This window comes from Methylomicrobium album BG8 (assembly GCF_000214275.2).
Lineage (GTDB): Bacteria > Pseudomonadota > Gammaproteobacteria > Methylococcales > Methylomonadaceae > Methylomicrobium > Methylomicrobium agile.
In genome coordinates this window covers 972501-1087843 of the sequence record NZ_CM001475.1, presented here as the reverse complement: position 1 = coordinate 1087843, position 115343 = coordinate 972501, and the positions used below count along the sequence as shown (strand labels likewise).

Genomic DNA, 115343 nt, shown 5'->3' with positions numbered 1-115343 from the left:
CAGGCGCTGACCGAAGGCCGGGTACGAGGCTTTGTGGTGGTACCGGCGGATTTTGCCGAAAAACTCGAACGGCCGACCGGCACTGCGCCGCTGCTGGTGGTTACCGACGGCTCGGAACCCAACACGGCCAACTTCGTGCAAAATTATGTGACCGGCGCCTGGAACGGCTGGATACAGCAGCGTGCTGGCGAACGCGGCGAAGCGCCGCCGCCCGGCATTACCATCGAACCGCGCTTTTGGTTCAATCCCGCCGCCGAAAGCCGGAATTTTCTGATTCCGGGATCGATTACCATCATCATGACCGTCATCGGCGCGCTGCTGACCTCGCTCGTGGTGGCCCGCGAATGGGAACGCGGCACGATGGAAGCGCTGCTGGCCTCGCCGGTGACCCGGACCGAACTGCTGTTGAGCAAACTGCTGCCTTATTACGTACTCGGAATCGTTTCGCTGTTTCTGTGCGTCGGGGTGGCAGCCTTGATGATGCAGGTGCCGTTTCGCGGTTCGCTGCTGATTTTGTGGGGAATCGGTTCGCTCTTTCTGGCGAGCAGTCTCGGTTTGGGCTTACTGCTCTCCACCGTGCTGCGCAACCAGTTCGTCGCCGCCCAAGCGGCCCTCAACGCGGCATTTCTGCCCGCCCTGATGCTTTCGGGCTTTCTGTTCGAAATCCGCAGCATGCCCGCCGTCATTCAAGCCGCCACCTATCTGATACCGGCCCGCTATTTTGTGACCGCCATCCAGACGCTTTTCCAGGCCGGCAATGTCCCGCCCATTTTGTTGCACAGCGGCCTATTTCTGGTGGCTGCGGGCAGCTTCTTCATCGGGTTGACCGCGCTGAAAACCCGCCGCCGTTTGGAGTAATGATGTTTTCACGCATCCTGACGCTCATCATCAAGGAACTCGAAATGCTGCTGCAAGACCGGCAAAGCCGCATGGTTCTGATCGTGCCCGTCTTCCTGCAACTGGCTCTATTCCCCTTTGCGGCTACGCTGGAAGTCAGGAACAACACGCTGGCGATCTACAACGAAGATTCCGGCCGCGAATCCACGGAATTGATGCAGCGTTTCTCGCAGGCCCAGGCCTTTACCCAACTGCTTACGCTCTACGGCGAAGCCGAGGTGCGAGATACCCTCGACAACCAGGAGGCGCTGCTCGTCATTCGTTTTCCGCCGGATTTTTCGCGCGATATCGCGGCGGGCCGTCCTGCGAAGATTCAAGCCATTCTCGATGGCCGACGCTCCAACAGCGGCCAGATCGCTCTCGGCTACGTGCAACAAATCGTCAATGACTACAGTAACGAACGCTTCGAGTCGAAGCAAAAGAACGCTCGCTCATCGTTGGTTGTCCGCCACTGGTTCAATCCCAATCTGGATTATGCCTGGCATATATTGCCCAGCCTGATCGCCATTATCACGTCGATCAACGCGCTCATCGTAACGGCGCTCTCGGTAGCACGCGAGCGCGAACAAGGCACGCTCGATCAACTTTTAATCTCACCGCTCACGCCCGGAATGATCATGATCGGGAAAATCGTTCCGGCAATTCTGGTGGCCATCATGCAGGGAACGATCATTTTGCTGGGTGCCGTTTTCGCCTATCGCGTGCCGTTCGAGGGATCGCTGTCGCTCCTTTACGGCAGCATGATTTTTTACTGCCTGGCCCTGGCCGGATTCGGCCTGTTGATTTCATCAGTCTGCGCCACGCAGCAACAAGCGTTTCTCGGGGTTTTCAGCTTTTTGATGCCGGCCATCCTGCTGTCCGGCTATGCTTCGCCAATCGACAATATGCCGAGCTGGCTGCAATATCTGGACTGGATCAATCCGATACGCCATTTCATCGTCATCGTAAAGGGGCTTTTCCTCAAGGACATCGGCCTTGTCGCGCTGCTGCACAGCTTGTATCCGCTCCTGATCATCGCCATCGTGACACTGAGTGCGGCAAATTGGTTATTTCGCCATCGCTTAGCCTGAATACGGCGGCATTCAACCCATGCCCCATGCCAACTCGTCGACGGAAATGCCTATGAAAACAACAGCCTTGATCTCCGCATTGTTGGTGCTCCCGGCAGCCGGATGTACCGTTGGCCCGGACTATCGGCCCCCCATTACCCATGCGCCTGCGCAATGGAGCGACCACCATGCCGGCAGCATTACCCGTCGAAATGATCGGCTCGGCGAATGGTGGAAACTCTTTCACGATGCCGAACTGGATTCCCTGATCCAACGGGCGCTCGTAGCCAATCTCGACCTGCGCATGGCCGAATCCCGCGTGCGTCAGGCCCGATCCCAACAGGGCTTCGCCGAAGCGGATTTCTGGCCGACGGTGAATGCTTCCGGCGCTTATACCCGGCAAAAACAAAGCCAAAACCAGCCTATCCTCGGATCGCTGCCCAATTCTTCCAACATCCCGTTTGAGAACGATGTTTACAAAGCCGGATTCGATGCGTCGTGGGAAATCGATCTCTTTGGCGGCAAGCGCCGGGCGCTCGAAGCCGCGACGGCCGAATTGGCCGCGATGGAATATGGCCGGCGCGGCGTGCTGGTGACGTTGCTATCCGAGGTGGCAAGGTATTACGCGCTAACCCGAGGCGCCCAGCGGCAGTGGGCCATTCTTCAAGACCAGATTGAAGCTCAGGAAGAAACGGTCAAAATCACCCGCAGCCGCGTGGATCACGGATCAGCGGCGGAGCTGGAACTGCAGCGCGCGCTTGCGCTGCTGGCGAGTGTACAATCGCAAGCGCCGATCATCGAAACCTCGATTCAGTCGTCGATTCATCGACTGGGCGTGTTACTTGCGCAAAGTCCCGATGCCTTGAATACGGAATTGTCCGCAACGGCGGCTATTCCGGCACCCCCACCACAAGTCCCGGTCGGCTTGCCGTCGGACCTCCTGCTTCGCCGCCCCGACGTGTTGCGGGCCGAGCGTTTACTTGCCGCGGAAACGGCTCGTATCGGACAGGTGAAAGCCGAGCTATTCCCCAAGTTTTCACTCACCGGATCGGCAGGACTCATTAGCATCAGCGCGAGCGACTTCTTTCTCCCCAGTAGTCGCACCTGGTCTATCGGTCCGACCGTGCAATGGCGGATTTTTGATGCCGGTCGAGTGCTGGCGAGCATCAACGCTCAGACAGAAGCTCAAGATCAGGCTTTGCTGAATTATCAAAAGATCATTCTCACTTCATTTGAAGAAGTTGAGACCGCATTGATAACTTATGCAAAAGAGCAAGAACATTACCAACGGCTGGAACAAGAAGTCAATGCAAACCAAAGGGCTGTCGAACTCGCCAGTCAACGCTACGCCAAGGGTTGGACGGGTTACCTCGATCTGCTGGATGCGCAACGCACGCTGTATATCTCCCAAGACGAATGGGTACGCAGCAAACGTGCCGTTACCTTGAATCTGGTTGCGCTCTACAAAGCCCTCGGGGGCGGATGGGAAACAAAGAAACCTTGAAGCTTATGAGAAAAGTGCGCTGGAAGGGTGGTCTACGCCACCATGGGGCAAAGGGACTTTTTCAGCCACCGCCTCCGTCCGAAATATCGGCCTGTCCATATTCATCGAGCAAACAACGCAACGCCGTCCGCACTGTCTGTAAGCGCACGGCATGCCGGTCGCCGGCGAAATGCCGCTCGATGCAACGGCCGGGCCGGCCGCGCCGCTGCCAGGCGATGAATACCAGGCCGACCGGTTTCTCGGCGGTGCCTCCGCCGGGGCCGGCGATGCCGGTCACGGCCAGGGCGATGTCCGCCTCGCTATGCGCCAAGGCGCCGGCGGCCATTTCGGCGGCAATCTGCAGACTGACCGCACCATACTGCCGCAAGGTGCTTTCGCGGACCCCGAGCATCGCAATTTTCGCCGCATTGCTGTAGGTCACGAAGCCCCGGTCGAACCAGGCCGAACTGCCGGCGATTTCGGTCACGCTCTGCGCGATCCAACCGCCGGTGCAGGACTCGGCCAGGGCCAGGCTGTGCCCCGATCCGAGCAGGTGCTGGCCGAGCCGTTCGGCCAGAGACAATAAATCGTTTGGCATCGTCCAATCCATTCTTTAGTCGGCGTGGGGTACGCACCTCGTTTGACGCCTCAACCGGAAAACACCTCAATATTGCGGCAAAACCATGAACACGGCGCGCGATGCGCACCTTCCCTTAATCTGCCGAAATATCGACGAACCCGTGCAGGCCTCGCTTCGATTTGACCGCCAGCCAGTTTTTCAGAAACTGTAATTCCTCGGTTTCTTCCAGACCCTCCAAAGTCTTCTTGTTCCTGAGCAGGCGGAAAGCCTGGGACAAGACATTGTAACGTTCGCCGGTAATACCGGCCCTTCTCAGGCCGACCGTGTTCAGCCGGTAATGGCGCGCCGGCCGGCCGCCGACCAGCGTGAACGGAATCACGTCCATGTTCAGGCCGGTGGTGCCCTGCACGATCGCGAACGCGCCGATCCGGCAGAACTGGTGCGCGACGACCGCGCCGCCCAAGAACACGTTGTTGCCGACTTCGACATGGCCGCCGATCGCGACATTGTTCGCGAAAATGGTCTTGTCGCCGATCGCGCAGTCGTGCGCGACGTGGCTGTTGTTCATGAAATAGCAGCCCGAACCGATCCGCGTTTCGCCGTTTTCCTTGGTCGCCCGGTGCGCGGTAAAGCCTTCACGGAATACGTTGTCGTCCCCGACGGTCAGCCAGGTTGCGGTTTCCGGTTTGAAACCGAGATCCTGAGGCAGACCGCCCAATACCGCATGCGGGTGCAGGATATTGCCCGCTCCCATTCTGACGCGCCCGTGCACGACCGCATGCGCGCCGACCTGGCAGCCGCCGCCAAGCACCGCGCCGCTTTCGATCACCGCGAACGGGCCGACGAAGGTTCCTTCCCCAAGCGTGACATCGGAGCCGATATAAGCGGTCGGGTGAATCTGTTGTGTCATGTTGTATTTAGCCTCTCGGGTGGTATTTGGAATGTAAATCTTTCAGCCGTTCGCGGGCGATATGCGTATAAATCTGCGTCGTCGACAGGTCGGAATGGCCGAGCAGCAGTTGCACCACGCGCAAATCCGCCCCGTGGTTCAACAAGTGCGTCGCGAAAGCGTGGCGCAGGGTATGAGGGGACAGTTCCGCGGCGATGCCTGCTTTTTTTGCGTGCCGCTTGATGATATGCCAAAAGGCCTGCCGGGTCATCCCTTCCGCCCGGTTCGTCACGAACAGGCAGTCGCATTGCCGGGCGCCGAGAATATCCGGCCTTGCCTGATTCATATAGGTTTCGAGCCAGCTCATCGCGATTTCGCCGACCGGAACCAGCCGCTCCTTGCTGCCTTTGCCGGTAACCCGAACCACGCCCTGGCGGAAACTGATCTGCTCGAACTTGAGTCCGACCAGCTCGGACACCCGCAGCCCCGTCGCATAGAGCATTTCGAGCATCGTCCTGTCGCGCAGGCCGAGCGCATTGGATACCTCGGGCGCTTCGAGCAAGCGTTCGACGTCCTTTTCGGACAGCGGCTTCGGCAAGGGGCGGCCGATATAAGGCGACTCGATCAGCGCGGTCGGATCGGCGCTAATCCGGTTTTCGCGCAAATAATAACCGTAGAAGCCGCGCAGGGTCGAAAGAATGCGCGCGGTAGAACGGCTGCCGATGCCCTGCCGATAACGGAAGGCAAGGAAGCGCGACAACTGCTCGCCGTCGGCTTCCAGCATCGGCCTGCCCTTCAGCCAGTCGGCAAATATCCTTAAATCGCTCCCGTAGGCGACCAGCGTATTCTCGCTGAGCCCCTGCTCGGCCCAGGCCGCATCCAGATACTGATCGATTACGTCCGCAGCCTTCATCGGCGATGCTCCGCCTCGAATCGCAACAGTTTGATTTTGACATCCATCAAGGCGCCCTCGGTCACGCCGCAATATCCCCCAAGCCCCGCAGACGAAACGACCCGATGGCAGGGGATGAGCGGCGCATAAGGATTGTCGCGGCAGGCATTGCCGACCGCTCGCGGGGAGGAAGCCAGCACATGGGCCAAAGCGGCGTAAGTCCGCGTTTCGCCGAACGGAATCCGGCACAATTCAGCCCACACACGGCGCCGGAAAGGCGTGCCCTGCGCCAACACCTTCACGGCGAGATCAACCTTACCGTCATGCCAGTAAGCGTCGAACCGATTTTGCCACTCGCGGTCGCGAGAGATTCGGCTATCCGTTTCAATAATCCAATCGCCGCCAACCATCACATCGCCGCTTACGCTTACGCGCAACCACCCTGCGGGTGTTTCCACGCGGATATCTTTCACCGGCTTCCGGCACTGCTCGACCCATTCGACTACGAACGCCATCCGTCTATCTACCTCGCTGGGGCATCGTTCGGGACCCCGCCGCCAGCAACTCAAAACCATGTAAGCATTTACTTACAAACCTATGATATATCAAGATAATTTTTACCCGCATCGCCATCACTCTTTAGTTGACAAAAATTCGCCGTTAGGTACACAATTGAGCAGATCAGCTTGGCCGAACATAGACAACTCAATCCGAAAGCAAGAATAACTTAAGAAAAATACGCCCTAACTTAAACGTATTGGATTAACAACTTAAGAAATATTCTAACTGAGTTTTGCCTAAAATCGCCGAAAAACGATCAAGTTCCGTTTTCAGCCGGGATATCCCGGCGCTTTTGCGTTGAAAGTCCGGAATTGCAGGAGCTATTACTGAAAAATCAGCGCGACTCCGTCCGGCGTGCCATTCATGCTAAAGACCTGGCAGGGTCATAATTAAGAACAATAATCAAAATAAAATCACTTCTTCAACGGAGGCCAACCAAAAACACCGCATTTCAGGGATGTCAATCATCTGCAGGATTTTCAATTTAACCGGGGAGATAAATATGAAACTCAAAAAATCAGCACTTGCGCTGATGCTGACCGGCACTGGCTTTCTAGGCCTGGCCGGCTACAGCAGCGCGGGATCGGCAGCACTTTTCAGCAGCAACGTCTGCAAGAATCAACAAGGCGAGATCATCGACGAAGCGATGTGCGCCGGCCGCGACGCCGCCAGCCTGAAAGGCGCGGACGAAGATTACTTCAAAGACATGGACTACGGCATCACCAAAGACCCGGCCACCTTGGCCAAAACGCTGGCCCCGTTCGTACCCGGCATCACGCCGGAACAGGCGGTCAAGAGCGTCGCGACCGGGCGCAACAACTGGATCGTTTGGACCGCGGGCAACGACCGCCTCTGGGACACCATCAGCTATCGCAGCGTCGGCAACCTCGATTTTCTGAAAACTCTGTCCAATCACCCCGGCCTTAAATTCAGCCGCAGCAACCGCTGGAACTATCTGGGCCTGGTCAACGAACCCTGCTTTGAAAAAGGCACCGGTCCACGCAAGGACCGCTACGGGCTCTGGCTCGACGTGCGCTCGACAGACTGCCCGGCCGATCCGTTCGAAAATGAAGAAAAATATCCCGGCGTAAAATACGGCGCCCGCGGCAAGAACATTCCGGCCGGCTCCTACTACGGCTATGCGACCGGCATCGTCGGCCTGCGCCTGTTCCCGAACCCGGACTTCGACGAAAAAGCCGAAAAAGCCTGGGATCCCGAACGCTACTATACCGATCCCAGCTATTACAACAACAAGAATCTGGTCCGCCCTTACCGCGTCGGCATGTCCTGCGGTTTCTGCCACGTCGGGCCGAATCCGACCAATCCACCTGCCGACCCCGAACATCCGAAATGGGAAAACCTGAACTCGAATCCGGGCGCGCAATATTTCTGGATCGACCGCATTTTCTCGTGGGAAGCCGATCCGAGCGCATTCCCGTTCCAATTGTTCGCGACCTCGCGTCCCGGCGCCCTGGATACCTCGCTGATTTCGAGCGATTACATCAATAACCCGCGCACGATGAACGCGGTCTATAACCTGGTACCGCGCCTCCTGAACGCGAAAAATTTCGGCGAGGAAAAGCTCGGCGGCGGCAGCTTGAACAACAGGCAATTCAACGACTATGTCAAAAGCGGCCCGTTGACCGAGTTTTACAAAGCACCGGATACCGTGTTTACCCCGCGCGTGTTGAAAGACGGTGCCGATTCGGTCGGTGCGCTCGGCGCGTTGAACCGCGTCTTCATCAACATCGGCCTGTTCAGCGAAGACTGGTTGACGCACTTCAATCCGTTGGTCGGCGGCAAACCGATTACCCCGATCCCGATCATCAAATCGCGCAAAAACTCGGTCTACTGGCAAGCCAACGAAGCGCAAACGCCGGATCTGGCGCTGTTCTTCGTCGCCGGCACCCGTCCGGATCTGCTGAAGAATGCGCCCGGCGGCGATCAAAAAATCACCCAAGACGCGGCGGTGCTGACCCGCGGCAAGGAAGTATTCGGCGAACGCTGCGCCCGTTGCCATTCGAGCAAACTGCCGGACAAAGCTTACGAATTCTTCAAAGGCGGAGCCGTCGGCAAGGACTATCTGAAACACTGGGGTAATTACTGGCGCTGGACGCAAACGGACGAATTCAAGAAAGCGATCGACGTAATCGTTAAAAAAGACGACTTCCTGCAGGACAACTTCCTGTCCACCGACCTGCGCGTTCCGGTCACGCTGCTCGAAACGAATGCGTGCAGCCCGCTGGCGACCAATGCGATCGAAGGCAACATCTGGAACGATTTCTCGTCGCAGTCGTACAAGAATCTGCCGTCTGTCGGCAAAATCACCGTACACCATCCAATGACCGGAAAGCCTTGGGAATTCACCGCGCCGGGCGGCGGCGTCGGCTTTACCCGTCCGGCTTCGTTGGTCAGCGTCTGGTCGACCGCGCCGTTCTTCGTAAACAACTCGCTCGGTAAATTCGACCCAAGCCCGTCGGTCGAAGCCAGAATGGGTTCGTTTGAAAACTCGATCACGCAATTGCTGTGGCCGGAAAAACGAGAGGGCAACATCCAGTATCAAACCGCGAACGGCAAAATGCTGCCGGGCTGGATCGACCGCACTTTCGCAACCAGCTATCTCAGGGTGCCTGCCGGATTCTTGCCGGATTGGCTGAACAAGCTGGCAGGCAAGATCGACGGCGGCAAATTCGCCGGCGAACAGGGGCTGGAACTCGGTCCGATTCCGAAAGGCACGCCGGTCAACCTGTTGACCAACATCGACCTGGACCGCCGCGAAGGCTTCATCGACCGAGTCAAGCACAAAGCCGAACTGCTCGGATTGCTGCTCAAGATCAAGCATGATCTGAAAGAAATTCCGAAAGACGCAACCGACGAGCAAGCCGCAGCGCAATTTAAAAATCTCGTGGATCCTTTGGTCAAGGCCAGCAAATGTCCCGACTACATCGTCAACCGCGGCCATTATTTCGGCACCGACTATTTCAAGGAAGCCAACCTTGAACCGGGCCTGAGCGATGCCGACAAGAAAGCGCTAATCGAATTCCTGAAGACTTTTTAACCCTTCATTTTCGATCGGGAGCGGCATGACGCCGCTCCCTCTCAACAACATCATCATGGATAAAACCTATGAAGCCGCCTCGATCCCGGATCGAGGCGGCTTCCACTTATTTGATCAGGAGAAACGACAATGACAGTATCGAATGCAACTTACGATTATATCGTCGTCGGCTCGGGCGCGGGCGGCGGCACCGTCGCGGCGCGCCTCGCCGAAAAAGGCAAGAAAGTGTTGGTATTGGAAGCCGGCGGCGATCCGAAACAGCTCCAGGGCGACGACCTGGCCTTCCCCGGCGAAGACCGCCTGCCCGAGGATTACGATGTACCGGTCTTCCATCCGTTTTCGACCGAAAACGCAGCGATGCGCTGGGATTTTTTCGTCCGCCATTACGAAACCGAAGCGCTTCAGGCCCAGGACCCCAAATATACGCCGGCCGAGAAAGGCGTGCTGTACCCGCGCGCCGGCTGCCTCGGCGGCTGCACCGCGCATAATGCGATGATCACGGTCTATCCGCACAACGCCGACTGGGACGAGGTCGCCGAACTGACCGGAGACGACTCCTGGAAAGCCGACAACATGCGCAAATATTTCGAAGGGATGGAAAACTGCGAGCACCGGCCGAAGCTGCGTAAACTCGCCACCTGGCTCGGCATCAATCCGTCCCGCCACGGGTTCAAGGGCTGGTTCCAGACCGAAGCCGCGCTGCCGCTGCAAGCCTTGGCTAAAGACAAGAAACTGATCCTGACGATACTGGAGTCCGCCGCCAAAGCCGCCGGCGCCCTGCCGAACTTTTTCGAGCGTCTGAAATGGCAGATCGAAGGACTGGCCGATCCGAACGACTGGCGGCTGGTCAAGGAAAATGCCACCGGACTGCGCTATCCGCCGCTCGCGACCACGAACGGCCGCCGCCACAGCACCCGCGAACGCCTGCTCGTGGCGCAGCAGAAATATCCGAACAATCTGACCATCGAACTGGACGCCCTGGTCACCAAGGTCATTCTCGACGAAAACAACCGCGCCGTCGGCGTCGAATACCTGAAAGGCGCCAAACTCTACAAGGCACATGCCAATCCGAGCAACCAGCCCGGCGAGCGCCGCACCGTCCACGCATCGAAAGAAGTGATTCTGGCCGGCGGCGCCTACAATACGCCGCAACTCCTGATGCTGTCCGGCATCGGTCCGCAGGAAGAACTGCAAAAGCACGGCATTCCGGTCAGGCAGCATTTGCCCGGCGTCGGCACCAACTTGCAGGACCGCTACGAAGTCGGCGTCGTGAACCGAATGAATCAGGACTGGGAAGTGCTGAAAGGCGCCAAATATTCGGCTGGCGATCCGCAATACAACGATTGGAAAAACGAAAACAAGGGCGTCTACACGACCAATGGCGCCGTGCTGGCGGTCATCAAGCGTTCTTTCGAAGAGCGGCCGCTGCCCGATTTGTTCTGCTTCGCGGTGCTGGGATACTTTAAAGGCTACTTCCCCGGCTATTCGAAGCTGATCAAGGACAATCTGAACTACCTGACCTGGGCCGTGCTGAAAGCGCACACGGTCAACCGGGCCGGCCAGGTCCGCCTGGCCTCCAGCGATCCGCGCGACCGGCCCTATATCAACTTCCGCTACTTCGAGGAAGGCAACGATACGCTCGGCGAAGATCTCGACTCGGTCGTCGAAGGCGTCAAATTCGTGCGCAGCATTGCCAAGCCGCTGTTCGAACAAGGCATTCTGGCCGAGGAAGTCGCACCCGGCAAAGACGTGCAAACCGACGACCAACTGCGCGATTTCGTTCGTTTCAATGCCTGGGGCCACCACGCCTCCTGCACCTGTCCGATCGGCGCCGACAACGATCCGATGGCGGTGCTGGACAGCCAGTTCCGCGTCCGCGGGATCCAGGGCCTGCGCGTCGTCGACGCCTCGGTATTCCCGAAGATTCCGGGCTTCTTCATCGTGTCCTCGATTTACATGATCGGCGAAAAGGCCGCGGACGTGATACTGAACGCCCCGCAGGACGCTCGCACGGCCAAGCCGTACGAAGCGGTGGCCGAAGCGGCTTCGTAATATTGAACGGTTGATAAAAAAACTCGGGTGGGCGGTTTTTTCCGCCCACTTTTTTTCGCGGCCCTGCGCCTCTCGCCGTCTAGCGCCTTACCCACCCAACCGTCCTCCGACCCTCCCTTCCGGTGCCGACACGACCTCGTCGTTGCCACTGCTCAGCCGGCCTACCCTCCTTTCACTGCCTGCGGGCGGAGCGAAACAGAGTCAAAATGAATCCAACAGGTTAGAATGAGCCGCAACGGCTGTAACCCGTAACCCGTAACCCGTAAGGCGGAACCGGCTCTGCCGGGTTCCGCCGAAGGAGAGTGGATTGCCTGGCATGGCGGCGGATCGCCTGACGGCATCCGCCCTTGTATATTAAAGCCCTCTACAAATACAGGATTAATTAAACCGAAGAGTTTATAGTGATTGCCGATTTCTGGGGAAGCCGGTCCGCCCTGAAGCCTTGAGCTTGTGCGTAGAATGGCTCCCCACCCTCGTCATCCATGCCGTGGAGTATCTGAGACCTGTAAGCTAAGCTTCTGAGTCTGCATTCACAACCCGTAAGGCGGAACCGGCTCTGCCGGGTTCCGCCGAAGGAGAGTGGATTGCCTGGCATGGCTTTGAAGCATGTTGTGGCGTTTTGCTATCGCGAAAACGCTCTACAAGCTCCGCAAATCCATAGAGGCAGCCCGGTCAATCTCCATCATGTGCAGGGATTGAAACCCAGACTTGGCGAGGAGCATGCCTATAAGGTCTATTTCAAGACCAACCCGGACGAATTACAGGTCGGCCCGAATTATCTGCACTTAGTTGCGGACGGCGCTGCTGGGTGATATTTCAGGGCCATTATCGATGGCATTGGTCTTGCTTTACACAATACGTTATCCTACCTAAGACCAAACCACCCAGGAGTTCGGTGACTCATGAAAATTGCGATCATCGGCACCGGCCATGTCGGATCGACCATCGCTTATGCATTGGTGCTGAAAGGCCTCTGCGACCATTTGGTGCTGGCCGGCAGGAATCTGGCCAAAGCGCATGGCGACGAACTGGATTTACAGCATACCCTCGCTTTTTGCGAACGTACGATGCAGATCGAAAGCGCTCCGATCGAAGCCGTCGCAGCGAGCGACATTCTGATCGTCACCACCTCGGTGCCGTTATCCGACCACATGACTTCGCGCATGGAGCTCGGCCCGGCCAATGCAGCCTTGTTCCGGCAGCTGATTCCGCGCTTGGCGCGCAACAATCCGGACGCGATTTTGATCATCATCACCAATCCGGTCGATGTCCTGACTTATCTGGCGACGCAGATTTCGGGTTTTCCGGCTTCAAGCATCATCGGTATCGGCACCCTGGTGGATTCGGCGCGCTTCAGGTCGCTGCTGTCGATAGAGCGGCAGATTCATCCGGACGATCTGCGCGCCTATATTCTCGGCGAACACGGTCCGAACCAGTTTCCGCTGTTCAGCACCGCCTCGATGGGCAGCGAGCATATCGACGACAACCCTTTGCACCGCGAGATTTTCAACGCCGTGTACAATGCCGGTTTCGACGTCTACAACGCCAAAGGCTACACCAATTTCGCGATCGCCGCCGCGGCCTGCGAAGTGGTCCGCGCGATTGTCTACGATTCGCATAGGACTCTGCCTCTCAGCACCTATCTTGAAGACTGGCTCGGAATCCGGGACAATTGCTTCAGTATTCCGGTCGTGGTCGGGCGGCGCGGCGTCATTCGCCATCTCCACCCTTACCTGAACCGAACGGAAAGAAAAGCATTGGAAAAAGCGGCCAAGGAGATCAAAGCCCGGATCAACCGCCTGCTTTCTTCCGAATCCGGCTTGCGCTAACCAGGAAATCGGCGTGCAATTTCACCATCCGGAATCTCACCGCACCCACCGGCCCGGCTGGCTCCGCGCCGCGGTATTGGGAGCCGACGACGGCATCGTCTCGACGGCCAGCCTGATCGTAGGCATCGCGGCTTCGCGCGCGGCGCAACAAGATATTTTGCTGGCCGCCTGCGCAATGTCGATGGCGGCCGGCGTCGGCAAGCTGTTCGGGACCGCGGCGTAGGCTGCCGATGACCTGGTTCGTCTACATCATCCTCTGCAGCGACGACTCGCTTTATACCGGCATCACCAATGACGTGCAGCGGCGCTTCGAGCAACATGCCGGCGGACGCGGCGCCAAATATTTCAACGGCCGGCGGCCCGAGCGGTTCGTGTATCTGGAAACCGGGCATGACCGCAGTTCCGCGACCCGGCGCGAGCTGCGGCTTAAAAAATTGAGCCGCCCGCAAAAAACGCGGCTGATCGCGTCGGAAGCCAACCGGATCGACGATTTCCTGCATCTGTTGCCCGGCACACCGACTTGAAGCCGCGCTTGGCCCACGCTGAGCGGATAACTCGATCCGGGAGAGGAAATGGATGGCCCGATACGCCAATATTTATGACATCTGCGACACGCCTATTTTAAAAGAACAGCCCTACGCAGAACCGGGCCGTAATCTGAAGCGGCTTTATCGAAAAGTCGCGGGTAACGGGTTATTGAAATACCTGATCCTTAAAGGCTGCCGCCATCCGGAAATTCCGATGCAGGCGGTTCCCGCCTATCAGGCAGTCATCCGCGCCGCAATGCGCGCCGGTTACGACGAGTGGCGGGATGCCGGCTGGATCGACCGCACATTCAAGCCGATTGCCGAACTGCTCGACCGGATCGATCCGCCGCATTTTCGCCGGCGGGAAAAAACACCCTTGATCCAGACCAATCCCAAGCCGGAAGCGTTGGATACCGTCATCGAACGCTGCCTGCAGGATATCCTGCAAACGTGGAACTCGCATCACGAAAATCCCTATTTCCCGGTTGCGGCGCAGGTCGTTTTGTCCGGCGACGATCAAATGAACGGCGAAAACTTCCTGAATATTCTCCGCGGCGTCGGCGCTTTCGAATACCGGAATGCCGTTTTGTTGTTCGCCTTGATCCGCTGCTTCATTCATTGCAACCCCGTAAAATTGAAGGTCGTCCGCAAACCTTATCGAGGCATTGCGGAAAAGCTGTTTCAGCGTTCGCACTGGTTTATCCATCGTACCGCCTTCTACGATGTCAATTTTTTCGAACTACTGCTGACGCGGGTCGCAAAAAACCGGCTAACGCCCGATGAGTTGCAGCCAATCGTGCAAATCCTGGAAAACCTGCTCCACTTTTGCGTCGTCACCAGCCAGGAATGGCTGGTAACCCCCAATAACGGCATCCGGCATCCCGCGACAACCTGCTTTCCTGAGGACGAAAGGGCGGAATGCCTATTCAAGCTGAACCAAAAGAATCGAGCAATCAAAAAGGATCTGGGCTTCGGCAATTATGCCCCCGATACCGATACGACCTTTTTCACGCTCTCCATCGCGAAAAAGTGGCTGGATCTTGTGGAGGAAAAACACCTTGCCGCCGACGTGAAACTGCTCAGGGAATGCCGGAATTTTTTGGCGCATCCCTGGGTGGAGATCATCACCGAATACCAGATCGGCAGCGGTTACACTTCGAATCCGCCGACGATCCGCATGACCCGTCCGCTGGACTATCAGGGCGCGATTCCGATCTGGTTCGACAAACGGTTCCGGAAATCCGACGGCCGTATCGTTCGGGAACCGGCAGGGAACGAAATCTGCCCCGGCCATAACATGGATATTCTGGAGGCCATGCTGGTCAACCGGAAGCAGTGGCGGTCCCTCGAAGGGGACAATCTGAAGACCGTGCGGCGCTTGCTCGATTTTCATTACCGAACGGTTGCGAGCGGCAACTTCAGGCATGAATCCGTTTTTCAGTATTATCTGCCGGAGATCTACGTTTATTACATCGGCCGCTTCTACGAAGCCTACTTGACGCTCGGCGATGCCGAAAAAAATAGCCTGAATCCCGAAGGACAAGTCGAAAAAATTCGCCGGATCGCGCTCGATTACTGCAAATCCGAGCTGATCGGCTATACCCTGAATGCGTTCGACGCCGCCATCGCGGTGGCTGCATTGGCGCTGCTGCGTCATGAACCGCGGGATGACGGCCTGATCGCCACGGGTTTGAAGACGATGTCGGATGCGCTGGGAGAAGGCGCAAAAGGCCACCTTTTCCAACCTTACGAATGGACGCGCTTGCGGCACCCTTGCCGAATCATCGTCGGCAGCGAAGTGGCGACTTCCCTGTTCGTCATGAGCGCCTTCGCCAGCGCGAAACAGTATTTATACGGAAACGGATAGCCCGCCGGCAGGCCGCGCTCAATAGGCCAGGGAAATCATCCGATTCCCGCGCGGCACGACGGTGATCCCCGACGCATCCACGAAATACTGCCGGGCGTCTTTTTCGCGATCGAATCCGAGTACGGTGCCCGCTTCGATGATATTCTGCTTGTCGACGATGACCCGGCGCAGCCGGCTGCCTTTGCCGATCTTCACGTAATCCAGGATGATGCACTCGTCCAGTTGCGCGCCTTCCTCCAGCACCACTTCCCGTCCCACAATGCTGCGGCAAATCAATGCCTTGTTTAGCCAGCCGGCGGAACAGACCAAACTGTCTTCAACATATCGGCTGGTGATTTTTACGCCGGGTCCGTCATAACGGGACGAGCGGATAGGCCATTGAGGATTGAACAGATCGAAACAAGGCCGTTCCCCGAGAAGATCCTGATGGGCCTGCCAGTAGGATTGGAGCGTACCTACGTCGCGCCAATAGGCGGTTTCTTCGTAAGGTTTGATGCCCGGCACCTGATTGGCGGCGAAATCGTAGGCAAACAGACGATGCGTCCTCATCAGACGGGGCAGGATTTCGCTGCCGAAATCGGTTTCGCCGCGTTGATGAGCCGCTTCGACGATGCCGCGCAGCTTTTCCACATCGAAAAGGTAATTGCCCATCGACACGTAAGCCCTTTCGGAATCGCCGGGCATGGGCTTTGGCTTCGCGGGCTTTTCGCGGAAAGCGCTGATTCGCCCCGCGTCATCCGTTTCCAGTACGCCGAAAGAGACGGCTTCGGCCAAGGGCACCGATCGCGCCGCCACCGTGACATCCGCCTTGTTGGCGCAGTGGAACTCCATCATCTGGCGCACATCCATCCGATACACATGGTCGGCGCCGAAGACGGCCACCAACTTGGGTTGATGCCGGTCGATAAGGGACAGATTTTGATAAACCGCATTGGCGGTTCCCTGAAACCAGTCGTCGCCGAGCTGTCTTTGCGGCGGCACTTCCATCACGAATTCGCCGGTCGCTACCCGGGAAGGTTCCCAGGTCTTGTGCAAATGCTCGATCAGGGATTGGGACTTGTACTGCACCACCACATAAATCGTAAGCGTCCATCCGAGCCACCTATAAAATAGTTTTCGTCTGCGGCATCCTGTGATTTTTTTGATCAGGAGTTTTAGCATGGCCATCACAGCGAAATGGCGTCAGCATATCGAAGCGTGGCAACGCAGTGGTTTGTCGCAAGCCGCGTATTGCGCAGCACAGCAACTCAATGTCCGTACGTTCACAGCACGGCTGAGCGATTATCGCAAATTACCCAAGCAGGATTCGACGGCCTTGATACCGGTGCAGATTCAACCGGCTGTCACTGAGGTCATTGTCTTTACCCATGCTCAGGGCCATCGCCTGGAACTGCCGGCTTCGATGCCGGCGAGTTGGCTCGCGGAGCTGTTGCGATGCCTGGCCTGATCGCGAGCCCGGCACAGATTTGGCTGGCGGTGGCGCCGGTCGACATGCGGCGCGGCCTGGATGGCTTAACCACGATCGTGCAGCAGAGCCTGGGTCATTCGCCGTGTGCTGGGTCGGCCTTCATCTTCCGCAACCGTGCCGGCAACCGCTTGCGCCTGTTGCTGTGGGACGGCAATGGCGTGTGGCTCTGTCAGCGGCGCTTGCATCGAGGCAGTTTTGTCTGGCCCCAGGCCTCTGATCCGGTGTTTGCGATCAGTCCGGCCCAGTGGCAGTGGTTGGCCGCCGGTGTCGATTGGCAACGGTTATCGGCTCAACCCTCGGCGGAATGGCGAGTCTGATGTTAACGATAAAATCCTCTTGAACATCAGTCATATCAAGGCTTTCAGGGGATGAGTGCGGTATAATATCCCCCATGAATTTGCTCGCTGAACTCGATCAACTCAACCTGGAACCGGCCGCTAAAGCCCAAGTCGCGGCAATGCTTCAGACGCTTGTCGAGCAAGCGGCGCAGGATGCTCAAACCATTGCGAATCAGCAGCAACTCCTGCAAACGAAGGACGCCAGCCTGCAAGCCAAAGAGGTCAAAATCGCCGCGCTGACGCACGAGTTGGCCTATTACAAGCGCATCCGTTTCAGTACCAAGAGCGAAGCCTTGGCTCCGCTGCAGCGGGATGTCTTCGAGGAAACCTGGAACACGGATATTTCGGCGATTGAAGCCGAAGTCGAGCAACTGCAGGATGACAGCCCTTGTGCAACGGTGGCTCGTCCGAAACGCCTGCGTGCCGGTCGTCAGCTGTTGCCCGCTCACTTGCCCCGCGTCGAGCACCGGCATGAACCCGAGTCCTGCACCTGCGGGCACTGCGGCCGGGACTTGGTCAAGATCGGCGAGGATGTGACCGAGCAACTGGACGTCGAGCCGGCCAAGTTCTTCGTGCATCGGCACATCCGCCCGCAATATGCCTGCCGGCGCTGTGAAACCGTGACCGCGGCGCCGATTCCGCCGGCGGTGATCGATGGCGGCATGGCGGCGGTCGGTTTGTTGAGTTGGGTGATGATCAGTAAATTTCTGGATCACCTGCCGCTGTACCGGTTGGAACAGATCGCTGCCCGCGACGGCGTAACCTTGTCCCGCTCCACCCTGGCCGACTGGGTCGGACGCCTCGGCGTCGCCTTAGAGCCTTTGGCAGACCGTCTGGCCTGGCACCTCTTGCAACGCGATTGCCTGCATGCGGATGAGACGCCGGTGCCGCAATTGGATCCCGGCAACGGCAAAACGAAAAAGGCCTATTTGTGGGCGTATCGCAGCAACGACTTGCAGCCGGGACCGAAGATCCTCGTCTTCGACTATCAAGCCGGCCGCAGCGGCCGGCATGCGCAGCAGTTTCTGCAAGACTGGCAAGGCCACCTCGTCGTCGACGACTATGCCGGCTACAAAGCCCTGTTTGCGGCCGCCCGCGCGCATCCCGAGGATCAACGCCTGCTTGAACCGTGCATCGAGCTCGCCTGTTGGGCGCATGCACGGCGGAAATTCTTCGACTTGTTCCAGGCCAGCCAGAGCCCGATCGCGCACGAAGCCTTGAACCGCATCGCGGTGCTGTATGCGATTGAAGCCGAAGGGAGTGACCTAACGCCCGATGGGCGCCAAGCCCTGCGTGTCGAAAAAACGCTGCCGACCTTGGCAGCCTTCCACGACTGGCTTCAGCAAACCCGTTTGCGCACCGCGCCCGGCAGTGCCACCGCCAAAGCGATCGACTACAGTTTGAAGCGATGGGCTGCGCTCACGCGCTACGCCGAGACTGGTGATCTGCCGATCGACAATAACCCGATCGAAAACAGCATTCGTCCGATTGCATTGGGCAAAAAAAACTGGTTGTTCGTAGGCTCCGAACGCGCCGGCCAGCGTGCCGCCATCATTCAAACCTTGCTCGGCACCGCCAAGCTCAACGGGTTCGATCCAGCGGTATGGCTAAAAGAAACCCTGGAAAAGCTCCCAACTTGGCCCAACAGTCGCATCGACGAGCTTCTGCCTCTTCGCTTCGCGGATTAAATCATAACGTTTTAGTCCTGGCTATGTGGTTCCGCTGGCCGCTTACCATAAATCGATCCCACCCCCGAATTGATCAAATTGCTGATCACGAAATCCACCAGCCGATATTTCCCTCCAAACGGAACCGCCGGCTTCGAGCGATGCGCAGTGAGAGGATAGAGCCTTGAGCCTTCGCCGCCCGCAAGCACGATGGCGAGTATTTTATCGGGATATTCCATGCAAATCTCTCCTGCGCCTGTAACGAACAGAACGCTTCATTTTCCGTTTATGACTCTTCCCCCATTGGATGCCTTGCCGTTTTTCGAGTTCACCCCGGAAATACGCTGTCAGCGGACAAAAAGTTCTTGAACGTCGCAGTCTCGATAACCGAGCTCGTCGCGCGCCGTGTCGAAGAACTGCTCTGGAAACTGTTTTACGGTATCGCGGCCTGATGCGGATTTTCCGAATAGCCGACAGCGGGCATCCGGTGTTGGACAGCACCGAGCTCACCCGACGCGAACCACTCAGCGGTGAGCGGTCGAGTGGAGCGCCGTGTTAGAATCGTCACCCCCCAACCTTGTTGTACGCTGATTCAATAAACGGCTTAACTAATTCAAAGTCTCGCTCCGATGAAATAGTGAACTCAGTATCGCCTGTACCGTAATGCCCGATTTCTGTCACGTCACGATAGAATTTAGGCGGTGCCTCAACGTCATTCGCGCTTAGTTTTACAAATAACTTTATATTTCTGCTTTGCGGCTCCATGCACACAATATTCTGAGAAATCTTGTATGCGACATAGAACTTTTTCGGCACTTCCTCAATAGCAGGATCGAGTCCAACGATATACTCACGAATGCCGTGCATGAGAGACTGTATGTGCGCGGGCTTTCCCTCAAGATGTTCTTCAAATTCATAAGTAGCGGTAGCACGCACTTGCGCAGCCTTTTTCCCAGCCTCCACCATAACCGGATTCTTTCCTCCATCAACAGAAGATGGCGAGAGGGTCACCTTAGTTGCTTGGAACACCTCCTCAAGGTAGATCGAACCATTCTTGAAAAGACGGTACTTCCATAACTCGATATTCGCTCCCATTACTTGAACCGCATGCAGATCGTACTTTTTATAATTTGGGGCGATACAAATAACTCGGACATCTGACCAGTCTACTTCAACGCCATTTCCGAGCGCCCGCTGAACGGCTATTTCGAAATCGCCCTTGTGGTCCTGAATCCAGTGCAGGTAGAAAAGACTCTGGTTTATAAGCTCGGAAGATTCAACTTTCTTGTATTCAATGATTACGGGATTGTTGTCCTCGGACAACGCCAGGCTGTCTATTCGCCCGGCATGTAATGCACCCGTCGAAAACTCTGAGGCGACAAAACGGCAGTTAAACACCGTCGCAAGATTTCGCTCAATAAGGGTCTGTAATTCCTTCTCCAGAGCAAAATTCGTTTGCTCCACAGGAACAAGATTTTCCCCAGATATCTCAAATAGTGGCATTATGAAATGTGCTCCTGCTCTTTCTCAAAATTCTAACAACAAAAATAGCCTGCTAAACAAAGCGAAGTCCGGGGCAGCGATCTGTTAGGCATTTTCCTCACCCCATTCATCAACCCTAAATACTTTCTTGAAGTCTGCATATTCGCGATCCAGGTCATCAGCAAAAGAGCTGTAGGACGTTTTCGCGATAGCAAAACGCCAACAGGCTTCAAAGCGACGGCGGATTGCCTGGCGGCGAATCCGCCCTACAAGAGCTTTCTGCTGTGTACCAGTCTAACGTCGGGCAACGATGAAGCTGTTGCCCGACCTACCAGACTACATTTGCTCATGGCGTACCCCTTTCGTGTTGGCTAACGTGAAACTAAGGGGCGCGCAGCGTAGCGGAGCGTCCCTTTAAGTACCATGTTAGAACTATTCTCACATGCTACCCCGGATAAACGTCTCACACTTAGCACAATAATAGCCTTCGGTGACTTCACAAAGGCCATCTAAATTCATGCCTCCAAATGACACGAATGACTCATCTTTAATTAAGGGTGCATAGTGCCCTCTCCGGCACTTAGTGAATTTGTCTTTTTTCTGAGCACCTATTTCGGTAAGGAATTCAGAACACGCATTTGCGCCTATCGAGAGCGCGTAATCGAGTGCGGTGAAGTGAAGCAGCCAACGGTTCAAACGTGGATTTTGGGAGAATTCTTTGTCACGGTAAAAATTCCGAAAAAACACTGCATCGTGTTTGTGGAACACCTCAAGAATAGGCCGCGAATCGACTTGAATTGCCTCAAAGATAGACGAACCCCACAACGGCGCGCCGACACTAAGCAAAAACTCGGTACACACGGTATTTCCAGCAGCGGCTGATGCATCCAATGGAGTCATCCAAGGATCATAAGTTGTTCTTCGGTCGATTCGGCACCCACCACGAATGAGCTTCTGAAGCTTCTCGATGTTTCCTTGTTGAGCAAGACTCACTACAGTAATGGGGTCGGTGAAGCGTTCAAACAAATCACTACTCCAAATTCTTACGAGATCAGACGCAAAGCTCAGCCGAACTGAACAAATCCGATTTGTGACCTTTCATTAGCAGAGATATACATCTTTACGTGATGGTGATGAATACCAATTTCGGCTTTGAACGAAGAGCCATCTGAATTAGTGCAAGAAGCGACCATTACGAAGTATTGGCCACCGAGCTGCACTTCTTCGCAATAGATATAACGGCCGATGCTGCCCTCGCTCGAATAAGGCTTTAAAGCCGCACCTAACTCTGCCCATGCCTCGTCGGTGAGAAGTACTCCGAATACTTTCTTCTGATTCATTATAATGTTCCTTCTTTATGCTTCTAACATTAATTACACATCCTAAATGACGCAATATTTTATGTCATTTAGGAGGCCTAAACTTTTGTAAAAATTTAAAACTACTCCAGATTCATGCAGGTGCCGAAAATTATCATATCCTCAATAAAACACAATACTCTTCATAACAATTTTCCGAACATCTTCCCTAAGCCGACGAATCGCCAAAACTAAAATCCGCCTGCATTGCCGCGCATAAAAAAGGCGACTCGAAGTCGCCTTTTTTATTTTCCGAGAAAATCTTAGGAGAGTTTTTCCTTGATTCTCGCCGCCTTACCGGTCAGATCACGCAGGTAGTACAGCTTCGCCCTGCGCACGTCGCCGCGGCGCTTGACCTGGATTTCGCTGATCAGCGGGCTGTGCGTCTGGAAAACGCGCTCGACGCCGGTGCCGTGCGAGATTTTTCTGACGGTGAAAGCAGAGTTCAGGCCGCGGTTGCGCTTTGCGATCACGACGCCTTCGAACGCCTGGATTCTTTCACGCTCGCCTTCTTTCACGCGGACTTGCACGACCACGGTATCGCCGGTCGAGAATTCCGGGATCTGCTTCAATTGTTCTTTTTCCAATGCTTCAATAATATTGCTCATTACCACACCTAATAAACATCAAGTTCAATTTTAAATTCATTCAGCAGGGCTTGCTGATCCGGGCTCAGATGCATTTTTTCCAGTAAGTCCGGGCGTCTTAGCCATGTTCTGCCGAGCGCCTGTTTCATTCGCCAGCGCTCGATTTCGGCATGATTGCCGCCCAGCAACACCTTCGGCACCGGATGGCCGTCCAGATGCTCGGGCCGGGTATAGTGCGGGCAATCCAACAAGCCGTTCCGGTGCGAATCCTGCTCCGCGGAGGCTTCGTCGCCGAGCACGCCGGGCAACAGCCGCGTTACCCCGTCGATCACGATCAAGGCAGCCAGTTCGCCGCCGCTGATTACGTAGTCGCCCAGCGACCATTCCTCGTCGCAATCGAGTTCGACGAAGCGCTCGTCGACGCCTTCATAACGCCCTGCGACAAGAATCAATTGACTGAGTCGGCTGGCCTCGGCCAACATTTCCTGGGTCAATAACCTGCCTTGAGGACTTAAGTAGACCACTTTGGCGGGGCCTGAGCCCGCCGCTTTCGCCGCCGCCACCGCATCGTGCAGGGGCGGATATTTCATCACCATGCCCGGTCCGCCGCCGTAGGGCCGGTCGTCGACGGTCCGGTGGCGGTCTTCGGTATAATCCCTGGGATTCCACAGGTTCAGGCTGACGAGCCGCCGCTCGATCGCCCTGCCGGTAACCCCGTAGTGTGCGGCGCCGGCCACCATTTCCGGGAAAATCGAGACGACATCGAAACGCATGCCGCCGATTTAAAACTCGGGATCCCAATCGGCCACGATCCGACCGGCATCGGTGTCGACCTTCACGATTGTCCGTCCCTGAATGAACGGCACCGCACGCTCGCGCTCGCCTTTCACGATTAGTACGTCGTTCGCGCCGGTTTCGAGCAGGCTGTCGACGATGCCCAATACCACGCCTTCGGTCGTCACCACTTCCAGCCCGATCAAATCGGACCAGTAATACTCGCCTTCGGACGTCTTGGGCAGTTGCTCTCGGCGGATAAAAATCTCGTAGCCGAGCAGGGTTTCCGCCTGACTGCGATCGCTCACGCCCTTGATATGGGCAATCACGCCGCTACCCTGCAGATGGCCGTCAGTGATCTCGACCGTCTTCATCTCGCCCTTTTTTACCAATAACCAAGGCGAGTAACTCAGGATGTTTTCCTTCGGGCTGGTATAGGAAAAAATCTTCAGCCAGCCTTTGACACCGAAAACGCCGGAGATTTTGCCGACACAGACGGTGTTATCGCGTTCCTTGATCAACCCGGATTAGGCCGACGCTTTCGCAGCGTCTTTAATCAGTCTTGCAACGCGATCGGAAGGTTGCGCGCCGTGCGATTTCCAGTATTCGACACGCTCGCTGTCCAGGCGCAATCTGACTTCGTTGCCGCGCGCCAGAGGATTGAAGAAGCCGACGCGCTCGATGTAGCGACCGTCGCGGCCGCTTCTGCTGTCGGCGACGATGACATGATAAAAAGGACGATTTTTCGCGCCGGTTCTGGTAAGGCGAATGGTAACCATTAAAGTTTTCCTCGAAACATTTAATTCAAAAAAATTAATCCGCCTATTCTACGCGATTTTAGCGATATGTAAAGTGCGGAATAGGCTCAAAATTCGGTTTGTGGATCTTGGGTGAAATGTCGAATAGGGATCGACGGCGCCGGTTATAGGCAGATCATCCAGTACGCTCTTTATGCCCTTCAGAGTAGCCGACATGCCTTCTAACCTGACTATTTATCCTGCGAGAGGGCTTGAGGGAAGGGATTTAAGAAAACTCTGAAAGTCCGGGAAACGCTCTCATCCAAGGGCAATGCCGTTAAGTCAAGAAAACCGCAGGCCGGATAAGCGTAGCTCACGCATCCGGCATTAGCGTGGTGGATACGCTACGCTTATCCACCCTACAGTATCTTTATTTCTTAAATTAACGGCATTATCCGGAAGGAGAGGAATTATTCGGAAATTTCTTAAAATCAATACTGCCGCCGTCAGCGGCTTTTGATCGTCCTCACCCTGCCCTTTCCCGCAAAGGGAAAGGGCTTTCAAGCACAAAGCTCAGCGCCGCAGTCCGCGTACGTTGCTCTTGATGCCGCGGATCATGTTCGCCATGTTGCCGCCGGCTTTCAGTTTCTTCATCATCTTTTCCATCATCATGAACTGCTTCAGCATCCGGTTCACCGCGTTCAGATCCTGGCCGCAGCCGTCCGCGATCCGTTTTTTGCGGTTGCCTTTGATCAGGTCGGGGAAGCGGCGCTCCTGCGGGGTCATCGAATTGATCACCGCGATCTGGCGAGCCAGTTCCTTGTCGTTGACCTTCTCCCGGACTTCCCGCGGTACGCTGCTCATGCCCGGCAGTTTGTCCAGCATCGTGCCGACGCCGCCCATGTTCTGCATTTCGATCAGTTGCTGGCGGAAGTCTTCCAGGTCGAAACTCTTGCCCTTTTGAATCTTGCGGACCAGCTTCTGCGCTTTTTCCTTGTCGACTTTCTGTTCGATCTCCTCGATCAGACTGAGCATGTCGCCCATGCCGAGAATCCGCGAAGCGACCCGGTCGGGATGGAAAGGTTCGAGCGCCTCTGCCTTTTCGCCGACACCGATGAATTTGATCGGCTTGCCGGTAATATGTCGGATCGACAATGCCGCACCGCCGCGCGCGTCGCCGTCGGCTTTGGTTAAAATCACGCCGGTCAATGGCAGCGCCTCGTTGAACGCCTTGGCGGTATTGGCTGCGTCCTGACCGGTCATGCTGTCGACCACGAACAAGGTTTCGATCGGCTTGGCCGCCGCATGCAGTTCCTTGATTTCGGCCATCATCTCGTCATCGATGTGCAGGCGGCCCGCGGTATCGATAATCAGCACATCCAGAAACTTGCGCTTCGCGGCGTCGATCGCGGCGTTGGCGATATCGACCGGTTTTTGGCTCGGATCGCTCGGGAAAAACATGAGTTCCAAATCCTGCGCCAGCGTTTCCAACTGCTTGATTGCGGCCGGACGATAAACGTCGGCACTCACCACGCCGACCTTTTTCTTCTGGTTCGTTTTCAGCCAGCGGCCCAGTTTGGCGACGGTGGTGGTCTTACCGGCACCCTGCAAGCCCGCCATCAGCACGATCGCGGGCGGGTTGGTGCGCAGGTTCAGCGCCTCGTTGCGCTCGCCCATCACCTTGACCAGTTCGGACTGCACCAGTTTGATCATCGACTGGCCCGGCGTCAGGCTGCTTTGCACGGTCTGGCCCAGGGCGCCGGTTTTGACGCGTTCGATAAAATCGGTCACCACAGGCAAGGCGACATCGGCTTCCAGCAAGGCCATACGTACTTCGCGCAGGGTATCCTTGATGTTGTCCTCGGTCAGGCGGCCCTGGCCTTTCAGTTTTTTGAGAGTATCGCTTAATCGGTCGGTTAAATTATCAAACATGGCGTAAACTTACTGGTAACTGGGAAAACTGGCCCCCGCACATAATGGGCTAGGATCAGGACACATTAACAGGCTATACTACCATACCTTGAGCAGTCCTGTAATCTTCACCGATTTTCCAGAAGCCGAGGCGGACGCCAACGCTTTCAAAACCGCCTAATCGATTCGAATCGGACCCATTTTCAGCCGCGAAACCGTTGAATGACCACACTTCAGCTTGCTCTTCTATCCATCGGCGCATATGTCTGCAATGCGCTGTTGATCGCCCGCCATTTCCATAAGCACAGAAGCGAAAAAGCGCCGCTGTCGCCCGGCTGGATCGGCGCCGCCGCGCACTTTGCGTATATCGGGGCCAATTTCCAGCAATACCAGGGATTTAATTTCAGTTTTTTCAGCACCGCCTCGCTGGTTTCGATGATCGTATCCCTGCTGCTGTTGACTGCGGCATTGAACAAACCGGTCGAAAAACTCGGCGTGATCCTGTTCCCTATCGCCGCCCTGATGCTCGGGCTGGATTTGGTTTCGACCGAAAAGCCCCATCCGCTGCACATCCATAACTGGCAAATGAGCACGCACGTCCTGACTTCGATCGTCGCGTACAGCCTGCTGAACATCGCCGCGCTGCAGGCAATATTGCTGGCGATTCAGGATCGGCAATTGCATAGCCATCCGCCGAAACGTTTCATTCAATCCCTGCCCCCGCTGCAGACGATGGAAGCGCTGCTGTTCCAGATGCTCAGCGTTGGCCTGTTCTTTTTGACGATCTCGCTGATCAGCGGTTTTATCTTTATAAAAGATCTGTTCGCGCAGCATCTCGCACACAAGACGGTGCTGTCGATTCTGGCCTGGATCATCTTTTCCGGACTGATCCTCGGACGCATCCGCTACGGCTGGCGCGGACGGACCGCGATCAAGTTGACCCTGTGCGGTTTTCTATCGCTGCTGCTCGCCTATTTCGGCAGCAAGCTGGTTTTGGAATTGATTCTGCACCGCTGATGCCGCACCCTTTCTTACAGCGAAACCCGATGAATTTTTCCCAGGAACCGCCGGCTTCCCCCTGTGTCAGATGCTGTTGTCTCGACCGGAACAACCTCTGCCTGGGCTGCTTTCGCACCCTCGACGAAATCACCGGCTGGACGCAAATGACCGAGGCCGCGCGCCTGGCCGTTCTGGCTCAAACCGAAAAGCGGCGCCTGCAGCACGACAGAAGCGAACAATGATTTTTTACCCTCCCACCTTCCGGAAGCGCAACCATGAAACAATTACATCGTAAAGATTTATTCGGCTGGTCGGTTTTCAATGAAGAACGCAACCTGGACTTCCACAGTGTGCTGTGGGTTCACCCCCAAGGCAATGTTGCGATCGACCCGCTGCCGTTGTCCGCGCACGACCGCAAACACTTGCAGGCCCTGGGCGGTGCCAAGTTTGTGGTGATCACTAATTTCGATCACGTCCGCGCCGGCTGGCTGATGGCCCAGGAATACGGCGCCAAGCTCTACGGACCGGCCGGGGACAAGGATCTGATTCCGTTTTCCTGCGACGTCTGGCTCGACGGAAATGAAGAAATCGTGCCCGGGTTGACCGTGTACGGCCTGGCCGGTTCGAAAACGCCCGGCGAATTGGCGCTGCTGCTCGAAGACGAGACCCTAATCACCGGCGACCTGATCCGCTGCCATGTCGGCGGAGAATTGTGCCTGCTGCCGGACGACAAACTGCAGGATAAAAGCCAGGCGGTCGCCTCGGTCAAACGCCTGGCCGCCCTGCCCGACATCAAAACCGTTTTACCCGGGGACGGCTGGCCGCTGTTCAACAACGGCGGCGACGCGCTGCGGCGACTGGCCGCTTCGCTCTGAAATCAAGAAATATTAGAATACAAAAACTTACAGACTATAAGGTAGAGGAAAGGCGGATCTTGTTATATATTTTGATGGTATGGAGAAACGGGAATCGTAGCATTTTGGATCTCCATTCCGCCGTCAACGATAGAGGTTACTATTACAATGAATATCATTAACTTACGAAAACATGTCCGGCGCGCGACCGATACGCGTCCGAACAGTGACCGCCGCAGCTCGCCCAGTCGATTCACCGCCGCCGAAAGACAGGAAAGCGAATCGGCATTCGCCAAACTCAACCGGCGCAAAGCGGAAAGGCGCCTGAAGGACCGCAGAAAACCGCTGCCCAACACGAAGCAAGAGCATGAAACTTTGCCGCCGGGCACCCAATATGCGCGTTTCAAACTGACCCGCGGCGAGAGGAATCTGATTCAGGATATGTTCCTGAGCGATCTCGATACGGAATAATCGAAAAATTTTACCGGCAAGGGAAATTCGACGCGCTTCGGGAAGCTTTGGACGGGGCGGGCACAACTAAAGCTTCTCCCCTCCCGCCTATTATCGTGCTACTCCGGCTCCCGGCACTCGGGATTCCCGGCCTTTTGGCAAAGCTGGTAGCTCAACTGTTGAGCCCAATACACATAAGCCTGTTCGACATCATCCCAATCGTTGAACGAACCAACCAGCGTTTTTCCTCCAGCCCGGCAATCGGCCGAGGCCATCAACAACTCCCCGGTCGTCGAATCGGTCACTTTTCTCTCGATGCTGGCCTGGCCAACGAACGATTCGGTGCCGAACGCCAGCCGCTTCAGCAGCGACGACACGCGCGCCGAAGGATACAAGGTCGTGAGCTGGTCCAAGAACAAGGTCGAAGTCTCGGCATCGGTAATCGCCAACTGGACCCGGATCGTATCCGGCCCCGGACGGGTAACCAATTTAAAATCCTTCTTCAAGGCTTCACGCACCCGGTATTCCAGCAATTCTTTCAGGCGGCTGCTTTCGATCTGGGGGCGGTCGTTCAATCCGGAATCCAGGGTCTTCCGAATCAGGACCGGATCGACGATGATTTTTTTGTAATGCGACCAGTCGGCGCCTTCCTTCCAATAGCTCAGCAACGCATCGTCGTCCCGATCCTCCTCCAAAATCGAATAATCGTTCAGAAAGTTGCTGGTCTCGACGTAACGGGCCTGATACGTCCTGGCGCAGCCCACGGCCGAGAAAACAGAGAGAAAAATTGCAATACGGAGAAAAAGGACCATGGCACCACTTTAAACCGGTTAAAAAATAAACGACACGGTTTAAGTGTAATGCAATTCACCCGTTTGACTATGCGGCCCGCGGACCGGAATGCGGAAGGAAAAACTCAAGACCTGCCGGCCGGGCCGGCAAAAGGTCTTGATGACTGCTTGAGAAACTTGAAAAAAGGACCCGTTGTAGACGAGTCAAGCGTAAGTGAGTTAGTAGCCGCCGATTCCGTTACCCAAAAATGAACCGGCCGCGGCACCGATACCGGCCGCCAGCGGGTCGCCCCTACCCAACTGGTAACCCATCACGCCGCCGATCACACCGCCCGCCAAGCCGTTTGTGGAAGGACGGCCGCCGCCGGAATAGTAAGGCACCGGAGCAGGGACAGGAACAGGGACAGCTGCCGGCACAGGATAAACCACGGCCGGCGGAGGGGCCATGTAGCTTACCACCGGCTGCGGATAATAATGATTCACGACCGGGGCAGGATAGTAATGGCCATGATAATGGGGGCGATGTCCCCAGCCGTAACCATGTCCGTGATGATGGCCCCACCGATCCGCGAATGCTGCACCCGGCAACATCATGGCCGACACAGCCAGGGAAATGAATAACAATGACTTTTTCATAAAATCGTTCTCCATGATGTATCAACTATTTAAAAAATAACGGTTAAAATTTTCGTTGGTTGCATTATCCATGATTTAACTGAATGCTTCCTTAACGAAAAAAATAATTTGACAAGGTCAAGGAACAAGACGAAAAAGCGGAGCGATTCAATGAATCCGCTTCGTCCACCGGCTTATCTGCCGATTTCGTTACCGATCAGGGAACCGGCCGCCGCGCCGACGCCGGCCGCCAGCGGATGGCCGTTGCCGACCTGATAGCCCAGCGCGCTGCCGACCACACTGCCCGCCAATCCAGCCGTGGAGCGGAGGTCCGGCTCGGGCTGCCGATAAGACTGCGGCGCCGGAACGGGTGCCGGATAGTAATGTGCAGGCGCGGGCGGCGCTACCGGCACATAATAATGCACCACCTCGTCCCGGTGCCCATGCCTATGCTTGTAATGCCCTTTGGCCTTGCCGTGATGGCCGCCGGAAGCTTCGGCAGCGCCTGCAAAGCTCAGGGCCACCGCAAAGGTCGGGATTAAGGTCAGTATTTTTTTCATAGCCGTTTCGGAATGTCAGTTAAAAGATCAGTCGTTATCAAAGTTTAAAATGATGATGTTATCCATTATAAGCCGCATGATCTGAACGGAGGCTTAACATGCGGATATTGGCGGCCCGATTGCGCAGCGGAATATCTCCGGCTACTTGATCCGCCTTCCAGGATGATTTCCCCCCTATATTTTTCCCGACAGCGCTTATAATAGCTGCCTTTCTTCACATCTTAAGACGAGCGAATCGATCAATGGAAAACTTCATTCCGGGACAACGTTGGATCAGCAATACCGAATCGGAATTGGGACTCGGGCTGATTCTCGAAGCGGCCTACAACCGGGTCACGGTGTTGTTCCTGGCAACCGGCGAGAAAAGAATCTATGCGCGCGATAACGCCCCGCTGACCCGCGTCAAATTTTCACCCGGAGAGACGATCGAAGCCATCGACGGCTCCAAAATCACCGTGCAGTCCGTATCCGAAAATAACGGCGTCATTACCTATATCGGCAGAAACAAGGCAGGCAAGGAAGTCCGCATGGAAGAAATGGAACTGAACCACCACATTCAATTCAACAACCCCCAGGACCGCCTGTTCACCGGCCAGTTCGATCCGCCGTCCTGGTTTTCGCTGCGCTACGATACCTGGCGGCGGCTGCGCGAACACCATCAGTCGCCGGTCAAGGGCCTGATGGGCGGACGCACCAGCCTGATCGCACACCAAATCTATATCGCCCACGAATGCGCGAACCGGCTCGCGCCGCGGATCATGCTCGCGGACGAAGTCGGCCTCGGCAAGACGATCGAAGCCGGGATGATCCTGCACCATAGGCTGATCAACGGGCTCTCCGTCCGTATTTTGATCATCGTACCCGAGACGCTGCTGCACCAATGGCTGGTCGAAATGCTGCGCCGCTTCAATCTGCGCTTCAGCATCGTCGACGAGGAGCGCTGCCGCAACGTCAACCTGGAAAACGAGCTCGCCGACGAAGAGTTCGACGAGGAACCTCTTGAAGACGAAAACGTGTTCGTGAACGAACAACTGGTGCTGTGCAGCCAGTCGTTTTTCAGCCGCTATCCGAACCGGCGGAAGCAGGCGCTGGAAGCGGGCTGGGACATGGCGATCGTCGACGAGGCGCACCATCTGGAATGGAGCGAAGCCAATCCGAGCCCCGAATACCTGTTCGTCGAACAGCTCGGCCTACACACGCCGAGCCTGATTCTGCTGACCGCAACGCCCGAGCAACTGGGCAAGGAGAGCCACTTCGCCCGCCTGCGGCTGCTCGATCCGGACCGCTTCTACAGCTACAGCCGTTACCTGGAAGACGAGAAGCACTTCGAGCCGGTCGCCAATGCGGCGCGCGCGCTGCTGGCCGAAGAGACATTGACCGATGAAGCCGCCGCGGCCCTGCGGGCGCTGGTCAAGGACGACAATGTCGAAGGCCTGTTGAAAAACCTGAACAATCCGGAAAAATCCGCGCATGCGCGCGCGCAATTGATCAACGTACTGCTCGACCACCACGGCACCGGCCGCATCCTGTTCCGCAACTCCCGGCATACGGTGCAGGGTTTCCCCGACCGCGAACGCTACGGCTACGTGCTGGAAGGCCGGGAAAACCGGGACGATCCCGAACAGGACCCGCGCTTTGGCTGGCTGGTCGATACCATCAAACGCTTCGGCGGCGACAAGGCGCTGTTGATCTGCAAAAAAGCGCAAACCGCGATCGACCTGGAACAAACGCTGAGGAACCGGACCGGCATCGCCGCCGCGGTCTTTCACGAAGGGATGACGATCATCGAACGCGACCGTGCAGCCGCCTATTTCGCCGACCAGGAAAGCTCGGCCCGCCTGTTGATCTGCTCCGAAATCGGCAGCGAAGGCCGCAATTTCCAGTTCGTGCACCAATTGATCCTGTGGGACCTGCCCGTCAACCCCGATTTGCTGCAGCAACGGATCGGCCGCCTCGACCGGATCGGCCAGAAACACATCATCGGCATCCATGTGCCGTACCTGCGCGGCAGCGAACAGGAACTGCTGTTCCGCTGGTACGACGAAGGCTTGAACGCGTTCCGCCATAACAACTCGGCCGCCCAGCACGTCGCGGACGAACTCGCGGCAGAGCTGGATGCCCTGCTGGCCGCGCGCGACTTCGATTTACTCGACGGCTTCATCGCCAAAACCCGCGAGCGCAGCGCCGCGATCGAGGCCGAACTGCATCAGGGCCGCGATCAATTACTCGAACTGAACTCCTGCCGCAAAGACATCGCCGACAAATACATCGACGCGCTGCAGCGCTACGAACGGGAAAGCCATCTCTGGCAATACATGGAAGACGTGTTCGACAGCTACGGCGTGGATACCGAATTCCATTCGCCCGATTGCTTCATCGTCAAACCGGGCGACCATCTGCGCATCTCGCACTTTCCGAGCCTGTCGGAAGACGGCATGACGGCCACGATCAACCGGTCGATTGCGCTGGCCCGCGAAGATTTCCAGTTTTTGACGATGGAGCACCCGATGGTGCTGGGTGCAATGGACCTGGTCATTTCCAGCGAAACCGGCAATGCCTCGATCAACGTGGTCAGGCATCCGGACCTGAAGGCAGGGCAATTCCTGCTCGAATGCCTGTTCGTGGCCGAATGCAGCGCGCCGCCCGAACTGCAGATCGGCCGCTTCCTGCCGCCCACGCCGATCCGCGTGCTGATCGGCCAGAACAAGCAGGACCTGACCGATACCGTCGATTATGACGACCTGATCGATGCCGGCATCACCTTCGACAAGGGTAAAATCGTCGCGTTCATCAACAACCAGCGCCATCATCTGACGCAAATGCTCGGCGTTGCCGAACAACGCGCCCAAAGCGACAAACACGCGCTCGTTCAGCATGCGGCCCAAGAAATGCTCGGCTCGCTGGCCGAAGAGATCAAACGGATGATGCGTCTGCAAAAAGTCAATCCGTCGATCAAGCCCGAGGAGATCGAACACCTGAAGGAAATGACCCTGCTCGCGCACGACAATATCGAATCGGCCGAGCTGAAACTGGACGCAGTAAGGTTTCTGATCACTCATTAGGCGAAACAATGAAATTGCCGATACGGATTTCCCGATTGACGCTTTACGGCCTGACCGTATCGGGAAGTCTGTATCTTTACTCTTTAAACGGATATTTGAATACTCTCCATTCCGAACTCCCCGTGCTCGCGGAATGGGAAATGACTCTTCCCTGGAGTATTCGGGTAATGACCTCGCAAGCCTTCATATGGGTCGCCCCGGCAATCCCGCTGCTTGGCGCCATCGCGGCATGGAAGCTCACAAATAATGCAAAATTATATTTTTCGGTCTTGCTGGGATCACTGCTGGCAATGATTATTTTAGTGTTTTTTATTTTTCTTAATGAGCCATTGGAAGGCCATCTGGTATGCTGCTGAATTGCAATTTACTCCTGCGCGCATCAAACACTTGATCCTGCCAATTCAAGCCAAAAGAAGCTGCGGATTCGATCGAACGCTCCATTCAACTATCTCCCATTCCATGATCAACATCGGCAAAACCAACTCACTCAAGGTCGTCAAAATTCAAGGCCCGAACATTTACCTCGGCCTGCCCGGCTCGCCGATGGTGCTGCTGGCGGACAAAAAGCCGTCCAAGGCCTGTCAGGTCGGCGACAGCGTTCCCGCTTTCGTGTATATCGACGGCGAAGGCCATCTGGCGGCGACCCTGCAAAAACCTTTGGCCGAAGTCGGCGACATCGCCTGGCTGAAAGTCGCCGCGGTCAATTATTACGGCGCGTTTCTGGACTGGGGCATCCCGAAGGACCTCCTGGTGCCGTTCAGCGAACAGATCGCCGAAATGAAGCCCGGCCGGTCTTATCTGGTCAAACTGTACGAAGACGTCAAAGGGCGGATTGCCGCAACGACCAAACTCGACCGTTTTCTATCGGATGAAGGACCGGAGTTCAAAGCCGGCCAGCAAGTCGCCCTGCTGATCGCGGACCCTACCGAACTGGGCGTCAAAGCGATCGTGGACAACACCCACTGGGGCATGCTGTATCAAAACGAGCTCTTCCGCCCGCTCCGCAAGGGCCAGAAGCTGACCGGCTACATCAAAAAAGTCCGCGACGACCACAAGCTCGACCTGACTCTGAACGAACCCGGCTACGGCAAGATCGATCCCTTGGCCGACCGGATCCTGGCAGAACTGGACAAACACGGCGGCGTCCTGGAACTTGGCGACAAAAGCCCGCCGGAAGCGATTTACGCGGCCTTCGGCACCAGCAAAAAAGCCTTCAAACAGGCGATCGGCGCGCTTTATAAACAGCAGCTGATCGTGATCGAAGACCATACGGTCCGGCGAACCGGACAACCGGCGGGCAGGGATTCAGTTTGAAATTGGACAATTATTAAGGGAAAAACGTCCGGCAAGGATAAAGACCGGCCCGAACGGGAAACCTGCTTCAAAGTAGTCCGGCAAGGCGATGCATGGGGCGTTTGGCGACTGGAGTGCTTGTAGGGCGTTTGTTCAAATACGGATTAAGAGCCAGCCTATATAAAATCCCCCCGGCCCCCTTTTTTTCAAAAAGGGAAAGCGGCATTCCTTTTTCAAAGGCGGGAATCGGCATTGTCGAAGGGGCGAGGGCAGGAGTCGCTTCAACAATAGCCCAAACGACGTCCCTTTTTGAAAAGAGAGCGATATGCTAGCGACATCCCCCCTTTGGAAAAAAGGGGGGATTTGCTCTGTAAGCCCCGCGGTACCGTGTGCAGCGATTTCAGATTGCCGCAATAACGGAGCGTGATCACCACCTAAACGTCGGGTAACGATAAAGCGGGCCCGACTACCAGGCTAGGGACAGGTTCTAAAACCCGCAGCGCTTTGAATCCGGTTATCTAATCGGGACGCGCAAGTCCGTGATAATCTCACCGCCCAACAACCCTTTGCCAAGCTTGCGGCCGCATCCTTTCTCTTTAATCGAATCGTTGGGAAAATTGTCGAAGTAAGGCGCGGCCACGCTGCGCGGACAGACATCGTCGTCGGGGTGCGCATCCGGGTTACCGTCGATCGCGTGGTGATCGACCCGCGCCGAATAGCGGTAATCGTCATGGCCCGGATTCTTTTTCGTGGTAGCGATGGGATCGTTCGTACAATCGAAGGTAACTTTATACCCGACCGTCAATTTCTGTTTCGGCCGCAAGCGTATCGGCAGGCGCTTCAGCAGCGGGGCCGTGATCAATTCGACCTGAGGAGATAGACACTCGCCCAGCGAATCCACGTGCAGATCGACCAATTCCGCTAGCATTGCCGCACCGGTGATTGTTTCGATGTGGCGACTGCGGTTTTGCAACGTCACCTTGACCGTCTTCGCGACGGCTGCGAACGGTTTCAGTTTGATTTTTGCCGGCGCCTTGATTTCGGTCACGGCAAAGTCATGATCCACGCTGCCGGGCACACGCTTTGGATTGACCGTAGTCATTTCGCTCGCCGCGTTGTTCGCCATGTTCGGGTCCGGCGTCGCGCTGGCGATGTTGACTTGGTTGGTCAGCGAACCCGCCGACTTTGGCGTCACGGTCAAGCGCCAGGTATGGCTTGCGCCGGCGGCCAAATCTTGCAGCGGGCAGTTCAACACCGAATTGCTGAATGTACAGGTGCCGCAATTCGTGCAGCGCACGCCCGCCACGCCGGTTGGCACGGTATCGGTCAGCACCAAACCGGTCGCGATCGAGGTGCCGAGATTATTTATGGTCACCGTGTAGACCAGGTCGCTGTCGACCGTCGCCGGGTCGGGGTTGTCGCTTTGGCTGACTACCAAGTCTGCCTGCGTGGCCGGCGCCAGATTGAAGGTGGCAACCACAGCCTTGGCAGCGGTCATCGTCAAGCTGCAGGTAGAGGTCCCCGAACAGGCGCCACCCCAGCCGGCGAAGGTGCTACCGGCGGCCGGATCGGCCATCAGGATCACGGTGGAACCGGCGCTATAATTTTCCTCGCAGTCGGTCCCGCAGGCGATCCCTGCCGGGGTACTGGTCACCGTGCCGATGCCGTTGCCGGTCTTTCCGACAGTGAGGGGATAGGTTGTGACTGGCGGAGTGCTCGTGTGCTCGGCCCACAGTGCGAGTCCGGAATAGCTCTCGTAACCGTGCACCAGGATGTAGTAGCGGCCCGCCGCAGGATTAGTCCCCTCGCACTCTTCGTCGTTGCCGAGCACGTATGGACGGCAATCGAACTCGGTCAGGGTGGGCGCGGAGCCGAAGCGAACGTACAAATCCGCGTCGCCCGTGCCGTCCGCCATCTCAATCTTCAAACCGGTCGCCCCGGCCGGCACATCGATATAGAAATGCCGTTCGGAACCCGCCGCTCCGTCGAGATTACCCCGCAGCTCGCCGTTGTTCAAGGGCTCGGAACCCGGCGGTGGTGCGACGCCCCGGTATTCGGCCTTGAGAGAGACGCCGGCGTAGGCACTGTCGCCGCGCACCATGATATAGTAGCGGCCCGCCGCAGGATTGGTCCCCTCGCACACCTCGTTGTTGCCGAATTTGAATGGACGGCAGTCGAACTCGGTCAAGGTGGGAGCGGAGCCGAGGCGAAAGTACAAGTCCGCGTCGCCCGTGCCGCCCGCCATCTCAATCTTCAAACCGGTCGCCCCGGCCGGCACATCGATATAGAAATGCCGTTCGGAACCCGCCGTTCCGTCGAGATTGCTCCGCAGCTCGCCGTTGCTCAAGGGCTCGGGACCCGGCGGTAGTACGACGCCCCGGTATTCGGCCTTGAGAGAGACGCCGGCGTAGGCACTGTCGCCGCGCACCATGATGTAATAGCGGCCCGTCGGAGGATTAGTCCCCTCGCACTCCTCATCGTTGCCGAGCACGTATGGACGGCAATCGAACTCGGCCAGGGTGGGCGCGGAGCTAAAGCGAACGTACAGGTCCGCGTCGCCCGTGCCGCCCGCCATCTCAATCTTCAAACCGGTCGCCCCGGCTGGCACATCAATATAGAAATGCCGTTCGGAACCCGCCGTTCCATTGAGATTGCTCCGCAACTCGCCGTTGTTCAACGGTTCGGGGGCACCCGGCGTCGATTCCAGGTACTCGGCCTTGATGGAGATGCCCGAATAATCCCTGTAACCATACACCAGGATGTAATGGCGGCCCTCCGAAGGGTTGCTCACCAGGCATTCCTCGTTGCTGTCTGCCTTCTCGGAACCGCAACCGTAGGCGCTCCTGGCCGGTGGACTGTCAAAGCGCAAGTACAGATCCGCGTCTCCCGCTCCTCCCGAAAGAGTGACGGTCAGCCGTGTCGCCCCGGCCGGAACATCGATGTAATAGCGCCGCTCAGAACCGGCGGCCCCCGACAGACCGGTCACCACCTGGCCGTTTGCCAAGCCCTGCGCGGTGGATGAGGAGGTCGTCACAGTGACGATGTTGGAATTTCCGCTGTTGCCGTTGGCGTTGTAGGCCCGCACCCGGTAATAATAGGTCGTGCCCGCCGTCAGCCCGCTCACCGAGCGGCTGGTATTGGTTCCCACGTCCAAAAGCCGCTATCCCTGGCCACATCCAAGCGGTAGCCGTCGGCTGTGGCAGCCGCGCTCCAATTGGCGGTAAAGCCGTTGGCGGAGAGATTGCCGGCGACATTAGCCGTCGGCGCGGGGGGCACGGCGATGGAGGTTTCGGCGACATAGCTGGCGGTCAGGGTGACACCGGAATAGGCCGTGTAGCCCTGCAGCATGATGTAGTAACGGCCGGCCCGGGGGCTGGCGACCAGGCATTCTTCATCGGGGCCGGGGGGCAGGTAGGGGCGGCAGTCGTAGGCGCTGGTGGCGGGCGGGTCGTTGCGCCGAAGGTAGAGGTCCGCGTCCCCGGTGCCGCCTGACATCCGCACCCGCAAGGTGCTCGCGCCGCTGGGCACATCGATGAAAAAATGGCTTTCCGAGCCGGCGGTTCCGGAGAGTCCGCCGACCACCTGGCCGTTGCTCAAAGGTTGAGGACCGGCAGCGGCTGCGGTAGTCGCGGAGACCGTGTTCGAGTTTCCACTGGTTCCGGCGGCCCCGTAGGCGCGCACCCGGTAGTAGTAGGCCGCGCTCGCGCTCAGGCCGCCGACGGCGCGGCTGGTGGCGTTGCCTACATCCAGGTTCTGATACCCGGCGACGTAGCTGGTGAAGCCGCTATTCGGGGATACGTCCAAACGATAGCCGTCGGCGCCATTCACCGGCGTCCAGTTAGCCGTGAAAGCAGAGGCCGTCAGGTTGGTGGACGGCAATGCGGTGGGAGTACCCAAGCTCGGAGCGCCGCCCACCCCCAGGGCTCCCGCCACGTCGATGCGGGGTTTGGTGATTCCATTACGATAATCCATGACCGGCTGGCCGGTGGAAGCCAGCGCATTCAGGGCAGCGGCGACGGAAAGACCGGGGGTCTTCTGTTTCAACAAGGCCCAGGCGCCGGCCACATGGGGAGCCGCCATGGAAGTCCCGTTGAAATTCGCAAACCCGTCGCCGAGTATGGAAGACCGGATATTTTCGCCGGGTGCGAGCAGGTTGAGGAACCCGGCTGAGTTGGAAAATTGGGATACTTGGTCGTTCTTGTTGGTGCTGCCCACGCTGACAGCCGTGGAGATACAACCCGGCGCGCCCATGCTGTCCGTGTAGGATGCGTTTCCCGAAGAAATCACCGTGGCGATGCCCACCGAACGCAGGTTGTCGATGATCGTCTTGACACTAGAATTCTGGGCGTCGCAAGAGGCTTGGTTAAGGTATTGCCCGCCTCCAAGGCTCATGTTCACTGCAGCGATGTTGTAACTGGACCGAAGCGCGAAGACCCGTTCGAGTCCTTGCAAGATATCACCCCAGGTTGCCGTCGTGCATGGCGCAGGCTTCTCGCCGCAAGCATCTTGTGTGGTGACTTTAGAGAAGACCTGCACCGCAATGATTCGGGCGTCCGGAGCCACGCCCGAGAAACTACTCCCGCGGCCCGCCACGATGCCCGCCACATGGGTACCGTGATCGCAATTCGTGGCACCAGTACAATTGACCCCGGAGCCGACGGCGGTGGAAGCGGCGACGCCGCCCGGACACACGGACACCACAGCCTGTGGAGCGGAAGTGGTCGAATAACAGGCTTCCGAAACCACTTTGCCGGCCAGGAAGGGATGATTCTTGTCGACCCCGGTGTCCAGGACGGCGACGGTCTGTCCCTGCCCCGTATACCCGGCGTTCCAGGCCTCGGTGCCGCCAATCAGGGGAACGCTGTCCGCCAGGGTGGGAAAGGCGAGGCGGTCTTCTTCAATGCTGGTCACGTCATAATCATGGGCCAACTGCGCCAACTCATCCGAGTCGACCTCCACGGCAAGAAAGGGGATGGTCTTGAACCGCTTGATGCTGCCTTTTCTCTGAAGGGGCGTTGCGGCCAGCACTGCCGATTGCGCGTCGGCGATCTCCTTCTTCTGCAATTGGGCCTGGGCGGGGCTGAGCTTTCCTTCCGGCGCGAAGGCGGCCCGCACGCCAACGATGACCCGCACCGTTCCCCGGTTCTGGGCCGTGGTCTGAAGATACTGCAAAGACTCGACAACGGCCGGGTCGCCGCTGGCGCTCACCGAGACGGCGTCGGCGACCCCGAGAAAGCCGCGCTCCGCGTCCGCGGCCCATGCCGACGGAAAGCATGCCAGTAGAAGGAGCAGTAAGTACGAAGCGGCAAGGTTGTTGCCGGTCCCCAAAAGCCTAAGCACCGTTTTTTTCCCGATTCTTTATGGAAGCGCTGAACTATCCTGGATCTTCATCCCGAAGTATCATCCATTGATTACCTTTCTTAGTTTGGTGCATCTGGAAATCACGCACCTGCGCCTCGTTCTTGGTCGAGCGGGGCGTATGAATTATCGTCGCACTTACACTCTGCGGGTATCCACCCTACCCGGCTTGAAAAATCAATGCTTCGCCGAAAACAAGAACGGCAAATACAGGGTTAGGTGCTTTTTTTAAAGTGTTGTCAATTCTAAGTCCTCACAAAAGCTGTTACAATCAAGCCAGACAGGTATTTTATCGGTAGGAGCGACTTATGTCGGTAAATGACAAAATAAGATTAATGCGGGAAGCTAAAGAGTTAACCCAAGAACAGGTAGCGGAAAAGCTAGAAATGTCTAAAAACGGCTATGGTGATATTGAGCGGGGCGACTCCGACATAAAATTATCGAAACTCGCAAAACTGGCTGAAATTTTTGAAGTGCAGTTGCCTGAATTAGTGGATCTCAGTGAAAAAGGGGCATTGAATGTAAACTTTGCTTGTAAGCAAAATAATAAGCACCTTCAAAGTAAAGTTTATATTGGCTCATCCAATGCCGAATTAGACAAGCAGCAATTGATTATTGAACTAAAAGACAAAGAACTTGCTCTCCTGCAACGTGAAATTGAAAACCTAAAAATCCAAATTGCCCAGTTGCAAAAAATCAATGCGCTGTTAGAGAAAGATCAGGGCCATTAGGATCATAGGGTCGTAGAACCGCATCAATTGCGAACGATGCGGTTCGAAATCAATCGAGTCTGACCCGAATGGCACTTACTTAACCACCTAAACGTCTTCAATAAATCCAGTTTCTTACCCTAATCTCTCTCATTTCATTTAATCTTTTTCGGATGCTTTTGTTTTTTTATATCCTCCCTGGCTTCATGTCTTGGTTTTGTCAGTAGCGGATAAGGTTTGGGTCGTCGTTTGATGGCTCGAGGTTCGATTCGTCCGGGTCGATGGCCAACCGACTGTGCAGCCACCCACAGCAGAAGGCTAGAGCATTTAAATCCCGGATGCCATTGCAAAATGCGGCGTTCCAGAAAATGCACCGAGGTATCGGCCAGTTTGCCCAGCAAGGCGTAGATCAGAATCGCCAATACCACGACGTCGGTCTGCATGAATTCCCTGGCGTTCATGGCCATCTGGCCGATGCCGGAGGTGGTGGCAATGGTTTCGGCGACGATCAGCGTCAGCCACATCAAGCCCAGCGAATACCGCAGCCCCACCAATATGGAAGGCAAGGCGCCGGGGAAAATGATCTGGCTGAACAATTGAGGGCGTCAAACCGTACACCCGGCCCATTTCGATCAGTTGCGGATCGGTGGTTTTGATGCCGTGATAGGTGTTGGCGTAGATTGGGAAAAACACCCCCAACGTTACCAGAAACACTTTGCCGGCTTCGCCGATCCCGAACCAGATGATGACCAGCGGAATCAACGCCAGATGCGGCACGTTTCTGATCATTTGCACCGTGGTGTCCAGAAACCGTTCAGCGGTCCGGAACAGGCCGTTGAACAGGCCCAGAAAAAGCCGATGCTGCCGCCGGCCAGCAAGCCCCAGCCGGCGCGTTCGGCGCTGGCGGCGATGTTGTCCGCCAGTGCGCCCGAAAGCGTCAAATCGATCGCGGCGCGGACGATATCCATCGGCGCCGGCAGGATTTGCGACGACAGCCAACCGTTTTCGGCAGCGATAACCAGCGGCGATCAACAAAGCCGGCAACAACCAGCCCGATAGCCCTGCAAGCCAGTGAGACAAAGAAACGCCGGTTTTCACGATACCGCCGCCAATGGGGTTGCCACATCGACATGGCCGGTATCGCCGACCGGACTCATGTAAATCACGGCGTTGTCGTTGTCTTTTTTGCTGTCGACCGGCAACAGCGGAAACAGCAATTCGGCGACGCGATAGGCTTCTTCGAGATGCGGGTAGCCGGACAACACAAAATTGTCGATGCCCAACTCGGCGTATTCCTGAAGCCTTGCCGCCACGGTTTCCGGCGAACCGACCAGCGCCGTGCCGGCGCCACCGCGCACCAGGCCGACGCCGGCCCACAGGTTGGGCGATACTTCCAAGGCTTCGCGGCTTCTCGACGCGCCCCATCGGGTCAGTTCCGCCATCCTGCGTTGACCCACGGAATCGGAGCGTTTGAAGGCTTGCTGGGCTTTGGCGATCGCTTCATCGTCGATGTATTGGATCAAATCGTCGGCGGCGGCCCAGGCTTCTTCGTCGGTTTCCCGGACGATGATATGCAGGCGCAAACCGAATTTCAGGATTCTGCCTTTGTTCTCCGCGCGTCGGCGGACATCGGCGATCTTTTCCGCCACTTGCGCCGGCGGCTCGCCCCAGCTTAGATAGGCATCCATTTCGCCGGCGGCAAATTCGTGCGCGGCGTCCGACGAGCCGCCGAAATACAAAGGCGGATGCGGCTTTTGCACCGGCGGAAACAGCAGTTTTCCGTCTTCGACCCGCGTGTGCCGGCCTTCGAAGTCCACGGTTCTGCCAGCCAGCAGTTCCCGCCAGATGTGCAGAAATTCCTCGGCATATTGGTAACGGTCGTCATGGGATTGGAATATGCCGTCACCGGCCAATTCGGCGGAATCGCCGCCGACCACCACGTTCAACAACAAGCGGCCGCCGGAAAATCGATCCAGGGTCGAGGTCATGCGCGCCGCGCCCGCCGGCGTCAGCACGCCCGGACGCAGCGCGACCAGGAATTTCAGACGTTGGGTCAGCGCGACCAGCGAGGAAGCGACGATCCAGGCGTCTTCGCAGGTGCGGCCGGTCGGAATCAGCACGCCTTCGTAACCCAGTTCGTCGACCGCGCGGGCTATTTGCGTCAAATACGGGTGGTCCGCCGGACGCGCCTGTTTGCTGGCGCCTAAATAACGCCCATCGCCTTGGGTGGGTAAAAACCAGAAAATTTTCATGATACTTTTGCTCCTAATCGGAAGGGTTGTTTCGGCTTTCCTGCGGGCATAAGCCTTGATCGTCTTTTTGAAACGCCGGCATTCAAGCGCATGCATGCCGGACTATAGGGCGGTTATTTGTCCTTGGACTGCCACACCGCATCCTCGACTTCGATGACCTTGGGCAATAGCTTGATATCCAGCAAGGTATCGGCAATTTTTTGTTGGGCGGCAACGACTTCCGCTGTCAGATGCGCGGATCCGTAGCTGCTGCGGCGCAGGGCTTTTTCGAGAATGTTGGCGTCGACGCCGACATGAACGGCCAGTTTTTCGGCGGCTTCGGCGGGATTATTCTTGACCCAGGCATCGGTTTTGCGCACTGCCTCAAGCACGATTTCGATCAATTCGGGGTATTTTTCGACGAATTCACGCCTTGAGGTATAGAACGCATGGTTGTTGACGATGCCTGTGCCGTCGGTCAACGTCCGCGTAGCCAATTGCACTTCGGCGGCGGCATAAAAGTAATCCCAAATCGACCAGGCGGCGACATCACCGCGTTCGAGCGCGGCCCTGGCATCGGCCGGCGCCAGATAAGCCACCTCGATGTCGTTCAGCGTCAAACCGGCCTTCGCCAACGCTTGAATCAGGAAATAGTGCGCGTTCGAGCCTTTGGCGGTCGCGATTTTTTTACCTTTTAAATCAACGACGCTTTTGATCTCGGAATCCGCTTTCACAACCAAACCTTCGCCCTGCGGCGAGGCCGGTTCGTTGGCGACGTAAACCAGAGGAGAACCTTTGGCGGCCTGGGCGAACACCGGCGGCGTTTCGCCGGTGACGGCAAAATCCAGCTTGTTGGCGTTCAAGGCTTCCAGCATCGGCGGGCCGAACTGAAACTCCGCCCATTTGACGCTGACACCTTTGTCTTGCAGGCGTTTTTCCAGCTCGCCGGTCGATTTGAGAATGATCAGCGGACCGTATTTTTGATAGCCGAGAGTGATTTCCTTCGGCCAGGCTTCGCCGTCGGCAAAGGCGTTATCGTTCATGAAGGCCACCAAAATAACGGCCATTTGCAGCAAACGATTCAATGTCGGAAAAGATTTTTTAGTCATACATGGCTCCCCATGAGTTATATAGCCAAAATCGCTACGCTATTGTTCGCCGTCATTGCCGTAGGCCGCCAGCCATTCCTTGTTGTAAACCGCGACGTAGCCGCCGCCGTAATCCCTGTTGGCAAAATTCTGCCATGGGGTCGAAACGATATTTAATATTCCGCCACTGATTCTGATAGGGCAGCTTGGCGAATTTGGCGTCTTGCTCGCTTTGGCTTCTGCCGGCAAATCCCGAGAGGCGCGGCATTCTTCATTCGCGGCAAGGCGCCCTCTGTTCGTCAATAACCGTCCCGATGCCAGGTAATATTCCCGATAAAAGTCATCGGTAAAAGGTTCGATCCTCGTTTTAGCGTGCAACATGCGGCATTCCCTATAAAAATGACGAGTAAATGATCCGGTCGTATAGTCAGCGCGCAATCCGCAAACGAAACTGAAAGTTATCCGCCCGGCAATAAAGATATTCGAAAGTCAAAGGCTGCCCGTCCCGGCTATGGGTAAGGCGCTCCACGCGTAATATCGGAGTGCCTTTGGCTATTTGCAGCAATTCGGCAATTTCGCTATCGGCCAGTATGGCGTCGATCGCCAAATCGGCGAAACCGAGCGCAATGCCGTATTGATTTTCGAAAATCAGAAAAAAATCGCGGCCTGGCAAATCCTCCTTGGCCAGCCGTTCGCCCAATGTTGCGCTCATGTAACTGACGTCGTAGGAAACCGGTTCGCGATTCAAATAACGAACGCGCTTCAATTCGGCGATACGTTCGGGCTCCGCCAGATCGAGCCGCTGCCTTGGCTCGTCCGAGTCGGCCGTGCCGTTGCCGGCGGCAAAATCAAGCCCGACCACACGGTTGTACACTTCATAACCCTGCCTGGACATCGCCTCGGCAAAACCCTGCAAGCGCGCCAAGTCTTGAAAAGGTTTGGGCTTGGAAACGAACATGCCTTTGCCGGCAATCTTGAACAGCAAACCTTCTTTCTCCAACTCCCCCAATGCCTGGCGCACGGTGATCCGGCTAACGCCATAACGTTTGATCAAGTCGCTCTCCGACGGTAAGCGTTGATGCGGCTGGTAAGTGCCGTTGACGATCATGGTACGGAGTTCATCCCGGATACGGGCATACAATGGGCCCGGTGTCGGGTGAGAAAAATTCGAAGTGGATGTCACAAGTGTTGTCACGATATAACTCGTCATTACAGGCTAATACTGCAATAACTAATCAAACTCCGTGCCAATCTGTTTTTTAACCGGGTTTTTATTGAAATGTCATTTATTTTCATAGGCTTGAAAATTCAATCCCTATCCGATAGACCAACCCAAGCCTCTGAAATATTTTTATGCTGCTGGTTTATCAGCAGTTTTTGTTGATTGCCTGTTGGTTAGTCAGCAGGCCGTGTGACAGGTATTGGCTGGTAAAGATAGAAAAGAATCTGGCTGATTTCTTACCCACTGAGGAAGCGGGTTTTATTGTTTAAATTTCAAAGTCAGTGAACCGCCGCACGCCGGCAGGCAAAGCGAGGTGTCCGGTTTAACGGAACTATGTTAGGCTGGGCGGATTCGAGCAAACGCTTGCACCCCACAAGAGGAGCGACGCCTTGACGAGCCCCGACCGCACCGATCCGGCCGCCGCCGAGCCTTTGTCCCGACGGACAATGATGCTGTACGCCTTGCCGCATCTGACCGATGCGGTGATGACCCTGCCGATGGCGTTGTTCATCCCGGCCTTTTATGCCGGCGAAATGGGGCTGCCTTTGGCCGGCGTCGGCGCGATGATCTCCGTTTCGCGCATCTTCGACGTGCTGACCGATCCCGTGATCGGAACGATCAGCGACCGCTGGCACAGCCGCTGGGGCCGGCGCAAGCCCTGGCTGGCGGTCGGCACGCCGGTCATCATGATCGCCACCTGGATGCTGTTCGTTCCGCTGCAAAACGCCTCGCTGCTCTACCTGATGGTCTGGGCGAGCCTGCTGTCGATCGGCTATTCGATCTTCGACCTGCCTTACAAGGCCTGGGGGGCCGAACTGTCGACCGGCTACCGGGAGCGTTCCCGGATCGCCGCCTGGCGCGAAGGCTTCGGCGCCACCGGCCAATGTCTGTTTCTCGCCGTGCTGGCCGCGATGGGGCTGGCGGGACATCAAGGCGGCAGCGGCGAAATGCGCGCCATCGCGCTGATGGTGATCCTGTCTCTGCCGCCCTTGGTCGCGGTCACGCTCTGGCGGGTGCCGGAACCGCCGTCCGAAAAATTGACCGGGGAAATTTTGATCGGCTGGCCAGCGCTGCTTTCCGTGTGCAAAAACAGGGCATTTCTCCGCACCGCGATCGCGATCGTACTGTTCGGGGCCGGCCTGATGATCCAGGCAAGCCTGCATAAACTGGTATTGAAACACGTGATCGGCCGGCCCGAACTGTTCGCGCCGCTGATTCTCGGCGAAACGGTCGCCTCGCTGGCCGCGATGCCGCTGTGGCTGCGGCTTTCGGACCGGATCGGCAAGCACCGGGCGGTCACTCTCGCGGCGCTCTGGGTCGGACTCTGGAGCCTGCCCTTTCCCTGGGTCGGCGCCGGCGACATCGCATTCTACGGCACCCTGATCATGCTGCGCGGCAGCAGTTTCGCAGCCATTTTCTTCCTGTCCAATTCGATCGCCGCCGACGTGATCGATCAGGACACGCTGGACACCGGCAAGCAACGCACCGGCCTGTTTTTCGCGCTCTGGGGCATGGCGATCAAGCTGGCCGTGGCGCTCGGCGTGATGATGGGCACCGGCTTTCCGGCCTTATTCGGTTTCACCCCGAATGCCGCAAGCCACAGCCCGGCGTCGATCTCGGCGCTAATGCACATCTACGGCTGGCTGCCCGCCTTGATCATGCTGCTCGCTTTCCCGCTGCTCTGGAATTTCCCGATCGACGAGGTCCGCCACCGGGAACTGCGCGCCCAGATCGAGGCAAGGCGGAATTCCTAACCCGACGGGTGAGTTATGCCCTCCATCGCCGTCAAGATAAAGGAGCTGCCGCTTTGAGAATCGCCCTGATCACCGACGCCTGGCATCCGCAAATCAACGGCGTCGTCACCACGCTGACCCAGACGATGGAAGTGTTGCGCCGGCTCGGGCACACGGTCGAACTGTGCGCCCCGGACCGCTTCTACACCTGGCCCTGCCCCGGCTATCCGAACGTCGGCCTAGCGTTTTTGTGCGGCCCGCGCCTGCGCCCCACCCTCCAGGCATTCAAGCCGGACGCGATCCATCTGGCTTCCGAAGGCTGCGTCGGTTTCGCCGCGCGGCGTTATTGCCGCGAGATGGGCTACCACTACACGACATCCTTCCACACCCGCTTTCCCGAATATTTCAAGATGCGCATCGGCCTGCCGCTGTGGATCGGCTACGGCTACATGCGCTGGTTTCACAGCGAAAGCGCGCGCGTGATGGTCACCACTGAATCGATGCGGCAAGCTTTGGCCGCCAAAGGCTTCGAACGGATGGTGATCTGGTCGCGCGGCGTCGATACCGACCTTTACCGGCCGCGCGAGAAAGATTTCTTACGGGACGAACGCCCGATCTTTGCCTATGTGGGACGCGTGGTGGTCGAGAAAAACATCGAAGATTTTTTGAAGCTGGAGTTGCCCGGCACCCAATATGTGATCGGCGACGGGACACAGCGGCCGGAGCTCGAACGGAAATATCCGAAAGCCCGCTTCGTCGGTTTCCAGACCGGCGAGATGCTGGCTCGCTATATGGCCGCCGCGGATGCGATGGTGTTTCCGAGCCGCACCGACACCTTTGGCCTGGTGATTCTCGAAGCCCTGGCCGCCGGCGTGCCGGTCGCGGCCTTTCCCGCACCCGGCCCGATCGACATCATCGGCAGGGCCCCGGTCGGCGTACTCGGCGCCGATCTGCGGCAGGCCGCGCTGGACGCGCTGAAACTGAATCCGGCCGACTGCCGGCGCCATGCGCTGAATTATTCCTGGGAACAAAGCGCGCGCCAGTTCCTCGGCCATTTGACGCCGATGATCCGGGGACCTCACGAGACTTATTTCAAAACCTGAATCCGGCTCGATCCGCCGCTCTACGGATTGCCATCCGGCCTGCAAACGATCGAACCGGATTTCAGCCCATCGAACCGATAGTCTTCCGGAAACGGCTCAGCGCCAGTACAAAGAAAACGCCGCCGATTCCGAGCAAGGCGAGAAACTGCGGCCAGACGGTCTCCACCCCCGCTCCCCGATAGAGAATCGCCTGCGCCAGCGCCACGAAATGCGTCGTCGGGGCGGCGAGCATCAAATTCCGCACCGCTTCCGGCATGCTCTCGCGCGGCGTCATGCCGCCGGACAACATCTGCAGCGGCAGCAGCACGATGATCATCAATAGCCCCATCTGCGGCATCGACCGCGCCACCGTGCCGAGAAAAATCCCCATCGAGGTGGCCGCGAACAGATGCAGCGCCATGCCCGCCACGAACAGCCCGATCGAGCCCTCGATCGGGACTTTCAGGATGCCCTGCACGACGAAGACGACCGAAGCGGTCGCCGCTACGGCCACGACCAGTCCCATCGACCACACCTTCGCCATCATGATTTCGAAAGGGGTCAGCGGCATCACCAGCAAATGCTCGATGGTGCCGTGCTCGCGTTCGCGGATCAGCGCCGCGCCGGTCAGGATGATCGACAGCATCGTGACGCTGTTGATCACTTCCATGACCGAGCCGAACCACATCGGCTCCAGGTTCGGGTTGAAGCGGGCGCGGATCTCGAGTTCGGCCGGAAACACGAACGGCGCACGATGCCCCTGCAGAAAGGCGGCCACCTCGCCGTTCACGATGTTCTGGATGTAATTGTTGCCGATGAAGGCCTGCGACATGCGCGTGGCATCGACATTGACCTGGATCGCGGGCGCCCGCCCGGCCAACATGTCGCGCTGAAAGTCGGGAGGAATGTCGAGCACGAAAGTGTACAAGCCGATATCCAGCCCCGGATCGGCGGCGTACGGATCGATGACCGCCGGCGTCTGGAAATAAGGCGGATAAAAGGCATTCCCGATCCGGTACGACAAGGGCGAACGGTCTTCGTCGACGACCGCGATCGGTGCCTTGTGCAGAGCACCCGGCAAGCCGGTCGCGGTCAGATAGACCTGGCCGGTAAACGCGAAGGCGATCAGGACCAGCATCAGCCTGTCGCGGGCGAGGCTGCGCAGTTCCTTGACGCCGAGATGGAAAATGTTGAGCAGCGTCTGCACCGTCAACGCTCCTGCTTGTTCAGCAGCATCACGCTCAAGCCGACGATCACCGGAATCGACAACACGATCGGCACCAGCGACGGCGCCAGCTCGGCGAAGCCCAGCGCTTTCGAGAACGTGCCGCGGCTGATCGTCAGGAAATGGGTGGTCGGGAAGATCTCGCCGACGAAGCGCGCGCCGCCCTCCAGCGAGCCGATCGGATCGATCATCCCCGAAAAACGCGAGGCGGGGATAATCGTGGCGAGGGCCGTCGCGAAGATCGCCGCGATCTGGCTGCGCGTGAACGCCGAGATCAACAGGCCCAGGCCGGTCGCGGCGGTCACGTAGAGCAGCGCGGCGACGGTCAGCAGCAGGAAATTGCCTTTGTGCGGGACACCGAACACAAAGACGGCGAATGCGCACAGTAGAAAGAAGTTGACCATCGCCAGCGCGATGTAGGGCATCTGCTTGCCGAGCAAAAATTCAAGCTTGGTCACCGGCGTCACGTACAGGTTCAGGATCGAGCCGAGCTCTTTTTCGCGTACGACGCTGAGCGCACTGAGCATCGCCGGGATCAGCATCAACAGCATCGGAATCACCGCCGGCACGATCGCGGGCAGGCTCTTCACGTCCGGATTGTAGCGATAGCGCGTCTCGATCCTGATCGGCTCCGGCGGAACTTTGTCGGTTGCCCGACGGCGGGCCTGCTCCGCCAGCCAGACCTGATGCATCGCCTGAACATAGCCGATCACATTCTCGGCGCGGCTCGGCATCGAGCCGTCGATCCAGGCGCCGATCCTGACGTTACCGCCGCGCTCCAGGTCGCGCGCGAAATTCGGCGGAATCTCCAGCGCCAGGCTCAGCTCGCCGCTGCGCATGCGCCGGTCGAGTTCGTCGTAATCGGCGATCGGCGGCCGTTCGATGAAATAGCGAGAGCCGCCGAGATCGAGCGCGTAATTGTTGCTGAGCAGGGTCCGGTCGCGGTCGAGCACCGCGAAACGCAAATTCTCGACGTCCATGCTGATCCCGTAGCCCATCACGAACATCAACAGCAGCGTGCCGAAGAGCGAAATCGAACTGCGCAACGGATCGCGGCGCAACTCCAGCGTTTCGCGCCGGGTATAGCTGAACAGGCGCATCAGGCTGAAGCGTCCATCCTTCAGCCTTGGCCCTCCCTCCCCTGCCGGGAGAGGGTCGGGGTGAGGCGGAGCGAGAGAGACATTCCCATCGCCAGGAACGTCCGCCGGCTCGTCACCGGTCCCGACCGCTTTCTTCAGATAATCGATAAACGCCGCTTCCAGGGTCGGCTGTCCGCTCTGCTCGACCAGAGCCGAAGGCCTGCCGCTGGCGAGCACCTTGCCCGCGTGCATCAGCGATATCCGGTCGCAACGCTCGGCCTCGTTCATGAAATGGGTGGAAATAAAGAGGGTGACGCGGTCCCGGCGCGAAAGGTCGGCCATCAGCTCCCAGAAACTGTCGCGCGCGACCGGATCGACGCCGGAGGTCGGCTCGTCGAGGATCAACAGATCGGGCTTATGGATCACCGCGACCGCCAGCGACAGGCGCTGGCGAATGCCCAAAGGCAACGCATCGGGCAGCGCCTCCATCGCCGGACCGAGCAGGAAGCGCTCGGCCATCGCCTCGACGCGCCCCGGAATCTCGGCCGCAGGCAAATGGAACAGCTTCGCGTGCAGTTCCAGGTTCTGGCGCACGGTCAGTTCCGAATACAGCGAAAAGGCTTGCGACATGTAGCCGACGCGCTTGCGCGTGGCCAGATTGCCGGCGTCGAGGACTTGCCCGAACAGCCGCGCTTCGCCCTCGCTCGGCGGCAACAGCCCGGTCAGCATTTTCATCGTGGTCGACTTGCCGCAGCCGTTGGAGCCGAGAAAGCCGAAGATCTCGCCCCGTTCGATACGCAGGCTGACGCGGTCGACCGCCACGAAATCGCCGAAGCGCATGGTCAGGCCGTGCGCCTCGATCGCGATTTCGGGCTCGCCGCAAAGCGCGCGCGGCGGAATCGCCATGCCCTTGTGTCCCTGGCGTTTCGCTTCGGGCAGCAGCCGGATGAACGCCGTTTCCAGCGTTCCGGCATCCGTTCGGGTCCTGAGCTCTTCCGCCGTGCCGGTAGCGAGCACCTTCCCCGCATCCATCGCGACCAGCCAGTCGAAACGTTCGGCCTCGTCCATATAGGCGGTCGAGACGAGTACGCTCATCCCTTCGCGGCGCGTTCGCAGCCGCTCGATCAGCTCCCAGAATTGGGCTCTCGACAAGGGATCGACGCCGGTGGTCGGCTCGTCCAGTACCAGGAGATCGGGATCGTGAATCAGCGCGCAGCAAAGCCCGAGCTTTTGTTTCATGCCGCCCGACAGTTTTCCGGCCGGACGGTCGCGGAACGGCCCGAGGCCGGTGCTGTCGAGCAGTTCGGCGATGCGCCGGCGGCGCGCGGCCGGCGCGTGCCCGAACAGGCGCCCGAAAAAATCGACATTCTCGTAAACCGATAATGTCAGGTAGAGATTCTTGCCCAGTCCCTGCGGCATGTAGGCGATGCGGGGACAAACCGCACGGCGGTGCGCCGCCTCGCCGATATCGCCGCCCAAAACTTCGATGCGGCCCTGCTGCATTTTGCGGGCGCCGGTCAACAGCGACATCAGGCTGGACTTGCCGACGCCGTCGGGACCGATCAGGCCGACCATCCGGGCTCCGGGAATCTCCAGGCTCAAATCATCCAAAGCGAGATGCCTGCCGTAACGCAGGCTGACGTTCCGCACCCGGACCACCGGCTCTGCGGGCGTCCGGGTAGTCATCGCGGCAGCCTGACGGCGAGTTCGGGCGGCCACTCGGCGGCGGGATCGATCTTGACGTAGGCCATCCCGGGCAGACCGGTCTTGACCTGTTCGAGGTGCCTTTTCAGCAGCTCGGGATCGATCGCCGCGCGGACCCGGAACATCAGCTTCAGCCGTTCGACCTCGGTCTCGACGGACTTCGGGGTAAACTGGGCGACGCTGGCGACGAAACTGGCCCTGGCCGGAATCACATAATTCGGTGCCGCGTCGAGCACGAGGCGAATATCGCTGCCCAGCGCGACCCTGCCGGCGGCTTCGGTAGGCAAAAAGAAAGTCATGTAAACGTCCGACAGATCCACCATGTTCAACACCCGGCCGCCGGCGTTCAGCACTTCGCCGGGCTCGGCGACCCGGTATTGGACTCGGCCGTCGCGCGGAGCCCTCAGGTCGCGGTCGTCGATATCGGCCTTCAGGCGCACGACGGTCGCCCTGGCGGCCTCGATCACCGATTGCGACTCCACCACCTGCGACTTCGCTGCCTCGATCCCGGCCTGCGCGGCGGCGACCTGGGCTTCGGCGGCCCGCACGGACGCCTCCGCGCCCAACATCCGGGCGCGGTTGTCGTCGACTTCCTGCTGCGGCGTCGCGCCTTCGCCGACGAGCCGCTGCGAACGCTTCAGGCGTTTGCGCGCGGCCTCCAGTTCGGCCTGGCGTTGGGCGACGACCGCCTGCGCGGCGCGGCGTTCGCTCTCGCGTTGAACGACGAGCGATTTCGCGCTCAGATAGGCGTTTTCGGCCTGCCGAACCTGGGCTTCCGCTTCGGCCTTTTGAGCCAGCAGCACATCCGTATCCATCCGGGCAAGCAGTTTCCCTGCCTTCACGAAGTCGCCTTCGCGCGCCAGGATTTCGACGACGCGTCCGGGCGTCTTGGTCGCGATGTCGATCTCGGTCGCTTCGATCCGGCCGTTGCCAGAAACGATGCCCGCGGGCAGCCCTGTTGGCCGCAGCAGCCGCCAGGCGACCGCCGCGGCCAACAGGGCGGCAGCGGCGAAAATCCAGGTCAATGTCGATTTTGTCTGTATCCTCATGAACCGCTCCGCCGGTAGGGATTATGCCGATTGCGTGCCCGCGCCGCCGCCCAGCGCTTTGTACAACGCGATCAAATGGGTCGCGGCTTCCGCTTCGGAACGGGCCAGCTCGATTTCGGCCGCATAGAGCGCGCGCTGCGCGTCCAGCACGTCCAGAAACGAGATGACGCCTTCCTGATAACGCAGGTTCGACAGGCGCACCGATTCTTTCAAGTCCGCCACCGAGCGCGCGAGCGTCCGGCGGCGGATCTCTTCTTTCAGGTAGCGGCTCGTCGCGGTTTCGGTTTCCTGAAGCGCTTCGAGCACCGCCTTTTCGTAGGCCAGACAGGCTTCCTTCTGCTTCGCATCGGCCAGGTCGATCCCGGCGCGGATGCGGCCGAAGTTCAGCAGGGGCTGCAGCAGATTGGCCGCGGTGCCGTAGGAAAACGCCGCCGACCTGAACAGTTGTTCGATGTCGGTATTGCGAAACCCCAAAAAGGCCGACAGCGAAATTTTCGGAAACAGCTCCGCGATCGCCGCGCCCTGCATCGCGGTCGCGGCCGCGAGGCGGCGTTCGGCGGCGCGGAGATCCGGACGACGGCGCAGCGTTTCCGCCGGAGCAGCCAGAATCCCGAGCGGCGCGGCCGACGGTACTTTGCCTTCCGGGTTCAGTGGGCCGTCCAGCGCCCCGGGCCGCTGTCCCGCCAGCACTTCGAGCCGGCGCAAGGCCGATACCCGCTGCGCTTCCAGGGCCGGAATCTGCGCTTCGGTCTGAGCCGTCTGCGCCCTCGCCCGCACGACGTCGTGCTTGGTGCCGACGCCTTCGGCATCGAGCCGTTCGGTCAGCCCCAGCGTGCGCCGCTGCGATTCGAGGTTCGAGCGCGTGATTTTGAGCTGGTTCTGAACGCTGCGGAATTCGACATACGTGCGCGCAATTTCGGAGGTCAGCGCGACCTGCGCCTGGCGGTAAAGATCCTCCGCGCCTTCCAGGTCGGCGGTGGCGGCTTCGAGGAGCCGCCGCTGCCGGCCGAACAGGTCGATTTCCCACAGCGCGTCGAAGCCGAGTTCGAACAGGTTGAAGCGGATGCCGGGCGCGAATCCCGGAAACGGATTCTCGTTGCGCTGCGCGCCCGCCGCGATGTCGACCTTCGGAAACAGTTCCGCACGCGTTCCCCGGCGTTCGGCGCGCGCCTGCTCGATACGGGACAGCGCGATTTTGACGTCGAGGTTTCCGGCCAGCGCCTGATCCATCAACCGGTCCAGTTCCGCATCGCCGAAACTTTGCCACCAGCGTTTCAGCGCCTCCGCATCGATCATCCTGGCGCCCGCTTCGAGCGGCATCGCTTCGGCGGCCAGCCAACGGTCGGGGACGCTCGGCGCGGCTTCTTCATAATCGGGCCCGACCGCGCACCCGGCCATTCCGGCAGTCAGCAAACACCACGCAAGGCTAGGCTTCATACCCATGTCCTTTCAAAAAAAATGCCACGGCGGCGCTGATCATAGAGTCTCTTTCGACTTGGTTCAACCCGTCCCGAAGGCCGAGCAGGCAGCGAAAATGTTCATCGCCCTTCAACATGCTCAAAAACAGCCGGCTCGAACCGTCGACGTCGGGAATCTTCAGCGCGCCGCGGGCAGTCAGTTCGGCCAGGTAGGCGGCCAATTGCTTCAGAACCGGCTCGGGCCCCGAGCGGTAGACCAGGAGCCCCAGGTCCGGAAAATGCTGCTGCTCGGAAATGATCAGCCGGTACAACTGCAGCGACTCGGGCGCATAGATCAAGTCGACGAAAGCGCGGGCGATCGCTTTGAGTCCTTCTTCCGGATTCCGGTTGCCGCCCAGCGAGCGGACAAGCGTCCCGAGCAGGGCTTCGCACTGTTCGGCGATCACCGCCGCGAACAGGTCCTGTTTGCCCCGGAAATGACTGTACAGGGTCGGCTTCGAAACCGGTGCGGCTTCGGCGATCGCTTCCATGCTGGCGCCGCTGTAGCCGTGCGCGAGGAAAACCTGCCGGGCGGCGGCAAGAATGCTCTGTCGTTTGGATTTGGGAGCGTGAGTCATGATGATAGCCAAGAAAAACTGATTGCTTAGAGATCGATTTCGCGATTAAAATAAACTAAACCGTTCAGTTTAGCAATTGTTTATTTATGCGCGCACCGTTTTACAAAACCCCACCGTTCTCGATCGGCATGCTGCTGCTTTTCGCCTCGGCCGGCGCTTTTTATTGGCTCCGGGCCGTCCATCCGTTCGAAAGCACCGACAATGCCTACCTGAAATCGCACATGAGCCTGATCAGCCCGAAAGAGACCGGCTATGTGAAGGAAGTGCTGTTCGAAGACAACCAGACGGTAAAACGCGGCGACCTGCTGGTCGTGATCGACGACCACGATTTCCGGGCCAGAGTCGCTCAGGCCGAAGCGCAGGTTTTGCTGGAAAAGGCCAGCGCCGCAACGCTGGAAACGGACAAACGGGCCCAGCAGGCGATGATTCTGGAAGAACGCGCCAACATCGCCGCGGCCGAAGCCAACGTCGAAAAAGCGGCCAAAGATCTGAAGCGTTTTAGCAATCTGGCCAAAGAAGGCGCCGTTTCCGCGCAAAGCCGCGATGCGGCCGAGTCGGCCCATAAACAGGCCCGGGCCGAGCGCGACAAATTCGTTTCGGCCAGACAAGGCGCGGAAAGCCGGTTGTCTTCGCTGGACGCTCGTCTGAGCGAAAGCCGGGCCCGGCTGAAAGCGGCGGAAGCCGCACTGGAGCTGGCCCGGATCGATCTGGCCAATACCCGGATCGCGGCGCCGTTCGACGGCGTGGTCGGCAACCGCAGCGTGCAGGTCGGGCAACTGGTGCAGCCGGGCAGCGCGCTGGCTTATCTGGTTCCGGGCGACGGACTGTTCGTCGAAGCCAACTTCAAGGAGACGCAAATCGGCCTGATGCAAGCCGGACAGACGGCGACGATCTCGGTCGATGCGCTGTCCGATCGACTTTTCGAAGGCACCGTGGACAGTTTCGCGCCGGCGTCCGGCTCCGAATTCAGCCTGTTGCCACCCGAAAACGCGACCGGCAATTTTACCAAAATCGTGCGCCGGGTGCCGGTCAAAATCCGTTTCGGACAGAATGCGGACCTGAACAGACTTCGGCCGGGGCTGTCCGCCGTCGTTCAGGTTCGCGTCCGCTGATCATGGCGGCCGTACTCGAAGCCGCTCCGGCGCCGGAAATCCGGAAGAGCCCCGGCGGCGTCAGTTCCGAACAATGGCTCGGCTTCACCGGGATGGTGTTCGGCATTTTCATGGCAGTGCTGGACATCCAGATCGTCGCGAGTTCGCTCGAACAAATCCAGGCCGGCCTGTCCGCGACGCGCGAAGAGATCACCTGGGTGCAGACCGCCTACCTAGTGGCGGAGGTGGTGGTCATTCCGCTGTCCGGCTGGCTCGGCCGGGCGCTGTCGACCCGCTATCTGTTTGCCTTGGCCTGCGGCGGCTTCACCCTGATGAGCCTGTGCTGCGCGCTGGCCTGGAACCTGCCGTCGATGGTCGTCTTCCGGGCCTTCCAGGGCCTGTTCGGCGGCGCGATGATCCCGTCGGTGTTCGCGATGATCTACACACTGTTTCCTCCCCGCCTGCAGCCGGTGATGGGCATCGTGGTCGGGATGGTCGTCACCGTGGCTCCGACCGCGGGACCGGTGCTGGGCGGCTATCTGACCGAAGTGGTGTCCTGGAAAGCGCTGTTCCTGATCAACCTGCTGCCCGGCCTATTGGTAACATTGTCGACGTGGCTGTTCCTGAAGGTCGACGATCCTGACTGGACATTGCTGAACAAGATCGATTTTCTCGGGATTCTGTATATCGTGATATTTCTCGGCAGCGTCCAGTTCGTTCTGGAAGAAGGCGTCAAGGAGGAATGGTTCGAGAGCCGGGAAATCGTATTTTTTACCGTGGCGGCGCTCGCCTCGGGAATCGCGATGTTTTACCGCGAACTGACGATCGCCCATCCGATCGTCGACCTGTGGGCCTTTCGGAACCGCAACTTCGCGGTCGGCTGCATCTTCAGCTTCATCCTCGGCTGCGGGCTCTATACGATCATCTATCTGATGCCGGTCTATCTGGCCAGCGTCAAGGGCTTGAACAGCCTGCAGATCGGCCGGTACGTGATGGTGACCGGCCTGTTCCAGTTCATCTCGGCATTCGCGGCCGGCGCACTGGTGAAAGTCCTCGATTCGCGGTTGATGCTGGCTTTGGGGCTCTTGCTCTTCGGCCTTGGCTGCTGGCTGAACGGCAATCTGACGCACGAAGCCGGCTACTGGGAATTTTTCTGGCCGCAGGCATTGCGCGGCTTTGCGATGATGTTCTGTTTTCTGCCGATCAACACGCTGGCGCTCGGCACATTGCCTCAGGAAGAAGTCAAGAACGCGAGCGGGCTTTACAACCTGATGCGCAACCTGGGCGGCGCGATCGGCCTTGCGGTCGCGAATACGCTGATGATCCAGCTGAACAAGGGGAATTACGCGGCATTGCGCGAGCACGTCACGGCGGCATCGCCCGAGGCCCGGGCCTTGCTTGGCGGTTTGACCCAGCGCCTGTCCGGCGGCGCCCTGCCGAATGCCGAATTAGCCGCGCTGAAGCAGCTTTACGGGCTGGCGATGCGGGAAGCCGAAGTCCTGACGATGAATACGATGTTTCATACGCTGGCATTGGTATTCTTTATCGCGCTTCTGCTGATGCCCTGGGTCGGCAAGGTTTCCGCCGACGGCGGAGCAGCGGGAGGACACTAAAGGGAGGGCTTTCGAGGAAAGAATGGGAAAAAGCAAAAGGCAAAAGTATCGGGAAGCACGATGCCCCCCGATAAGTTTCAAGCTAAAATTACAGCAATTCTTTCAGCGCGTTGAAAGCTTGCAGTCCCTGTCTCAAATGCTGCTCGGCTTCCGGAATATTACCGGCTTTAGCTGCGTTGCGGGCAGCTTTCAAGTGATTGTTGGCGCGAGAACGGGCGATATCCACTTTGTCGTTCGCATTGATTTCTTTGCTCATATCCAGCGCGTCCTTGGCCTGGCTGGCAACGGTTTCGGCATCTGCGCCGGTTGTCGCCGACGCGAGTGCGACTTCGATTCTCTTAATAGTCAGATCAATCGCCTCGGTTGGCGCATAAACGATTCTGCCATCGGAAGCTTCCGCCATTGCAGAGGTTGAGAAAACACCCATGGAAGCGCCGACCAGAGCAGCAAGTGCGATTTTTTTCAAAATTTTCATATTTATAGAGTCCTCTGTTTCTTTTTGTTATTTGATTTTTTCAAATCAGTAACGGTCATGGAACGGTAATAAAAGTACCGGCGCGAATTTTACCACAATTTATAATTTTTTTAGCAAGCCCTCGCTCAAGTTGGCCGGCACCGCAGACACCGAACCGTTCGACCGTTCTAAAAACCGCGTGCCAAAGGCTTGAAACAGCGGCGGCTCGACAGGCGCTTACAGCGCCTTGAAGCAATGCGCCGCTTTCTCGAACGTGGCGTTCAGCTCCCGCTCGCCGTGCGCCGCCGACACGAAGCCCGCCTCGAATGCGGACGGCGCAAGATACACGCCTTCGGCGAGCATTCCATGGAAGAAGCGCTTGAAGCGGTCCTGATCGCACTGCATCACGTCGGCAAAAGAGGTCACTTTGTCCTTCGCGGTGAAGAAAAGCCCGAACATCCCGCCGACGCGATTGGTGGTGAACGCGATGCCGGCCCGATCCGCCAGCGCCTGCAAACCGTTCGCCAATTTTTCGGTCTTGGCGCCGAGGTCTTCGTAAAAGCCCGGCTTTGCGATCTGTCCGAGGGTCGCCAGGCCCGCCGCCATCGCGACCGGATTGCCGGACAGGGTGCCGGCCTGATAGACGGGGCCCGCCGGCGCCAGGCATTCCATGATCTCGCGGCTACCGCCGAACGCGCCGACCGGCATGCCGCCGCCGATCACCTTGCCGAGCGTGGTCAGATCCGGCTTGATGCCGTACACGCCTTGCGCGCCGTGCAGGCCGACCCGGAAGCCGGTCATCACTTCGTCGAAGATCAGCACGCTGCCGTAGTCGTCGCAGACTTTGCGCAGCGTTTCGAGAAAGCCGGGCGCGGGCGGAATGCAATTCATGTTGCCGGCCACCGGTTCGACGATCACGCAGGCGATCCGTTCGCCGATCTGCGCGAACAACTCGGCCACGCTCTCGCTGTCGTTATAGGTCAGCGTGATCGTGTTTTCGGCGACCGCCGCCGGCACGCCCGGCGAACTCGGCACGCCGAAGGTCAGCGCGCCGGAGCCGGCTTTGACCAGCAGCGAGTCGGAATGGCCATGATAGCAACCCTCGAATTTGACGATCCTGTCGCGGCTTGTGTAGCCCCGGGCCAGACGGATCGCGCTCATCGTCGCCTCGGTACCGGAACTGACCATGCGCACCAGTTCGATCGAAGGCACCAGCTCAATCACCTTCTCGGCCATGCGCGTCTCGATTTCGATCGGCGCGCCGAAGCTAAGCCCCTTCTCGGCCGCCGCCTTGACCGCCGCGATTACGTTGGGATGCGCATGGCCCAGCACCATCGGTCCCCAGGAGCCGACATAATCGATATAGGCTTTGCCTTCGCTGTCGTAAATGTAGGCGCCCTGCGCCCGGTCGATAAACACCGGCGTGCCGCCGACGCCGCTGAACGAACGTACCGGCGAATTGACGCCGCCCGGAATCACACGTCTTGCTTCGGAAAAAAGGGTTGCTGCTTCAGTCATGTCGATCGATTTTTCAAAATAATTAGCCCGCGTAAGGCGGAACGCGCCAGCGGTTCCGCCGGAAGCTGGCCGCTCAGCGGCGGATCGCCTGACGGCATCCGCCCTACTAATGTTTTACTTTAGCATGATTCGCTCTTCGCCGATGCCGCACACCAAAAAATATTTCGTGATCACTTGCATTCTTGGCCAAATACAAAGATAATAACCGACTCACAGCCGCCAAGGCTAATTATGGTAATCGTATCGGTCCTCCCGCAACGATACGCTGCAAACCCCGCCAGGCCCGGAAGGGAGCAACGGTAGCAGCAGATTCGTGTGCCGGGATGTGGCTGGTGCGGTTACCGCCCTACTCCGCTTTCTACCCCTTGATGAGCCTGAAATGAGTTACCAGGTTCTCGCCCGCAAATGGCGCCCGCATAATTTTTCCGAAATCGTCGGTCAGGAACATGTCGTCAAGTCGCTGATCAATGCCTTGCAGCATGATCGCCTGCATCACGCCTATCTGTTTACCGGCACGCGCGGCGTCGGCAAAACCACGCTGGCCCGCATCCTGGCCAAAGCGATCAACTGCGAGAACCTCCAGGATTATGACCCCTGCGGCGTCTGCCAGGTCTGCCGTGATGTCGACGAAGGCCGTTTTCTGGACCTGATCGAAGTCGATGCGGCCTCGCGCACCAAGGTCGAAGATACCCGCGACCTGCTCGACAACGCGCAATATGCGCCGAACCAGGGCCGCTTCAAGGTCTATCTGATCGACGAAGTACACATGCTGTCCGGGCATAGCTTCAACGCATTGCTGAAAACGCTCGAAGAGCCGCCCCCGCACGTCAAATTTCTACTCGCCACGACCGACCCGCACAAGATTCCGGTCACCGTGCTGTCGCGCTGCCTGCAGTTCAACCTGAAGCGTTTGTCCCCGGAGCAGATCTTCGGGCAAATGGAATTCATCCTGAATCAGGAAGCGATCGCCTTCGAAGCGCCTGCCCTGAAGCTCCTGGCCCGCGCCGCCGACGGCAGCATGCGCGACGGCCTGAGCCTGCTCGACCAGGCCATCGTGCACGGCAACGGCAAGGTGACCGCCGACGAAGTCGGCGCAATGCTCGGCGTCGTCGCGCAGCAGCCGGTCGGCGATCTGTTGAACGCGCTGGCCGCTCAGGACGGGCCCGGCCTATTGAAAGTCATCGCCGATCTGGCCGACTTGGCGCCCGATTTCGGCGGCGTACTGCGGCAGCTGCTGCAGGCCCTGCATGCGATCGCTGTCCTGCAGCAGGCCCCGATCCCTATCGATGCCGGGCTCGACAGCGAGCTGATCAAGTCGCTTGCCGCCAGATTGCAGCCCGAAGACGTGCATCTTTATTACCAGATCGGCCTGCTCGGCCAGAAAGACCTGGATCTCGCCCCCGATCCCAGAGGCGGCTTTGAAATGGCGCTGTTGCGCATGCTGGCGTTTCGGCCGACCCTGACGAGCACCCCGGAAACCCATCCGCAGCCTGACGTAAAGCCCATACCGACACCACCGGCCCGTCCCGCGCCGAAACCCATACCCATACCCATAGCCAGTCCGCCGCCGCCCGAAGAGCCGGCCAGGCCATCACGCGACAACCCGGCTGCACCACCGGCGGCCCAGCCTTTGCCTGCTGGCGACGATTGGCCGGAAATGATCGCGGCGATGCGGCTCGAAAGCATCACCAAACAGCTGGCGCAGCAATGTGCCTTGCACTCGATCAACGATCGCAATTGCACGTTATTGCTGGACCCGGCATTTCAAACCATGCTATCGCCGATGCGGACCGAAAAGCTGCAGACCGCGTTACGCACTTTGCGCGGCACACCGGTCAAATTGACGATCCTGGTCGAAAAACCGACCAGCGCAACGCCGGCCGAGCAATTGATCAAGCAGAGAGAAGACCGTCAGCAGGCCGCCGTCGAGGCGATCGAAGCGGATCAAAACATTCAGGCGCTCAAAGAACATTTCGGCGCCCGGGTCATTCCCGGCACCATCGAACCCGTTTAATCAAGGAGAACCCATCATGAAAAATCCTCTCGGCAGCATCATGCAGCAAGCCCAGAAAATGCAGGAAGACTTCAAACGCGCCCAGGCGGAAATCGAAGCCACGGAAGTCGTCGGCCAATCCGGCGGCGGACTGGTCACCATCCTGATGACCGGCAAGCGCGAAGCCCGCAAGGTGACGATCGACCCTTCGCTGATCGGCGACGACAAGGATATGCTCGAAGATCTGGTCGCCGGCGCGATCAATGACGCGGTCAACAAGGTCGCGAAAATGAAGAAGGAGAAAATGGCCGAAATTACCGCAGGACTCCCTCTGCCGCCCGGCTTTCAAATGCCTTTCTGAGCATGCGCGACACAGGCCTGTTGGGCCGCCTGATCCAGCACCTGCGCTGCCTGCCCGGCGTCGGACCGAAGACCGCGCAGCGGATGGCCTTCCATCTGCTGCAGAAAGACCGGGAAGGCGCCCGCGCCTTGGCCGAAACGCTGCTGCAGGCGATCGACCGCATCGGCCAATGCAGCCGTTGCCGCACCCTGACCGAGAAGCCGCTCTGCGACATTTGCGCGGATCCGGCCCGCGACAGCTCGCTGGTCTGCATCGTCGAAAACCCGTCCGACGTCTGGATCATCGAACAGGCGACCGTGTTCAAAGGATTGTATTTCGTACTGCATGGGCGCCTTTCGCCGCTTGACGGCATCGGCCCCGGCGAGCTTGGGCTCGACCAGCTGGAACGCCAGTTGGCAACAAGCGACATCAAAGAGCTGGTGCTCGCAACCAACTCGACCGTCGAGGGCGAAGCGACCGCTTTCTTCATCGGCGAACTCGCCCGCAAACACCATGTCCAGGCCAGCCGGATCGCTCACGGCGTACCGATGGGAGGCGAGCTCGAATTCATCGACAGCGGCACGCTGCTGCACGCATTTAACGGGCGCCGGACGATTTAACCTCTTTGCGTAGGGTACGCTGCGCGTACCTTCCCACAACCTCGCGCGCCATCCCATCTCAAAAAGGTACGCACAGCGTACCCTACGCCCAATCAGCAACCTCCATCCCCACCCACTGTCGAATCGTTATAAAATGCGGTGGACGATGCCTCTCGCCTAGCGCGTCGGGCTGTGATTTTTTATTCTCTTTTGACAAAAGGAAAAACGATGACGAACTGCTTATTCTGCAAAATGGTCGCCGGCGACATCAAGCCGGACGTGGTGTACGAAGACGACACCGTAATGGCATTCCGCGACATCAACCCGCAAGCCCCCGTACACATTCTCGTGATTCCGAAACGCCACATCGCCACGCTGAACGAGCTCGACGACGATCGGCTGGGCGGCCAAATGCTGCAAACCGCGGTCAAACTGGCCGAGCAGGAAGGCATCGCCGAAGAGGGTTACCGGACCTTGTTCAACTGCAACCGGAACGGCGGCCAGGCGGTTTATCATCTGCATTTGCATCTGCTGGGCGGACGCGCGCTGCACTGGCCGCCGGGTTGAAAATCTTCCGCGCTTCCCGCGCAACCGGCACGCACCCAAGCCGGCAGGCAAAGACCCGCCAGGTTTTGAAAACCTTGCGGGTCTAACCCGAAAACTCGACTTCGTAGCCGGTAAACTTGCGGATATTGATTACGCCGGTATCAAACATCAGGTACTGGCCTTTGATCCCGTGCAGCACGCCCGCCACTTCCGGCCCCTTGTCCAAATTGAACGAGACGACCTTGACCGGATAACGGTCGACCGGATAACGGATATCGACGCTTGGCCGATCCGACAACAACTCGACCGCCTTGTCCCCGAATCGCCCAACCAGTTCGTCCAGCTCCGCCTTGCATAGCGCCAGCAACCGGTCCCGCTCGGCCGCCAGATCGATCGGACTGACCTGATTTTTCAGCATTTGCTGCCAGCGGGTCTTGTCGCTGACGTGTTGGGCAAGGATCACTTCGATCAGGCCGGAGACATGGCGCGACGGCACCCGGAAAACCGGCAGGGCCTGTACCGCGCCCTGGTCGATCCAGCGCGTCGGAATCTGCGACTGACGGGTGATGCCGACCTTGATCCCGCTCGAATTGGCCAAGTAGACGATATGCGGCTGCATGCAGAACCGCTCGCCCCAGGCCGGTTCGCGGCAGGTACCGGCGGCGTAGTGACAGGTTTCCGGCTTCATGATGCACATGTCGCATTGCGCCAGCTTGATGAAGCAGGGATAGCAATAGCCTTGATTGAAACTTTTCTTGGTCGCTTTGCCGCAATGCGTGCAGAAAATATTGCCGGTATAACGCAGCCGGATCGGGCGGCCGAGCAGCGGATTCAACTCGACCGTCGCTTCGCCGAGCGGCAGGCGGTATTGCACCGTCTCTTCCAGCCGCACCTGCATCTTATCCAATGGTCCCACTTCGCTTTGCCTCACTCGCTTTTCAAATAGCCGTCGGTATTGCGCGCGACCCAACGCTCGCCTTTGGCTTTCAACCATTCTTTTTTCCAGAACGGCGCCCGTGATTTGAGCGCCTCCATGATATGCCGGGCCGCATCGAACGCATCGCCGCGGTGGGATGTCCACACCGCCACCAACACGATTGGCTCGCCCGGCCGAATATCGCCGACCCGGTGCACGACCAGGGCGTCGATGATCGGCCAGCGCTCGCCGGCCTCCCGCACGATATTTTCGAGCGCTCTCTCGGTCATGCCGGGATAATATTCGAGCGTCATCCCGACCACGTCGTCGCCTTCGTTGAAATCCCGCATCGTGCCGACAAACAGGTTCGTCGCGCCGAATTTTCCGGTCATTTGCGCGGCGGCATGCTGATACTCGCGCGCTTCGGCCCAGGGATCGAACGGCCGCGGGGAAATTTTGACCATCCTGTCAGCCTCCGGTCACCGGGGGGAAAAACGCGACTTCGTCGCCGTCCCTGACCAGGCTGTCCCAGTCGGCATATTCCAGATTGATCGCGACCAGGATCTGCTCCGGCGGCGGCAGCTCGGGCACGCACTGCCGCCAAAGGGCCTTCGCAGTCACCGGCTCGGCGATCGCCGCATCTTCTTCCGCACGTCCGATGCGCTCCTTCAAACTGGCAAAATAGCGAACTTTGATTGACATAAACCTTTACGCAATGATAAAAATCAACCTTTACGCTCCACAAAGAGCAAAACCGATCAGTCATTCTACCGAATTGTGACGCATACTCCACATTTTAATCAGGCCGGCGAAGCGATCATGGTCGACGTCGGCGAGAAAGCCGTTACCCAACGCACCGCGATTGCGGAGGGCTACATCGAGATGCAGCCTTCCACCCTGGACATGATCCTGAAAGGCGAACATAAAAAAGGCGATGTCCTGGCCGTCGCCCGGATCGCCGGCATCATGGCCAGCAAGAAGACGTCCGACCTGATTCCGCTGTGCCACCCATTGCCGATCACCCACGTATCCGTCGAATTCAGCGCCGAAGCGGAATCGAGCCGCATCCGCTGCCGAACGTTGGTCAAAACCAACGGCCAGACCGGTGTTGAAATGGAAGCCCTGACCGCCGTACAAATCGCGCTGCTGACCATTTACGACATGTGCAAGGGCGTGGACCGGGGAATGACGATCGAAACCGTGCGCCTGGTCGAGAAAGCCGGCGGCAAATCCGGCCACTGGCGGCGCAGCTAAAACCGCCATGCCGATGCCATACCCCAATACCGTTATTCCGTAGGGTGTGCCGACGCAGGAGGCGCATCATTCGCGGAAGAGCCGTAGGGCGTTTTTGCGATAGCAAAACGCCAACAGACTTCAAAGAGGCGGATTGCCTTCGGCGAATCCGCCCTACAAGGTCTACAGGAGGCGCAGGAGGCGCGTCATTCGCGGAAAAGCCGTAGGGCGTTTTTGCGATAGCAAAACGCCAACAGGCTTCAGAGGCGGATTGCCTTCAGCGAATCCGCCCTACTCGTCGGGGCCTCCATAAAATTTCCTGTCTCGCGACCGATTAACCTCATACAGAAACATCAACGGGAATCCCATGCCGATAACGATTAAAGAACTCGCCGCACTCTGCGGAGCCCGGATCGAAGGCGGCAATGCCGACCGGCTCATCCATTCCGCCGCCGATATCGGCTCCGCACAGCCGGGCCAGGTCACGCAACTGACCAACAGCAAATATGCCGCGCATCTTAAAAACTCGGCGGCTTCGGCTTGCCTGATCGCGGAAGGCTCTGTGGTACAGGATGCTCCCGGCACACTGGCATTGCTGGTCTGCCGGGATCCGGAGCTGGCCTTCATCGAAGCGGTCAAACACCTGCATCCGGAACGCGCCTATGCGCCCGGCATAGCGCCGCAGGCGGTACTCGCGGCCGATGCCGTGCTGGGCGAGGCGGTCCATGTCGGCCCTTATGCAGTGATCGGAGAAGGAACCAGGGTAGGCGATCACAGCGCCATACTGGCCGGCGCCTACCTCGGCAACAACGTCAAGATCGGTAAAGGCTGCCGCATTTATCCTTATGCGGTCGTCTACGACGACGTGGAAATCGGGGATTACGTCACCGTCCATTCGGGCGCAGTCGTCGGCGCGGATGGCTTCGGCTACAAATTCAGGAACGGCGCCCATGTCAAAGTGCCGCAAATCGGCAACGTCAGGGTCGAGGACCATGTCGAAATAGGCGCCAACACCTGCGTCGATCGGGGCGCTCTAGGCAGCACCGTGATCGGCGAAGGTTCCAAGATCGACAATTTGGTGCAGATCGGCCATAACAACAAGGTCGGCCGGCATGTGATCATGTGCGGACAGACCGGCGTCTCGGGCTCCTGCACGATCGGCGACTACGCGATTCTGGCCGGCAGTTCCGGCATCGCGGACCACGTCACGATCGGCCAGGGCGCCGTAGTGCTGGCACGCTCCGGCGTGGCCGGCGACATTCCTCCAGGCGCGCATTATTTCGGCAGTCCGGCCAAGGATAAAAAGACGGCCTACAAAGAACAGGTTGCGATACAGAAATTACCCGAGCTGATCAAGAAAGTCAAACAGCTGGAAGAGCAGTTGCAGGAACTGGCGAAGCAGGCGTAGCGGCAGGATTCGGAGGAGGAAGGGGCGCGCGGCAATCCGCCTCTCTTCCTGCGGGAAAGAATGCCACGCCGTTGGCATCGACGCCATGATACAGCCCGATCATTAAAGATCGTGAAACCCCTTTTTCCCGGAAATCGGGAAAAAGCGGAAACGTTACTCGATATGACGATCGGAAAAACTTAATCCGTTTCCACGAGGCTCTGAGGAACCGGATCAAGATAAGTTTTGAGGAGCGGGAATTTTTTTATGTAGGAACGGGATGACCCCCCGCCGACAAACGCCGCCAGGGGGCACCATCATTATTGTGCTACGTTTTTGGTTTTTCTTTGTGCCAATTTAGCGTCAATTTCAGCGTTGCTGGCAGCAACGGAGCCGCTTGCAAGGTGCTTGGTTTCGTCTTTCTTCAACAGAACAACCAGTACGATGATTGATGCGATTGCAACGCCAACGACGGTCCAGGTGTAATCTTTTTCTTGTGCTTCAGCCATTTTTAAATCCTCTATATAGTTATTAATGTTATAAGCCCCTCTCCTCAAGAGAGCAACCCATCAAATGTTTTAACGAGTTGGTTGTCGGTTTATATTTGAACAACGGCATAATTTTTATCATGAGATAAGGGCCTCTGTCAAAGCCATATCGAAAAAAAATCCATCTTCGCGCAGCCCTGAAGTTGCCCGCCGCAATGCATATCTCATCTCGGCATTAAACAAACCAAAATAACGAACTGAAAAACATCATAATTTTAAAAACTTACCCTTTTACCGCCGGGCAATGCGACCTTCGGATAAATCGCGGCCCACTCCCCCACCTCAAGTTTCCGGGGATACGGACACGACTTATCTTCCCGTCTTCAAGTTTCAGAAATTTTTATCCGACCGCTGCGGCGCGCGGCTCGAATACCGCTCCGCCAAGACCGGCCGTAAGGGTCTAGGGCATTTTCATATCGCGTGTAGGGAAGTCCTCGCCTTCCGAAGGGCGCCCTGCCGTTAAGTCCAGCCCCGTAGGGTACGCTGTGCGTACCTTTCGACATTGAGGGTACGCACAGCGCACCCTACAGGCAACCCGCAAGATACCGGTGCCGGACGGGATATTTCTCCCGTCCGTAACGTTTAGCATCGCGCGAACACAGGCGAGGATTTTATGCTGGCGGTAGGTCTTCAAATATGGGGAACGGGGTTATCAACCCCGTCCCGCGCAGAGGGATTGCCAAGGTCCAGATGACAGGGAGGTGTCAGAACCAACTCTCCCGGGTTTCCGGATGCGGCAACCACTCCCTACGTTGCTCTAACGCCTGAATCCATGCGGTCGCCCAGCAATCCCCGCCGGAATGACGTGTTTTCCTTCGTATTTTCCTTACGAAGGCCATATTCCCAAAGCGAAATGCTCTTAAGGACAGCCTTGTCCGGCTTCCGGCAGCCGGCGAAGCCTGATGTCGGGATATTTTTTTTCCAGCGCCTGCAGAGCTCCGGCTATCGATTCGGGAGCAGTAATCAGCGCGTACTTTTGGCGTTTGCTTTTGTAGCGGGGCTTCACGACCGAATTGATGCCTTTGTCGAGCAAACTCTTCTGCATTTGCACCGCGTTTTCTTCCCTATTGAAAACGCCCAGCGATATCTGCCCCTTGTCCTCTCCCGATGGCAGCGGCCAAACACCGTTCAGGCCGCGCTCGCGCAGCATTTTCACATTGGCCTTGACTGCTTCCATTCCGCCCGAGGAAGGGTACAGCACCAGATAATCGCTGACCGCCTTACCGTCTCGCAAAACGGGCTTGATCGCCGCCTGGGCGCCTGAAATCCGTTTCTGCCAGGCGTTCAGGCTATATTCGTTCGGAAAAGGTCCCGCCTCGTAACACGCAAGCCTGACCGATTTTACCTCTGCCGCATCATGCGGCGGGTTCCGATCCAAAGGTGGCGCCTGTTGAACGGGCGGTTTCCCGACACGGCCGCCGCCCGCCGCCAGGGACGGCTCGCCGGCAGGCCGAGACTCGGTAAGCGCCGACTTCATGCCGTTATCTTTCGGTTCCGCCGCAGGAACTTCCGCTTGGCGGCCTCCCGCCTCCCGGCAATTCGGATCGCCATCGGGCAACGCCTTGAGTTGAACGCCCGGATAGCGTTTTTCCAACGCATCCAGGGCTCCGGCCATCGCCAAAGGCCCTTTGATCAGCGCATATTTCTGCGCCGATTCCTTGAAACGGGGCTTTACGACGGCCTCGACGCCTCTCGCCTGCAAATCGTTCCGCATGCGCGCCGCGCGGTTTTCCCGGCGAAACACGCCGAGCGATATATAGCCCTTGAGTTCGCCCGCAAGCAGCGGATAGGCGTCGCCAACCCCCTGATTGCGCAATGCCTGCATCGCAGCTTTAACGGCTTCCGGGCCGCCCTCCGTCGGGTAAAGCACCAGGTAATCGGTGATCTCCTGCGCATGAGGCGGAATCGGCCTGAGCTCGCCCTGAGCTTCCTTGAGCGCTTGATGCCAGACATTCAGGACCCGCTCATTCGCAAAAGGGCCAGCCTCATAACAGGCGAGCGAATCAGACGGAGAGGATTGCGGCGGCAACACGGCTTCAGGCGCTGCCGGCGTTTCCCCGACCGGTCCCGCAAGGACGTCCTGCGCCGCCGACAGCCCGTTTTCCTGCTCCCGCGCCAGCACGATCGGCTCACGAAGCATCGCCGGATCCGGCGCCGGCGTTTCGGCCCCCTCCTTGAAAGCCTCGCGATGATACTGATGCATCAATAGCGCCAGATTCGCCAGCAATACAAGAAAAAAGGCGATTTTCATAGGGTTATTCCAGAAGCAAAGACAGCCCGCGAAGCACCAGATCGGGATCGATCCGGCAAGGGAAGCCGAGCTGGCTGGCGATCAGCGGCGCATCGCCGCCGGTCAGCAGCAACCGGCAGGCGTCCGGTTGAGCGGAGAAAACATGTTCGATCAGGCCGGCCGCCGCCGACACCACCCCGCTGTAAATCGCTGCGCCGGTATGGTTCGCGGGACCCACGGCAAAAGCCGAATCCTCGTAGATCAATGCCGCCGTGCCCGCGCTGAGCGACTTTCTCATCAGCTCCAGGCCGGGGCTGATCATTCCGCCCAGATGCCGGCCATGTTCGTCGAGCAGGTCCAGTGTAATCGCGGTCCCGCAATCGGCGATGCAGACCGGCGAGGCATGATGGCGACGTGCCGCCAGCAAGGCCAGCCAGCGGTCGACGCCGAGCTTTTCGGGCTGAAGATAGGCATTCGTCACCCCAAAAGCCTGCGCTTCCGATTTCGCCTCGAATACCGTAATGGCGGGCCATAGCCGGACAGCCGCCAAGCACACGATTTCCGCAAGCCGTGCCGCGCTAACACAGGAAATCGCCAGTCGGTCCGGCGGCTTCGAAAGCCTCCCCCAAGCCTCGGCCAGGCGCGCTTCGGTCAGCGCATGATTTTCTATCGCGGCGCCGACCACAAGCCCGTCCGGCGCCGTAGTCGCCCATTTCAGGCGGGAGTTGCCGATGTCGACGAGCAGATTCACGGATAGGGGCGCCGGAAACTGACTTCGCCGGAAGCGAAGGCGCGCAGCCTGTCTTCCGCGTCGCGCATCAACAAAAAGCCTTGCACATCGATCCCTTCCAGCGTCCCGTCGAACTGCTGCGTCCCGATAAAAACGCTGGCCCACTCGCCGCGCAGACAGTCATACTCCCGCCATTCGTCCAGGTAGGCCGCAAGCCCCGTTCGCTCGAACCCGGCCAATACCGGGAGTATCTGATCGATCAATTCCCCGGCCAGCCGGTTTCTGCCGACGGGCCGCCCGCCGGCGATCCGGTTCAGGTCGGTCCACGGTTGTTCGATCGATCCCGCCTCTTCCTCCGGCAAAAACAGGTTCAAGCCCAGGCCGGTCACCGCGTGACAGGGGCCTTCGTTTTCGCCCGCCACTTCGATCAGGATTCCGCCCAGTTTTTTGCCCTCGCTGAAAATGTCGTTCGGCCATTTCAGGCCGGCATTGCCGACCCCCAACCGCCGCAACGCCCGGATCACCGCGACGCCGACCGCCAGGCTCAACGCCGAGATCGCGGCCGGCCCCTGCTGAAAGCGCCACAGGATCGACAGCAGAATATTGCTGCCGTACGGCGAAACCCACTGCCTGCCGCGCCGGCCCTTGCCGGCGATTTGCCGTTCGGCAAGGCAGACATGGCCGGAAGGCGCGTTTTGCCGCGCCAACCGGCTCAGGTAAGTGTTCGTGGAGTCGATCTGGTCATGGATTTCCAGCCGGGAAACCAGGGCGCGCCTTTCGCTGCCCAAAGCCGCCAGGATGCCGTCGCCGTGCAGCAGTTCGATGGGGTGGGAAAGCCGGTAGCCCTTGCCGCTGACCGCCGCGTACCGGATACCGAGGGCATCCAGTCCGTTCAGATGCTTCCAGACGGCGGAACGGCTCATTCCCAGCGCTTCCGCCAGCTCGGCGCCGGAATGAAATTCGCCGTCGGCCAGCAAAGTCAGAATTTTTTTCTGGTTATCTGCAATCAGCACGGATTCGGGTATCTCCAATAGCCCATGACGGTATACTCAGCAAGCCTTTAGCGCCCGGATCTGCGCCAACTGGCGCTTGACTACATGCTTGACCAGGACCTCCCGGTCCTCTTCCTTCATGTTTATGTAATCGACGCTGACGACATAGGGATAACGCTGTTCTTTTACCGGATTTCGCCGGCATTGAACCACCCGGCAACAGGTGGTGACCAGCGCCCGGGACGCCGGCAGCAGAATCTTCAACTCCAGAAAATCGCCTTCGCTCAACGCCTGTTCGCTGCCGAAGGCAAGGCCCGAGGCGCTCAGACTCACCTGGTAGGAATTTTTTTCCCGAGCCAGATCGCTCTGATTCAGGATACATTGGGCCAATATGTCGACCTTGTAATTGAGCAGTTTCAAATACTCGGCGGTTTCGGGCCGAGCGGCTTCAATCCGCGCCATAAGACTGTCCATCTCCCGCTCCACCGCGGCCATGATCTGCGGCAAGGCAGCGCTGGTCAGCACATTCTCGTCGATATAGCTGTCTTCACGCGCTTCTTGCGCAACGATTTTTCGAAAATAAAGATCGACTTCATCGTTGATGCGAAAAAACCGCCGTCTGTCTCCGGCTTCTGGCATAACGCAGGTCTCCTGGTCATTTGTCGGTTAGGGCGCCGCGGAGCGGCGGCGGATGCTAAAATTCCGGTAAATGGCCGCGTTCTTCCGCAGAACGTCGGCACGATGCCCAACGATAGGTTCCGCTTCGATCAAAAATCGAGCTCGTTTTCGTCGAAATCGCCTAATTGTTCCCTCAAACGTTTTTTCTCCCAATACATTTCGATTTTCCGGCGCGCCGCCATTTTTTTCACGGCTTTTTCGTCTTCGGTCGGAAACGAAATATATTCGTCTATCAGCTGCAAGTCGTAATCTTCGATCTCGATATCGGCATCGTGCTTGCTTTTTTCAGTTTCGGGCTCGGCTTTGGAAGTTTCCACTACGGAGGGCTGTATGTCTTTCGTCATAGCAAAATAAGCTGTTAAAAATGCGTTTTATAATTATCTAAAAGACCGTTGTAAAGAAAAATAATTACCTGCAGCGATTCTATCCAGAACACGGTTTTCTGCCGGGTACCGGCCTGAAGATGCGCCATACATTCGTTTCGGTTCGGAAAAAATCGAGCCGTTGCTCGTTCAACGCCCGCCGAATAACCGCCGTCGCCCCCGGTCCGATTCCGCGGCCGCCCTGACTGCCTTTCTGGCGCCGGACGACCGGACATGCAAGGTACGCACAGCGTACCCTACGGGCTGAACCCAAAGATACCGGTGCCGGACGGGATATTTATCCCGTCCGGCATTTGGAGAACACCCTCTCGCTTCGGCAATGTCGTTCAGTTTAGCCCCAAAGCCTTGCAAAGCCGGCTTTGCAAATGACTGAGTAACAAAGCCAGCTTTGTACTCCATTAGGGAAGTGATTTTTTGCCACACCCTCTAAACATCGAACTTATGTTTTTTTACTGAGATTTTTTCTTTCCTGATACTGCATGTAGAGCTGAATCCCGGACTCGGCAGCAGGCCTTAAACCGATAAATCTGCATCCTATTTTTTGAGCCGAATCATGCTGATTCGGATTGAGCCGCACGACGTTCACGACTTGAAACTCAATTTCCTGATTAAAAGCATTCTCCAAAACGAGCCGGCAGCCCGAAAATTTCCGGCCAATTTCAAAAAAATGCGATAGACCGCTAATATCGTTTATCAGGGAAAAACCGGAAATACTGATATCGTAGAGCGGCATATCGGCTAGGAATTGATCGTCCACAAACAGTTTTACCAAAGTTGAACGCAGCAAAGGCAATCTGATCCGGTAGAATTGACGGCGCTGTACCCACTCAATGGATTTGGGTATCGGCATTGAAAAGACGGTTTCTCCGTCAAAATGGGTCTTCCTGATATTTTTGCCTTGAAAATGGACTTTAATACCGGAAAAATTCGAATTGAATTCCACCTGGGAAGCGCTGAGCACCTGCGAATTTAAATGCTCGGAAGGTGCGCAGTCGAAAAGCAGGAGATCCTTTTGCGGCTCTATCGCGGCAAGCGTCGTAACGAATGTCCCATTTTTATCGAAGCTCAACAGGATCAGACATTTTTTCTTAAACAATGAAGTCAGATGATTGAGGATCTGGGACTTGTTATGAACCATATAATCCGTGTCATTAAACATAGGATACAATTTATAGAATAATTAATGCTTCACCACACGCTTTGGAACGGCACGCGCGCTCTCGCGTACCCAATCCGGCCATTGGCTCAAAGGCCAACCGGCTTTGCGGTTGATATCGTAAAGAATGTTCAACCACTGCCTCAGAAACTGACCCTCCAGCTTCAGAACCGCCCGCCCGCTATCGCCACTCTTAAAAGTAAGGCGCAAACCGTTCGGGGTGGCGGCCACGTCGATCGACTTTACCAGCCATGCCTGCGCACCGGATTCCGGCTTAAGCGGCGGCTGCGGCTTCATCTGAGCGCGCGCCGCCTGCTGGGCAAACTCCTGCACCACACTGCCTACCTGCCCCACTTGCTGCAGATTGCCCGTCGCCGCCTGCAGGCGATCCAGCAGTACCGGCAACAAACGCGAAAATAGCCGTTGTGTGATCCACATCACGATCAGATCGCCGTTCCGAAATTTACCGACCAGTTTAATGCGATCTTCCACATCGTCATATTCTGTCGTTATGCTTTGTAATAAACTCATGATCAAATTACTAAGGAAAAAATACGTTCCATTTAGACGGTTGCTTCTCTCGTATCCAAAACCCGTAGGGCGTTTTCGCGATAGCAAAACGCCAACAGGCTTCAAAGCCCGGCGGATTGCCTGGCGGCGAATCCGCCCTACAACGACAAGGATGGGTAGAGCGAAGCGAAACCCATCAAGAAACCCATATCCTACTTCACGATGGGTTTCGGCTGACGCCTCTACCTATCCTACGGCTTCTCCCATATCCAAGACCTGTAAACCGTAGGGCGTTTTCGCGATAGCAAAACGCCAACAGGCTTCAAAGCCCGGCGGATTGCCTGGCGGCGAATCCGCCCTACAACTGCAAGATGCGGCGAACCCGGCATAGCCGGTTCCGCCTTACGGTTATTTATAATTTTTCAGCCATTCGAGATCCATGGAATCCGATGGAGCCGAGGTGCCAAATAGGGCGCCCAGACCCAAATCGCCAATCGGCAGCTGCCGTTCGCGCCGGCCTTCCGCATGGGCCTTGGCTTTTTGCTGCTCTCGCTGCCTATGCAGGGCCTGGAGCGAGACCAAGCGCTGCATTGAAAACAGCTGGGCATAAGCCAGATCGAGCGCCTGGGTATCGCGCAGAATCTCCAGTACGCTGCCGGGCAATGTTTTCATGGCGGCGGCATCGATACAGCAAAGGTCGCTCAATAAGGGACGTTCATCATCGAGGCCGGCTTTGGGCAACTCCCAGGGCACCAACACTTTGGCGGCTGCCAGCGCTTCGACCGCCTGCTGAGTGAGACGCTGATTCTTGGCGCTCTCAACCAGAAAGTTACTCACTTCCTGCAACCAGGGCTGCGGTTGTCCCTGATCATCGAAAAAACGCTCCTCCTGCTGCAGAGGATCCGGCGCCTCCCGGTAAAGTCCGCTGGCGTGATCGAATCCCAGCATGATCAATTGCTTGTCTTCCGACGACCGGACTTGCAGCAACCTGAAAGGATAGGCGCGAAAATGGCCGGGAATGTACGGTGCCCGCCATTGACCGTGGGCATCGACGAAAAGATTTTCGCCCGCGCACATGCCCAACAGGACAACCAACTGAAAATGCCCTTGAAAAGGACCGGAATCGATTGGCCTGAAGGCCAAAGGGTAATGTGCGATGGCATGGGACAATTCGGCGATCAACAACGGTGCGAAAGCATCGTTCCGGGCAAATACATAGCCCTGCGCTTTTTTTCGGCCGTGTTGCCGATGTGGAACTGCATCTAAGGGTTGGTAATTCGGATTCATCTCTATCGTTAAGGCTAATTGAAATGGAAAGGAGGACGGATACTATGGCCACCTCATCCCCGCCGGACTTCTCCGTCTGGTTGAGGCTAGCATAGCATAAATCCACCGTCCCCAAGCCTGGATGGGAATATAGCCACCCTTCGGCGGAACCCGGAGGAGCCGGTTCCGCCTTACGGGTTACGGGTTCAGCCTTACGGGTTCCGCCTTACGGGTTACGCCTTACGGGTTACGGGTTACGGGTTACGGGTTACGGGTTACGGGTTACGGGTTACGGGTTACGGGTTACGGGTTACGGGTTACGGGTTACGGGTTACGGGTTACGGGTTACGGGTTACGGGTTAATAATTGATCGCTTTCCCAAGAAGGGCGTGCGCAATTATTTTTTGCTTGCAAAATCAATCAGCGATAGCCACAATGATTAAAATAATCATTTTAATCATTGTGGAGCAAATACCATGGTCAGTATGCCTTCAACCGAAGCCAAAACCCATTTTGGCGCCTTGCTCGATATGGTACAGCGCAACCCGGTGACCATCGAGAAAAAAGGTCGCCCTGTCGCGGTCATGATCTCGGAAAGCGAATACGCGGCATATCAACAGTTAAAGTTGCAAGCTTTACAAAGCGACTTAAACGCAGGTATCCGCCAAGCCGACGAAGGCCAATTAGTGGATAGCGAAACCGCTTTTAACGGACTCATTTAAAGCCGCTTGTTTTTAGGGCTGCCTTAATATGGCGACAGCAAGGTTTACACCGCTAACCAGGAGTGATTTAAAAGAAATACGGGATTTCATTGCCCGTGACAAGCTCACCGCTGCTTCTCAATACATGGCAATGCTCAAGCAAAAATGCGAATTATTAACCGATTTCCCCGGGCTTGGCATCCAGCGAGATGAATACTGCGGGCTATATAAATTCTCTGTCGATTCCTATTTAATTTTTTACCGGATTTCACAAACAGGCATCGACATCATTCGTGTTCTGCACGGTAGCCGAGACATTGACAGTATCCTACGGGGCTGAACCGTAACTGAGTCTCGTAGGATGGATAGCTCGTAGGGCGGATTCGCCGCCAGGCAATCCGCCGCGCCTTGAAGGGGGTTGATGTTTTGCTATCGCAAAAAAGCCAAGCTCGTAGCTCGTAGGGCGGATGCCGACAGGCAATCCGCCGCCATGCCGGGCAATCCACTCTCCTTCGGCGGAACCCGGCAGAGCCGGTTCCGCCTTACGGGTTAGGATAACACGCTTCGGCAGGCGTTTCGACGGCGGTTTTCCGCTTCCGTTAGGATGGGTAGGGCGTTTTTGCGATAGCAAAACGCCCATAGCCTTCAAGGCGTGGCGGATTGCCTGGCGGCGAATCCACCCTACGAGATGCTTGTTCAGTTCGCGATCAATCACCCATGTAGGGTACGCTGTGCGTACCATTGATGTTGAAAGGTACGCACAGCGTACCCTACACAAAAAAGCCTCCCTGGGTTTCCCCGGGGAGGCTTTTGGCAGGCCATCCTTGACCTTACGGTTTTCCTGGTTGTTCTGTTCGCGATTGATCACTCCTGTAGGGCGGATGCCGACAGGCGATCCGCCGCCATGCCGGGCGATCCACTCTCCTTCGGCGGAACCCGGCAGAGCCGGTTCCGCCCTACGACTTCACCACCGGGGTGAAGTCTGACCACTGCTCAATGCGGAAGGCGCGAATATCGCGCACCGATTTCGGAAACCACGCTCTGGCTCGCAGTGCCTGGATGGCGAGAAACAGGTTCGCCATGTCTTCGTTCTCGGTCACGTACAAACTGCCTTGCACGCGACGAAAGCCATACTCAGCGAGCACTGCGCCGATTTCGGTGTACGCCTGCGCACACCCTTCGGGTGATGCTTCTCGGTGTCAGTCACCACCAGATCGAAAGCCACTGCGTACATCAGTGCGCATCCGGATCGTCAGATAGATGCGTCAGGCGATACTCGGCCTTCTCTCCCGTCTCAACCATCGTAACCTCGACCATCCAGTCGCCATCATCCAACTGGCGAAGGACCTGGCCTACCTCGTACTTCGGCCCGAAAGGTCCGAAGCTCTTGATCTTGCCGACGGGAATGGGCGGCGCAACGCCTGCGTGCATGACAGCTCTCCTACAATGAAATCCAGTTTAATGGTAGTCAAACATAACGAAAAAGACAACATCAACATCCGGTTTTACACCAAAATGACGGCGGCCAACTCAGACACCGAAAGCACACACAAATCCGGATAGCCAAACAAAAAAGCCCCCCGGGTTTCCCCGGGGAGGCTTTTGGCAGGCCATCCTTGACCTTACGGTTTTCCTGCTTGTTCGGTTCACGATCGATCACTCCGTAGGGCGGATGCCGACAGGCGATCCGCCGCCATGCCGGGCGATCCACTCTCCTTCGGCGGAACCCGGCAGAGCCGGTTCCGCCTTACGGGTTATTCAAAAAACCCGTTCAAATCGTTGGCCGTCAGTACCCGTTCAATCCAGGCGTCCAACTGGTCCGCACCGGCGGTCGACACGTTCCGTTCCGCCCAGTCGGGTAGTGGGCCGAACTTCAAGGTCAACAATTTGAGTAACGTTTGCACTTTGGCTTCCACCCGGCCCTCCAGCCGGCCCTCCAGCCGGCCCTCCGCCTTGCCCTCCGCCTTGCCCTGCCGTTGCCATTCTTTTGCCCATTGTTCAATACGTTGCGTCAACATAGCTCTCATCTCGATTAAATCGCTTGAAGGGGGAAAATCCGCGCCCATCGGCCGCAATACCCGGTTGATCCACACGTTGAAACTCCGTTTCAAGCGGGCTTGTTCCGGCATTGCCAGCCATTCTACCAAATTGTCGATGACCGCCAACATATCGGCCGGCGTGCGCGAGTTTTCCAACCGGAAAATCGCCGCCACCAGGTTTTTGAGCGGCGCCAGGTCTTCTTGTCGATACGCCCCTTCGTCCAATAGGTAGTATTTCAGCGACGGCACGTAATCGCTCAGCCCACCCGGCATGTTCACGATCAGGTCTTTCAGTTCGGTCGCCGCTTGCCAGCGCGATTCGCCGTTGTACAGCACAATCGGAAAGACCGGCGGCAGGCGTTTGTCGTTCCCCCAGTGTTTGCGCTTGATCAAATCCTGGTACAGCAAGCCGATATAGGTCAGCAAGCGGACGGCCATGAAGGGATCGACCGTCGACTGGAATTCGATCAGCAAATATACATAGATCCAGCGGCGTTTGTGTTTGACGCGCCAGACCACGTCGTCTTCGCGGCCGCGTAAGTCGTCGGAGACGTAGCTCGACGCCACCGGCTCCAACGTCGATAAATCCAGTTCGTCGACCCACGGTTGATGCACGAAGCCGCGCAACAGGTCGGCAATCATCTCGGGTTCGGAAAACAGCAGCTTGTAGGCGTGATCGTGGTTCATGGCGTTAGGATAACATGCCTCGGCAGGCGTTTCGACGGTGGTTTTTCGTTCCATAGGATGGGTAGAGTGAAGCGAAATCCATCCTACAATGCCCGGCCGGTTGTTCGCGATGGGTTGCGGCTGGCGCCTCTATCCATCCTACGGGACTGCTTGCCGTAGGGCGTTTTCGCGATAGCAAATCGCCCATAGCCTTCAAGGCGCGGCGGATCGCCTGGCGGCATCCACCCTACGAGCTGCGGACTCAGATGCGTAAGTTGGGTTACGGCTGGCGCCTAACCCAACCTACGAGACTACGGGACTGCTTGTTCGGTTCGCGATCGATCATCCCCGTAGGGCGGATGCCGGCAGGCGATCCGCCGCCATGCCGGGCGATCCACTCTCCTGCGGCGGAAGGCTTTCGGCGGAACCCGGCAAAGCCGGTTCCGCCTTACGGGTTACGGGTTATTCAAAAAACCCGTTCAAATCGTTGGCCGTCAGTACCCGTTCAATCCAGGCGTCCAACTGGTCCGCACCGGCGGTCGACACGTTCCGTTCCGCCCAGTCGGGTAGTGGGCCGAACTTCAAGGTCAACAATTTGAGTAACGTTTGCGCTTTGGCTTCCGCCCGGCCCTCCAGCCGGCCCTCCAGCCGGCCCTCCGCCTTGCCCTCCGCCTTGCCCTGCCGTTGCCATTCTTTTGCCCATTGTTCAATACGTTGCGTCAACATAGCTCTCATCTCGATTAAATCGCTTGAAGGGGGAAAATCTGCGCCCATCGGCCGCAATACCCGGTTGATCCACACGTTGAAACTCCGTTTCAAGCGGGCTTGTTCCGGCAATGCCAGCCATTCTACCAAATTGTCGATGACCGCCAACATATCGGCCGGCGTGCGCGAATTTTCCAACCGGAAAATCGCCGCCACCAGGTTTTTGAGCGGCGCCAGGTCTTCTTGTCGATACGCCCCTTCGTCCAATAGGTAGTATTTCAGCGACGGCACGTAATCGCTCAGCCCACCCGGCATGTTCACGATCAGGTCTTTCAGTTCGGTCGCCGCCTGCCAGCGCGATTCGCCGTTGTACAGCACAATCGGAAAGACCGGCGGCAGGCGTTTGTCGTTCCCTCCGGGTTTGCGCTTGATCAAATCCTGGTACAGCAAGCCGATATAGGTCAGCAAGCGGACAGCCATGAAGGGATCGATCGTCGACTGGAATTCGATCAGCAAATATACATAGATCCAGCGGCGTTTGTGTTTGACGCGCCAGACCACGTCGTCTTCGCGGCCGCGTAAGTCGTCGGAGACGTAGCTCGACGCCACCGGCTCCAACGTCGATAAATCCAGTTCGTCGACCCACGGTTGATGCACGAAGCCGCGCAGCAGGTCGGCAATCATCTCGGGTTCGGAAAACAGCAGCTTGTAGGCGTGATCGTGGTTCATGGCGTTAGGATAACATGCCTCGGCAGGCGTTTCGACGGTGGTTTTCCGCTTCCGTTAGGATGGGTAGGGCGTTTTTGCGATAGCAAAACGCCAATCCCCTTCAAGGCGTGGCGGATTGCCTGGCGGCGAATCCACCCTACGAGATGCTTGTTCAGTTCGCGGTCAATCACCCGTAGGGTACGCTGTGCGTACCATTGATGTCGAAAGGTACGCACAGCGTACCCTACACAAAAAAGCCTCCCCTGGTTTCCCCGGGGAGGCTTTTGGCAGGCTATCCTCGACCTTACGGTTTTCCTGGTTGTTCTGTTCGCGATCGATCGCTCCGTAGGGCGGATGCCGACAGGCGATCCGCCGCCATGCCGGGCGATCCGCCGCCATGCCAGGCGATCCGCCGCCATGCCAGGCGATCCGCCGCCATGCCAGGCGATCCGCCGCCATGCCAGGCGATCCGCCGCCATGCCAGGCGATCCGCCGCCATGCCAGGCGATCCGCCGCCATGCCAGGCGATCCGCCGCCATGCCAGGCGATCCGCCGCCATGCCAGGCGATCCGCCGCCATGCCAGGCGATCCGCCGCCATGCCAGGCGATCCGCCGCCATGCCAGGCGATCCGCCGCCATGCCAGGCGATCCGCCGCCATGCCAGGCGATCCGCCGCCATGCCAGGCGATCCGCCGCCATGCCAGGCGATCCGCCGCCATGCCAGGCGATCCGCCGCCATGCCAGGCGATCCGCCGCCATGCCAGGCGATCCGCCGCCATGCCAGGCGATCCGCCGCCATGCCAGGCGATCCGCCGCCATGCCAGGCGATCCGCCGCCATGCCAGGCGATCCGCCGCCATGCCAGGCGATCCGCCGCCATGCCAGGCGATCCGCCGCCATGCCAGGCGATCCGCCGCCATGCCAGGCGATCCGCCGCCATGCCAGGCGATCCGCCGCCATGCCAGGCGATCCGCCGCCATGCCAGGCGATCCGCCGCCATGCCAGGCGATCCGCCGCCATGCCAGGCGATCCGCCGCCATGCCAGGCGATCCGCCGCCATGCCAGGCGATCCGCCGCCATGCCAGGCGATCCGCCGCCATGCCAGGCGATCCACTCTCCTTCGGCGGAACCCGGCAGAGCCGGTTCCGCCCTACGACTTCACCACCGGGGTGAAGTCTGACCACTGCTCGATGCGGAAGGCGCGAATATCGCGCACCGATTTCGGAAACCACGCTCTGGCTCGCAGTGCCTGGATGGCGAGAAACAGGTTCGCCATGTCTTCGTTCTCGGTCACGTACAAACTGCCTTGCACGCGACGAAAGCCATACTCAGCGAGCACTGCGCCGATTTCGGTGTACGCCTGCGTCACACCCTTCGGGTGATGCTTCTCGGTGTCAGTCACCACCAGATCGAAAGCCACTGCGTACATCAGTGCGCATCCGGATCGTCAGATAGATGCGTCAGGCGATACTCGGCCTTCTCTCCCGTCTCAACCATCGTAACCTCGACCATCCAGTCGCCATCATCCAACTGGCGAAGGGCCTGGCCTACCTCGTACTTCGGTCCGAAAGGTCCGAAGCTCTTGATCTTGCCGACGGGAATGGGCGGCGCAACGCCTGCGTGCATGACAGCTCTCCTACAATGAAATCCGGTTTAATGGTAGTCAAACATAACGAAAAAGACAACATCAACATCCGGGTTTACGCCAAAATGACGGCGGCCAACTCAGACACCGAAAGCACACACAAATCCGGATAGCCAAACAAAAAAGCCTCCCCGGGTTTCCCCGGGGAGGCTTTCGGCAGGCCATCCTTGACCTTACGGTTTTCCTGGTTATTCGGTTCGCGATCGATCGCTCCGTAGGGCGGATGCCGCCAGGCGATCCGCCGCCATACCGGGCGATCCACACTCATTCATTCGGCGGAACCCGGCAGAGCCGGTTCCGCCTTACGGGTTTCCTGGTTGTTCGGTTCGCGATCGATCGCTCCGTAGGGCGGATGCCGCCAGGCGATCCGCCGCCATGCCGGGCGATCCACACTCATTCGGCGGAACCCGGCAGAGCCGGTTCCGCCTTACGGCTCAATCACGTTCACCGCAGGCCAAATCAGGCTGATCGTTGCCGGCCCAATCTTCCGGCAGTAAGCCGTGGCGGACGTAGCGATGGAAAGAAGAATACGGCCAATCGGCTACGCGCTTCACCAAACCGTGTTTCATCGGGTTCCAGTGGCAATAGTCAATGTGGGCCGCATAATCCTGTTCGCTGCGAATCGAATGCTCCCAAAAGCGCCGTTGCCAGATTGCCCGTTCTCCCTTATTCGTCCGTACCTGCGAACGGCGTTCGACAGCCGGTATCTTTTGCACAAAACGAATCTTGATCGCTTTCCAACGATTGGAAAAATCATTATCTCCCGACGGCAAAGTCCAAACGCAGTGCATGTGATCGGGCAGCACCACCCAGGCGTCGATACGGAATGGCCGCTCGCAACGCGTCACGCGTACCGCTTCACGCAACAAATCAATATGCCGAACCAACAGATCCAAACGCCGTTCCAGCAAATTCACCGTAAAAAAATAAGTGCCTCCCGACACCCGACATCGCCGATAATTAGGCATCTTTATTTCCTCCGGCATAGACGCGGATGATGACCATCAGCCGATCCGCTTAATAAGTATTCTGTAGAAGAAAATATAGCATCAGTTTTCATACAGTGTTCATACGACCCCTATAGCGGAAACCGGTAAACCGCTATCTTTCCCGTAGGGCGGATGCCGTCAGGCGATCCGCCGCCATGCCGGGCAATCCACTCTCCTGCGGCGGAAGGCTTTCGGCGGAACCCGGCAAAGCCGGTTCCGCCCTACCTGGAAGCCTGGAAAGCCTAAAACAAAAAAGCCTCCCTGGGTTTCCCCGGGGAGGCTTTTGGCAGGCCATCCTTGACCTTACGGTTTTCCTGGTTGTTCGGTTCGCGATCGATCGCTCCGTAGGGCGGATGCCGACAGGCGATCCGCCGCCATGCCGGGCGATCCACTCTCCTTCGGCGGAACCCGGCAAAGCCGGTTCCGCCCTACCTGGAAGCCTGGAAAGCCTAAAACAAAAAAGCCTCCCTGGGTTTCCCCGGGGAGGCTTTCGGCAGGCCATCCTTGACCTTACGGTTTTCCTGCTTGTTCGGTTCGCGATCAATCGCTCCGTAGGGCGGATGCCGACAGGCGATCCGCCGCCATGCCGGGCGATCCACTCTCCTTCGGCGGAACCCGGCAGAGCCGGTTCCGCCTTACGGGTTGCTTGTTCGGTTCGCGATCGATCGCTCCGTAGGGCGGATGCCGTCAGGCGATCCGCCGCCATGCCGGGCGATCCACTCTCCTTCGGCGGAACCCGGCAGAGCCGGTTCCGCCTTACGGGTTGATCCCCCGTAGGGTGGATGCCGTCAGGCGATCCGCCGCCACGAAAGGCAACCCACCATCCTTACGAAGCGATGATATCGAGTGCGCTGAACGAGTTGTTGTCCACGCCCACGAGCAGGATCACACCATCCGCAGAACCATCGAGGTTGGCATCGAAGAACAGCAGGCCCGCGCCTTCCTGACCTTCGACCTGACCCGTACCGACACCGCCATCCAGATCCGCCGCCGACGTCAGGTAGTACTGCAGAGTACCCACATTGCTGGAAAACGCCGCGTTGGCATCGTTGAACGCCGTGAGGTAAGTATCCACCTCTGCCGCTTCTAGGTAATTGCCGCCGCTTCCGTTCTGCAAATCGGTATCGGACGCCGTCACGAACTCGATGGTGTCTTCGGCCGACAGGAAGTCGGTAATGATATCCGCCGTCAGGTAGTTCGCCGCACCCGCTTCGGATGCACCCGAACCGCCGAAGGCCGCCGTCGTGTCAATGTCTAGCGTGAAGCCACCGTTGTTAGCGTTCTCATCCGTGAACGTGATCGTGGTATCGCCATCAATGTCATCGGCAACAACCGTCATCACACCAGCGTTGAGGTTGAAGTCGCCTCCGATGCCATCGACAACCGCTTCCGGCGTTGCCACACCCGGTGTATAGACACCAGGGATACTACCGCCCGCGTTCAGCGAGGCCAGTGCCGTGTACGTGTCACCCACCGTCGGGTTGCCCGTCGCCGTGACCGTCGTGATTTGCGCCACGTCAGTACCGTTAGCATGTACGCCGGCGATAGTGCCGACATTGGAGCTGTTGCCCAGATCGATGGCCAGCGCATCCAGATCACGCCCACCTGCCGCTGTTGCAGTGATGACCGAGCCCACCGCCGACGCCGACGCGATGAACGAGCCGTTGAGCTGGAGTTCCGCAGCGATGGCAGCCGCAATCGCATCGGTATTCATCACATTAACCGCGCTCAGATTCACGTTTACGAACAGCGCCGCACCGTTGATGGTGTAGTTCACGCGCAGTATTTCGTTGTCCGTGTCCGCATTATCAGCCGTGTTGATCGTCAGCGTTTCTCGATCGAGGTTGGCCTGCGTTGCGACGATATTGAACGTCGTAGTGTTCCCGATGTTGACGTTGAACTGGAAGGTATCTGAACCGCCGTTACCCGTCAGGATATCGATCGCGTTCGCGTCGGTCTGCGTCAGGTTGCCGCCGTTGATGACGTCGTCCTGCTCGCTACCGATCAACGTATCGATCGACAATGCAGCATCGCTCGAACCCGTCAGATTGAAGCCGTTGCTGCCACCCGCCGCCGAAACATCGATCGTGCCGTTGGCAGTGGCCGTTCCACGGGACAAATTGGCCGTACCATTGTTGACGGTATCAGCCGTCGCGACGAAGCTGGTCGACACGTTGGCATTGGCTATTGCACCCGCTTCGACGATCAGGACGTCGTCGTCGATCGACAGCGGATCCGGATCGGCGTCGCCAGCCAAATTATCAATGCTGTCGGTGCCCGCATCTACGATAAAGGTGTCGGCACCGCCGCCGCCAATCAGCGAATCGTCACCCGCACCACCGGTGAGTGTGTCGTCTTGAACGCCGCCGTCGATGACGTCGTCATTGGCCGAGCCCGTCACGTTGTGGCCGACGGAATCGCCCTCGTCGTCTACGGCGGAACCCACGTTGATGATGAAGAAGCCGTCAGCATCATCCGCCGGCGGAACGCCATCGGTATCCAGGGTCACGCCCGAGATGTCGATGTTGACTGTATCCAGGTTGCTCCTGAACGCGTTCGTATCGAGATCCAGATCCGTGCCGTCGCCGACGATCTCGGTGGTGCCATCACCGAAGATATGAACACCGTCCGCCGTCAGGTCCAGCGCCTGCTGGATGGTCAGAATCAACGTGTTGCCTTCCGGAACGAAGACCGTGGTCCCCGAGTTGAAGCCGAGCGTGATCTGAGTCAGATCGACTTCGCCGTCGATGACGACCGGCACATCGACGAGCGTGAGCGTGGTCGGGTTCAGAGGATCGACCGTCGGCTGGAAGTCCACATCTTCAGTGATCGTCAGCGAGCTGCCTTCGCCCGCACCGGTATAGGTGAAGCTCCAGGTGTTGCCCGCTTCCAGTTGCGGCGTGCGGCCATTAGCCGTGCCGAGTGTCATCGTGGTGAGGCCAAAACCCGCCACGAAGGTGAAAGCGATATTGGCCGGCTCATTGAGATCGACCTCATCACCGTCGCCGTTGATGTCGCCTTCCAGATCGTCGCTGCCGTCGATGTCCGCGACGATGCCCAGATGCAGGTCACCCGCGTAGCTCGATGCGTCGATGCGGCTCAACTCGTTGCCGACCACGCCCGCGTTGAGCGGCGCCGCCGACCCGAGCTGGATCGTGGTGCCGTCGTCGAAGGTGGCATCAAGCTCATCCTGCGTGCCGCTGCTCGCCACATTGAGGGTCTGGTAGGAGTTGCCGGCAACGGTCACCACCGACACCACACCGCCGTCCGCCGTTGCGATGGCATCTCCGGAGAAAAACGCGTTCAGTGCATTCTGGACTTCGACAGCGATCGCGGCTTCGTCCGTCGCATCGATCCCCGAGAGATCGACCACCACGTCGCTTTGCACGCCGTTCAGCAGGACGGTGATGGTCAGCGACTCGTCAGCGTCATCAACCAGATCCGGAATGATGGTAATCGTGTCGGCCAAGGTGCCGCCCTTGATGTACCAGGACTCGGTGTTGTCGAGGTTGAACGCCGGGCTCGCGCCCGGGGCCGACAACGTCGCCGTGAAGCCGGTCACATCGGTGGTGATGCTGGTGATATCGGCATCCGCGGTGTTCACCGAGGTGATGGTGACGTCGTTGTCACCTTCCACATCCAGCAGCGCGACGCTGCCGGGCGCCGAAGCGTCATAGGTGATGGTGCCGTCGATTATGAGCGCGGCGCCGTCACCATCCGAGCCGTCACCGACCGTGGACTGCGCCAACGTACGGATACGGATGTCGAGCAGGTCGACATTGTTGTCGAAACCGACGTTGATGTCGCCCACCGTGTTGATGTCGCCCGGTTGCGCCGTCTCGCCCGATTCGTCGGTACCATCGTTGTCGTTGACGTACTCCTCGGACGCCAGGATGTGAGCATCGCTCAGCGCGCGGTGCGACTCGATGGTCAGCGAATCGAACGAGACCGAGTTCGGATCATAGCCCGGAGCACCAATGATGTCGTCGATGACGACGTCGCCGATGGTGACCTGGCCGCCCAGTTTCATCGTCAGGCTCTCGATGTGCTCGACCGGGTTGATGCCCATGTCGCTGAACTCGAGATCGCCCACCGTGACGAAATTGGTGAACTCGATCGTGCGGTTGATTGCGTTGGAGTTGAGCAAAATATTGAGCTCGCTGATGTCGCCGAAGTCGACGCGCAGGACCGCATCCGGCAGCGTCGTGAACAGATCTTCGACATCGCCACCCTCGGTATCGATCAACTCGTTGCTCAGCCAGAGGCGGCCGATCGTGTAAGTCGTCGGGTACGGATTCTGCGAGTCGAGCGGCCCGTTCGAGAAGTAACCACGGGTATCGACCGGCGCCGTGATGTCGTCGAACAGCCAGACCACGTTGGTGCTGTTGCCGGTTCCCGGGGTGGCGTCATTCGCCGCGATAACCACGCGCTCCGCCTGATCGACGTTCTGGAAGCGGATGGTCTGACCGTTCAAGCTGCCATTTTCGTCGGTCAACGTATCCAGCGTGACCGAGAAGAAGCCCAGATCCGTCGCCTTGTCCAGCGTGACGTCATTGACGCCAGCCGCAAAAGTGATGGTGCCGGCCACGTCTTCGTCAATACCGCTCAGGTCGAACGCATCGCTCGGATCATCCGGGTTGGTGTCGTTGGTCAGGTCGACGATGTTGACCACGCCGGTGAAGCCCGGCACGCCGGTATCGTCGCCGTCAATGATAGTCAGACCGTCGGCTTGAGCCGCAGTCAGCGTCAGCGTGACACCATCGGCAAGAACGATAGGCAGGGTCTGCGTAATCGACAGATCCAGATCGCTCAGGTCCATTGTCTCGTCGATGTAGAGGACGCCGTTCGCTCCCATGTCGATGTCAAGCTTGGAGCCGTCGACGAAGGCCAACGGTCCGCTGCCACCGCCCAGATGGAACTCGCTACCTGGCGCGGCATTGCTGTAATCGATGTTCCAGCCTGCCGTGTCGTCTACCGTACCCGGTGTCGTATCGACCCCCGTGCTGTCCAGCGTGTCGTCGCTCAGGCGAGCGATCATGACGCCGGTGCCGGCGATCAGCGTGAAGTCGGCGCTGTCGACTTCGTTGATTTCGCCGAGGTTCAGGTCGCCTGTGGAACCGGACGCATCGATCAACGAGAGCGCCGAACCGGCAATGCCCGTTTCCGAACTGCTGCTATCGAGGTCGCCGAGCACGACATCGCCGGGGCCCGTAAACAACAGTTCTTCCAGAGTCGTGCCGCCGTCGATCGCCGGGCTCGCGCCGGTGACTGTCAGGGTGCCTGTTCCGTCGTTGGCAACGGTCAGGGTATCGATGTCGGGATCGGTGGCGATCAACTGCTGCACCGTTACGTCCGCCGTACCGTCGATCGTCAACAACGCTGCCGCGTCGTCATCCGGCACATCGATCGAGTTGAACACGATGTCACCGTCAATCACCAGCTCTTGCGCCGCATTGATGTCAACGAGCAGCAGGTTGTTGTCCGACGTATTCGGGGCACCCAATACCGTAGCGGTATTGATATTGCCGTCGATCGTGTTCGGCTCCGCGCCATTGGAGTTGATCGTCAAGCGTTGGAAGAACTGTTGCACACCGTAGTCGCCGTCCTTGTCGGTACGGGTCGGAATGCTCAGGTTGCCGTTCAGCGTGACATCACCATTCAGCGTCAGATCCAGCGTTCTCACTTCGTCGGTGTCATCCCAATCATTGAAGATCAGGCCGGAAGGCGTGGTGATGCCTTCTTCGATCACTACGCGGCGGAAGGTCGGATCGAGGAAGCCGAGGTCGGCCGGATCCACATACAGCCGCAGTTCGACAGAGCTCGGCAGATCGTCGATCGAATATTCAACGTTGGACGGGCCGCCGGTCGTGAAGGACTGCGCCAGCGCCTTCAGGGTCGTCACATCGTAACCGGAGGCGTCGATTTGACCCGGGAACGGTACAAGCGCGACGAACTGATAAACGATCGTCGTGTTGGCGCCGCCATCGACGTTGAGCCCGTCCGCCTGGACATTGCTGGCCAGACCGATCGTCTGATTGTCGGCCAGGATGACGGTCAGGTTGTCGAGGTCGCCCAGATTGGTATCGGCCGCCAGTGCGACGTCTTCCGCCAGCGTCAGGGTGATGTTTTCCGACGTAATGCCTGCAAGGCTGAGGAGCTCGCCCGCATCATTGCTGTCGCCATCGCCGTTGAGGTCATTGGCGATGTCGGCCTGCGTCAGGCCGGTCAGGTTGACCGTGTAATCCTCGCTCGGAAGACCATCCGCATCCACACCCTCAATGGCGCCCGCATCCTTGAGCTGTTGGAACTGCTCGACCGACAAGGTCAGCGTGCTGCCTTCCTTTACGATGATCTTGTCAACACCGGTCAGGTTGGTCGACGGATCCAGGGTGATGTCGCCTGCTTTGATAGTAATCGTCTTCAGGTCGATGCCCGGATCCAGCGCCGTCGCGTCGAACGGATCGGAACCGAATTCGACGATGTTCAGCGTGGCGCCATCAAGCGTGTCCTCGCCATCGTCAAGCAGGTTGCCGATGCCGATCGCGTCGACTTGGGCCTGCGTCAGAATCAACGTGCCATCGTCTTCGATGGTGATCTGGGTGACCGCACTCAAATCGTCGTCCGACAGATCCACGGTCGGGTCGATGATCAGGTGGATATCGCCGGTGCCGGTAAAGCTCAGGGCGTCGTTGTTGTTCGCTACCTGATCGATGTCGTTGCCGTTGATCTTGACGGTCAATACGCCGGTGCCGTTGTTGACGACGTTCAGGCCGTCCACATCGTCATCCTCGGTATTGATGCCACCGATGTAGGTATCGGCGCTGCTGTTGACGGTCAACGTGGCAATGGCTTCGTGGTTGTCGTTGGCGGTAATGCCGTCGTCGTTCGAGTCAGCGTTGGTGACCGATTCGAACACGATGCCGCCCTTGATTTCGAGATCCTGATCACCGTTGATCGTCACATTGAGCAGGTTGTTGGCGATGCTCGTGTAGGCGTAGCTGCCGGAGCCCTGGGGGCCCATGCCTTGCGAAGTCAACTGACCGTCAATGATGTTAGCCGTTTTGCCCGAGATCAAGTTCTCGGCCGTGCCGGTGGAGTTGATGGTGATTGTCTTCAGCCAAGTACGGATCAGGTGCGAGTCGTCATCGACTGCCGTCGCGGACAGCCGCAGATTGCCGTCAATTTCCGTACCGCCCTGCAGGTTGAGGGTGAAGTTCTGGATTTCGGTGCCCGTGTGGTCCGTCGGAATATTGAAGACCGTCCAACCCGGAACCGTGGTACCTTCAGTCAGCACGACGGTCTGGTTGACGCCCTCGATGAAACCGTAGTCATTGTTGATGACTTTGACGACCGATGGCGGCAGGCCCCGGAACAGCAGATCCACGTTGTGCTGGGCCGCCAGTTGCGCCTGGAATTGCAATTCCGGCACATTGAAGCCGGAGGCGTCGATGCCGGTGCTCGTCGAGTAGTCTGTATCAATGATGCTCAGAATACCGCCGGCATCGCCGTTGACGGTCAGGCCGTTGGCTTGCTCTACGTCGGCCAGGGTCAGGGTGTAACCGCCGATCTCGACCGTGGTATTGTCCAGGGTTTTGCTGCCAAACCAGGGCCAGCCGATCACATCGGTAGCCAAGCTGTCAGTCGCCGACAGCTCGACGTTTTCAGCCAGGGTGACGGTCACATGATTGGCCGAGATCTGCTCGAGGTTGAGGCCGTTGTGCTCGCCAGCATCGTTGTAGTCGCCATCGCCGTTCAGATCCAGCGGATCAATGTCGGCTTGCGTCAGGTCGGTGATGTTGACGGTGAAGTTCTTGGTATTACCCACGCCCCAGATGGTGCCATTGCCGTTCAATTGCTGAAACTGCGCGGCGGTCATGTTGAGGACGGTGCCTTCGTGCACACGCAACGCGCCGATACCGGTCAGGTCGGTAGCGGGATTGAGGGTGATGACGGGCAGATCGGCCAGTTCCACCAGGCTGACATCAATGCCGTCGGCATAGTTGGACAGGGCGAACGGCTGCTCGGCCAAGCCGGTCAAATGCAGATCGGCACTCGTCGCGCCCAAGGCCAAGGCGAAGTTGCCGGCGCCGATGGCGTCGGCTTGGTCGAGGGTGAGCGACAGTTCGGTCCCTTGACCCAGGGTGACGCCGGTAACGTGCGTCAGGGCGGCATCGGACAAATCCACTTCAACGCCAGTCCCCTTGAGCACCAGTTCAACGCCGCCTACGCCGCCGTCGATGGCTGTGGTGGTGGCATCGGTGCTGCCGTCGTCGGCGGTGAAATCGCCGGTGAAGGTCAGGGTAGAGCCGCCCGCGGAGCCGGTGAAGCTGAAGTCCTGGTCGTCGAGACCGGATCTGTTCACGGATACGGCGAACGCGCCATCGACGCCGGCCGCGTCGATGGCGGTCAGGCCTGCCGGCAGGTTTTCGTTGACGGTGACGTCTTCGGTGGCGGTAACGGTCAGGGTTTTGAGCTGAGCAGTCGCGCTAGCATCCACGATGCTATCGATAACCGCGTCGCCTTCGGTGACGTTGAGGTTCAACGAGGCGGCATTTACCAATTGGATGCCGTCAACGTCGAAGTAGCGTTCGCCGCCGGTGGAGGTAACGCCCAGTTCGACGCCGCCGTTGTTGATGTTGACGACGGCCGGGGCGCCGGCGGTGAAGTATTCCACGCGCACGGTACCGATGTCCGAAGCGTTGGGGTTGCCATCGGCCTTGAGGCCGCCGTTCCAGTCGGCATAGCCGTCACCTTCGAGCAGGATGCTGGGATGTACCAGACCCCACGGCACCTTTGTGAAAACGATAGTGTTACCCGCGTTGCCGTTCAGACCGAGGACTTCGACATCCTGGCTGGCGTCGCTGAGGTTGAACCAGAGGGTGCTGTTCGCGTCGTCCTTGCCGTCTTGATCCACGTCAATCTGCGTAACGACGTATTGCGCCACGCCGCTGGTCTTGAGGCCGGCGTTCAGCACGCCCACGTCGGCGTTAAGGATAACGTCGATGCGGGTGCCTGTGCCGTTGCCCTTGATTTCCTTGACATCCTGGAAAGAATCCAGGGTCAAGCCGGTCAGGGTGCCGTGCAAGCCGGAGAAATCGACCACGAAGTTGTCGGATTCGCCGGTGGGCGGTGTGTTGCTCGGGTCGTTGTCATCGTCAGTCTGTTGACCCCCCTTGTGCTGATAGACGGTGTCGTCTTCGCCCGCAATGTTCAGCTCGCCGCCCAAATCCACCACGCCGGTGAATTTGATGTTAGCGTCGCCGACGATTTTGAGGGTCTGCGCTTCGGTGACGATGTTGGCCGCCACCAACGGCGTGGTGTCGGAGTCGATCGTGTAGATGTCTTCGTAGCCGGTGGGAACCGGACGATCGAAGCCATCGGCCTCGCGGATGATGGTGACTTGGCCGTTTTCCCAGCCGTTGGCGCCTGCCGCCAAGGTGCCGCCGGTGATGACGCCGTAGTCGGGACCGCTGAGGAAGGGGTTGAAGTTGAACGCGGCGTCGGTGATGACGACCTTACCGGACAGCCCGCTGTCTTCGTAGATGCCGTTGACGGCCACGTAGTCGTGCAGTTCCTCGGCCGAAAGGGTCAGCGTGGCGCCGTCGCGCAATTCGAAGTGCAGGCGGACATTGGGGTTCAGGGCGCCGAGATTGACCAGATCGCTGAGCGTGGTGTCGTGAGAGACAACGATGTAGAGATCTTCGGTGGCGCCTTCCTCGTCATACTGAACGCTGAACTTGTCGGCGCCGATGGCGGCGAATTGATCGGAGGTGATGCGCAGTTCCTGCTTCAGCACCACGGAAGTGATGGTGGCGCCGGACAGGTCGGCCTGGGTCAGGTCGCTGTTGTTTTCGACGAACAATTTGATGCCGGTGCCGCTGATGCTGGAACCTTCGAGCGCGGTTACGCCGAATTGGACGGTGGAGTTGCCGATCTGCACGTCGCGGCCCAAGGTCAGGGTATTCTGACCCGCGCCCAGGTCTACATTGAGGACCACGCCGGGAGCGAGGTTATCGGCGAAATGGGCGTTGAGCATGCTGTTGTCGGTGTTGCCGCCGTTGAAGCCGCCGGCGTTATTGCCGTTGCCGCCTTCCTCCAGATCGCCGTAGTCGAAGGTGGTGTTGAGGCCGGAGACGGTGACCTTGTCGTTGCCGCTGCCGGTGGTGATGTCGACTTCCTGCAGGGCGCTGAGGACGATGGTGTTGTTGCCGTTGCCGGCGTCGATGGTGACGCTGCCGTTGCGCAGGGCTTCGATGTTGTCGTTGCCGCCGCCCGTGGTGATGCTGACGTCGGAGATGCCGTAGTAATCTCCGTTTATATCCTGGTCCACGACGATGGTGTTCAGCCCGTCGCCGGCCTCGATGGTGACCTCTTGGCTGTTGTTGGCGTAAATGAGATTCTGGCCGCCGCCGGCATCGATGGTGACCACCTCGCTGCCGCTGGCGTCGATATCGTCGCGGCCCGCGCCGGTGGTGATGTCGACTTCCTGATTGTTTTGGGCGACGATCTTGTTACGGCCTTCGCCGGCGTCGATCGTTACGATACCGTAGGCACCGCTCACTTCGATTTCGTCGTTATTGGAGGTGCCGAGGACGGTGACGTCGTTGCCGTGGTCGTTCAGCGTGATGTCGAGGCCGCCGGTATTCAAGTGGGCGTCGATGATGGCGGGACGGCCCTGGTAGAAGCTGTCATGCAGATCGCCATCCACGCCGAAAACGCCGGTGCCTTTGATATACATGCGGCTGATCGAGCCGCCCTCGGAATTGCCCACGAAGAATGTCTTCATGTAGTTTTCGACGCCTTGCGAGTCGATGTTCAACACGGGCGCATTCTGCAGGATATTGATGGGCGCCGTCACCTCGCCCAGCGCCAGTTCGATATTCAGGGTACCGGTTTGGCCCAGGCCGTATTGAATGGTGGTGTCTCCGCTTTTGAAGGAGCCTTCCAGGCGCAGGGTCGCGGCGTTGCGTACACCGACGATGGTCAGGTTGCCGGAGTAGCCGTCATAGGAACCCGAACCACTGTAGCCGCCGTCCGTTACGACCAACTTTTGGAGATCGATGGCGCGGTTCAAATCCAGCCAGCTATCGTCGCTGCCGGTGCCGGTCGGGGACAGGAATCCGCTATTGGAGTAGAGGGTATTGTCCAGATTGCCCTCGCCCGATCCGTATTCCGTGGTGTAGAAATTCGGCAGGTCGTTGACGCGGATTTCCTGGATGTTGAGCAATGCCGCCGGTTGCGCATAGGTGCCCTTGGCATCGACTTCCAGCTTGTTGTAGCCGGCGCCTCCATCGATATAAGCCTGGTGCAGCAGTTCGAGACGGCCGGCAACGATCAGGTCGTCGTTGGGGCTGGTCACCACGTTGGTTTCGATGGTGCCGCCGTTGTTATTTTGAGTCGTCAGCAGGATCGGCGCGAGGTGTTCCTCGGTGCCGCTGGATCCCGTGCCCTCGATGACTTTTTCGTACAGGCGCGAGTTGCCTTCGTTGTCGAACAGCAGGCTGCTCAGGAAGCTGAAATAGGCATCGCCCAGGGCGACTTCGGCGTTGAGGTAGGTGCCGTCGGCATAATCGATACGCAGGTAGGTGCTCTGGTCGATGCCGCCGCTCGAGCCGCCCTCGCCGCCATCGCCGCCGCCACTCAGACCGCCATTGCCGCCATTGCCGCCGTCGCCGCCATTGCCGCCATTACCGGAGTTGCTGGGGTTGCTGCCGCTTGCGGTAATCGGGTTGCTCAGGCTCAGGCTGGTTACGTTCTGGAACGGATCCTGGCCGTCCGCGTCGATCAGGCCGAGTTCCTGCAGGTCCAGGCCGGTGATCGTCTTCAGGAAGTTGACCAGGTCGGCAACGGGAATGCCGCCGTCGGACGGCGCTTCGTTTCCTTGGTTCCATCCGCCTTGGTGATCATGCGGGTTATAGCCCCAGTAAATTTGGTATTGAGCCGGCGTGGGATCGGTTCCGGGAACGATCACTTCCTTGAGGGTAAAGATTTCCGCCGGGATCAAGTCGGTCTGCGGAGGATCATTGATGGTCAGCTGGCCGGTGGCTTGCACGTCGCCGTTGCTGTCTTTCAGGGTGACGGTGGCCAGTTCGGGGCCTTCGGCCAGCGAGTCCGACTTGGCGGTGATCGAGAAGGTGCCTACGCCGAGGGCATTCAGCGTGACGGCGCCGGAAGCGACGAGGACGTCGCCGGCGTGCGCGCTATCGACGCTCCAGGTCAGCGTGGAGCCGGCCACGCCGGTTACCGTGTAGTTGACCGGGGCCTGGCCTTCGGTGATTTCGGTCTGGTCCTGGGTCAGGGTGACTTGAGACGGGGCGGGATCGTTGATGGTTACCTGGCCGGTGGCTTTCACGGCGCCGGTGACGTCTTTCACGGTGACGGAGGCCAACTCGGCGCCTTCGACCAGCGAATCTTGCTTCGCGGTGACCGAGAAGGTGCCCGTACCGCTGGCATTCAGCGTGACGGTGCCGGAAGCGGCAACAACGTCGTCGGTATGCGCGCTATCGACGCTCCAGGTCAGCGTGGTGCCGGCCTTGCCGGTCAGCGTGTAGGTGACCGAGTCGAGCCCTTCGGTGATTTGGGTTTTGTCTTGGGTCAGGGTAACTTGGGACTCCACGGCATCGACGATTTTGTTTACGAGCTCGGCCGTAACGCCGGCAAACATCGCTTTTTTCTCGGCCACCGAAATCTTGCCGTTGTGGTCCGTATCGATCGAGGCTTTGAAAGTGGGGTCCGTTTTGAGCAGCTTGTTCAATTGGGCCTTGATGAAAGGCTTGTGAGCGATTTTATTGGCAATGAAATCGTCGGTTTTGCCTTTTGCATAAAGCTTCTCGATCTGCTTGATCAGATTGGCCTCTTGTTTGGGCTTCAAAATGAAGTCTCTTGCATGAAGCGCATCGAGAATCAATTGAGCTTTTTCTGTAGAACTAATCGCCATGATTTACTCCGTCTAGTTACATGAATTTTTTTGATACCGCTTGAAAAGATGAATGTCACGCTCTCATTGACACACAAACGACCAATTTAATTTTCGTCTGCTTTACGCGCTTAATGAACCACTCCCTTTCTCACAGCTCAAAGTATAGTTATCTTTAAACAAGTTTGTCTAGCTTTTTAGGCATTTTGTTATGTCATTATTCAATCATGCCGACAACCTCTTGTTATGGTTAATTTTTTTCGCTCCGCTTAAGCCTGCGGGGCTGGCCGCGGGCTATTCCGGCGGCAGGTGCGGGACGCCGGATTTTCCATCTGGAAGACTGGCGTGGTAGCCTTGTAGGGCGTTTTGGCGATAGCAAAACGCCCATAGCCTTTAAATGCCTAACGGCGAATCCACCCTACAACTACAAGACCTACAGGGCGTTTTGACGATGGCAAAGCGCCAATAACCTTATAAAGCGAGGCGGATTGCCTAGCGGCGAATCCACCCTACCGGAGCCGTAGGATGGGTAGAGGCGATATCCAAAGCCCATCGCGAGCTATACCGGACATCGTATCGATGGGTTTCGCTTCGCTCTATCCCTCCTACCTTGCTCAACCTGTACCATTATACACAAACCGGCCATTTCGGGCTTGACGGTTCCGATGACTGCCAGGATGCAGGCGGTCAGCAAGGCGGAAGCAGTTGGCCCGGAGGCGGTTTTGCGATGGTAAGACGCCAACGGGATTTAAGGCCTTGGCGGATTGCCTGGCGGCGAATCCGCCCTACGCGGTGGCATCCGTTTGCTGGCGGGTATAGCGGTATATTTATTGCAATATTCATGCCAGTTATTGATATTACGTATTACTATACTCTTTCTCAACTGAACGGCACCTGAATGGGAGGGTTTAGGGCATGCCCTTATATATAGATGCCCCAGGTTGGCCGGGCACCGCTTTTTGTGCCCGGCTTTTCAAGCCCACACGGCTCTGGGGGGCTGCAGTCATTGCAATAACGATGCAGGATGGTTATCCAAACGTCGGGCAACGATGAAGCTGTTGCCCGACCTACCTGGCTTAGCGGCAGCCAGGTAGGTCGGGCACCGCTTTTTGTGCCCGACTTTTCAGGCCTACACGGCTCTGGGGTTCTGCAATCATCGCAATAACGATGTAGGATGGTTATCCAAACGTCGGGCAACGATGAAGCTGTTGCCCGACCTACCCGGCTTCAATATTGATGGTACGCACAGCGTACCCTACGGGGCTGCAATCATCGCAATAACGATGTAGGATGGTTATCCAAACGTCGGGCAACGATGAAGCGGTTGCCCGACCTGCCCGGCTGGCGGGGTTTAGGGGGTTGGCGGATTGCCTGGCGGCGAATCCGCCCTACCCGTTGCGGGGTCACGGCTTGCCTGCCCGTTATCCGCGCGGGGCGCTTCCAGCCAGTCGTTGATTTCGCGCAGGTGGTCTTCGGCGAGAGAGCCGATTGCCAGTAAAAAACGAATGTGATTTTTGATATAGCTGTATTTGGCTTGCGCCAGGTCTCTTTTGGCGACGAATTCGCCTTCCTGCGCCTTCAACAGATCACTCACCGTGACAACGCCGTAGTACAGGCCGCGCGCCATCGATTCGCGCGATTTGACCGCCGATTCGAGCGCTTTATGCCCCGCTTTGATGCTTTTGACGTCCGCATTGGTGCTTAAGAACGCATCGCTGGTTTCCTTGATCAGGCCGCGCAAGGCGCTTTCGTTATCGTACTGGCTCAACCGCAGTTGGCTTTTCGCTTCGAAGAGTTGCTGAGTCGTGGTGCCGCCCGAAAACAACGGTACGTTGACGTTGATCGCGGCCACCTGGTTCTGGATATCCGAACCCAGGCGCTGGCTGTTATAGCCGGTGTTGGTGTCGTAATAGTTCAATTGCAGGTCGACTACCGGCAGGTATTTGGATTTTTGCACGGTTACGTTGTTTTCCGCCGCTTCTATCGCCTTGCGTTTGGAGGACAGGATGGGGTTCTGGCTTTTCGCCATTTCTATCCATTGCTGCAAGTCGCCTTCGAGCGGCTTGTATTCGATGTTTTCCTTCAATCTGCTCAGGTTCAAGGGCATGACGCCGGTCAATTCGCGCAATCCCTGGCGAGCGATCACCACTTGGCTTTCCGCCTTGATTTCGTCGGCCGCAACCAGATCCAGCCTCGCTTCCACGGCATAAACATCGGTGATTTTCAAAACCTGCTTGGCGAACTGTTTCTGCACCTGTTCCAGTTGCAACCGCGTGGTTTCCTTTTCGGCGCGCGCCAATGCCAGTTGGTCCTCCGCTTCGAGCACGGTGAAATAGCGCTCGACCACATTGTTGATCAATTCGTTTTCGGCTTCGATCTGCTCGGCCGCGTACTGGTCTTCCACTTTGGCCGCGCGCCGCCATTCCCAGAATTTGGCGAAATCGACGAGGGTCTGGTTCAGCGACACGTAGTAACGCGTACCGGCATAGGTACTGTTGGTTGCATGAGAACCGTTATCGATTCTTTGCTGGTTCGCCGACCAGTTGCCGCTGGCGTTGACTTGCGGGAGCATTTGCCCTAATGCCTGGCCTTTTTGCGCGGCGCCGACTTCCAGTTTCGCCGCCGCCGATTTGAGCCGCGGATCCTCTTCCAGGGCCTGCCGGTAAATGGTCAGTAAGTCGTCCGCCCTTGCGGCCCGGACGAGCAAACACAGGGCTATCGCCGATAGGATGCGGGATTTATTCATGTTTCGATCAATCTTCGATAAGGGCGCGCCTGAAGGCATTGGTCGCCGGCTGCGCCAGATATTCAAACAGGGTTCTTTCGCCGGTATTGATCAATACTTCGGCCGGCATGCCGGGCAGCAATTGTAAATCGCCGAGTTCTTTCCGGCTTTCGGGCGTCAGGTCGACGCGGGCCAGGTAATAAGGCGCGCCGGTCTGTTCGTCGACGAAGCGGTCCGCCGACAGTTGAATGACCCGGCCGAACATTTTCGGCGTCGTCGCCTGCTTGAAGGCGCTAAAACGCACTTCGGCCTGCAGGCCGACGGTAACGCGGTCGATGTCGTTGGGCGAGACCTGCGCTTCGATGACCAGTTCGGCGTCTTTAGGCACGATATCGAGTATTGCGCTGCCGGGGGAAATGACGCCGCTCTGGGTGTGTATCGACAAGCCCATGACCATGCCGCTGGCCGGCGCCTTGATGACGATCCGGTTGAGTTTGTCGCGAGAAGCCGCTATCCGTTCGTTGACGTCGTTGAGTTCGGCCTGCGCCTCGCTGAGTTTGGCGGCGATATCTTCCTGGAATTTCTTTTCGACCTGCAGGATTTGCAGACGGGTTTCGCTGATCAGCATCCGGTTGGTCGCGATCTCGGCGTTGAGCTGGGCGATTTCGCCGCTCTGCGTGGCATGGTTGCGTTCCAGATCGCGCAGGCGCTGTTTGTCGGCAAAGCCTTCCGCCAGCAATTCCTGCAAATCACGGATTTCTTCGGCATAGGAGTCGACCAGTATTTTTTTGCTTTCGACTTGGCTCTGCAAGCCTTGGATTTTGCTGGAGACTTGGCTGATTCTTTCCTTGAGAACCGCCATTTCGCCGTCGTGCGTCATTTTTCGGGAGCGGAAGACATCGTTTTCGGCCTGTTTCGCTTCGACGATCCGTTGATCGCCGGTATCGTTCAAGGATTCCGGATAAACGACCCGTCCGAGCCGATCCCTTTCGGCGCGCAGGCGCGCGATTTGCGCGGTCAGGACGATGAACTGGCTGCGGGAGATTTCCATCTGGGCTTTTATTTGGGTATCGTCCAGAATCAGCAAGGGGTCTCCTTCGTTGACCACGTCGCCGTCTTTGGCCAGAATTTTGGCGACGATGCCGCCGTCCAGATGCTGCACGGTCTTGCGATGCGCTTTTACGACCACGACTCCCGGCGCCAGCGCCGAACTGTCCAGCGGCGCCAAAAACGCCCATCCTCCGAAGATGCCGAAGGTCAGCGTCACGATGACCAGGCCGACGAGCCGAACCGAGCGGTCATTGGTGCGCAAGTCCTGGGGGGCTTTGTTTGCCGTATTGTTGTCTGTCATATCGATCTGGCTGGGGATTTATGCCGCCGGCGTGGCGAGTTGTTGCTGTTTTTGCTGTTGCTGCTGCAGGTATTCGACGACCTGCACTCTCGGGCCGTAAGCCACCACCGCTCCTTCATTGAGAATCAGCAGTTTGTCGACGCGGGCCAGGACATTGTTCCGGTGGGTGATGATGATGACCGTGGTCTGGTTCTGTTTGAGACGCTGCAGGGCTTTTTCGAGCGCGCCCTCGCCCTGTTCGTCGAGGTTGGAATTCGGCTCGTCGAGCACGACCAGCACCGGGTTGTCGTACAATGCGCGGGCCAGGCCGATCCGCTGCCGTTGCCCGCCCGACAGGTTGCCGCCCGTCGCGCCGATGGAGGTGTCGTAGCCTTCCGGAAAGCGCAGGATCATTTCGTGCACGTCGGCCATTTTGGCGGCCTCGACGACTTTTTCCGGATCGATTTCGCCGAAGCGGGCGATATTTTCGCTGATGGTGCCTTCGAACAGCTCGATGTCCTGCGGCAGGTAGCCGATGAAACGGCCGAGGTGCTCGCGGTCCCAGCTGAAAACTTCCGCGCTGTCGAGGCGGATCGAACCATTGATGGCCGGCCAGATGCCCAGTACGGCGCGAGCCAACGTCGATTTGCCGGCGCCGCTCGGTCCCAATACGCCGACGATGTCGCCTTTCTCGATCGCCAGATTGAGTCCCTTGAGCACGGGAACGTTGCTGCCCGGCGGGGTGACTACGGCATTTTCGAGCTGAATGTGGCCGATGGGATCCGGTAATTGCATGCGCTCCTTTTCGGCGGGAATTTGCCGCAGGATTTCGTTCAGGCGGCGGTATTGCCCGCGCGCGCCGACAAATCCTTTCCAACTGCCGATCATGATATCGATGGGGGCCAGGGCTCTGCCCATCAGAATGGAGCCGGCGATCATCAGCCCGCCGGAGATTTCGCGCTCGACCGTCAAATAGGCGCCCAACCCCAGGATCAGCGATTGCGACGAAATGCGGATAATCTTGGACAAGGATGTCAATATGCCGGCACGGGAGCTGGCCACTGCCTGCAGGTCCAGCACTTTCACCGCGCCTTCCATCCAGCGCCGGCGCAAATTACCCAACATGCCCATCGATTCGACGACTTCGGCATTGCGCAGGTTTTTGCTTAAAAACCCGCGCGTGACGATGGCGAGCTGGTTCGCTTCGGTCAGGGTTTTAGCCGTCGCTTTTTCGTTCGCCACCGCGACGAGAATCAGCAGGATGGCGGTAAAAACCGAAAACCACCCGTACCAGGGATGAAACACGAACAGCAACGCCAGGTAAATCGGCATCCAGGGCGCATCGAAAAAGGCAAACAGGCCGTTCCCCGTCAGAAACTGGCGCAGCCCGGTCAGGTCGTCGAGCGCCTGGGTGCTGGCCAGCCGCCCGCCCGAAAACAGAGCCTGTTTGAAAGCGACCCGGAACATTCTTTCGTTCAACAGCACTTCCAGACGCGTACTGACCTTGACCAATATTTGCGACCGCACCCATTCCAAAGACGCCATCGTGACATAGAGCACCAAAACGATCAGCGTCAGCATCAGCAAGGTGGTTTTATTCCCTGTCGAAACCACTCTGTCATACACCTGCAGCATATAAATCGATGGAGCGATCATGATAAAATTGATCAACAAGCTGAAACCCGCTGCGGACAGAAAAGCCCCTTTACAGAGATTCAGAGCTTGCTCCAAATCGGTCTTGATGGTTTTCATAGAAGAAACGGTGACGGATAAAACGCGCCATTATCGCATAAAGCATTTGTTTTTAATACGAGGTGAGAGCGGAGCACATGCAGGGCGATTTTCTTTGCGATCGTTGCGAAAGCGCGGGCGGGCATAGGCGAGTAGGTCGGGCACGCTTTTTGTGCCCGACATGACGGAGATTTCTCGTTCCTACGCTGGAGCATGGGGAGCAAGATTGTCACTCATGTCGGGCAACGATGAAGCGGTTGCCCGACCTACTCGGCTTTACCATTAACTTAATGGCAGCCTCGTAGAGTACGCTGTGCGTACCTTTCAATATTGATGGTACGCACAGCGTACCCTACGGGGCTGCAATCATCGCAATAACGATGTAGGATGGTTATCCAAACTCGGCTTTACCAAAGGGCGAGGATTACCGGCAAAATAAGCATAACTCCCTCAAAAGTCCCGTAGATTGGGTTAGCGTAGCGTAACCCAACATTTCCGGCTTCGATTTGTTGGGTTACGCTACGCTAACCCAACCTACACAACTTTATTGAAAAATATGAACTGATTACCCTCATGAAAGCGGCAGGCGCGATTATAATGGTAGACATCACCCGCTTTGGCCGAGTTGAATCACCTCTTTTCGACTTCTGCTTCAGGGCCGTAGGATGTGGCGAGGAACGAACCGCATCGTTCGCGATTGACGCGGTTCCTATCGTCACCGCATCCTACGACTACGACCCTGACGAAGGAAGCCCAACAATCGAAGCCGGACAGATTGGAGAATCAAGGCAATCGCTAAATTTAAGGATTAAGTATGATTGGAAAAACGATGGTTCTTGTATTTTTCTCATTCGCATGCGCTAAATTCAGCTATGCCGAAATTACCGAAACCGAGCTTGGCGATGGCACAATCGTTCGAAGAACGACAACGCGAATTACCGCTGCCGGTAAGCCGGTCGATTCAAACGGCGGAAATATGCAGGATGAATCCGGAAATTATTCATTTCGCGATCGAATCGAGCCGATCATTATCGTAAATCCTTCCGCTGGCCCTATGCCAAAACCGGGATTGACTCCCCATCCCGGTTATCCCTCTCACAATGGCCATTTTCTGCGTCAAAGTCCGTAGGCTGACGGTCCACGAAACGCACCAAAACCACGAAAAAACTTCAGACAGTAGGCCGGGCAACCGCTTCACCGTTGCCCGACATTGGGTTTCCTCGTTCCCATGCTGGAGCGTTACTGCCATTAAGTTAAGCTGTCATCCCGGCAGGGATCCAGAGTACAGGGATGTATTAAAGCTTGCCATCCTTGGCAACTGGATTCCAGCAATCCCTGCCGGAATGACGGGCTTGTGCATAAGGACATGGGGCTTGATGGGTTTCGCTTCGCTCTACCCATCCTACCTTAGTTTAATGGCAAGCGCAGCGTACCCTACGCCGCTTCCGAAGAAATTACTCGACCTGCTCCACTTCGAATACGGTCCCGTTCACCGAGACCACCCGGACTTTCGAGTCGATCGGGCAATCGGGCCCATGCACTTTCCAGATCGTATCGTCCACCTTGATTTTGCCCTGCCCGTTCTCGATCGGCGCATACAGGTTGAAAACCCGGCCGATATACTGGGCTCCGCGCTTGTTCAACAGCGGCCGGTCGCTTTCGATCGGGTGTTTCTTGACATAAAACCGCCAGGCCGCGATCACCAGGATCGACAGCACCGAAAATTCGAAGATCTGAAAATTTTCCGGCGTCGCCGGAAACAGCAGGAGCAGGCAGCCGGTCACGAAACCCGCCGCGGACATCCACAGGAAAAAGAAGCCGGGCGCGACCAGTTCGACGACCAGAAGAATCAACGCCAGTATCCACCAGTACCAGAAGACGAAGTCGAATTCCATCGTTCTCTCCTATGCGCTTTTCGCATTCCTGGCCATCGCTTCCTTCGTCAGTTCCCCGATGCCGCCAATTGCGCCTATCACATTCGCGGCCTCCAGCGGCATCAGGATCAGTTTGCTGTTATCGGCGGCGGCGACGTTTTGCAGCGCCTCGATATATTTTTGCGCCACGAAATAATTGATCGCGTTCAGATCGCCCTTGCCGATCGCTTCGGACACCATCAGCGTGGCGCGCGCCTCGGCCTGCGCCAGACGTTCGCGGGCGTCCGCATCGCGGTAGGCGGCTTCCTTGCGGCCTTCGGCCTCCAGAACCGCCGCCTGCTGGGCGCCTTCCGCGCGCAGGATCTCGGATTGCCTGAGACCTTCCGCCTCCAGGATCGCGGCGCGTTTCAGCCGCTCGGCCTTCATCTGTTTGCCCATCGCTTCGACCAGATCTTTCGGCGGCGCGATGTCCTTGATCTCGATCCGGGTCGCCTTGATGCCCCACGGCGTCGTCGCATCGTCGACCACCATCAGCAGGCGCGCGTTGATGTCGTCGCGGCGGGACAGCAGTTCGTCCAGGTCCATCGATCCCATCACGGTCCTGATGTTGGTCATCACCAGATTCAGGATCGCCCATTCGAGATTGCTGACTTCGTAGGCGGCCTTGGCGGCATCCATCACCTGATAGAATACGACGCCGTCGACGGTGACCATCGCGTTGTCCTTGGTGATCACTTCCTGCGACGGCACATCCAGCACCTGTTCCATCATGATCATTTTGCGGCCGACCCGGTCGACCAGCGGCACGATGATGTTCAACCCCGGCGTCAGCGTGGTGGTATAACGCCCGAATCGCTCGATCGTGTATTCCATCCCCTGCGGAACCGATTTGACCGCCAAAAACACGCCCAATACGGCTAGAACCAATAACGCTAAGACAAAAATTCCGAAACCGCCCATGAGGCCTCCCAAAGGGTTAGATTAAAAATAACTCATGTAAAGAATAGTCTATCGATCGAAATTCGCACTGGCCGGTCTCAACAGCAGAATCCCGAAAATCCTCCGTTTCCATACCGTAGGAATCCGCCGAGCCCCTATCCCGAACGCGGCCGGATGCCGACGATGCCGGAAACCACAGCAGAAACTTCCCCGAACAAAAGGCATGGGTAGAGCGAAGCGAAACCCATCGCCAGGAACTCCGATGGGGTATTGGATCCGATCAGGTTCGGAAAACAGACCTTTGAGGCGCTTGGTCGAAACCGGACCGTTTGATGGGTTTCGCTTCGCTCTGCCCATCCTATCTTGCTTATACCATAAAGAGCCAGCCAATTCTCCATCTTAAACTCGATCGGGTATCGAACAGGCTCAGCAGCCTTCCGGCTTCCGGAAATCCTTCCCGGTCAAACCGGCGGCTCGGCGCCAAGTTTAATTTCATGGTGGGATGGTGGTATATTATAGAGTTATGGACGGCGGAGCCGACTCTCCGGCACTACCCGGTTTTGAACCACTTTTATCGGTAATTCAATATGGTATTTTATTCTTTCAACTTGGCGGCCTTTACGCTTTTTTTCTTCGTGCTCGGAATGATCAAGCCGAAATGGCCGCTGTTTTTTCTGAAAGAGCCGACCCGCTTCATGATCCTGATGATCACGCCGATCCTGATCATGATTACGGTGACGCTGTACGGCGAAGGGCTGAAACGCGAACGGGAGGAAAAGGCGCTGCAAGAAACGCCTGCGAAAGTCGCCGAACCCGCGCCGGTGCCTGTTCCGGTTCCGGCCACGGATGCGCCGCCTAGCGCTCCCGCCTCTAAAAAATAAACTTTCCGTGAGGAGCAACCGTAGTTGCTCCGCAACAGAATGTTCCAATTCGTACACGGCGCCTACCTTACCGTGTAAATCATGATAAAATCAGCAGTTTTAATTGAGTGAAACGCTGATTTATGCCTTTCCCGAATCCGCCGTTACGGCTCGAATCATGCCTGATAGCATAGCGGCGCTTTCCTCGCTCAATTCGCGTTTCCCAGGCAGCGATGATGCGTGTCATTAGAGGCCTGTGCCATCTGGAGCCCCTGGATCAGGGCTGTGTGCTTACGATCGGAAATTTCGACGGGCTGCACCTGGGGCATCGTGCGGTGATCGAAAAGCTCGCCGCGAAAGGCCGCGCCGCCGGATTGCCGGTCGCGGTCATGATTTTCGAACCGCAGCCGCTGGAATATTTTCTCGGCGACAATGCGCCATCGCGGCTGATGCGCCTGCGCGAGAAAGTGATCGGCTTTTCGTCATTGCCGGTCGATTATTTACTGACCGCCCGCTTCAACCGGCAATTTGCCAACCTGGATGCCGAAAAATTCATCGAGGACTTCCTGGTCAGGAAGCTGAACGTGAAACATCTGGTGATCGGCGACGATTTCCATTTCGGCAAGGCCCGGCGCGGCAATTTCGCGATGCTGCAGGAAAAGGGCCGGCAGTGGGGATTCACGGTCGAAGACACCGGCTCGTTTTACATCGAGGGCCATAGGGTCAGCAGCACGCTGATCCGGGATGCCCTGGCGGCCGGCAATCTCGAACAGGCCGAGCAAATGCTGGGGCATAGTTATTCGGTCTGCGGCCGGATCGTGCACGGCGAGAAACGCGGCCGGGCGCTGGGTTTTCCGACCGCCAACATTCACCTGCATCGAAAGAATACGCCGCTCCACGGCGTGTTCGCGGTGACGATGACGGGCCTTCCCGAAGGCGAGATTCAGGGCATCGCGAACGTCGGCACGCGGCCGACCGTCGACGGCGGCTCGAAAGTGGTCCTCGAAACCCATTTGTTCAATTTCGAGCGGGAAATTTACGGGCGTTATGTGGAAGTGCATTTCAAGCGCAAAATCCGCGACGAAATGCGTTTTCATTCCCTCGAAAAACTGCAAGCCCAGATCGAGAAAGATGTGGCGCTAACCCAGAAGATTTTTGCCGATTCAAACGCTTATGACTATGGATTATAAAAAAACGCTTAATTTACCGACGACCGCTTTCCCGATGAAAGCGAACCTGGCGCAGCGCGAACCGGAACGGTTGAAAATCTGGAGCGAATCCAAACTGTACCAGAAGATTCGCGAAGCGGCGGCCGGACGCCCCAAATTCGTGCTGCACGATGGCCCTCCCTACGCAAACGGCGAAATCCACATCGGCCATGCGGTGAACAAGGTGTTGAAGGATTTCATCGTGAAGTCGAAAACGCTGGCGGGTTTTGACGCGCCGTATGTGCCGGGCTGGGACTGCCACGGCCTGCCGATCGAACTGATGGTCGAAAAGAAAGTCGGCAAGGCCGGCGTCAAGGTTACGCCGGCGGTATTCCGTAAAGCCTGCCGCGAGTATGCCGGCAAACAGGTCGCGCTGCAGAAAGAAGCCTTCGTCCGGCTCGGCATTCTCGGCGACTGGGACAATCCTTATCTGACGATGGACTTCGCGTTCGAAGCGGACATCGTGCGTTCGCTCGGCAAGATCGCCGCCAACGGCCATATCGCGCACGGCGCGAAGCCGGTGCACTGGTGCACCGACTGCGGCTCCGCGCTGGCCGAAGCGGAAGTCGAATACGAAGACAAGCACTCGCCGGCGATCGACGTGCGCTTCGAAGCCGTGGATCCGGGCGCTTTTTTGGCCAATTGCCACCATGTCGGCGAAGGCGAAGGCCCGTTGTCGGTCGTAATCTGGACCACCACGCCGTGGACCTTGCCCGCAAACCAGGCCGTCGCGTTGAATCCCGAACTGGACTATGCGGTCGTGCAGTGCGAAAAAGGCGGCGTCAAGGAGCGTCTAGTCATCGCCGAGGCGCTGTTGAAGGATGCGATGTCGCGCTATAACATCGATCATTTCCGGGTCATTGCCTATTGCAAAGGGTCCGCGCTCGAACACCAGGCATTGCATCACCCTTTCTACAAACGCCAGGTCCCGATCATTCTCGGCGATCACGTCACCACCGACGCGGGCACCGGCGCGGTGCATACCGCCCCCGGCCACGGCCAGGAAGACTATGTCGCCGGCCTTCGCTACGATCTTCCGGTGGACAACCCGGTCGGCGCGGACGGCGTATTTTTGCCGAATACCGAACTGTTCGCGGGCGAGCATGTGTTCAAGGCCAACGAGCATGTGATCGAAGTGCTGGAGACGAACGGCAAGCTGCTGCATCACCATGCGATCGAACACAGTTATCCGCATTGCTGGCGGCACAAGACGCCGATCATTTTCCGCGCGACCCCGCAATGGTTCATCTCGATGGAAAAGAAGCACCTTCGCGAGACCGCGCTGAATGAAGTCAAGCAGGTTGCCTGGATTCCGGACTGGGGCCAGGCACGCATCGAAAGCATGCTGAACGGACGCCCGGACTGGTGTATTTCCCGCCAGCGCACCTGGGGCGTGCCGATCACTTTTTTCGTGCACAAAGAGAGCGGCGAGCTACACCCGCGCACGGTGGAACTGATCGAGCCGATCGCCAAGCGGATCGAAGAACGCGGCATCGACGCCTGGTTCGATCTGGAACCGGCCGAATTGCTCGGCGAGGAAGCGGCTTATTACGACAAGATCACCGATACGCTGGACGTCTGGTTCGACTCCGGCGTGACGCACGCCTGCGTGCTCGAACGGCGCGAGCCATTGAGATTTCCGGCCGATCTGTACCTGGAAGGCTCGGACCAGCATCGCGGCTGGTTTCAGTCGTCGCTCCTGGCCTCGACCGCGATGAACGGCGTTGCGCCGTACAAGGCGGTGCTGACGCACGGCTTTACGGTCGATGCGGAAGGCAAGAAAATGTCCAAATCGAAAGGCAACGTGGTCGCGCCGCAAGCGGTGATGAAGGACCTCGGCGCGGACATTTTGCGCCTGTGGGTCGCCTCGGCCGATTACCGGGGCGAAATGAGCGTTTCGTCTGAAATTCTGAACCGGACCGCCGACGGCTACCGGCGGCTGCGCAATACCGCCCGCTTCCTGCTGTCGAACCTGAACGATTTCGATCCGGCGCAGCATCTTGTCGAAACCGGCCAGTTGCTCGCGCTGGACCGCTGGGTGATGGACCGGGCCTGGCAATTGCAGGAAGAAGTCCAGGCCGCCTACGAGGCATATCAGTTCCAGTCGATTTTCCAAAAAGTGCATCACTTCTGCGTGATCGATCTCGGCGGCTTTTACCTGGACGTGATCAAGGACCGCCAGTACACCGCGAAAACCGACGGCCTGGCCCGGCGCTCCGCGCAAACGGCGATGTATCATGTGCTCGAAGCGCTGGTACGCTGGCTCGCGCCGATCATCAGCTACACGGCCGATGAAATCTGGCATTTCATGCCGGGCAAACGCAGCGAATCGGTGTTTCTCGAAACTTGGTATAACGGACTGGCCCAACTTGATGCCGATGCGGCAATCAACCGCGATACTTGGCAGAAAGTGATGGCCGTGCGCACCGCGGTCAGCAAGGAACTCGAAAAAAGCCGCGCGAAAGGCGATATCGGCGCGTCCTTGAATGCCGAAGTCGAACTGTACTGCAACAACGACTATTTCGAAGCATTGAATCTTTTGGGCGCGGAACTCCGTTTCGTGCTGATCACTTCCGGCGCTACCGTAATCGCGGAGCCATCCGCTCCGGACGAGGCGGCTTCGACCGATATTCCGGGCGTCCGCATCAAGGTTAACGTTTCGGAATATCCCAAATGCGTCCGTTGCTGGCATCAGCGTGCCGATGTGGGCATCGCCCCCGAACATCCGGAACTTTGCGGACGCTGTGTCGAAAACGTTGCCGGTGCCGGCGAAATTCGCCAGTTCGCGTGATGATGCCGATGTTGAAATGGCTCTGGTTGACCTTGTTCGCGGTGCTGCTCGATCAAGGCAGCAAGCTGGCGATCGACGCCTCGATGCATTTATATGAATCGATTCCGGTCATCCCTTATCTGAACCTGACTTACGTACATAACACCGGCGCGGCGTTCAGCTTTTTGAGCGAGGCGGGCGGCTGGCAGCGCTGGTTTTTTTCGGGGCTCGCGCTGTTCATCGGCATCGGGATCACGGTATGGCTCGCCAGACTGCACAAGCACGAAACGCTGCTCGCGGCGGCGCTGTCGCTGATCCTCGGGGGCGCGATCGGCAATCTGATCGACCGGGTTGCCTACGGTTATGTGATCGACTTTATCGATGTGTATTACGGAAATTCGCACTTTCCGTTTTTCAATATCGCCGATGCGGCAATCAATCTGGGCGTGTTTCTGATGCTGGCCGAGTCGTTCGGCTGGTTCGGTACGGCCAGAAAAGTTTAGGAAGGTTCTAGGCGCCGATCAGCGGCGCTTCGGGACACAATCACTTTTTTATCTTCGCAAGCCGTTCAGCCTGCCGAAGCAATTTAACAAGGGTTATTTGGAAGATGCGATCCCGTCATTCCAGACTGCTCAGGTACTCGACCTTGACTTTAGCAAGTCCGCGTATCCCGATTCTCCTCGCCGCAGCCTGCGACAAATCGATCAGCCTTCCCTTTTTAAAAGGGCCTCTGTCATTAACCAGCACGTCGACCGAACGGCCGTTATGGAGATTAGTCACCCTGACTTTGCAGGGCAGCGGCAAGGTTTTGTGTGCGGCCGTCAAGCGTTGCGACCTGAACCGCGATCCGGTCGCGGTCCGGTTTCCCGATTCCGAGCCGTACCAGGAAGCCGTGCCGACCTCTTCATAACCCGCGGCCGAAGTCATTGGATAATAGGTCTTTCCCTTGACCTGGTAAGGCCGGTTATAAGCCGCCTTATGCCTGGAATGTTCGGCATGCGGGGTCTGGGACCGGTACAGCGGCAGAGCCGGCGATACGGCCTTCCGTGTAGCACAGCCGTTAAACAGCAGCGCGGCCCATACGATACAGAACAGAGCGGTTTTCTTCCGATCTATCGTGAAAAAGAAAGGTATTGTCATAACGCGGCGGCTCAGTACGGTGATAAAAACATCGCGAATATAGAACACAATGCTTAATAGTGCCTTACCTGCCCGGAATGAGCTAGTGCTTGAGGTATAAAATTAACTCTCGAACATTACATCGGGCATTTTTCGTCGATACGAAATAGCCTCATTTTGTCCGAATGAGTCAGCAGTAAAATCAACAACAATAGCGCCGCTATAAACGCCACTACCGGCCTATCCCCTATCCGCGCATAAGGTGTCAACCCGGTCATCGGTCTGATCGTGCCCGTCAATGCGGTTGTGGTGAATAGAGGGGCCTGCTTCAATATGCGCCCGTTAGGGGATACGATCGCGGTCACCCCGGTATTGGTCGAACGCAACAGGTAGCGCCCGGTTTCCAATGCCCTCATCCGGGCGATCTGCAAATGCTGGTATGGTTCGATCGAATCGCCGAACCAGGCATCGTTGGTCGCGTTGACCAGGTAGGCCGCCTCCGGGAGTTCGTGCAACGCATTTTCCGCAAACGCATCCTCATAACAAATCGAGGTAATGAAGGGATAGCCGCCGGCTCGCAGCAAAGGCTGATCCGCACTTCCGGGGGTAAAATGGCTCAGCCGCAAGTTGAAATGCTTCAGTATCCAGCCGGAAACCGGCTGCCACGGCATGTACTCGCCGAAAGGCAGCAAATGCACCTTCCGGTAAATGCCTTCATTCCGGCCCAGGGTGATGAGCGAATTATATTTTACGCCTTCCGCCTCGCCATAGGACGGTACGCTGACAATCAAATCGACCTGGTGGGCTTTCGCGTTCCGGTGCAGCGGCTTCAGGAAAGGCTCGTACACATCGGACAGATAGGCCGGTACCGCGGATTCCGGCCAGGCGATCACTTGCGAGTCCCAATGCGCCTCGGTCATTCGGATATATTGCAGAATCGTGCTGACCCGGGTTTCCGGCAGCCATTTTTTATTCTGCGAAATATTGCCCTGGATCAGCGTCACTTTGAGGGGCTCACCGTAGGGGCAAGTCCATTCGGCAGTTTTCAGAACTCCGCCGACAAGCCATAGGCTCACAATACCGGCCGATAGGTATAAGGTCGATTCAGGACGGATGAATATCCCAGCAAGCAAGGCAGCCGATACGGCGCCAAGCAGACCTGCGCCATAAGCGCCAAGCAGCGGAATATAGCCTGCCAAAGGCGCATCCAGTTGCGAGTAAGCAATCTGCAGCCAGGGAAAGCCTTCCAGTACTACTCGGCCTCGCAAATACTCGACCAGCATCCAGACCAAAGGATAGAAAATCAAACGGCTTGATTGTTTTCCCGGCAGCTTTGCCGTCATGTAAACGGCAATAGCGGGAAATGCAGACCAAAAGCCGACAAACAAGCCTGTGATGAAAAGCGAACCGAACAAGCCGCCGCCGCCATAATCATGAACGCTAATGTAGACCCAGGAAACGCCTAGCCCGAACTGTCCAAGCCCGAACAAATAGCCTCTCAGCAGCGAACGCTTCGGAGTGAGACGCATACAGCTCCAGAACAAATACGCCAGCGCGGGAAAAACGGCAAGATATGAATCGAAAGGCGCAAATGCCAGGGTATAGGCAATACCTGCAGCGAACGATAGAACGTCCCAAAGACTGTTATCGGGTGATATACGTTTTTTTTGCAAGGGTCTCACAGGCTGGATGCACTGAGTCTGAGAGGAAAAATGTGTGCGAATGAACTCGATTATCAAGCGAATCGGCGTCATTTTACCGTGCATACGCAAATGAAACATTATTTTAGCGAGCGGCCTTGGCCTCGGCCATAAAAAAACCCCCGGCCTCGGGATGAGGGCGGGGGTTTTGTAATAAAAGCTTGGCGATTCCCTACTTTCGCACGACAACCTGTCGCACTATCATCGGCGCTAAGCGGTTTCACTGCCGAGTTCGGGATGGGATCGGGTGGTTCACGCTCGCTATGGTCACCAAGCAAACTGGCTAGATCGACAAGTACTGCGGTCGATCATCGGCAGGAGGCTAGCCTTCTGCCTTGGAAATCTGTAACATTCAATTCTCTCGCTTTAAAGCGTCAGCTGTCGGCTCAGTTTTCTTCTGCGCCTCACCCAAACCGATTGGGTGTTATATGGTCAAGCCTCACGGGCAATTAGTACACGTTAGCTGCACGCATTACTGCGCTTCCACACCGTGCCTATCTACGTCGTCGTCTCCAACGGCCCTTCAGGGGACTTGTCGTCCCAGTGAGATCTCATCTTGGGAGGGGCTTCCCGCTTAGATGCTTTCAGCGGTTATCCTGTCCGTACATAGCTACCCGGCAATGCGATTGGCATCACAACCGGAACACCAGCGGTACGTCCACTCCGGTCCTCTCGTACTAGGAGCAGCTTCCCTCAAATCTCAAACGCCCACGGCAGATAGGGACCGAACTGTCTCACGACGTTCTGAACCCAGCTCGCGTACCACTTTAAATGGCGAACAGCCATACCCTTGGGACCTGCTTCAGCCCCAGGATGTGATGAGCCGACATCGAGGTGCCAAACACCGCCGTCGATATGAACTCTTGGGCGGTATCAGCCTGTTATCCCCGGAGTACCTTTTATCCGTTGAGCGATGGCCCTTCCATTCAGAACCACCGGATCACTATGACCTACTTTCGTACCTGCTCGACCTGTCCGTCTCGCAGTCAAGCACCCTTATGCCATTGCACTCATTGCCTGATTTCCGACCAGGCTGAGGGTACCTTCGTGCTCCTCCGTTACGCTTTGGGAGGAGACCGCCCCAGTCAAACTACCCACCAGACACTGTCCCTAGCCCGGATCACGGGCCGAGGTTAGAACTTCAAATAAACCAGGGTGGTATTTCAAGGTTGGCTCCACGCGAACTGGCGTCCACGCTTCGCAGCCTCCCACCTATCCTACACAAGTCGATTCAAAGTCCAGTGTCAAGCTATAGTAAAGGTTCACGGGGTCTTTCCGTCTAACCGCGGGTACACTGCATCTTCACAGCGATTTCAATTTCACTGAGTCTCGGGTGGAGACAGTGTGGCCATCGTTACGCCATTCGTGCAGGTCGGAACTTACCCGACAAGGAATTTCGCTACCTTAGGACCGTTATAGTTACGGCCGCCGTTTACTGGGGCTTCGATCAAGAGCTTCGCTTGCGCTGACCCCATCAATTAACCTTCCAGCACCGGGCAGGCGTCACACCCTATACGTCCTCTTTCGAGTTTGCAGAGTGCTATGTTTTTGCTAAACAGTCGCAGCCACCAATTTTATGCTACCTTGCTCGGCTCCATCCGCGAGGGACTTCACCTAACCAAGGCGTACCTTATCCCGAAGTTACGGTACCATTTTGCCTAGTTCCTTCACCCGAGTTCTCTCAAGCGCCTGAGAATTCTCATCCCACCCACCTGTGTCGGTTTAGGGTACGGCCACTCGCAACCTGAAGCTTAGAGGTTTTTCTTGGAAGCTTGGCATCGATCGCTTCGCGGCTCCGTAGAGCCTGCTCATCATCACGTCTCGGGATTGAGCGCCCGGATTTGCCTAAGCGCTCTCCCTACCGGCTTGCACTGCCACTTCCAACCGGCAGCCGATCTAGCCTTCTCCGTCACCCCATCGCAGTTGCGACCGGTACAGGAATATTAACCTGTTTGCCATCGACTACGCCTTTCGGCCTCGCCTTAGGTACCGACTAACCCTGCGTCGATTAGCGTTGCGCAGGAAACCTTGGGTTTTCGGCGTGCGGGTTTTTCACCCGCATTATCGTTACTCATGTCAGCATTCGCACTTCCGATACCTCCAGCCGACTTCTCAATCGACCTTCGCAGGCGTACGGAACGCTCCTCTACCGCTCATCTTGCGATGAACCCGTAGCTTCGGTACTATGCTTAGCCCCGGTAAATCTTCCGCGCAGGCCGACTCGACCAGTGAGCTATTACGCTTTCTTTAAAGGGTGGCTGCTTCTAAGCCAACCTCCTGGTTGTCTGGGCCTTCCCACATCGTTTCCCACTGAGCATAGATTTTGGGACCTTAGCTGACGGTCTGGGCTGTTTCCCTTTTCACGACGGACCTTATCACCCGCCGTGTGTCTCCCGTGCTCGCACTTCTGGGTATTCGGAGTTTGCATCGGGTTGGTAAGTCGGGATGACCCCCTAGCCGAAACAGTGCTCTACCCCCCAGAGTGATACACGAGGCGCTACCTAAATAGCTTTCGAGGAGAACCAGCTATCTCCGAGCTTGATTAGCCTTTCACTCCGATCCACAACTCATCCCCTACCTTTTCAACGGGAGTGGGTTCGGTCCTCCAGTCAGTATTACCTGACCTTCAACCTGGTCATGGATAGATCGCCCGGTTTCGGGTCTAATCCCAGCGACTGAACGCCCTGTTCAGACTCGCTTTCGCTACGCCTCCCCTATGCGGTTAAGCTTGCCACTGAGATTAAGTCGCTGACCCATTATACAAAAGGTACGCAGTCACCGAACAAAGTCGGCTCCCACTGCTTGTACGCATACGGTTTCAGGATCTATTTCACTCCGATCTCCTCGGTTCTTTTCGCCTTTCCCTCACGGTACTGGTTCACTATCGGTCAGTAAGGAGTATTTAGCCTTGGAGGATGGTCCCCCCTTCTTCAGACAGGGTTTCACGTGCCCCGCCCTACTCGTCTTCATCTTGGCGTCGTTTTCGTGTACCGGACTATCACCGTCTTTGGTGGGACTTTCCAGACCCTTCCACTAACAGGTGCCAAAACTTAAGGGCTAATCCCCGTTCGCTCGCCGCTACTAAGGGAATCTCGGTTGATTTCTTTTCCTCCGGGTACTTAGATGTTTCAGTTCTCCGGGTTCGCTTCCTGCACCTATGGATTCAGTGCAGGATACTTGAGTGCTCTCAAGTGGGTTGCCCCATTCGGACATCCGCGGGTCAAAGTGTGTTTGCAAACTCACCGCGGCTTATCGCATGCTACAACGTCCTTCATCGCCTCTTACTGCCTAGGCATCCACCGTATGCGCTTATTCACTTGACCATATAACCCCAATCATTCTGAAGTTATCGATCAGCTGACATTTTCGCTTGTTCTGCTTGAGAACGGG

The 115343-nt window shown here is 57.8% G+C and carries 98 protein-coding genes, 2 rRNA genes, 1 other RNA gene and 3 pseudogenes (1 of these 104 only partly in view); 39 read left to right on the top strand and 65 right to left on the bottom strand.

Features of this window, described 5'->3' with window-relative positions:
* The 3 genes in view from METAL_RS04750 to METAL_RS04740 are tightly spaced (at most 52 nt apart) and all read left to right on the top strand, a layout consistent with a single transcriptional unit that may run on beyond the window.
* Positions 1–858: the 3' portion of an ABC transporter permease gene (locus tag METAL_RS04750; protein ID WP_005370132.1), read on the top strand. The gene continues 273 nt to the left of window position 1, outside the view; only the last 858 of its 1131 coding nucleotides appear in the window; its start codon lies off the left edge, out of view; its stop codon occupies positions 856–858.
* A gap of 44 nt (positions 859–902) precedes the next feature.
* Positions 903–1967 (top strand): ABC transporter permease, encoded by a 1065-nt coding sequence (locus METAL_RS04745; protein ID WP_245549468.1) that lies wholly within the window; start codon positions 903–905, stop codon positions 1965–1967.
* 52 nt (positions 1968–2019) lie between these two features.
* A complete protein-coding gene (locus tag METAL_RS04740; RefSeq protein WP_005370128.1) occupies positions 2020–3450 on the top strand; it encodes an efflux transporter outer membrane subunit in 1431 nt (476 codons plus the stop codon).
* A 61-nt stretch (positions 3451–3511) separates the two neighbouring features.
* Here the strand turns inward: METAL_RS04740 and METAL_RS04735 are convergent, their stop codons facing one another.
* From METAL_RS04735 to METAL_RS04720, 4 genes are all read right to left on the bottom strand, one after another.
* Positions 3512–4027, bottom strand: coding sequence for a CinA family protein (locus METAL_RS04735; protein WP_005370127.1), 516 nt, complete (start codon positions 4025–4027; stop codon positions 3512–3514).
* Between the two features lie 115 nt (positions 4028–4142).
* Positions 4143–4919, bottom strand: a complete 777-nt coding sequence (gene lpxA, locus METAL_RS04730) for an acyl-ACP--UDP-N-acetylglucosamine O-acyltransferase (protein ID WP_005370125.1) — start codon at positions 4917–4919, stop codon at positions 4143–4145.
* Positions 4920–4926: 7 nt separating this feature from the next.
* Positions 4927–5811: a site-specific tyrosine recombinase XerD gene (gene xerD, locus METAL_RS04725; RefSeq protein WP_005370124.1), complete on the bottom strand. Its 885-nt coding sequence runs from the start codon at positions 5809–5811 to the stop codon at positions 4927–4929.
* Positions 5808–6305, bottom strand: a complete 498-nt coding sequence (locus METAL_RS04720) for a methylated-DNA--[protein]-cysteine S-methyltransferase (RefSeq protein ID WP_005370122.1) — start codon at positions 6303–6305, stop codon at positions 5808–5810. Before METAL_RS04720 ends, xerD begins: the two co-directional genes overlap by 4 nt.
* 548 nt (positions 6306–6853) lie before the next feature.
* On the opposite strand from METAL_RS04720, the gene METAL_RS04715 reads away from it, so the two are divergent.
* The 7 genes from METAL_RS04715 (at position 6854) to METAL_RS04685 (ending at position 15684) form a co-directional block, all read left to right on the top strand.
* A complete protein-coding gene (locus tag METAL_RS04715) occupies positions 6854–9409 on the top strand; it encodes a hypothetical protein (protein ID WP_005370102.1) in 2556 nt (851 codons plus the stop codon).
* A 129-nt stretch (positions 9410–9538) separates the two neighbouring features.
* The gene (locus tag METAL_RS04710) at positions 9539–11461 is read left to right on the top strand and encodes a GMC family oxidoreductase (protein WP_005370099.1); all 1923 of its coding nucleotides are present in this window, start codon (positions 9539–9541) and stop codon (positions 11459–11461) included.
* A gap of 593 nt (positions 11462–12054) precedes the next feature.
* Positions 12055–12273: a hypothetical protein gene (locus METAL_RS04705; RefSeq protein ID WP_005370097.1), complete on the top strand. Its 219-nt coding sequence runs from the start codon at positions 12055–12057 to the stop codon at positions 12271–12273.
* A 90-nt stretch (positions 12274–12363) separates the two neighbouring features.
* Positions 12364–13290 carry a malate dehydrogenase gene (locus METAL_RS04700; RefSeq protein ID WP_005370096.1) on the top strand — a complete coding sequence of 309 codons (927 nt, stop codon included), beginning with the start codon at positions 12364–12366 and terminating at the stop codon, positions 13288–13290.
* A 13-nt stretch (positions 13291–13303) separates the two neighbouring features.
* Positions 13304–13513: a VIT1/CCC1 transporter family protein gene (locus tag METAL_RS04695; RefSeq protein WP_005370094.1), complete on the top strand. Its 210-nt coding sequence runs from the start codon at positions 13304–13306 to the stop codon at positions 13511–13513.
* A 7-nt stretch (positions 13514–13520) separates the two neighbouring features.
* On the top strand, positions 13521–13814 hold the full coding sequence (locus tag METAL_RS04690) for a GIY-YIG nuclease family protein (RefSeq protein WP_005370093.1): 294 nt from the start codon (positions 13521–13523) through the stop codon (positions 13812–13814).
* Between the two features lie 52 nt (positions 13815–13866).
* Positions 13867–15684 (top strand): hypothetical protein, encoded by a 1818-nt coding sequence (locus METAL_RS04685; protein WP_005370092.1) that lies wholly within the window; start codon positions 13867–13869, stop codon positions 15682–15684.
* An 18-nt stretch (positions 15685–15702) separates the two neighbouring features.
* Here the strand turns inward: METAL_RS04685 and METAL_RS04680 are convergent, their stop codons facing one another.
* A complete protein-coding gene (locus METAL_RS04680; protein ID WP_245549467.1) occupies positions 15703–16845 on the bottom strand; it encodes a sugar phosphate nucleotidyltransferase in 1143 nt (380 codons plus the stop codon).
* On the opposite strand from METAL_RS04680, the gene tnpA reads away from it, so the two are divergent.
* The 3 genes from tnpA (at position 16844) to tnpC (ending at position 19178) form a co-directional block, all read left to right on the top strand.
* Positions 16844–17131, top strand: coding sequence for an IS66 family insertion sequence element accessory protein TnpA (gene tnpA, locus METAL_RS04675; RefSeq protein WP_005368392.1), 288 nt, complete (start codon positions 16844–16846; stop codon positions 17129–17131). The two genes, METAL_RS04680 and tnpA, sit on opposite strands and share 2 nt — an antisense overlap.
* Positions 17119–17469, top strand: a complete 351-nt coding sequence (gene tnpB, locus METAL_RS04670) for an IS66 family insertion sequence element accessory protein TnpB (RefSeq protein WP_005368390.1) — start codon at positions 17119–17121, stop codon at positions 17467–17469. The genes tnpA and tnpB overlap by 13 nt, the downstream gene beginning before the upstream one ends.
* Before the next feature lie 74 nt (positions 17470–17543).
* On the top strand, positions 17544–19178 hold the full coding sequence (gene tnpC, locus METAL_RS04665) for an IS66 family transposase (protein ID WP_005368386.1): 1635 nt from the start codon (positions 17544–17546) through the stop codon (positions 19176–19178).
* An 11-nt stretch (positions 19179–19189) separates the two neighbouring features.
* Here the strand turns inward: tnpC and METAL_RS04660 are convergent, their stop codons facing one another.
* The 9 genes from METAL_RS04660 to ffh all read right to left on the bottom strand — a co-directional run bounded on the left by METAL_RS04660 (position 19190) and on the right by ffh (position 26027).
* Positions 19190–19396, bottom strand: a complete 207-nt coding sequence (locus tag METAL_RS04660) for a sugar phosphate nucleotidyltransferase (RefSeq protein ID WP_040578288.1) — start codon at positions 19394–19396, stop codon at positions 19190–19192.
* Positions 19397–19721: 325 nt separating this feature from the next.
* Complete coding sequence (locus tag METAL_RS04655; RefSeq protein WP_005370091.1) at positions 19722–20660, bottom strand: DUF5655 domain-containing protein; 939 nt, start codon at positions 20658–20660, stop codon at positions 19722–19724.
* Positions 20661–21077: 417 nt separating this feature from the next.
* Positions 21078–21665 (bottom strand): ankyrin repeat domain-containing protein, encoded by a 588-nt coding sequence (locus tag METAL_RS04650; protein ID WP_005370090.1) that lies wholly within the window; start codon positions 21663–21665, stop codon positions 21078–21080.
* A gap of 38 nt (positions 21666–21703) precedes the next feature.
* The gene (locus tag METAL_RS04645; RefSeq protein ID WP_005370089.1) at positions 21704–21979 is read right to left on the bottom strand and encodes a hypothetical protein; all 276 of its coding nucleotides are present in this window, start codon (positions 21977–21979) and stop codon (positions 21704–21706) included.
* 281 nt (positions 21980–22260) lie between these two features.
* A complete protein-coding gene (gene rplS / locus METAL_RS04640) occupies positions 22261–22605 on the bottom strand; it encodes a 50S ribosomal protein L19 (RefSeq protein ID WP_005370087.1) in 345 nt (114 codons plus the stop codon).
* Between the two features lie 8 nt (positions 22606–22613).
* Positions 22614–23357: a tRNA (guanosine(37)-N1)-methyltransferase TrmD gene (gene trmD / locus METAL_RS04635; RefSeq protein ID WP_005370085.1), complete on the bottom strand. Its 744-nt coding sequence runs from the start codon at positions 23355–23357 to the stop codon at positions 22614–22616.
* Between the two features lie 9 nt (positions 23358–23366).
* Entirely contained in the window at positions 23367–23879 is a 513-nt protein-coding gene (rimM, locus tag METAL_RS04630) for a ribosome maturation factor RimM (RefSeq protein ID WP_005370083.1), read from the bottom strand.
* Between the two features lie 6 nt (positions 23880–23885).
* Positions 23886–24137: a 30S ribosomal protein S16 gene (gene rpsP, locus METAL_RS04625; protein ID WP_005370081.1), complete on the bottom strand. Its 252-nt coding sequence runs from the start codon at positions 24135–24137 to the stop codon at positions 23886–23888.
* 531 nt (positions 24138–24668) lie between these two features.
* Positions 24669–26027, bottom strand: a complete 1359-nt coding sequence (gene ffh, locus METAL_RS04620; RefSeq protein WP_005370079.1) for a signal recognition particle protein — start codon at positions 26025–26027, stop codon at positions 24669–24671.
* Positions 26028–26228: 201 nt separating this feature from the next.
* Here ffh and METAL_RS04615 point away from each other — a divergent pair, with 201 nt between their 5' ends.
* From METAL_RS04615 to METAL_RS04600, 4 genes are all read left to right on the top strand, one after another.
* A complete protein-coding gene (locus METAL_RS04615) occupies positions 26229–27023 on the top strand; it encodes a cytochrome C assembly family protein (protein WP_005370078.1) in 795 nt (264 codons plus the stop codon).
* Between the two features lie 29 nt (positions 27024–27052).
* Positions 27053–27247, top strand: coding sequence for a DUF1289 domain-containing protein (locus tag METAL_RS04610; protein ID WP_031431008.1), 195 nt, complete (start codon positions 27053–27055; stop codon positions 27245–27247).
* 33 nt (positions 27248–27280) lie between these two features.
* Positions 27281–27880 carry an MBL fold metallo-hydrolase gene (locus METAL_RS04605; RefSeq protein WP_005370075.1) on the top strand — a complete coding sequence of 200 codons (600 nt, stop codon included), beginning with the start codon at positions 27281–27283 and terminating at the stop codon, positions 27878–27880.
* A gap of 147 nt (positions 27881–28027) precedes the next feature.
* A complete protein-coding gene (locus METAL_RS04600) occupies positions 28028–28330 on the top strand; it encodes a hypothetical protein (protein ID WP_005370067.1) in 303 nt (100 codons plus the stop codon).
* 98 nt (positions 28331–28428) lie between these two features.
* Here the strand turns inward: METAL_RS04600 and METAL_RS04595 are convergent, their stop codons facing one another.
* The 3 genes from METAL_RS04595 to METAL_RS04585 form a co-directional block, all read right to left on the bottom strand.
* Positions 28429–29121 (bottom strand): DUF3313 domain-containing protein, encoded by a 693-nt coding sequence (locus METAL_RS04595; protein ID WP_005370062.1) that lies wholly within the window; start codon positions 29119–29121, stop codon positions 28429–28431.
* A 198-nt stretch (positions 29122–29319) separates the two neighbouring features.
* A complete protein-coding gene (locus METAL_RS04590; protein WP_005370061.1) occupies positions 29320–29736 on the bottom strand; it encodes a hypothetical protein in 417 nt (138 codons plus the stop codon).
* A 173-nt stretch (positions 29737–29909) separates the two neighbouring features.
* A complete protein-coding gene (locus METAL_RS04585; protein WP_005370058.1) occupies positions 29910–30275 on the bottom strand; it encodes a glycine zipper 2TM domain-containing protein in 366 nt (121 codons plus the stop codon).
* A 242-nt stretch (positions 30276–30517) separates the two neighbouring features.
* Here METAL_RS04585 and rapA point away from each other — a divergent pair, with 242 nt between their 5' ends.
* The 3 genes from rapA to METAL_RS04570 all read left to right on the top strand — a co-directional run bounded on the left by rapA (position 30518) and on the right by METAL_RS04570 (position 34651).
* Positions 30518–33337: an RNA polymerase-associated protein RapA gene (gene rapA / locus METAL_RS04580; protein ID WP_005370056.1), complete on the top strand. Its 2820-nt coding sequence runs from the start codon at positions 30518–30520 to the stop codon at positions 33335–33337.
* Positions 33338–33345: 8 nt separating this feature from the next.
* The gene (locus tag METAL_RS04575) at positions 33346–33693 is read left to right on the top strand and encodes a hypothetical protein (RefSeq protein ID WP_005370055.1); all 348 of its coding nucleotides are present in this window, start codon (positions 33346–33348) and stop codon (positions 33691–33693) included.
* 103 nt (positions 33694–33796) lie between these two features.
* Positions 33797–34651 (top strand): CvfB family protein, encoded by an 855-nt coding sequence (locus METAL_RS04570; RefSeq protein ID WP_005370053.1) that lies wholly within the window; start codon positions 33797–33799, stop codon positions 34649–34651.
* A gap of 493 nt (positions 34652–35144) precedes the next feature.
* Here METAL_RS04570 and METAL_RS19815 read toward each other — a convergent pair whose 3' ends face one another.
* The 3 genes and pseudogenes from METAL_RS19815 to METAL_RS20480 form a co-directional block, all read right to left on the bottom strand.
* Positions 35145–37778: a pre-peptidase C-terminal domain-containing protein gene (locus METAL_RS19815; protein ID WP_031431003.1), complete on the bottom strand. Its 2634-nt coding sequence runs from the start codon at positions 37776–37778 to the stop codon at positions 35145–35147.
* The gene (locus tag METAL_RS20485) at positions 37751–39970 is read right to left on the bottom strand and encodes a S8 family serine peptidase (protein ID WP_005370047.1); all 2220 of its coding nucleotides are present in this window, start codon (positions 39968–39970) and stop codon (positions 37751–37753) included. The genes METAL_RS19815 and METAL_RS20485 overlap by 28 nt, the downstream gene beginning before the upstream one ends.
* A gap of 64 nt (positions 39971–40034) precedes the next feature.
* Positions 40035–40130 (bottom strand): annotated as a pseudogene (locus METAL_RS20480) (IS5/IS1182 family transposase); the annotation flags it as partial.
* Between the two features lie 166 nt (positions 40131–40296).
* Here METAL_RS20480 and METAL_RS04555 point away from each other — a divergent pair.
* Positions 40297–40719, top strand: a complete 423-nt coding sequence (locus METAL_RS04555; RefSeq protein WP_005370045.1) for a helix-turn-helix domain-containing protein — start codon at positions 40297–40299, stop codon at positions 40717–40719.
* A 134-nt stretch (positions 40720–40853) separates the two neighbouring features.
* Here the strand turns inward: METAL_RS04555 and METAL_RS22090 are convergent.
* From METAL_RS22090 to METAL_RS04530, 7 genes and pseudogenes are all read right to left on the bottom strand, one after another.
* A pseudogene (locus tag METAL_RS22090) lies at positions 40854–41027 on the bottom strand (IS4 family transposase); the annotation flags it as partial.
* Between the two features lie 81 nt (positions 41028–41108).
* A pseudogene (locus tag METAL_RS21945) lies at positions 41109–41493 on the bottom strand (ABC transporter permease subunit); the annotation flags it as partial.
* Positions 41484–41666, bottom strand: a complete 183-nt coding sequence (locus tag METAL_RS20470) for a hypothetical protein (protein WP_213069551.1) — start codon at positions 41664–41666, stop codon at positions 41484–41486. The pseudogene METAL_RS21945 and the gene METAL_RS20470, both read right to left, overlap by 10 nt.
* A 126-nt stretch (positions 41667–41792) precedes the next feature.
* Complete coding sequence (ssuD, locus tag METAL_RS04545; protein WP_005370043.1) at positions 41793–42950, bottom strand: FMNH2-dependent alkanesulfonate monooxygenase; 1158 nt, start codon at positions 42948–42950, stop codon at positions 41793–41795.
* Between the two features lie 113 nt (positions 42951–43063).
* Positions 43064–44038 (bottom strand): sulfonate ABC transporter substrate-binding protein, encoded by a 975-nt coding sequence (locus tag METAL_RS04540; RefSeq protein ID WP_005370041.1) that lies wholly within the window; start codon positions 44036–44038, stop codon positions 43064–43066.
* Between the two features lie 39 nt (positions 44039–44077).
* Positions 44078–44398, bottom strand: coding sequence for a hypothetical protein (locus METAL_RS04535; protein ID WP_005370039.1), 321 nt, complete (start codon positions 44396–44398; stop codon positions 44078–44080).
* Between the two features lie 46 nt (positions 44399–44444).
* On the bottom strand, positions 44445–45125 hold the full coding sequence (locus METAL_RS04530; RefSeq protein WP_245549466.1) for a GntR family transcriptional regulator: 681 nt from the start codon (positions 45123–45125) through the stop codon (positions 44445–44447).
* A 503-nt stretch (positions 45126–45628) separates the two neighbouring features.
* Between METAL_RS04530 and METAL_RS04525 the strand changes: the two genes are divergently transcribed.
* Positions 45629–46993 (top strand): MFS transporter, encoded by a 1365-nt coding sequence (locus METAL_RS04525; RefSeq protein WP_005370035.1) that lies wholly within the window; start codon positions 45629–45631, stop codon positions 46991–46993.
* 53 nt (positions 46994–47046) lie between these two features.
* A complete protein-coding gene (locus tag METAL_RS04520) occupies positions 47047–48075 on the top strand; it encodes a glycosyltransferase family 4 protein (protein WP_005370033.1) in 1029 nt (342 codons plus the stop codon).
* Between the two features lie 61 nt (positions 48076–48136).
* Here METAL_RS04520 and METAL_RS04515 read toward each other — a convergent pair whose 3' ends face one another.
* The 5 genes from METAL_RS04515 to METAL_RS04495 are packed head-to-tail and all read right to left on the bottom strand — an operon-like array spanning position 48137 to position 55146.
* Complete coding sequence (locus METAL_RS04515; protein WP_005370031.1) at positions 48137–49261, bottom strand: ABC transporter permease; 1125 nt, start codon at positions 49259–49261, stop codon at positions 48137–48139.
* A gap of 2 nt (positions 49262–49263) precedes the next feature.
* Positions 49264–52044 (bottom strand): ribosome-associated ATPase/putative transporter RbbA, encoded by a 2781-nt coding sequence (gene rbbA / locus METAL_RS04510; protein ID WP_005370029.1) that lies wholly within the window; start codon positions 52042–52044, stop codon positions 49264–49266.
* Positions 52041–53111, bottom strand: a complete 1071-nt coding sequence (locus METAL_RS04505; protein WP_005370027.1) for an HlyD family secretion protein — start codon at positions 53109–53111, stop codon at positions 52041–52043. Before METAL_RS04505 ends, rbbA begins: the two co-directional genes overlap by 4 nt.
* Positions 53112–53132: 21 nt before the next feature.
* A complete protein-coding gene (locus METAL_RS04500; protein ID WP_005370025.1) occupies positions 53133–54548 on the bottom strand; it encodes an efflux transporter outer membrane subunit in 1416 nt (471 codons plus the stop codon).
* Positions 54538–55146, bottom strand: coding sequence for a TetR/AcrR family transcriptional regulator (locus METAL_RS04495; RefSeq protein ID WP_005370024.1), 609 nt, complete (start codon positions 55144–55146; stop codon positions 54538–54540). The genes METAL_RS04500 and METAL_RS04495 overlap by 11 nt, the downstream gene beginning before the upstream one ends.
* A gap of 86 nt (positions 55147–55232) precedes the next feature.
* Here METAL_RS04495 and METAL_RS04490 point away from each other — a divergent pair, with 86 nt between their 5' ends.
* Together METAL_RS04490 and METAL_RS04485 are read left to right on the top strand one after the other, a co-directional pair.
* Complete coding sequence (locus tag METAL_RS04490; protein WP_005370022.1) at positions 55233–56258, top strand: HlyD family secretion protein; 1026 nt, start codon at positions 55233–55235, stop codon at positions 56256–56258.
* 2 nt (positions 56259–56260) lie between these two features.
* On the top strand, positions 56261–57850 hold the full coding sequence (locus METAL_RS04485; protein WP_005370020.1) for a DHA2 family efflux MFS transporter permease subunit: 1590 nt from the start codon (positions 56261–56263) through the stop codon (positions 57848–57850).
* A gap of 88 nt (positions 57851–57938) precedes the next feature.
* Here METAL_RS04485 and METAL_RS04480 read toward each other — a convergent pair whose 3' ends face one another.
* Together METAL_RS04480 and hemL are read right to left on the bottom strand one after the other, a co-directional pair.
* Positions 57939–58325, bottom strand: coding sequence for a hypothetical protein (locus tag METAL_RS04480; RefSeq protein WP_005370018.1), 387 nt, complete (start codon positions 58323–58325; stop codon positions 57939–57941).
* A gap of 216 nt (positions 58326–58541) precedes the next feature.
* Positions 58542–59822, bottom strand: coding sequence for a glutamate-1-semialdehyde 2,1-aminomutase (gene hemL, locus METAL_RS04475; protein WP_005370016.1), 1281 nt, complete (start codon positions 59820–59822; stop codon positions 58542–58544).
* Positions 59823–60063: 241 nt separating this feature from the next.
* On the opposite strand from hemL, the gene ffs reads away from it, so the two are divergent.
* The 5 genes from ffs (at position 60064) to METAL_RS04455 (ending at position 63321) form a co-directional block, all read left to right on the top strand.
* Positions 60064–60160, top strand: an RNA gene (ffs, locus tag METAL_RS20175) — signal recognition particle sRNA small type.
* Between the two features lie 41 nt (positions 60161–60201).
* Entirely contained in the window at positions 60202–61836 is a 1635-nt protein-coding gene (dnaX, locus tag METAL_RS04470; protein WP_005370014.1) for a DNA polymerase III subunit gamma/tau, read from the top strand.
* Between the two features lie 16 nt (positions 61837–61852).
* On the top strand, positions 61853–62176 hold the full coding sequence (locus METAL_RS04465) for a YbaB/EbfC family nucleoid-associated protein (protein WP_005370012.1): 324 nt from the start codon (positions 61853–61855) through the stop codon (positions 62174–62176).
* Between the two features lie 2 nt (positions 62177–62178).
* Positions 62179–62775, top strand: coding sequence for a recombination mediator RecR (recR, locus tag METAL_RS04460; protein WP_005370010.1), 597 nt, complete (start codon positions 62179–62181; stop codon positions 62773–62775).
* A gap of 207 nt (positions 62776–62982) precedes the next feature.
* Positions 62983–63321 carry a histidine triad nucleotide-binding protein gene (locus METAL_RS04455; protein WP_005370008.1) on the top strand — a complete coding sequence of 113 codons (339 nt, stop codon included), beginning with the start codon at positions 62983–62985 and terminating at the stop codon, positions 63319–63321.
* An 82-nt stretch (positions 63322–63403) separates the two neighbouring features.
* Here the strand turns inward: METAL_RS04455 and METAL_RS04450 are convergent, their stop codons facing one another.
* The 3 genes from METAL_RS04450 to moaD are packed head-to-tail and all read right to left on the bottom strand — an operon-like array spanning position 63404 to position 64918.
* On the bottom strand, positions 63404–64198 hold the full coding sequence (locus tag METAL_RS04450) for a DUF2797 domain-containing protein (protein WP_031430977.1): 795 nt from the start codon (positions 64196–64198) through the stop codon (positions 63404–63406).
* A gap of 29 nt (positions 64199–64227) precedes the next feature.
* The gene (locus METAL_RS04445) at positions 64228–64680 is read right to left on the bottom strand and encodes a molybdenum cofactor biosynthesis protein MoaE (RefSeq protein ID WP_005370006.1); all 453 of its coding nucleotides are present in this window, start codon (positions 64678–64680) and stop codon (positions 64228–64230) included.
* Between the two features lie 4 nt (positions 64681–64684).
* A complete protein-coding gene (gene moaD, locus METAL_RS04440) occupies positions 64685–64918 on the bottom strand; it encodes a molybdopterin converting factor subunit 1 (RefSeq protein ID WP_005370005.1) in 234 nt (77 codons plus the stop codon).
* Between the two features lie 75 nt (positions 64919–64993).
* Here moaD and moaC point away from each other — a divergent pair, with 75 nt between their 5' ends.
* Together moaC and lpxD are read left to right on the top strand one after the other, a co-directional pair.
* Positions 64994–65470: a cyclic pyranopterin monophosphate synthase MoaC gene (gene moaC / locus METAL_RS04435; RefSeq protein WP_005370004.1), complete on the top strand. Its 477-nt coding sequence runs from the start codon at positions 64994–64996 to the stop codon at positions 65468–65470.
* A 346-nt stretch (positions 65471–65816) separates the two neighbouring features.
* The gene (gene lpxD, locus METAL_RS04430; RefSeq protein WP_005370003.1) at positions 65817–66857 is read left to right on the top strand and encodes a UDP-3-O-(3-hydroxymyristoyl)glucosamine N-acyltransferase; all 1041 of its coding nucleotides are present in this window, start codon (positions 65817–65819) and stop codon (positions 66855–66857) included.
* A gap of 299 nt (positions 66858–67156) precedes the next feature.
* Here the strand turns inward: lpxD and METAL_RS04425 are convergent, their stop codons facing one another.
* From METAL_RS04425 to METAL_RS19810, 9 genes are all read right to left on the bottom strand, one after another.
* Entirely contained in the window at positions 67157–67345 is a 189-nt protein-coding gene (locus METAL_RS04425; protein WP_005370002.1) for a hypothetical protein, read from the bottom strand.
* 898 nt (positions 67346–68243) lie between these two features.
* On the bottom strand, positions 68244–69635 hold the full coding sequence (locus tag METAL_RS04420; protein ID WP_005370001.1) for a hypothetical protein: 1392 nt from the start codon (positions 69633–69635) through the stop codon (positions 68244–68246).
* Between the two features lie 4 nt (positions 69636–69639).
* The gene (locus METAL_RS04415; protein WP_005370000.1) at positions 69640–70365 is read right to left on the bottom strand and encodes a type III pantothenate kinase; all 726 of its coding nucleotides are present in this window, start codon (positions 70363–70365) and stop codon (positions 69640–69642) included.
* Positions 70362–71357: a bifunctional biotin--[acetyl-CoA-carboxylase] ligase/biotin operon repressor BirA gene (gene birA / locus METAL_RS04410; protein WP_005369999.1), complete on the bottom strand. Its 996-nt coding sequence runs from the start codon at positions 71355–71357 to the stop codon at positions 70362–70364. Before birA ends, METAL_RS04415 begins: the two co-directional genes overlap by 4 nt.
* A 36-nt stretch (positions 71358–71393) precedes the next feature.
* A complete protein-coding gene (locus tag METAL_RS04405) occupies positions 71394–71975 on the bottom strand; it encodes a PilZ domain-containing protein (RefSeq protein ID WP_005369998.1) in 582 nt (193 codons plus the stop codon).
* Between the two features lie 128 nt (positions 71976–72103).
* Entirely contained in the window at positions 72104–72358 is a 255-nt protein-coding gene (locus METAL_RS04400) for a PA3496 family putative envelope integrity protein (protein WP_005369996.1), read from the bottom strand.
* Positions 72359–72836: 478 nt separating this feature from the next.
* A complete protein-coding gene (locus METAL_RS04395) occupies positions 72837–73556 on the bottom strand; it encodes a flagellar brake protein (RefSeq protein ID WP_005369994.1) in 720 nt (239 codons plus the stop codon).
* Between the two features lie 21 nt (positions 73557–73577).
* Complete coding sequence (locus METAL_RS04390) at positions 73578–74084, bottom strand: Rossmann-fold NAD(P)-binding domain-containing protein (protein WP_005369992.1); 507 nt, start codon at positions 74082–74084, stop codon at positions 73578–73580.
* Positions 74085–74471: 387 nt separating this feature from the next.
* The gene (locus METAL_RS19810; RefSeq protein WP_005369989.1) at positions 74472–75350 is read right to left on the bottom strand and encodes a SapC family protein; all 879 of its coding nucleotides are present in this window, start codon (positions 75348–75350) and stop codon (positions 74472–74474) included.
* Between the two features lie 455 nt (positions 75351–75805).
* Between METAL_RS19810 and METAL_RS04380 the strand changes: the two genes are divergently transcribed.
* Together METAL_RS04380 and METAL_RS04375 are read left to right on the top strand one after the other, a co-directional pair.
* Positions 75806–76051, top strand: a complete 246-nt coding sequence (locus tag METAL_RS04380) for a type II toxin-antitoxin system Phd/YefM family antitoxin (RefSeq protein ID WP_005369988.1) — start codon at positions 75806–75808, stop codon at positions 76049–76051.
* A 28-nt stretch (positions 76052–76079) separates the two neighbouring features.
* The gene (locus tag METAL_RS04375; RefSeq protein WP_005369987.1) at positions 76080–76370 is read left to right on the top strand and encodes a type II toxin-antitoxin system RelE/ParE family toxin; all 291 of its coding nucleotides are present in this window, start codon (positions 76080–76082) and stop codon (positions 76368–76370) included.
* Positions 76371–76986: 616 nt separating this feature from the next.
* Here METAL_RS04375 and METAL_RS21795 read toward each other — a convergent pair.
* From METAL_RS21795 to METAL_RS04310, 13 genes are all read right to left on the bottom strand, one after another.
* Positions 76987–77130 carry a hypothetical protein gene (locus METAL_RS21795; protein WP_342633128.1) on the bottom strand — a complete coding sequence of 48 codons (144 nt, stop codon included), beginning with the start codon at positions 77128–77130 and terminating at the stop codon, positions 76987–76989.
* A 133-nt stretch (positions 77131–77263) separates the two neighbouring features.
* On the bottom strand, positions 77264–77461 hold the full coding sequence (locus METAL_RS04365; protein WP_005369979.1) for a DUF5397 domain-containing protein: 198 nt from the start codon (positions 77459–77461) through the stop codon (positions 77264–77266).
* 323 nt (positions 77462–77784) lie between these two features.
* Positions 77785–78756, bottom strand: a complete 972-nt coding sequence (locus METAL_RS04360) for an Rpn family recombination-promoting nuclease/putative transposase (RefSeq protein WP_040578454.1) — start codon at positions 78754–78756, stop codon at positions 77785–77787.
* A gap of 441 nt (positions 78757–79197) precedes the next feature.
* Positions 79198–80169 (bottom strand): Rpn family recombination-promoting nuclease/putative transposase, encoded by a 972-nt coding sequence (locus METAL_RS04355; protein WP_005369977.1) that lies wholly within the window; start codon positions 80167–80169, stop codon positions 79198–79200.
* A 283-nt stretch (positions 80170–80452) separates the two neighbouring features.
* Entirely contained in the window at positions 80453–81331 is an 879-nt protein-coding gene (locus METAL_RS04350) for a hypothetical protein (protein ID WP_213069454.1), read from the bottom strand.
* Entirely contained in the window at positions 81298–81576 is a 279-nt protein-coding gene (locus METAL_RS04345) for a virulence factor (protein ID WP_005369975.1), read from the bottom strand. Before METAL_RS04345 ends, METAL_RS04350 begins: the two co-directional genes overlap by 34 nt.
* Positions 81576–81773: a DUF5397 domain-containing protein gene (locus METAL_RS04340; RefSeq protein WP_005369974.1), complete on the bottom strand. Its 198-nt coding sequence runs from the start codon at positions 81771–81773 to the stop codon at positions 81576–81578. The genes METAL_RS04345 and METAL_RS04340 overlap by 1 nt, the downstream gene beginning before the upstream one ends.
* Before the next feature lie 287 nt (positions 81774–82060).
* Complete coding sequence (locus METAL_RS21790) at positions 82061–82189, bottom strand: hypothetical protein (protein ID WP_281023977.1); 129 nt, start codon at positions 82187–82189, stop codon at positions 82061–82063.
* Between the two features lie 37 nt (positions 82190–82226).
* Positions 82227–82760, bottom strand: coding sequence for an REP-associated tyrosine transposase (locus tag METAL_RS04330; protein ID WP_005369972.1), 534 nt, complete (start codon positions 82758–82760; stop codon positions 82227–82229).
* 847 nt (positions 82761–83607) lie between these two features.
* Entirely contained in the window at positions 83608–95718 is a 12111-nt protein-coding gene (locus tag METAL_RS04325; protein ID WP_005369970.1) for a beta strand repeat-containing protein, read from the bottom strand.
* A 1330-nt stretch (positions 95719–97048) separates the two neighbouring features.
* The gene (locus tag METAL_RS04320) at positions 97049–98443 is read right to left on the bottom strand and encodes a TolC family outer membrane protein (RefSeq protein WP_005369969.1); all 1395 of its coding nucleotides are present in this window, start codon (positions 98441–98443) and stop codon (positions 97049–97051) included.
* A 7-nt stretch (positions 98444–98450) separates the two neighbouring features.
* On the bottom strand, positions 98451–99773 hold the full coding sequence (locus METAL_RS04315; protein ID WP_005369968.1) for an HlyD family type I secretion periplasmic adaptor subunit: 1323 nt from the start codon (positions 99771–99773) through the stop codon (positions 98451–98453).
* A gap of 18 nt (positions 99774–99791) precedes the next feature.
* Positions 99792–101504 (bottom strand): type I secretion system permease/ATPase, encoded by a 1713-nt coding sequence (locus METAL_RS04310; RefSeq protein ID WP_005369967.1) that lies wholly within the window; start codon positions 101502–101504, stop codon positions 99792–99794.
* A gap of 793 nt (positions 101505–102297) precedes the next feature.
* Here METAL_RS04310 and METAL_RS20465 point away from each other — a divergent pair.
* A complete protein-coding gene (locus tag METAL_RS20465; protein WP_213069453.1) occupies positions 102298–102612 on the top strand; it encodes a hypothetical protein in 315 nt (104 codons plus the stop codon).
* Between the two features lie 325 nt (positions 102613–102937).
* On the opposite strand, the gene METAL_RS04300 is transcribed toward METAL_RS20465, so the two are convergent.
* Together METAL_RS04300 and METAL_RS04295 are read right to left on the bottom strand one after the other, a co-directional pair.
* A complete protein-coding gene (locus tag METAL_RS04300) occupies positions 102938–103378 on the bottom strand; it encodes an NfeD family protein (protein WP_005369966.1) in 441 nt (146 codons plus the stop codon).
* A gap of 9 nt (positions 103379–103387) precedes the next feature.
* Positions 103388–104317, bottom strand: coding sequence for an SPFH domain-containing protein (locus METAL_RS04295; RefSeq protein ID WP_005369965.1), 930 nt, complete (start codon positions 104315–104317; stop codon positions 103388–103390).
* A 566-nt stretch (positions 104318–104883) separates the two neighbouring features.
* Here METAL_RS04295 and METAL_RS04290 point away from each other — a divergent pair.
* The 4 genes from METAL_RS04290 to lspA all read left to right on the top strand — a co-directional run bounded on the left by METAL_RS04290 (position 104884) and on the right by lspA (position 109637).
* Entirely contained in the window at positions 104884–105177 is a 294-nt protein-coding gene (locus METAL_RS04290; protein WP_005369964.1) for a hypothetical protein, read from the top strand.
* Positions 105178–105392: 215 nt separating this feature from the next.
* Complete coding sequence (gene ribF, locus METAL_RS04285; protein ID WP_005369963.1) at positions 105393–106346, top strand: bifunctional riboflavin kinase/FAD synthetase; 954 nt, start codon at positions 105393–105395, stop codon at positions 106344–106346.
* On the top strand, positions 106330–109155 hold the full coding sequence (ileS, locus tag METAL_RS04280) for an isoleucine--tRNA ligase (protein ID WP_040578285.1): 2826 nt from the start codon (positions 106330–106332) through the stop codon (positions 109153–109155). The genes ribF and ileS overlap by 17 nt, the downstream gene beginning before the upstream one ends.
* Before the next feature lie 8 nt (positions 109156–109163).
* Complete coding sequence (lspA, locus tag METAL_RS04275) at positions 109164–109637, top strand: signal peptidase II (RefSeq protein WP_040578453.1); 474 nt, start codon at positions 109164–109166, stop codon at positions 109635–109637.
* Positions 109638–109752: 115 nt separating this feature from the next.
* Here lspA and METAL_RS04270 read toward each other — a convergent pair whose 3' ends face one another.
* From METAL_RS04270 to METAL_RS04255, 4 genes are all read right to left on the bottom strand, one after another.
* The gene (locus tag METAL_RS04270; protein WP_005369960.1) at positions 109753–110274 is read right to left on the bottom strand and encodes a septal ring lytic transglycosylase RlpA family protein; all 522 of its coding nucleotides are present in this window, start codon (positions 110272–110274) and stop codon (positions 109753–109755) included.
* A 116-nt stretch (positions 110275–110390) separates the two neighbouring features.
* The gene (lnt, locus tag METAL_RS04265; RefSeq protein ID WP_005369959.1) at positions 110391–112007 is read right to left on the bottom strand and encodes an apolipoprotein N-acyltransferase; all 1617 of its coding nucleotides are present in this window, start codon (positions 112005–112007) and stop codon (positions 110391–110393) included.
* A gap of 105 nt (positions 112008–112112) precedes the next feature.
* Positions 112113–112228, bottom strand: a 5S ribosomal RNA gene (gene rrf / locus METAL_RS04260).
* Positions 112229–112381: 153 nt separating this feature from the next.
* Positions 112382–115276, bottom strand: a 23S ribosomal RNA gene (locus METAL_RS04255).
* Between the last annotated feature and the right edge of the window lie 67 nt (positions 115277–115343).

What these genes read in the sequence shown, in the direction of transcription:
- METAL_RS04295 (WP_005369965.1), bottom strand. Translation starts at nt 104,317, where the DNA reads ATGGGCGGTTTCGGAATTTTTGTCTTAGCGTTATTGGTTCTAGCCGTA.
- METAL_RS04355 (WP_005369977.1), bottom strand. Translation starts at nt 80,169, where the DNA reads ATGAACCACGATCACGCCTACAAGCTGCTGTTTTCCGAACCCGAGATG.
- METAL_RS04420 (WP_005370001.1), bottom strand. Translation starts at nt 69,635, where the DNA reads ATGAAAATCGCCTTTTTTCTTGTATTGCTGGCGAATCTGGCGCTATTG.
- hemL (WP_005370016.1), bottom strand. Translation starts at nt 59,822, where the DNA reads ATGACTGAAGCAGCAACCCTTTTTTCCGAAGCAAGACGTGTGATTCCG.
- ffh (WP_005370079.1), bottom strand. Translation starts at nt 26,027, where the DNA reads ATGTTTGATAATTTAACCGACCGATTAAGCGATACTCTCAAAAAACTG.
- tnpC (WP_005368386.1), top strand. Translation starts at nt 17,544, where the DNA reads ATGAATTTGCTCGCTGAACTCGATCAACTCAACCTGGAACCGGCCGCT.
- METAL_RS04395 (WP_005369994.1), bottom strand. Translation starts at nt 73,556, where the DNA reads ATGTTTAATGACACGGATTATATGGTTCATAACAAGTCCCAGATCCTC.
- METAL_RS04465 (WP_005370012.1), top strand. Translation starts at nt 61,853, where the DNA reads ATGAAAAATCCTCTCGGCAGCATCATGCAGCAAGCCCAGAAAATGCAG.
- lpxA (WP_005370125.1), bottom strand. Translation starts at nt 4,919, where the DNA reads ATGACACAACAGATTCACCCGACCGCTTATATCGGCTCCGATGTCACG.
- METAL_RS04575 (WP_005370055.1), top strand. Translation starts at nt 33,346, where the DNA reads ATGAAATTGCCGATACGGATTTCCCGATTGACGCTTTACGGCCTGACC.
- lspA (WP_040578453.1), top strand. Translation starts at nt 109,164, where the DNA reads ATGTTGAAATGGCTCTGGTTGACCTTGTTCGCGGTGCTGCTCGATCAA.
- METAL_RS04645 (WP_005370089.1), bottom strand. Translation starts at nt 21,979, where the DNA reads ATGAATCAGAAGAAAGTATTCGGAGTACTTCTCACCGACGAGGCATGG.
- METAL_RS04405 (WP_005369998.1), bottom strand. Translation starts at nt 71,975, where the DNA reads ATGCCAGAAGCCGGAGACAGACGGCGGTTTTTTCGCATCAACGATGAA.
- METAL_RS04710 (WP_005370099.1), top strand. Translation starts at nt 9,539, where the DNA reads ATGACAGTATCGAATGCAACTTACGATTATATCGTCGTCGGCTCGGGC.
- METAL_RS04745 (WP_245549468.1), top strand. Translation starts at nt 903, where the DNA reads ATGCTGCTGCAAGACCGGCAAAGCCGCATGGTTCTGATCGTGCCCGTC.
- METAL_RS04490 (WP_005370022.1), top strand. Translation starts at nt 55,233, where the DNA reads ATGCGCGCACCGTTTTACAAAACCCCACCGTTCTCGATCGGCATGCTG.
- METAL_RS04330 (WP_005369972.1), bottom strand. Translation starts at nt 82,760, where the DNA reads ATGCCTAATTATCGGCGATGTCGGGTGTCGGGAGGCACTTATTTTTTT.
- METAL_RS04270 (WP_005369960.1), bottom strand. Translation starts at nt 110,274, where the DNA reads ATGACAATACCTTTCTTTTTCACGATAGATCGGAAGAAAACCGCTCTG.
- METAL_RS04720 (WP_005370122.1), bottom strand. Translation starts at nt 6,305, where the DNA reads ATGGCGTTCGTAGTCGAATGGGTCGAGCAGTGCCGGAAGCCGGTGAAA.
- METAL_RS04585 (WP_005370058.1), bottom strand. Translation starts at nt 30,275, where the DNA reads ATGAAAAAAATACTGACCTTAATCCCGACCTTTGCGGTGGCCCTGAGC.
- METAL_RS21790 (WP_281023977.1), bottom strand. Translation starts at nt 82,189, where the DNA reads ATGAGTGTGGATCGCCCGGCATGGCGGCGGATCGCCTGGCGGCATCCG.
- ssuD (WP_005370043.1), bottom strand. Translation starts at nt 42,950, where the DNA reads ATGAAAATTTTCTGGTTTTTACCCACCCAAGGCGATGGGCGTTATTTA.
- rbbA (WP_005370029.1), bottom strand. Translation starts at nt 52,044, where the DNA reads ATGACTACCCGGACGCCCGCAGAGCCGGTGGTCCGGGTGCGGAACGTC.
- METAL_RS04425 (WP_005370002.1), bottom strand. Translation starts at nt 67,345, where the DNA reads ATGGCTGAAGCACAAGAAAAAGATTACACCTGGACCGTCGTTGGCGTT.
- METAL_RS04740 (WP_005370128.1), top strand. Translation starts at nt 2,020, where the DNA reads ATGAAAACAACAGCCTTGATCTCCGCATTGTTGGTGCTCCCGGCAGCC.
- METAL_RS04380 (WP_005369988.1), top strand. Translation starts at nt 75,806, where the DNA reads ATGGTCAGTATGCCTTCAACCGAAGCCAAAACCCATTTTGGCGCCTTG.
- METAL_RS04530 (WP_245549466.1), bottom strand. Translation starts at nt 45,125, where the DNA reads ATGATCGTCAACGGCACTTACCAGCCGCATCAACGCTTACCGTCGGAG.
- METAL_RS04700 (WP_005370096.1), top strand. Translation starts at nt 12,364, where the DNA reads ATGAAAATTGCGATCATCGGCACCGGCCATGTCGGATCGACCATCGCT.
- METAL_RS04450 (WP_031430977.1), bottom strand. Translation starts at nt 64,198, where the DNA reads ATGCAGGTGCGGCTGGAAGAGACGGTGCAATACCGCCTGCCGCTCGGC.
- METAL_RS04660 (WP_040578288.1), bottom strand. Translation starts at nt 19,396, where the DNA reads ATGGAATATCCCGATAAAATACTCGCCATCGTGCTTGCGGGCGGCGAA.
- METAL_RS04500 (WP_005370025.1), bottom strand. Translation starts at nt 54,548, where the DNA reads ATGAAGCCTAGCCTTGCGTGGTGTTTGCTGACTGCCGGAATGGCCGGG.
- METAL_RS04680 (WP_245549467.1), bottom strand. Translation starts at nt 16,845, where the DNA reads ATGCTAAAACTCCTGATCAAAAAAATCACAGGATGCCGCAGACGAAAA.
- METAL_RS04715 (WP_005370102.1), top strand. Translation starts at nt 6,854, where the DNA reads ATGAAACTCAAAAAATCAGCACTTGCGCTGATGCTGACCGGCACTGGC.
- METAL_RS04375 (WP_005369987.1), top strand. Translation starts at nt 76,080, where the DNA reads ATGGCGACAGCAAGGTTTACACCGCTAACCAGGAGTGATTTAAAAGAA.
- METAL_RS04590 (WP_005370061.1), bottom strand. Translation starts at nt 29,736, where the DNA reads ATGAAAAAGTCATTGTTATTCATTTCCCTGGCTGTGTCGGCCATGATG.
- dnaX (WP_005370014.1), top strand. Translation starts at nt 60,202, where the DNA reads ATGAGTTACCAGGTTCTCGCCCGCAAATGGCGCCCGCATAATTTTTCC.
- METAL_RS19810 (WP_005369989.1), bottom strand. Translation starts at nt 75,350, where the DNA reads ATGAATCCGAATTACCAACCCTTAGATGCAGTTCCACATCGGCAACAC.
- METAL_RS04735 (WP_005370127.1), bottom strand. Translation starts at nt 4,027, where the DNA reads ATGCCAAACGATTTATTGTCTCTGGCCGAACGGCTCGGCCAGCACCTG.
- recR (WP_005370010.1), top strand. Translation starts at nt 62,179, where the DNA reads ATGCGCGACACAGGCCTGTTGGGCCGCCTGATCCAGCACCTGCGCTGC.
- lnt (WP_005369959.1), bottom strand. Translation starts at nt 112,007, where the DNA reads ATGACGCCGATTCGCTTGATAATCGAGTTCATTCGCACACATTTTTCC.
- tnpB (WP_005368390.1), top strand. Translation starts at nt 17,119, where the DNA reads ATGCCTGGCCTGATCGCGAGCCCGGCACAGATTTGGCTGGCGGTGGCG.
- METAL_RS04505 (WP_005370027.1), bottom strand. Translation starts at nt 53,111, where the DNA reads ATGAGGATACAGACAAAATCGACATTGACCTGGATTTTCGCCGCTGCC.
- METAL_RS04600 (WP_005370067.1), top strand. Translation starts at nt 28,028, where the DNA reads ATGAATATCATTAACTTACGAAAACATGTCCGGCGCGCGACCGATACG.
- rapA (WP_005370056.1), top strand. Translation starts at nt 30,518, where the DNA reads ATGGAAAACTTCATTCCGGGACAACGTTGGATCAGCAATACCGAATCG.
- METAL_RS04655 (WP_005370091.1), bottom strand. Translation starts at nt 20,660, where the DNA reads ATGCCACTATTTGAGATATCTGGGGAAAATCTTGTTCCTGTGGAGCAA.
- lpxD (WP_005370003.1), top strand. Translation starts at nt 65,817, where the DNA reads ATGCCGATAACGATTAAAGAACTCGCCGCACTCTGCGGAGCCCGGATC.
- METAL_RS04455 (WP_005370008.1), top strand. Translation starts at nt 62,983, where the DNA reads ATGACGAACTGCTTATTCTGCAAAATGGTCGCCGGCGACATCAAGCCG.
- METAL_RS04540 (WP_005370041.1), bottom strand. Translation starts at nt 44,038, where the DNA reads ATGACTAAAAAATCTTTTCCGACATTGAATCGTTTGCTGCAAATGGCC.
- METAL_RS20470 (WP_213069551.1), bottom strand. Translation starts at nt 41,666, where the DNA reads ATGGATATCGTCCGCGCCGCGATCGATTTGACGCTTTCGGGCGCACTG.
- METAL_RS04615 (WP_005370078.1), top strand. Translation starts at nt 26,229, where the DNA reads ATGACCACACTTCAGCTTGCTCTTCTATCCATCGGCGCATATGTCTGC.
- METAL_RS04595 (WP_005370062.1), bottom strand. Translation starts at nt 29,121, where the DNA reads ATGGTCCTTTTTCTCCGTATTGCAATTTTTCTCTCTGTTTTCTCGGCC.
- METAL_RS04705 (WP_005370097.1), top strand. Translation starts at nt 12,055, where the DNA reads ATGGCTTTGAAGCATGTTGTGGCGTTTTGCTATCGCGAAAACGCTCTA.
- METAL_RS04690 (WP_005370093.1), top strand. Translation starts at nt 13,521, where the DNA reads ATGACCTGGTTCGTCTACATCATCCTCTGCAGCGACGACTCGCTTTAT.
- METAL_RS04495 (WP_005370024.1), bottom strand. Translation starts at nt 55,146, where the DNA reads ATGACTCACGCTCCCAAATCCAAACGACAGAGCATTCTTGCCGCCGCC.
- METAL_RS04315 (WP_005369968.1), bottom strand. Translation starts at nt 99,773, where the DNA reads ATGACAGACAACAATACGGCAAACAAAGCCCCCCAGGACTTGCGCACC.
- METAL_RS04390 (WP_005369992.1), bottom strand. Translation starts at nt 74,084, where the DNA reads ATGAGTTTATTACAAAGCATAACGACAGAATATGACGATGTGGAAGAT.
- METAL_RS04480 (WP_005370018.1), bottom strand. Translation starts at nt 58,325, where the DNA reads ATGAAAATTTTGAAAAAAATCGCACTTGCTGCTCTGGTCGGCGCTTCC.
- METAL_RS04360 (WP_040578454.1), bottom strand. Translation starts at nt 78,756, where the DNA reads ATGAACCACGATCACGCCTACAAGCTGCTGTTTTCCGAACCCGAGATG.
- METAL_RS04485 (WP_005370020.1), top strand. Translation starts at nt 56,261, where the DNA reads ATGGCGGCCGTACTCGAAGCCGCTCCGGCGCCGGAAATCCGGAAGAGC.
- tnpA (WP_005368392.1), top strand. Translation starts at nt 16,844, where the DNA reads ATGGCCATCACAGCGAAATGGCGTCAGCATATCGAAGCGTGGCAACGC.
- METAL_RS04685 (WP_005370092.1), top strand. Translation starts at nt 13,867, where the DNA reads ATGGCCCGATACGCCAATATTTATGACATCTGCGACACGCCTATTTTA.
- METAL_RS20465 (WP_213069453.1), top strand. Translation starts at nt 102,298, where the DNA reads ATGATTGGAAAAACGATGGTTCTTGTATTTTTCTCATTCGCATGCGCT.
- METAL_RS04290 (WP_005369964.1), top strand. Translation starts at nt 104,884, where the DNA reads ATGGTATTTTATTCTTTCAACTTGGCGGCCTTTACGCTTTTTTTCTTC.
- METAL_RS04570 (WP_005370053.1), top strand. Translation starts at nt 33,797, where the DNA reads ATGATCAACATCGGCAAAACCAACTCACTCAAGGTCGTCAAAATTCAA.
- METAL_RS04605 (WP_005370075.1), top strand. Translation starts at nt 27,281, where the DNA reads ATGAAACAATTACATCGTAAAGATTTATTCGGCTGGTCGGTTTTCAAT.
- METAL_RS04400 (WP_005369996.1), bottom strand. Translation starts at nt 72,358, where the DNA reads ATGACGAAAGACATACAGCCCTCCGTAGTGGAAACTTCCAAAGCCGAG.
- METAL_RS04340 (WP_005369974.1), bottom strand. Translation starts at nt 81,773, where the DNA reads ATGCACGCAGGCGTTGCGCCGCCCATTCCCGTCGGCAAGATCAAGAGC.
- METAL_RS04555 (WP_005370045.1), top strand. Translation starts at nt 40,297, where the DNA reads ATGTCGGTAAATGACAAAATAAGATTAATGCGGGAAGCTAAAGAGTTA.
- rplS (WP_005370087.1), bottom strand. Translation starts at nt 22,605, where the DNA reads ATGAGCAATATTATTGAAGCATTGGAAAAAGAACAATTGAAGCAGATC.
- METAL_RS04445 (WP_005370006.1), bottom strand. Translation starts at nt 64,680, where the DNA reads ATGGTCAAAATTTCCCCGCGGCCGTTCGATCCCTGGGCCGAAGCGCGC.
- METAL_RS04320 (WP_005369969.1), bottom strand. Translation starts at nt 98,443, where the DNA reads ATGAATAAATCCCGCATCCTATCGGCGATAGCCCTGTGTTTGCTCGTC.
- ribF (WP_005369963.1), top strand. Translation starts at nt 105,393, where the DNA reads ATGCGTGTCATTAGAGGCCTGTGCCATCTGGAGCCCCTGGATCAGGGC.
- METAL_RS04535 (WP_005370039.1), bottom strand. Translation starts at nt 44,398, where the DNA reads ATGTTGCACGCTAAAACGAGGATCGAACCTTTTACCGATGACTTTTAT.
- moaD (WP_005370005.1), bottom strand. Translation starts at nt 64,918, where the DNA reads ATGTCAATCAAAGTTCGCTATTTTGCCAGTTTGAAGGAGCGCATCGGA.
- METAL_RS04325 (WP_005369970.1), bottom strand. Translation starts at nt 95,718, where the DNA reads ATGGCGATTAGTTCTACAGAAAAAGCTCAATTGATTCTCGATGCGCTT.
- rpsP (WP_005370081.1), bottom strand. Translation starts at nt 24,137, where the DNA reads ATGGTTACCATTCGCCTTACCAGAACCGGCGCGAAAAATCGTCCTTTT.
- ileS (WP_040578285.1), top strand. Translation starts at nt 106,330, where the DNA reads ATGACTATGGATTATAAAAAAACGCTTAATTTACCGACGACCGCTTTC.
- METAL_RS04610 (WP_031431008.1), top strand. Translation starts at nt 27,053, where the DNA reads ATGAATTTTTCCCAGGAACCGCCGGCTTCCCCCTGTGTCAGATGCTGT.
- xerD (WP_005370124.1), bottom strand. Translation starts at nt 5,811, where the DNA reads ATGAAGGCTGCGGACGTAATCGATCAGTATCTGGATGCGGCCTGGGCC.
- METAL_RS04345 (WP_005369975.1), bottom strand. Translation starts at nt 81,576, where the DNA reads ATGTACGCAGTGGCTTTCGATCTGGTGGTGACTGACACCGAGAAGCAT.
- METAL_RS04365 (WP_005369979.1), bottom strand. Translation starts at nt 77,461, where the DNA reads ATGCACGCAGGCGTTGCGCCGCCCATTCCCGTCGGCAAGATCAAGAGC.
- METAL_RS04310 (WP_005369967.1), bottom strand. Translation starts at nt 101,504, where the DNA reads ATGAAAACCATCAAGACCGATTTGGAGCAAGCTCTGAATCTCTGTAAA.
- METAL_RS04300 (WP_005369966.1), bottom strand. Translation starts at nt 103,378, where the DNA reads ATGGAATTCGACTTCGTCTTCTGGTACTGGTGGATACTGGCGTTGATT.
- trmD (WP_005370085.1), bottom strand. Translation starts at nt 23,357, where the DNA reads ATGCGTTTCGATGTCGTCTCGATTTTCCCGGAAATGGTGGCCGGCGCC.